The organism is Ekhidna sp. (assembly GCF_040220215.1).
In the GTDB taxonomy this organism is placed as follows: Bacteria; Bacteroidota; Bacteroidia; order Cytophagales; family Cyclobacteriaceae; genus Ekhidna.
On sequence record NZ_JAVJTR010000019.1, the window covers coordinates 57,672 to 173,014 of the forward strand.

General features: G+C 40.6%; 116 protein-coding genes, 1 tRNA gene and 1 riboswitch (2 of these 118 cut by a window edge). Of the genes, 57 read left to right on the top strand and 60 right to left on the bottom strand.

Annotated features, from left to right (window positions below; all coding sequences use genetic code 11):
• Positions 1-366 carry the 3' portion of an NUMOD4 domain-containing protein gene (locus RIC88_RS13050; protein ID WP_350217987.1) on the top strand. Its footprint begins 126 nt before the window's first position, so only the last 366 of its 492 coding nucleotides appear in the window; the start codon falls outside the window, past its left edge; its stop codon occupies positions 364-366.
• A 144-nt stretch (positions 367-510) separates the two neighbouring features.
• On the opposite strand, the gene rpmA is transcribed toward RIC88_RS13050, so the two are convergent.
• Complete coding sequence (gene rpmA, locus RIC88_RS13055) at positions 511-771, bottom strand: 50S ribosomal protein L27 (RefSeq protein WP_350217988.1); 261 nt, start codon at positions 769-771, stop codon at positions 511-513.
• A 6-nt stretch (positions 772-777) separates the two neighbouring features.
• The gene (rplU, locus tag RIC88_RS13060) at positions 778-1,089 is read right to left on the bottom strand and encodes a 50S ribosomal protein L21 (protein WP_350217989.1); all 312 of its coding nucleotides are present in this window, start codon (positions 1,087-1,089) and stop codon (positions 778-780) included.
• A gap of 420 nt (positions 1,090-1,509) precedes the next feature.
• Between rplU and RIC88_RS13065 the strand changes: the two genes are divergently transcribed.
• Positions 1,510-2,505, top strand: coding sequence for a ribonucleoside-diphosphate reductase small subunit (locus RIC88_RS13065; protein WP_350217990.1), 996 nt, complete (start codon positions 1,510-1,512; stop codon positions 2,503-2,505).
• 36 nt (positions 2,506-2,541) lie between these two features.
• Positions 2,542-4,941 (top strand): ribonucleoside-diphosphate reductase subunit alpha, encoded by a 2,400-nt coding sequence (locus tag RIC88_RS13070; protein WP_350217991.1) that lies wholly within the window; start codon positions 2,542-2,544, stop codon positions 4,939-4,941.
• A gap of 67 nt (positions 4,942-5,008) precedes the next feature.
• Here the strand turns inward: RIC88_RS13070 and RIC88_RS13075 are convergent, their stop codons facing one another.
• Positions 5,009-5,395: a type II toxin-antitoxin system death-on-curing family toxin gene (locus tag RIC88_RS13075; protein ID WP_350217992.1), complete on the bottom strand. Its 387-nt coding sequence runs from the start codon at positions 5,393-5,395 to the stop codon at positions 5,009-5,011.
• The gene (locus RIC88_RS13080; RefSeq protein WP_350217993.1) at positions 5,395-5,619 is read right to left on the bottom strand and encodes an AbrB/MazE/SpoVT family DNA-binding domain-containing protein; all 225 of its coding nucleotides are present in this window, start codon (positions 5,617-5,619) and stop codon (positions 5,395-5,397) included. Before RIC88_RS13080 ends, RIC88_RS13075 begins: the two co-directional genes overlap by 1 nt.
• Before the next feature lie 101 nt (positions 5,620-5,720).
• On the opposite strand from RIC88_RS13080, the gene RIC88_RS13085 reads away from it, so the two are divergent.
• Complete coding sequence (locus tag RIC88_RS13085) at positions 5,721-6,416, top strand: TapB family protein (RefSeq protein ID WP_350217994.1); 696 nt, start codon at positions 5,721-5,723, stop codon at positions 6,414-6,416.
• Here RIC88_RS13085 and acs read toward each other — a convergent pair.
• Positions 6,413-8,308, bottom strand: a complete 1,896-nt coding sequence (gene acs / locus RIC88_RS13090; protein ID WP_350217995.1) for an acetate--CoA ligase — start codon at positions 8,306-8,308, stop codon at positions 6,413-6,415. The genes RIC88_RS13085 and acs overlap by 4 nt on opposite strands.
• A 158-nt stretch (positions 8,309-8,466) precedes the next feature.
• Between acs and rpsT the strand changes: the two genes are divergently transcribed.
• The 8 genes from rpsT (at position 8,467) to RIC88_RS13130 (ending at position 15,415) form a co-directional block, all read left to right on the top strand.
• Entirely contained in the window at positions 8,467-8,718 is a 252-nt protein-coding gene (gene rpsT / locus RIC88_RS13095) for a 30S ribosomal protein S20 (protein WP_350217996.1), read from the top strand.
• Between the two features lie 106 nt (positions 8,719-8,824).
• Entirely contained in the window at positions 8,825-9,517 is a 693-nt protein-coding gene (gene radC, locus RIC88_RS13100) for a RadC family protein (protein ID WP_350217997.1), read from the top strand.
• A gap of 133 nt (positions 9,518-9,650) precedes the next feature.
• Positions 9,651-10,247 carry a DUF1684 domain-containing protein gene (locus RIC88_RS13105; protein WP_350217998.1) on the top strand — a complete coding sequence of 199 codons (597 nt, stop codon included), beginning with the start codon at positions 9,651-9,653 and terminating at the stop codon, positions 10,245-10,247.
• Between the two features lie 70 nt (positions 10,248-10,317).
• Entirely contained in the window at positions 10,318-12,729 is a 2,412-nt protein-coding gene (pheT, locus tag RIC88_RS13110; protein ID WP_350217999.1) for a phenylalanine--tRNA ligase subunit beta, read from the top strand.
• A gap of 1 nt (position 12,730) precedes the next feature.
• The gene (locus tag RIC88_RS13115) at positions 12,731-13,027 is read left to right on the top strand and encodes a hypothetical protein (RefSeq protein WP_350218000.1); all 297 of its coding nucleotides are present in this window, start codon (positions 12,731-12,733) and stop codon (positions 13,025-13,027) included.
• A gap of 15 nt (positions 13,028-13,042) precedes the next feature.
• The gene (locus RIC88_RS13120; RefSeq protein ID WP_350218001.1) at positions 13,043-13,327 is read left to right on the top strand and encodes a cell division protein ZapA; all 285 of its coding nucleotides are present in this window, start codon (positions 13,043-13,045) and stop codon (positions 13,325-13,327) included.
• Between the two features lie 62 nt (positions 13,328-13,389).
• On the top strand, positions 13,390-14,955 hold the full coding sequence (rny, locus tag RIC88_RS13125) for a ribonuclease Y (protein ID WP_350218002.1): 1,566 nt from the start codon (positions 13,390-13,392) through the stop codon (positions 14,953-14,955).
• 67 nt (positions 14,956-15,022) lie between these two features.
• Positions 15,023-15,415 carry an NINE protein gene (locus RIC88_RS13130; protein WP_350218003.1) on the top strand — a complete coding sequence of 131 codons (393 nt, stop codon included), beginning with the start codon at positions 15,023-15,025 and terminating at the stop codon, positions 15,413-15,415.
• 34 nt (positions 15,416-15,449) lie between these two features.
• Here the strand turns inward: RIC88_RS13130 and RIC88_RS13135 are convergent, their stop codons facing one another.
• The 4 genes from RIC88_RS13135 to RIC88_RS13150 form a co-directional block, all read right to left on the bottom strand.
• The gene (locus tag RIC88_RS13135; RefSeq protein ID WP_350218004.1) at positions 15,450-15,983 is read right to left on the bottom strand and encodes a hypothetical protein; all 534 of its coding nucleotides are present in this window, start codon (positions 15,981-15,983) and stop codon (positions 15,450-15,452) included.
• Positions 15,984-16,188: 205 nt separating this feature from the next.
• Complete coding sequence (locus tag RIC88_RS13140; protein ID WP_350218005.1) at positions 16,189-16,953, bottom strand: TM2 domain-containing protein; 765 nt, start codon at positions 16,951-16,953, stop codon at positions 16,189-16,191.
• Between the two features lie 79 nt (positions 16,954-17,032).
• Positions 17,033-17,386 (bottom strand): membrane protein insertion efficiency factor YidD, encoded by a 354-nt coding sequence (gene yidD, locus RIC88_RS13145; RefSeq protein WP_350218006.1) that lies wholly within the window; start codon positions 17,384-17,386, stop codon positions 17,033-17,035.
• A complete protein-coding gene (locus RIC88_RS13150; RefSeq protein WP_350218007.1) occupies positions 17,383-18,075 on the bottom strand; it encodes a LolA family protein in 693 nt (230 codons plus the stop codon). Before RIC88_RS13150 ends, yidD begins: the two co-directional genes overlap by 4 nt.
• Before the next feature lie 198 nt (positions 18,076-18,273).
• Here RIC88_RS13150 and lysA point away from each other — a divergent pair, with 198 nt between their 5' ends.
• From lysA to RIC88_RS13165, 3 genes are all read left to right on the top strand, one after another.
• Entirely contained in the window at positions 18,274-19,482 is a 1,209-nt protein-coding gene (gene lysA, locus RIC88_RS13155; protein WP_350218008.1) for a diaminopimelate decarboxylase, read from the top strand.
• Positions 19,483-19,605: 123 nt separating this feature from the next.
• Complete coding sequence (locus RIC88_RS13160) at positions 19,606-19,947, top strand: TfoX/Sxy family protein (RefSeq protein WP_350218009.1); 342 nt, start codon at positions 19,606-19,608, stop codon at positions 19,945-19,947.
• A gap of 77 nt (positions 19,948-20,024) precedes the next feature.
• Positions 20,025-20,378, top strand: coding sequence for an SRPBCC family protein (locus RIC88_RS13165; protein ID WP_350218010.1), 354 nt, complete (start codon positions 20,025-20,027; stop codon positions 20,376-20,378).
• An 84-nt stretch (positions 20,379-20,462) separates the two neighbouring features.
• Here RIC88_RS13165 and RIC88_RS13170 read toward each other — a convergent pair whose 3' ends face one another.
• A complete protein-coding gene (locus RIC88_RS13170; RefSeq protein ID WP_350218011.1) occupies positions 20,463-21,662 on the bottom strand; it encodes an alpha/beta hydrolase-fold protein in 1,200 nt (399 codons plus the stop codon).
• Entirely contained in the window at positions 21,643-23,349 is a 1,707-nt protein-coding gene (locus RIC88_RS13175; protein ID WP_350218012.1) for an alanine/glycine:cation symporter family protein, read from the bottom strand. Before RIC88_RS13175 ends, RIC88_RS13170 begins: the two co-directional genes overlap by 20 nt.
• Positions 23,350-23,525: 176 nt before the next feature.
• Here RIC88_RS13175 and RIC88_RS13180 point away from each other — a divergent pair, with 176 nt between their 5' ends.
• A complete protein-coding gene (locus tag RIC88_RS13180) occupies positions 23,526-24,356 on the top strand; it encodes a mechanosensitive ion channel family protein (RefSeq protein ID WP_350218013.1) in 831 nt (276 codons plus the stop codon).
• Between the two features lie 65 nt (positions 24,357-24,421).
• Entirely contained in the window at positions 24,422-24,802 is a 381-nt protein-coding gene (locus RIC88_RS13185; RefSeq protein WP_350218014.1) for a RidA family protein, read from the top strand.
• Here RIC88_RS13185 and RIC88_RS13190 read toward each other — a convergent pair.
• The gene (locus RIC88_RS13190; protein ID WP_350218015.1) at positions 24,795-25,715 is read right to left on the bottom strand and encodes an aldo/keto reductase; all 921 of its coding nucleotides are present in this window, start codon (positions 25,713-25,715) and stop codon (positions 24,795-24,797) included. The genes RIC88_RS13185 and RIC88_RS13190 overlap by 8 nt on opposite strands.
• On the bottom strand, positions 25,678-26,955 hold the full coding sequence (locus RIC88_RS13195) for an NTP/NDP exchange transporter (RefSeq protein WP_350218016.1): 1,278 nt from the start codon (positions 26,953-26,955) through the stop codon (positions 25,678-25,680). The genes RIC88_RS13190 and RIC88_RS13195 overlap by 38 nt, the downstream gene beginning before the upstream one ends.
• A 110-nt stretch (positions 26,956-27,065) precedes the next feature.
• On the opposite strand from RIC88_RS13195, the gene RIC88_RS13200 reads away from it, so the two are divergent.
• Together RIC88_RS13200 and RIC88_RS13205 are read left to right on the top strand one after the other, a co-directional pair.
• Positions 27,066-28,091, top strand: coding sequence for a helix-turn-helix domain-containing protein (locus RIC88_RS13200; protein WP_350218017.1), 1,026 nt, complete (start codon positions 27,066-27,068; stop codon positions 28,089-28,091).
• Between the two features lie 86 nt (positions 28,092-28,177).
• Positions 28,178-28,720 carry a hypothetical protein gene (locus RIC88_RS13205; RefSeq protein WP_350218018.1) on the top strand — a complete coding sequence of 181 codons (543 nt, stop codon included), beginning with the start codon at positions 28,178-28,180 and terminating at the stop codon, positions 28,718-28,720.
• A 9-nt stretch (positions 28,721-28,729) separates the two neighbouring features.
• Here RIC88_RS13205 and hutG read toward each other — a convergent pair whose 3' ends face one another.
• On the bottom strand, positions 28,730-29,656 hold the full coding sequence (gene hutG, locus RIC88_RS13210; RefSeq protein ID WP_350218019.1) for a formimidoylglutamase: 927 nt from the start codon (positions 29,654-29,656) through the stop codon (positions 28,730-28,732).
• Position 29,657: 1 nt separating this feature from the next.
• Entirely contained in the window at positions 29,658-30,875 is a 1,218-nt protein-coding gene (gene hutI, locus RIC88_RS13215) for an imidazolonepropionase (RefSeq protein WP_350218020.1), read from the bottom strand.
• Positions 30,876-30,941: 66 nt separating this feature from the next.
• Between hutI and RIC88_RS13220 the strand changes: the two genes are divergently transcribed.
• Both RIC88_RS13220 and RIC88_RS13225 read left to right on the top strand, forming a co-directional pair.
• Positions 30,942-31,712, top strand: coding sequence for a hypothetical protein (locus tag RIC88_RS13220; protein WP_350218021.1), 771 nt, complete (start codon positions 30,942-30,944; stop codon positions 31,710-31,712).
• 15 nt (positions 31,713-31,727) lie between these two features.
• Entirely contained in the window at positions 31,728-32,159 is a 432-nt protein-coding gene (locus tag RIC88_RS13225) for a DUF3995 domain-containing protein (protein ID WP_350218022.1), read from the top strand.
• On the opposite strand, the gene RIC88_RS13230 is transcribed toward RIC88_RS13225, so the two are convergent.
• Positions 32,156-33,424 (bottom strand): replication-associated recombination protein A, encoded by a 1,269-nt coding sequence (locus tag RIC88_RS13230; protein ID WP_350218023.1) that lies wholly within the window; start codon positions 33,422-33,424, stop codon positions 32,156-32,158. The genes RIC88_RS13225 and RIC88_RS13230 overlap by 4 nt on opposite strands.
• Positions 33,425-33,532: 108 nt before the next feature.
• Here RIC88_RS13230 and RIC88_RS13235 point away from each other — a divergent pair, with 108 nt between their 5' ends.
• Positions 33,533-34,426, top strand: a complete 894-nt coding sequence (locus RIC88_RS13235; RefSeq protein ID WP_350218024.1) for a DMT family transporter — start codon at positions 33,533-33,535, stop codon at positions 34,424-34,426.
• Here RIC88_RS13235 and RIC88_RS13240 read toward each other — a convergent pair.
• The 3 genes from RIC88_RS13240 to RIC88_RS13250 are packed head-to-tail and all read right to left on the bottom strand — an operon-like array spanning position 34,414 to position 37,185.
• Entirely contained in the window at positions 34,414-34,827 is a 414-nt protein-coding gene (locus RIC88_RS13240; RefSeq protein ID WP_350218025.1) for a hypothetical protein, read from the bottom strand. The genes RIC88_RS13235 and RIC88_RS13240 overlap by 13 nt on opposite strands.
• Before the next feature lie 26 nt (positions 34,828-34,853).
• Positions 34,854-35,873, bottom strand: a complete 1,020-nt coding sequence (locus RIC88_RS13245; protein ID WP_350218026.1) for a threonine aldolase family protein — start codon at positions 35,871-35,873, stop codon at positions 34,854-34,856.
• The gene (locus tag RIC88_RS13250; RefSeq protein WP_350218027.1) at positions 35,866-37,185 is read right to left on the bottom strand and encodes an HTTM domain-containing protein; all 1,320 of its coding nucleotides are present in this window, start codon (positions 37,183-37,185) and stop codon (positions 35,866-35,868) included. Before RIC88_RS13250 ends, RIC88_RS13245 begins: the two co-directional genes overlap by 8 nt.
• Before the next feature lie 403 nt (positions 37,186-37,588).
• Here RIC88_RS13250 and sucD point away from each other — a divergent pair, with 403 nt between their 5' ends.
• The 3 genes from sucD (at position 37,589) to RIC88_RS13265 (ending at position 40,413) form a co-directional block, all read left to right on the top strand.
• The gene (sucD, locus tag RIC88_RS13255) at positions 37,589-38,461 is read left to right on the top strand and encodes a succinate--CoA ligase subunit alpha (protein WP_350218028.1); all 873 of its coding nucleotides are present in this window, start codon (positions 37,589-37,591) and stop codon (positions 38,459-38,461) included.
• 150 nt (positions 38,462-38,611) lie between these two features.
• Positions 38,612-38,974: a BlaI/MecI/CopY family transcriptional regulator gene (locus tag RIC88_RS13260; protein WP_350218029.1), complete on the top strand. Its 363-nt coding sequence runs from the start codon at positions 38,612-38,614 to the stop codon at positions 38,972-38,974.
• Positions 38,971-40,413, top strand: coding sequence for a TonB family protein (locus RIC88_RS13265; protein WP_350218030.1), 1,443 nt, complete (start codon positions 38,971-38,973; stop codon positions 40,411-40,413). Before RIC88_RS13260 ends, RIC88_RS13265 begins: the two co-directional genes overlap by 4 nt.
• A gap of 55 nt (positions 40,414-40,468) precedes the next feature.
• Here the strand turns inward: RIC88_RS13265 and RIC88_RS13270 are convergent, their stop codons facing one another.
• Entirely contained in the window at positions 40,469-40,930 is a 462-nt protein-coding gene (locus tag RIC88_RS13270; protein WP_350218031.1) for a MaoC family dehydratase, read from the bottom strand.
• Positions 40,931-41,206: 276 nt separating this feature from the next.
• Positions 41,207-41,311: riboswitch (SAM riboswitch) on the top strand.
• Between the two features lie 187 nt (positions 41,312-41,498).
• Between RIC88_RS13270 and RIC88_RS13275 the strand changes: the two genes are divergently transcribed.
• On the top strand, positions 41,499-42,470 hold the full coding sequence (locus tag RIC88_RS13275; protein WP_350218032.1) for a homoserine O-acetyltransferase family protein: 972 nt from the start codon (positions 41,499-41,501) through the stop codon (positions 42,468-42,470).
• Complete coding sequence (locus tag RIC88_RS13280) at positions 42,467-43,444, top strand: homoserine dehydrogenase (protein ID WP_350218033.1); 978 nt, start codon at positions 42,467-42,469, stop codon at positions 43,442-43,444. Before RIC88_RS13275 ends, RIC88_RS13280 begins: the two co-directional genes overlap by 4 nt.
• Before the next feature lie 68 nt (positions 43,445-43,512).
• Here RIC88_RS13280 and RIC88_RS13285 read toward each other — a convergent pair whose 3' ends face one another.
• Both RIC88_RS13285 and lpdA read right to left on the bottom strand, forming a co-directional pair.
• Positions 43,513-48,810 carry a leucine-rich repeat domain-containing protein gene (locus RIC88_RS13285; protein ID WP_350218034.1) on the bottom strand — a complete coding sequence of 1,766 codons (5,298 nt, stop codon included), beginning with the start codon at positions 48,808-48,810 and terminating at the stop codon, positions 43,513-43,515.
• Positions 48,811-49,190: 380 nt separating this feature from the next.
• Positions 49,191-50,585 (bottom strand): dihydrolipoyl dehydrogenase, encoded by a 1,395-nt coding sequence (lpdA, locus tag RIC88_RS13290; RefSeq protein WP_350218035.1) that lies wholly within the window; start codon positions 50,583-50,585, stop codon positions 49,191-49,193.
• A gap of 138 nt (positions 50,586-50,723) precedes the next feature.
• Between lpdA and fabG the strand changes: the two genes are divergently transcribed.
• Positions 50,724-51,470, top strand: a complete 747-nt coding sequence (fabG, locus tag RIC88_RS13295; RefSeq protein ID WP_350218036.1) for a 3-oxoacyl-[acyl-carrier-protein] reductase — start codon at positions 50,724-50,726, stop codon at positions 51,468-51,470.
• A gap of 51 nt (positions 51,471-51,521) precedes the next feature.
• Here the strand turns inward: fabG and RIC88_RS13300 are convergent.
• From RIC88_RS13300 to RIC88_RS13320, 5 genes are all read right to left on the bottom strand, one after another.
• A tRNA-Val gene (locus RIC88_RS13300) sits at positions 51,522-51,596 on the bottom strand.
• A gap of 99 nt (positions 51,597-51,695) precedes the next feature.
• Positions 51,696-52,355, bottom strand: a complete 660-nt coding sequence (locus tag RIC88_RS13305) for a DUF2461 domain-containing protein (protein WP_350218037.1) — start codon at positions 52,353-52,355, stop codon at positions 51,696-51,698.
• On the bottom strand, positions 52,355-53,617 hold the full coding sequence (locus RIC88_RS13310) for a UDP-N-acetylmuramoyl-tripeptide--D-alanyl-D-alanine ligase (RefSeq protein WP_350218038.1): 1,263 nt from the start codon (positions 53,615-53,617) through the stop codon (positions 52,355-52,357). Before RIC88_RS13310 ends, RIC88_RS13305 begins: the two co-directional genes overlap by 1 nt.
• Before the next feature lie 418 nt (positions 53,618-54,035).
• Positions 54,036-54,644: a recombination mediator RecR gene (gene recR, locus RIC88_RS13315; RefSeq protein WP_350218039.1), complete on the bottom strand. Its 609-nt coding sequence runs from the start codon at positions 54,642-54,644 to the stop codon at positions 54,036-54,038.
• On the bottom strand, positions 54,644-54,931 hold the full coding sequence (locus RIC88_RS13320) for an ATP-dependent Clp protease adaptor ClpS (protein WP_350218040.1): 288 nt from the start codon (positions 54,929-54,931) through the stop codon (positions 54,644-54,646). Before RIC88_RS13320 ends, recR begins: the two co-directional genes overlap by 1 nt.
• A gap of 91 nt (positions 54,932-55,022) precedes the next feature.
• Between RIC88_RS13320 and RIC88_RS13325 the strand changes: the two genes are divergently transcribed.
• Positions 55,023-56,459: a sodium:solute symporter gene (locus tag RIC88_RS13325; protein WP_350218041.1), complete on the top strand. Its 1,437-nt coding sequence runs from the start codon at positions 55,023-55,025 to the stop codon at positions 56,457-56,459.
• Between the two features lie 7 nt (positions 56,460-56,466).
• The gene (locus RIC88_RS13330; RefSeq protein WP_350218042.1) at positions 56,467-56,853 is read left to right on the top strand and encodes a group III truncated hemoglobin; all 387 of its coding nucleotides are present in this window, start codon (positions 56,467-56,469) and stop codon (positions 56,851-56,853) included.
• Here RIC88_RS13330 and RIC88_RS13335 read toward each other — a convergent pair whose 3' ends face one another.
• From RIC88_RS13335 to RIC88_RS13350, 4 genes are read right to left on the bottom strand one after another with little or no spacing between them, the layout of a single operon-like run.
• The gene (locus tag RIC88_RS13335) at positions 56,854-57,186 is read right to left on the bottom strand and encodes an MGMT family protein (RefSeq protein ID WP_350218043.1); all 333 of its coding nucleotides are present in this window, start codon (positions 57,184-57,186) and stop codon (positions 56,854-56,856) included.
• On the bottom strand, positions 57,186-57,536 hold the full coding sequence (locus tag RIC88_RS13340; RefSeq protein WP_350218044.1) for a DUF5615 family PIN-like protein: 351 nt from the start codon (positions 57,534-57,536) through the stop codon (positions 57,186-57,188). The genes RIC88_RS13335 and RIC88_RS13340 overlap by 1 nt, the downstream gene beginning before the upstream one ends.
• Positions 57,533-57,775 (bottom strand): DUF433 domain-containing protein, encoded by a 243-nt coding sequence (locus tag RIC88_RS13345; RefSeq protein ID WP_350218045.1) that lies wholly within the window; start codon positions 57,773-57,775, stop codon positions 57,533-57,535. Before RIC88_RS13345 ends, RIC88_RS13340 begins: the two co-directional genes overlap by 4 nt.
• Positions 57,776-57,788: 13 nt before the next feature.
• On the bottom strand, positions 57,789-58,205 hold the full coding sequence (locus RIC88_RS13350; RefSeq protein ID WP_350218046.1) for a hypothetical protein: 417 nt from the start codon (positions 58,203-58,205) through the stop codon (positions 57,789-57,791).
• A 102-nt stretch (positions 58,206-58,307) separates the two neighbouring features.
• Here RIC88_RS13350 and RIC88_RS13355 point away from each other — a divergent pair, with 102 nt between their 5' ends.
• The 10 genes from RIC88_RS13355 (at position 58,308) to RIC88_RS13400 (ending at position 65,484) form a co-directional block, all read left to right on the top strand.
• The gene (locus RIC88_RS13355) at positions 58,308-59,021 is read left to right on the top strand and encodes an ABC transporter ATP-binding protein (protein WP_350218047.1); all 714 of its coding nucleotides are present in this window, start codon (positions 58,308-58,310) and stop codon (positions 59,019-59,021) included.
• On the top strand, positions 59,018-59,578 hold the full coding sequence (locus tag RIC88_RS13360) for a cob(I)yrinic acid a,c-diamide adenosyltransferase (protein WP_350218048.1): 561 nt from the start codon (positions 59,018-59,020) through the stop codon (positions 59,576-59,578). The genes RIC88_RS13355 and RIC88_RS13360 overlap by 4 nt, the downstream gene beginning before the upstream one ends.
• Positions 59,579-59,611: 33 nt before the next feature.
• Positions 59,612-60,679, top strand: a complete 1,068-nt coding sequence (locus tag RIC88_RS13365) for a branched-chain amino acid aminotransferase (protein WP_350218049.1) — start codon at positions 59,612-59,614, stop codon at positions 60,677-60,679.
• Between the two features lie 18 nt (positions 60,680-60,697).
• On the top strand, positions 60,698-60,928 hold the full coding sequence (locus RIC88_RS13370) for a type II toxin-antitoxin system HicB family antitoxin (RefSeq protein WP_350218050.1): 231 nt from the start codon (positions 60,698-60,700) through the stop codon (positions 60,926-60,928).
• Positions 60,921-61,109 carry a type II toxin-antitoxin system HicA family toxin gene (locus RIC88_RS13375; protein ID WP_350218051.1) on the top strand — a complete coding sequence of 63 codons (189 nt, stop codon included), beginning with the start codon at positions 60,921-60,923 and terminating at the stop codon, positions 61,107-61,109. Before RIC88_RS13370 ends, RIC88_RS13375 begins: the two co-directional genes overlap by 8 nt.
• 44 nt (positions 61,110-61,153) lie before the next feature.
• Positions 61,154-62,237, top strand: a protein-coding gene (prfB, locus tag RIC88_RS13380) for a peptide chain release factor 2 (protein ID WP_350218052.1) whose coding sequence is annotated in 2 segments (ribosomal slippage) — positions 61,154-61,213 and positions 61,215-62,237 — 1,083 coding nt in all. Because the reading frame shifts where the segments join, the coding sequence is not laid out codon by codon here.
• Between the two features lie 84 nt (positions 62,238-62,321).
• Complete coding sequence (locus RIC88_RS13385; RefSeq protein ID WP_350218053.1) at positions 62,322-63,464, top strand: MFS transporter; 1,143 nt, start codon at positions 62,322-62,324, stop codon at positions 63,462-63,464.
• Between the two features lie 30 nt (positions 63,465-63,494).
• Positions 63,495-63,908, top strand: coding sequence for a hypothetical protein (locus tag RIC88_RS13390; RefSeq protein WP_350218054.1), 414 nt, complete (start codon positions 63,495-63,497; stop codon positions 63,906-63,908).
• 134 nt (positions 63,909-64,042) lie between these two features.
• Entirely contained in the window at positions 64,043-64,663 is a 621-nt protein-coding gene (locus RIC88_RS13395) for a hypothetical protein (RefSeq protein ID WP_350218055.1), read from the top strand.
• Positions 64,664-64,830: 167 nt separating this feature from the next.
• Positions 64,831-65,484: a lysoplasmalogenase gene (locus RIC88_RS13400; protein WP_350218056.1), complete on the top strand. Its 654-nt coding sequence runs from the start codon at positions 64,831-64,833 to the stop codon at positions 65,482-65,484.
• A 418-nt stretch (positions 65,485-65,902) separates the two neighbouring features.
• Here RIC88_RS13400 and RIC88_RS13405 read toward each other — a convergent pair whose 3' ends face one another.
• From RIC88_RS13405 to RIC88_RS13430, 6 genes are all read right to left on the bottom strand, one after another.
• Positions 65,903-66,541, bottom strand: coding sequence for a response regulator (locus RIC88_RS13405; RefSeq protein ID WP_350218057.1), 639 nt, complete (start codon positions 66,539-66,541; stop codon positions 65,903-65,905).
• The gene (locus RIC88_RS13410) at positions 66,538-68,409 is read right to left on the bottom strand and encodes a sensor histidine kinase (RefSeq protein ID WP_350218058.1); all 1,872 of its coding nucleotides are present in this window, start codon (positions 68,407-68,409) and stop codon (positions 66,538-66,540) included. Before RIC88_RS13410 ends, RIC88_RS13405 begins: the two co-directional genes overlap by 4 nt.
• On the bottom strand, positions 68,402-70,696 hold the full coding sequence (locus tag RIC88_RS13415; protein WP_350218059.1) for a PAS domain S-box protein: 2,295 nt from the start codon (positions 70,694-70,696) through the stop codon (positions 68,402-68,404). Before RIC88_RS13415 ends, RIC88_RS13410 begins: the two co-directional genes overlap by 8 nt.
• Positions 70,697-70,848: 152 nt before the next feature.
• Positions 70,849-71,175: a hypothetical protein gene (locus RIC88_RS13420; RefSeq protein ID WP_350218060.1), complete on the bottom strand. Its 327-nt coding sequence runs from the start codon at positions 71,173-71,175 to the stop codon at positions 70,849-70,851.
• A 133-nt stretch (positions 71,176-71,308) separates the two neighbouring features.
• On the bottom strand, positions 71,309-71,962 hold the full coding sequence (locus RIC88_RS13425) for a response regulator (protein WP_350218061.1): 654 nt from the start codon (positions 71,960-71,962) through the stop codon (positions 71,309-71,311).
• A gap of 69 nt (positions 71,963-72,031) precedes the next feature.
• A complete protein-coding gene (locus tag RIC88_RS13430) occupies positions 72,032-73,396 on the bottom strand; it encodes a response regulator (RefSeq protein WP_350218062.1) in 1,365 nt (454 codons plus the stop codon).
• A gap of 78 nt (positions 73,397-73,474) precedes the next feature.
• On the opposite strand from RIC88_RS13430, the gene RIC88_RS13435 reads away from it, so the two are divergent.
• Positions 73,475-74,071: a response regulator transcription factor gene (locus tag RIC88_RS13435; protein ID WP_350218063.1), complete on the top strand. Its 597-nt coding sequence runs from the start codon at positions 73,475-73,477 to the stop codon at positions 74,069-74,071.
• On the opposite strand, the gene RIC88_RS13440 is transcribed toward RIC88_RS13435, so the two are convergent.
• Positions 74,055-77,324 (bottom strand): PAS domain S-box protein, encoded by a 3,270-nt coding sequence (locus RIC88_RS13440; protein ID WP_350218064.1) that lies wholly within the window; start codon positions 77,322-77,324, stop codon positions 74,055-74,057. The genes RIC88_RS13435 and RIC88_RS13440 overlap by 17 nt on opposite strands.
• Positions 77,325-77,665: 341 nt before the next feature.
• Here RIC88_RS13440 and RIC88_RS13445 point away from each other — a divergent pair, with 341 nt between their 5' ends.
• The 4 genes from RIC88_RS13445 to RIC88_RS13460 all read left to right on the top strand — a co-directional run bounded on the left by RIC88_RS13445 (position 77,666) and on the right by RIC88_RS13460 (position 81,810).
• Positions 77,666-78,694, top strand: coding sequence for an extracellular solute-binding protein (locus tag RIC88_RS13445; protein ID WP_350218065.1), 1,029 nt, complete (start codon positions 77,666-77,668; stop codon positions 78,692-78,694).
• On the top strand, positions 78,675-80,249 hold the full coding sequence (locus RIC88_RS13450; protein ID WP_350218066.1) for an ABC transporter permease: 1,575 nt from the start codon (positions 78,675-78,677) through the stop codon (positions 80,247-80,249). Before RIC88_RS13445 ends, RIC88_RS13450 begins: the two co-directional genes overlap by 20 nt.
• Positions 80,246-81,256 (top strand): ABC transporter ATP-binding protein, encoded by a 1,011-nt coding sequence (locus RIC88_RS13455; RefSeq protein ID WP_350218067.1) that lies wholly within the window; start codon positions 80,246-80,248, stop codon positions 81,254-81,256. The genes RIC88_RS13450 and RIC88_RS13455 overlap by 4 nt, the downstream gene beginning before the upstream one ends.
• Before the next feature lie 365 nt (positions 81,257-81,621).
• Positions 81,622-81,810 (top strand): PspC domain-containing protein, encoded by a 189-nt coding sequence (locus RIC88_RS13460; RefSeq protein ID WP_350218068.1) that lies wholly within the window; start codon positions 81,622-81,624, stop codon positions 81,808-81,810.
• On the opposite strand, the gene RIC88_RS13465 is transcribed toward RIC88_RS13460, so the two are convergent.
• The 4 genes from RIC88_RS13465 to accD form a co-directional block, all read right to left on the bottom strand.
• On the bottom strand, positions 81,807-82,946 hold the full coding sequence (locus RIC88_RS13465; protein WP_350218069.1) for a formimidoylglutamase: 1,140 nt from the start codon (positions 82,944-82,946) through the stop codon (positions 81,807-81,809). The genes RIC88_RS13460 and RIC88_RS13465 overlap by 4 nt on opposite strands.
• A 70-nt stretch (positions 82,947-83,016) precedes the next feature.
• A complete protein-coding gene (locus tag RIC88_RS13470) occupies positions 83,017-83,355 on the bottom strand; it encodes a hypothetical protein (protein ID WP_350218070.1) in 339 nt (112 codons plus the stop codon).
• Positions 83,356-83,525: 170 nt separating this feature from the next.
• Entirely contained in the window at positions 83,526-84,821 is a 1,296-nt protein-coding gene (nqrF, locus tag RIC88_RS13475; protein WP_350218071.1) for an NADH:ubiquinone reductase (Na(+)-transporting) subunit F, read from the bottom strand.
• A gap of 127 nt (positions 84,822-84,948) precedes the next feature.
• Positions 84,949-85,788, bottom strand: coding sequence for an acetyl-CoA carboxylase, carboxyltransferase subunit beta (gene accD / locus RIC88_RS13480; RefSeq protein ID WP_350218072.1), 840 nt, complete (start codon positions 85,786-85,788; stop codon positions 84,949-84,951).
• A gap of 137 nt (positions 85,789-85,925) precedes the next feature.
• Between accD and RIC88_RS13485 the strand changes: the two genes are divergently transcribed.
• On the top strand, positions 85,926-87,884 hold the full coding sequence (locus RIC88_RS13485) for a tetratricopeptide repeat-containing sensor histidine kinase (protein ID WP_350218073.1): 1,959 nt from the start codon (positions 85,926-85,928) through the stop codon (positions 87,882-87,884).
• Here RIC88_RS13485 and RIC88_RS13490 read toward each other — a convergent pair whose 3' ends face one another.
• Complete coding sequence (locus RIC88_RS13490; protein ID WP_350218074.1) at positions 87,885-88,133, bottom strand: DUF4834 family protein; 249 nt, start codon at positions 88,131-88,133, stop codon at positions 87,885-87,887.
• An 11-nt stretch (positions 88,134-88,144) separates the two neighbouring features.
• Positions 88,145-90,961, bottom strand: coding sequence for a carbamoyl-phosphate synthase large subunit (gene carB / locus RIC88_RS13495; protein WP_350218075.1), 2,817 nt, complete (start codon positions 90,959-90,961; stop codon positions 88,145-88,147).
• A 162-nt stretch (positions 90,962-91,123) separates the two neighbouring features.
• Here carB and pcaF point away from each other — a divergent pair, with 162 nt between their 5' ends.
• On the top strand, positions 91,124-92,329 hold the full coding sequence (gene pcaF, locus RIC88_RS13500) for a 3-oxoadipyl-CoA thiolase (protein ID WP_350218076.1): 1,206 nt from the start codon (positions 91,124-91,126) through the stop codon (positions 92,327-92,329).
• On the opposite strand, the gene RIC88_RS13505 is transcribed toward pcaF, so the two are convergent.
• Both RIC88_RS13505 and RIC88_RS13510 read right to left on the bottom strand, forming a co-directional pair.
• Entirely contained in the window at positions 92,330-92,836 is a 507-nt protein-coding gene (locus RIC88_RS13505; protein WP_350218077.1) for a hypothetical protein, read from the bottom strand.
• Positions 92,837-92,950: 114 nt separating this feature from the next.
• On the bottom strand, positions 92,951-93,484 hold the full coding sequence (locus tag RIC88_RS13510; protein WP_350218078.1) for a hypothetical protein: 534 nt from the start codon (positions 93,482-93,484) through the stop codon (positions 92,951-92,953).
• A gap of 90 nt (positions 93,485-93,574) precedes the next feature.
• On the opposite strand from RIC88_RS13510, the gene RIC88_RS13515 reads away from it, so the two are divergent.
• Both RIC88_RS13515 and RIC88_RS13520 read left to right on the top strand, forming a co-directional pair.
• On the top strand, positions 93,575-94,168 hold the full coding sequence (locus tag RIC88_RS13515) for an acyltransferase (protein WP_350218079.1): 594 nt from the start codon (positions 93,575-93,577) through the stop codon (positions 94,166-94,168).
• A 33-nt stretch (positions 94,169-94,201) separates the two neighbouring features.
• Positions 94,202-94,819: a deoxynucleoside kinase gene (locus RIC88_RS13520; protein WP_350218153.1), complete on the top strand. Its 618-nt coding sequence runs from the start codon at positions 94,202-94,204 to the stop codon at positions 94,817-94,819.
• A gap of 2 nt (positions 94,820-94,821) precedes the next feature.
• Here the strand turns inward: RIC88_RS13520 and RIC88_RS13525 are convergent, their stop codons facing one another.
• The 3 genes from RIC88_RS13525 to RIC88_RS13535 all read right to left on the bottom strand — a co-directional run bounded on the left by RIC88_RS13525 (position 94,822) and on the right by RIC88_RS13535 (position 98,769).
• A complete protein-coding gene (locus RIC88_RS13525; protein WP_350218080.1) occupies positions 94,822-96,834 on the bottom strand; it encodes a tetratricopeptide repeat protein in 2,013 nt (670 codons plus the stop codon).
• A 255-nt stretch (positions 96,835-97,089) separates the two neighbouring features.
• Positions 97,090-98,337: a tetratricopeptide repeat protein gene (locus RIC88_RS13530; RefSeq protein ID WP_350218081.1), complete on the bottom strand. Its 1,248-nt coding sequence runs from the start codon at positions 98,335-98,337 to the stop codon at positions 97,090-97,092.
• Between the two features lie 27 nt (positions 98,338-98,364).
• On the bottom strand, positions 98,365-98,769 hold the full coding sequence (locus tag RIC88_RS13535) for a hypothetical protein (RefSeq protein WP_350218082.1): 405 nt from the start codon (positions 98,767-98,769) through the stop codon (positions 98,365-98,367).
• On the opposite strand from RIC88_RS13535, the gene RIC88_RS13540 reads away from it, so the two are divergent.
• A complete protein-coding gene (locus tag RIC88_RS13540; protein WP_350218083.1) occupies positions 98,764-99,051 on the top strand; it encodes a hypothetical protein in 288 nt (95 codons plus the stop codon). The genes RIC88_RS13535 and RIC88_RS13540 overlap by 6 nt on opposite strands.
• A gap of 269 nt (positions 99,052-99,320) precedes the next feature.
• Positions 99,321-101,372 (top strand): phenylacetic acid degradation bifunctional protein PaaZ, encoded by a 2,052-nt coding sequence (gene paaZ, locus RIC88_RS13545; protein ID WP_350218084.1) that lies wholly within the window; start codon positions 99,321-99,323, stop codon positions 101,370-101,372.
• Positions 101,373-101,592: 220 nt separating this feature from the next.
• Here paaZ and RIC88_RS13550 read toward each other — a convergent pair whose 3' ends face one another.
• Genes RIC88_RS13550 through RIC88_RS13570 form a run of 5 tightly spaced genes read right to left on the bottom strand, consistent with a single transcriptional unit; the run spans position 101,593 to position 104,450 of the window.
• Positions 101,593-101,787 carry a hypothetical protein gene (locus tag RIC88_RS13550; protein ID WP_350218085.1) on the bottom strand — a complete coding sequence of 65 codons (195 nt, stop codon included), beginning with the start codon at positions 101,785-101,787 and terminating at the stop codon, positions 101,593-101,595.
• 57 nt (positions 101,788-101,844) lie between these two features.
• Positions 101,845-102,525, bottom strand: coding sequence for a response regulator transcription factor (locus RIC88_RS13555; RefSeq protein WP_350218086.1), 681 nt, complete (start codon positions 102,523-102,525; stop codon positions 101,845-101,847).
• 6 nt (positions 102,526-102,531) lie between these two features.
• Positions 102,532-103,308, bottom strand: coding sequence for a sensor histidine kinase (locus RIC88_RS13560; protein WP_350218087.1), 777 nt, complete (start codon positions 103,306-103,308; stop codon positions 102,532-102,534).
• The gene (locus tag RIC88_RS13565; protein WP_350218088.1) at positions 103,278-103,940 is read right to left on the bottom strand and encodes a hypothetical protein; all 663 of its coding nucleotides are present in this window, start codon (positions 103,938-103,940) and stop codon (positions 103,278-103,280) included. The genes RIC88_RS13560 and RIC88_RS13565 overlap by 31 nt, the downstream gene beginning before the upstream one ends.
• A 9-nt stretch (positions 103,941-103,949) precedes the next feature.
• Positions 103,950-104,450, bottom strand: a complete 501-nt coding sequence (locus tag RIC88_RS13570) for a hypothetical protein (protein WP_350218089.1) — start codon at positions 104,448-104,450, stop codon at positions 103,950-103,952.
• Between the two features lie 233 nt (positions 104,451-104,683).
• Here RIC88_RS13570 and RIC88_RS13575 point away from each other — a divergent pair, with 233 nt between their 5' ends.
• The 3 genes from RIC88_RS13575 (at position 104,684) to RIC88_RS13585 (ending at position 106,350) form a co-directional block, all read left to right on the top strand.
• Entirely contained in the window at positions 104,684-104,959 is a 276-nt protein-coding gene (locus RIC88_RS13575) for a hypothetical protein (protein WP_350218090.1), read from the top strand.
• Between the two features lie 307 nt (positions 104,960-105,266).
• Positions 105,267-105,500 (top strand): hypothetical protein, encoded by a 234-nt coding sequence (locus RIC88_RS13580; protein ID WP_350218091.1) that lies wholly within the window; start codon positions 105,267-105,269, stop codon positions 105,498-105,500.
• A 94-nt stretch (positions 105,501-105,594) separates the two neighbouring features.
• On the top strand, positions 105,595-106,350 hold the full coding sequence (locus RIC88_RS13585) for an enoyl-CoA hydratase/isomerase family protein (RefSeq protein ID WP_350218092.1): 756 nt from the start codon (positions 105,595-105,597) through the stop codon (positions 106,348-106,350).
• Positions 106,351-106,455: 105 nt separating this feature from the next.
• On the opposite strand, the gene RIC88_RS13590 is transcribed toward RIC88_RS13585, so the two are convergent.
• Both RIC88_RS13590 and RIC88_RS13595 read right to left on the bottom strand, forming a co-directional pair.
• On the bottom strand, positions 106,456-107,142 hold the full coding sequence (locus tag RIC88_RS13590) for an alpha/beta fold hydrolase (RefSeq protein ID WP_350218093.1): 687 nt from the start codon (positions 107,140-107,142) through the stop codon (positions 106,456-106,458).
• Positions 107,143-107,147: 5 nt separating this feature from the next.
• A complete protein-coding gene (locus RIC88_RS13595) occupies positions 107,148-107,624 on the bottom strand; it encodes a hypothetical protein (protein WP_350218094.1) in 477 nt (158 codons plus the stop codon).
• Positions 107,625-107,692: 68 nt separating this feature from the next.
• Here RIC88_RS13595 and RIC88_RS13600 point away from each other — a divergent pair, with 68 nt between their 5' ends.
• Entirely contained in the window at positions 107,693-108,493 is an 801-nt protein-coding gene (locus tag RIC88_RS13600; protein ID WP_350218095.1) for a hypothetical protein, read from the top strand.
• Here the strand turns inward: RIC88_RS13600 and RIC88_RS13605 are convergent.
• The gene (locus tag RIC88_RS13605; protein ID WP_350218096.1) at positions 108,459-109,592 is read right to left on the bottom strand and encodes a Fic family protein; all 1,134 of its coding nucleotides are present in this window, start codon (positions 109,590-109,592) and stop codon (positions 108,459-108,461) included. The genes RIC88_RS13600 and RIC88_RS13605 overlap by 35 nt on opposite strands.
• A gap of 305 nt (positions 109,593-109,897) precedes the next feature.
• Here RIC88_RS13605 and RIC88_RS13610 point away from each other — a divergent pair, with 305 nt between their 5' ends.
• Together RIC88_RS13610 and RIC88_RS13615 are read left to right on the top strand one after the other, a co-directional pair.
• Positions 109,898-111,967, top strand: a complete 2,070-nt coding sequence (locus tag RIC88_RS13610) for an alpha-ketoacid dehydrogenase subunit alpha/beta (protein WP_350218097.1) — start codon at positions 109,898-109,900, stop codon at positions 111,965-111,967.
• 4 nt (positions 111,968-111,971) lie between these two features.
• Complete coding sequence (locus RIC88_RS13615; protein WP_350218098.1) at positions 111,972-112,361, top strand: hypothetical protein; 390 nt, start codon at positions 111,972-111,974, stop codon at positions 112,359-112,361.
• 96 nt (positions 112,362-112,457) lie between these two features.
• Here the strand turns inward: RIC88_RS13615 and RIC88_RS13620 are convergent, their stop codons facing one another.
• The 3 genes from RIC88_RS13620 to RIC88_RS13630 form a co-directional block, all read right to left on the bottom strand.
• On the bottom strand, positions 112,458-113,825 hold the full coding sequence (locus tag RIC88_RS13620) for an amidohydrolase family protein (protein ID WP_350218099.1): 1,368 nt from the start codon (positions 113,823-113,825) through the stop codon (positions 112,458-112,460).
• 268 nt (positions 113,826-114,093) lie between these two features.
• A complete protein-coding gene (locus tag RIC88_RS13625; RefSeq protein WP_350218100.1) occupies positions 114,094-115,218 on the bottom strand; it encodes a pyridoxal phosphate-dependent aminotransferase in 1,125 nt (374 codons plus the stop codon).
• Positions 115,219-115,259: 41 nt separating this feature from the next.
• Positions 115,260-115,343, bottom strand: the final stretch of a protein-coding gene (locus tag RIC88_RS13630; RefSeq protein ID WP_350218101.1) for a winged helix-turn-helix transcriptional regulator. Its footprint extends 897 nt past the window's final position; the window shows 84 of its 981 coding nt (coding positions 898-981); the start codon falls outside the window, past its right edge; it ends in the stop codon at positions 115,260-115,262.

Consider the following 115,343-nt stretch of genomic DNA (forward strand, 5'->3'; position numbering starts at 1 on the left):
ATGAAGTTGCGTGGAAAGCTTATGCGTCAGCGGTGGAATAAAATATGTAAGTGTTACTTCCTGGACTTAATTGATGATAATGGTAAGCGAAGAACCGTATATCCTCACAAAGAGACAGCAAAAGTTTTTGTGAAGAATAAGGATGCAGAAAAAACCATGATCATTCACAAAGACAACAACCCACGAAACAATTATTTCGAAAATTTGGAATGGATGACTCCTTCCGAGCATATGAAATGGCAATTTGAAGTTGGCAACAAAAACAACTACAAAGTTTGGAAGACTAGAAAGAAAAGATACAAAAATGGCTTTAAGCCTGACACGGTTCTGCCAGGAAGACCAAAGAAAAATAAAGCAAAAGCCTAACCGGCATAAAAGAGTAAAGGGTCCCGAAAATTCGGAACCCTTTTTTAATACTCTAACTAACCTAACCTAAAATCGCTTAACGCAATATTTCCCTTCTTCACCACCTGCTGGTAGCGAATATATCTTAGCTAAAATGGAAGTGGATTATTCTGCAGATGGCTCTACGCTCACGTAGGATCTGTCTTTTCTTCCTTTGTGGAATTTCACAACACCATCAGATAAAGCGAACAATGTGTGATCTTTACCAAGACCAACATTATCACCCGGGTGATGCTTAGTACCTCTCTGGCGAACAATAATGTTTCCAGCTACAGCTTTCTGTCCACCGAAGATTTTTACTCCGAGTCTTTTACTTTCTGACTCTCTTCCGTTTTTCGAACTACCTACACCTTTCTTATGTGCCATGAGATTTTATCCTTTAATGTCTTCGATCAAAATTTTAGAAAACTGCTGACGGTGACCATTTCTCACCTTATAGCCTTTTCTTCTCTTCTTTTTGAACACGATCACCTTATCGTCTTTCACATGCTCAAGAATCTTGGCAGAAACTTTGGCACCTTTGACTGTAGGCGCACCTACTTTCACCTTACCATCATTATCTACTAGTAGTACTTTATCAAAGTCTACTTTTGCACCCTCCTTGCCCTCCATTAATGGAGCGTAAAGGAATTTGTCTTTCTCTGCTTTATACTGCTTCCCAGCAATGTCTACTATCGCGTACATTTTATCTTCTTTTGAAAAAAGGATTGCAAAGATACGATTTCAATACCAATATCCAAACATCGAGTGCGGATAAAATCCTGTGAAAATAATTTTAAATTTTTTTTCACTTTTTTTTACCCCCATTTCTGCGTGTTTTCATCAAAGTAGCAATTGCAAATTTGTGATCTAAATCACTAAAATACAATTCGTTATCATAAATATTTAATATCCAAATCACACCTTCCGCACCCGTAATAACTGCTTGGAATTTCCCGTCATTTTGAACACATTTGTAGACAAGCCGCGAGAAAAAATAAACCACTCTTAGGGCTGTATCCCAAGACTTAAAAAAAGTTTGAAATAAGCACACTTTATTCGTGAGCTTAGGGGTGTTTTATTGTTTAGGAAATAGATTAAAAACTATTCAGAAAACAGAGATTTATGAGCGATACAACAGCACACGTAGACGAACCTATCCTTAGAGAGAATAAAGACCGCTTTGTTCTCTTTCCTATACAACACAGTGACATCTGGGAATATTACAAGAAAGCTGAAGCTAGCTTCTGGACTGCTGAGGAAATCGACCTAAGCCAGGATTTGAAAGACTGGAACAATACCATGAGTGACGATGAAAAACATTTCATCAAACATGTATTGGCATTCTTTGCTGCAAGTGATGGTATTGTTAATGAAAATCTGGCTGAAAATTTTGTTGCTGAAGTACAATATACAGAAGCTAAGTTTTTCTATGGCTTCCAGATCGCTGTGGAAAACATTCACTCCGAAACCTACTCCTTATTAATAGATACCTACGTAAAAGATCCTAAGGAAAAAGACTACCTCTTCAATGCCATTGAAACAATGGACTGTGTGAAGAAAAAAGCTGACTGGGCACTGAGGTGGATCGATGATGGATCATTTGCTGAAAGACTTGTGGCATTTGCTGCTGTTGAAGGGATATTCTTCTCCGGTAGCTTTTGTAGTATTTTCTGGCTGAAGAAAAGAGGATTAATGCCGGGCCTGTCCTTTTCCAACGAACTGATCTCTCGAGATGAAGGACTTCACTGTGATTTTGCCTGCTTGCTTTATACAGATCATGTGAAGAATCAGCTTCCTAAAGAGACTGTTCAGAAAATCATTCAGGATGCAGTAATGATAGAAAAAGAATTTGTAACTGATGCACTCCCTGTAAAACTAATCGGTATGAACTCTGACCTGATGTGTCAGTACATCGAGTTTGTAGCCGATAGATTGCTGAATGAGCTGGGATGCGATAAAGTATATAACTCGACCAACCCATTTGATTTCATGGAAATGATTTCCCTTCAGGGAAAAACAAACTTCTTTGAGAAAAGAGTTGGAGAATACCAGAAAGCCGGAGTAATGGATGGAGATAATAGCGGAAAATCCAAGTTCTCCTTAGATGAAGATTTTTAAAGAATTTATGTGTAATCACCTTATCACGATAGCCCTATGTTAGTAGTAAAAAGAGACGGAAGACGAGAGTCCGTAAAATTTGACAAAATCACAGCTCGGATTGAGAAGCTGTGTTATGGTTTAAACGCAGACTATGTAAAGCCAGTAGAAATTGCCAAGAAGGTAATTGATGGGTTGTACGATGGTGTGTCTACCATCGAATTGGACAACCTTGCAGCTGAGACGGCAGCAACAATGACGACACGTCACCCTGATTTTGCGAAGCTGGCAGCTAGAATTTCTATTTCAAACCTGCACAAGGTTACGGAAACCTCATTCTCAAACACCATGAAGAGAATGTATGAGTTCATCAATCCGAAAACCGGGGGAAATGCAGCATTACTTTCTAAGGAGGTTTACGGAATCATTCGAAAAAATGCAAAGAGACTGGATGATGCGGTTGATTACGATAGAGATTACAATTACGACTATTTCGGCTACAAAACATTAGAGCGTTCATATTTAATGAAACTGGATGGCAAGATTGTGGAACGTCCACAACACATGCTTATGAGAGTTTCTGTAGGTATTCATGGTGAAGACATTGATTCGGCAATTCAGACATACAATTTAATGTCAGAGAAGTGGTTTACACATGCCACTCCTACCCTTTTCAATGCCGGAACACCAAAACCTCAGCTTTCATCTTGTTTCTTACTTACCATGCAGGATGATAGTATCGATGGCATCTACGACACATTAAAGCAATGTGCGAAGATTTCACAGTCGGCCGGTGGTATTGGTTTGAGCATTCATAATGTAAGAGCAACAGGTGCATATATCAAAGGAACCAATGGTACTTCCAATGGAATTGTGCCAATGCTTCGAAACTTTGACATGACTGCCAGATACGTTGATCAGGGTGGTGGAAAGAGAAAAGGAAGCTTTGCGATCTATCTGGAGCCATGGCATGCTGACATTTTCGATTTCCTTGATCTTAGAAAGAATCACGGTAAAGAAGAGATGCGAGCAAGAGACTTGTTCTATGCACTTTGGATTCCGGACCTTTTCATGAAGCGTGTGGAAGAAAACGGTGACTGGACGATCATGTCTCCAGATGAGTGCCCCGGGCTCTACGAAGCATATGGGGATGAGTTTGAAGCACTTTATGAAAAGTACGAGCGAGAAGGAAAAGGAAGAAAAACCATAAAGGCTCAAGACCTTTGGTTTGAAATCTTGGAAGCTCAAATTGAAACAGGCACTCCTTATATGTTATATAAAGATGCGGCTAACAAAAAATCGAACCAAAAGAACTTGGGAACCATCCGATCCAGTAACCTCTGTACTGAGATCATGGAGTACACTTCTAAAGACGAGGTGGCCGTTTGTAACCTGGCTTCTATTGCTCTTTCAAGATTTGTGATTGATGGGAAATTCGATCACCAAAAGCTTTATGAGATTACTAAAGTGGTCACACGAAACCTAAATAAGGTGATTGATGTGAACTACTACCCGGTACCAGAAGCACGAAATTCCAACATGAAGCACCGTCCTATCGGTATTGGTGTTCAGGGTCTTGCGGATACGTTCTTGCTTTTGAAAATGGCTTTCGAGTCTGAAGAAGCGAAGAAGCTAAACAAAGAAATCTTTGAAACCATCTACTTTGCTGCAATGGAAACTTCCATGGAGCTTGCTCAGGTGGAAGGTGCATACGAAACATTTAAAGGTTCACCGGTATCTAAAGGAGTATTCCAATTCGATATGTGGGGTGTAACTCCAGATTCAGGAAGATGGGACTGGACAGACCTGAAGCAGAAAGTGAAGAAAAATGGGGTGAGAAACTCATTACTTCTCGCACCAATGCCAACAGCCTCTACTTCTCAGATTCTTGGAAACAATGAGTGCTTTGAGCCATATACTTCAAACCTCTACCTAAGAAGAGTACTGTCTGGAGAGTTCATTGTAGCCAACAAGCACTTAATGAGTGAATTGATAGATCTAGGCCTTTGGGATGATCGAATGATGAATCGAATCAAAGCTGAGAATGGATCAATTCAGAACATCACCGAGATTCCTGATGAGATCAAAGAAAGATATAAGACCGTATGGGAAATCTCACAGAAGGCAATCATTGATATGTCCGCTGATCGTGGAGCATACATCTGTCAGAGCCAGAGCCTGAATATCCACTTACAGGATGCTAATTTCGGTAAGATGACCTCTATGCACTTCTATGCCTGGAAAAAAGGATTGAAGACGGGCATGTACTACTTGAGAACGAAAGCTGCTACTGACGCAATCAAGTTTACCGTATCAAAAGAAAAACAGGAACAGCCAAAGGAAGTTACAGCCGCTCAGACGGCAGCAGCGACTCAGACACAAGCACAGATTGATCAGCAAGCTGCCATGCAGTGTTCGCTCGACAATCCGGATGATTGTGAAATGTGTGGTTCTTAACCAATGAATAGGTAATTAGAAATTTTAATAAGTGTAATTCTTAAAAGCCCTGATTTTCCATTTGAAGTCAGGGCTTTGTTTTTGAGTGCTTCTGTAGCCAGTTAACAACCTCATTCTCTTGAATATTTCCTGCTGCTAATTCTGTAATAAAGATCACGACATCTTTCTCATCAATTTCAATACCTACCTGATTGATCAACAGAAAAGTTATAGCAGAGATGAAACCAGTCCGTTTATTTCCATCCTGAAAGGGGTGGTTTCTAATAATACCGAAGGCATATGCCGCTGCACACTCAATTATGGAAGCGCTTTCATATGCATGAAGGTTCATTGGTCTCGCTAATGCTGAATCCAAGAGTCCTTCATCCCTGATTCCTGCAAGTCCTCCATGTTCGGAAATTTGCTCATTATGAATACTGAAAATCAGCTTTTTAGTTAACCATTTAATTTCCATTACTTAGCCAACTCCCTCAAAGCGTTTCGATATTTCTTCATCACTTTTTTAGCAGCATTCATTTGCTCCTCAAATTCCACATCATAGGCTGTCAGCTCGATTCCATTGGGAGTATCCACAAAAAAAATTGTGTCTCCCTTCTCTACTTTTAATTTTTCTATAATCTCTTTTGGAAGCACCACTCCCACTGAAGATCCAATCGTTGTTACTTTAGCCTTTCTCATAATACAAAATTATAACAATTATTATAACGATAATTGACCTGTTAAAGTTATATTTCATCTACATATAATTATGTAAATTGCTTATCACTAAAAATCACATTATGAAAAAGCTATTGTCAATCGCACTTTCGGTTTTTACATTTTCATTGTTTGGCCAGTGTAATGATGCATTCTTTCCATTTGAGGAAGGCGTGAATTTTGAACAGACGTCATATGACAAAAAAGGAAAGACCCAGGGAAGAACCATTAGTACTGTACTCAATGTAGATGGGTCATCTGCCACAGTCAAAAATGTATTCTTCGATAAGAAAGATGAAGAAGTGGCCGATGGTGAATACACTATCATTTGTGAAGGAGATGTCATCAAAATGGACTTCAATAATTTCATCCCGGAGGAGATGTTGAGCCAGTACGGAGATGCAGAGGTAAAAGTAGAAGGAGATTTTATCACTATCCCGGATGACTTACAGGAAGGTCAAACGCTGCAAGATGGATCCGGAACTGTAACCATCACCATGGCAAGTCAGGCTGCTATGAATATAAAAATGGACATGGAGATCATCGATAGGAAAGTGGAAAAAGCTGAAACATTAGATACTCCTGCTGGCTCTTTTGATACCTATAAAATCACGCAAAAAACCATCGTAACTATGAACATGATGGGAATGAAAAAAACGACAGAAACTTCATCAGCTTCCTGGTTTTCAAAGGGTGTTGGGATGGTAAAAAACGAAAGCTATGACCAAAAAGGCAACCTTGCAGGCTACTCTTTACTCACAGCTTTCAATAAAAATTAACGGGCTCCTTTAATTATTTCTTCGACCACCTCAGGGTTTAACAACGTCGAAGTATCTCCCATGTTTTCAGTATCCTTACTGGCAATCTTTCGGAGAATCCTTCGCATGATTTTTCCTGAGCGTGTTTTCGGTAAACCGGATACTAACTGAATATGATCGGGCTTAGCAATAGGTCCGATCATTTTATTAACGGTTTGCCGTATCTCCTCCTCTATTCCCTCTTTCTCGGCAATCACAAACGCATAAATGCCTTGTCCCTTTATTTCATGAGGAAATCCAACAACAGCAGACTCCACAACCTTAGGATGCTCGTCAATAGCGTTCTCTACCTCTGCAGTTCCCATTCTATGTCCTGAGACATTTATTACATCATCCACCCTGCCAAGTATTCTTAAATAGCCATCGTGATCCCTCTTAGCGCCATCACCAGTGAAATACATGTTCTTGTAGGTAGAAAAATAGGTCTGTCTGCATCTTTCATGATCACCATAGGTGGTTCGTAAAATGGATGGCCATGGGTGTTTTATGCATAGGTTGCCTTCCACATTATTTCCCTCGAGCTCATTACCATCAGCATCCACAATGACAGGTTGAATGCCCGGCAATGGAAGAGATGCATGCGCAGGTTTATTTGGTGTAATTCCAGCTAGCGCTGAGATCATAATTCCGCCGGTTTCAGTTTGCCACCAGGTGTCTACCAATGGGCACCTGCCCTTCCCAATATGTTCATGATACCAGTGCCAGGCCTCCTCATTGATAGGCTCACCTACTGAACCAATCACGGTGATCGTATCTAGTTTATGTTTTTGAACTGGTTCCAACCCATGCGCTTGCAACGCTCGAATTGCGGTTGGGGCGGTGTAGAACTGATTTACTTTATGTTTATCACAGACTTCCCAAAATCGTCCTGCGTCCGGATAAGTAGGAACTCCCTCAAACATGATAGTAGTAGCTCCTGCTAGCAATGGACCATATACAATATATGAGTGACCGGTAATCCATCCCACATCTGCAGTGCACCAGTAGATATCACCAGGCTTATACTGAAACACATTAAGAAACGAATAATAGGTAAAGGTCATATACCCTCCACACGTATGCACCACTCCTTTAGGCTTACCCGTAGACCCTGAAGTGTAAAGAATGAAAAGTAAGTCTTCAGCATCCATCTCCTCGGCCTCATGCTGTTCTGACACCCCCTTAATAGCGTCATGCCACCAGATGTCTCTTCCTGATTCCATATGGACATCAGATTTAGTTCGTTGAAAAACGATGACCTTTTCTACCACAGAGGATTTCTCCAGTGCCTCATCCACTACTCCCTTTACATCGATTGTTTTGGAGCCCCTGAAGTTTCCATCTGCCGTAAGCACCATCTTCGCCTCACAGTCATTGATTCGATCAGCCAGTGCACTTGAAGAAAAACCAGCAAACACGACTGAATGAACTGCTCCAATACGGGCGCACGCTAGCATAGCAACAGCGGCTTCCGGAATCATCGGCATATAAATGATTACCCGGTCACCTTTACCGACCCCATTCTCAATCATGGCATTTGAAAACTGACAGACCTTAGCATGAAGCTCTTTGTACGTAATTGATTGACCCTTTTCATTCGGATCATTTGGCTCCCATAAAATGGCGACCTGATCTCCACGGTTTTCCAGGTGCCGATCCAATAAATTTTCTGTGATATTTAACTTCCCATCAACGAACCATTTGACATCCGGATCTTTAAAATTCCACTCAAGTGTCTTGCTCCACTTTTTCCTCCAAGTAAACGAATCGGCGATTTCAGACCAGAATTTTTCCGGATCCTTAATGCTTTGATCATAAGTTTGCGTGTATTCAAGTAAAGATGATATTCTATGTGCTTTAGTAAAATCGTTCATATTTTTAAAGCTAATAAATGTGCACCTTTGCTCCATGAGATAGGAGTACCATTCTGAATGAATGGACAATGTAAATTTCTCTTTGTTAAAAGCTTTTACATTTCAAAAGAAAAATCCTATCTTTGCAGTCCTAAAATTTTGGAATACAGAAAAGCGTTATGGCAAACCATAAATCAGCACTTAAGAGAATTAGAAGCAACGAAGCGAAGAGACTGAGAAACAAATATCAGCACAAAACGACTCGTACGTTCATTAAAAGACTAAAAGAAACAACTGATAAGAAAGCTGGTGAAGAGCTTTTGACTCAAGTTATTTCTATGGTGGATAAACTTGCTAAGAAGAATATCATCCACAATAACAAAGCTGGTCACTTGAAGTCTCAATTGACCAAGCACGTAGCTGGACTTTAAGTTTTAGCTAAAAGACATTTTTTTACCCTGCTCAAGTAATTGTGCAGGGTTTTTTTGTTTCAAAACCAAAGTGGTTTATCCCGAAGGTTTTATTTTGCATCTTCCTATGGAAGATAACCGTTTGACTATAAAACGATGGGCAGAAGAGGATAGACCTAGAGAAAAACTACTCCTCAAAGGGAAGTCAGCACTTTCTGAAGCCGAGCTCATTGCGATACTTATTGGCTCTGGTAATACAGAACAAACTGCGGTAGAGTTATCACAACATATCCTAAAGCAATGTGGTAATAGCCTTGCATCCCTTGCACGGCTCTCTGTAAAAGATCTTCAAAAATTTAAAGGCATAGGTGAAGCAAAAGCCATTTCAATTGTGGCTGCATTGGAAATCGGAAGGCGAAGGAAAGAGGCTGAACCTTTGAAACGAATCAAGATCACTTCATCAAATGATGGATTTGAACTTCTACGAGGTGACTTCATGGATCTCAATCATGAAGAGTTTTGGCTGATATTACTAAAGCGAAACAATGAAGTGATTAAAAAAGAGATGCTGAGTCGGGGTGGTGTTTCCGGGACAGTAGTCGATGCAAAAATCATTTTCAAACGCGCGCTTGAAGAAACAGCCAGTGGAATCATTTTAGCTCATAATCATCCAAGTGGGAACCTGAAGCCAAGTCATGAAGATATCAATTTGACAAAGCGCCTAAAAGAGGCCGGGAAGTCACTTGACATTTCAGTACTTGACCACCTTATCATTACTGACAGTGCTTACTTCAGCTTTGCTGACGAAGATCTTTTGTAATCTACCTAACGCTTTAATGCGACAAATAAAATAACCTATTATCCCTCTTTGGAGACGGTCCGACGTATCGGGGGGTAGGGAGAGGAAATAATAAAATGGTTTTATTTGTTGTTGGAATTGATAACTAGTTAAAATGAAAAAAGCATGGCTCATTCTTATCCCGGTTGTGTTGGTGATTTTCTTCATGGTTCGATCAGGAGGAAACGATGGAAAATACATTCAGGAGATCCATCAATTTTGGGAATCCCGTCATGATTTCTTTAGGTCATCTCAAGCCAGTCCCTTCGTTCAAAAAGGAGTTGAATATCAGAAAGTTGAATACTACCAGCCTAACTTAGATTTCAAAGTCAATGGGAAATTAGATCGTTTCACTAAACGAGAAACATTGACACTGGGTAATAGTGACGGTACCACAGCCATTTACTTAAAATTCGCAAATGCTACTTTTAAAGTAAAAGGTAAAGAATGCTCATTGCTGATTCTAAAAGCACTCGGCTTTGGCAATCAATACTTATTGGCTTTTGGAGATGCTACCAGTGGAGATACTACATATGGAGGTGGTCGGTATCTGGATGTAGTGATTGGTAAGTCAGATCAAATTTCGCTTGACTTTAATAAAGCCTACAATCCATATTGCGCCTACTTTGCAGACTTTACCTGCCCCCTTCCCCCATCGGAAAATCTCCTGGAAGTAGCTATTGAGGCCGGCGAGAAGAATTATCCTTATTAGGATCGAAAACTAATACCTCAGCTTAGGAGATTCCTTATTTTTGCCACTTAATTCAGAGACTCAAGCAAGAATGAAGATATCATACAATTGGCTGAAGGAATACATTGATTTCTCGGAAACACCTGAAAAGTTAGGAGACATCCTAACACAGACCGGACTTGAGGTGGAAGGAATTGAAAAAGTAGAGAAGATTCCAGGAGGGCTGAAAGGAATTGTTGTTGGAGAGGTGATGTCTTGTGAATCACATCCGAATGCAGATAAGCTCAAAGTCACTAAAGTAGATATCGGAGCAAGTGAATTGTCTGATATTGTCTGTGGTGCACCTAATGTTGCGACTGGTCAGAAAGTACTTGTGGCCACTGTCAACGCTACTATTCACCCTACTAACGGAGAGCCTTTTAAAATCAAGAAGGCTAAGATCAGAGGAGAAGTGTCCGAAGGAATGATTTGTGCAGAGGATGAATTGGGATTGGGTACTAGCCATGATGGGATCATAATCCTTGATACAGATAAACCAAACGGAACCCCTGCAATAGAGCTGTTTGAAACCGGAGAAGATCACATTTTCGAAATTGGATTAACTCCAAACAGAGGAGATGCTACCTCCCACATGGGATCGGCAAGAGATTTAAAGGCGTATTTCCGAAAGGAACTAAAGATTCCAAAACCAAAAAGTTTTGACATAAAGGAAGATCAGCCGATTTCTGTACAAGTAGAAAATCACGACAGATGTCCTAGATTCTCCGGCATCACCATCAGAGGATTGAAGGTGCAAAGCTCACCAGACTGGTTGCAATGGAAACTTCGATCCATCGGGTTAGAACCTATTAATAATGTAGTAGATGTAACAAACTATGTACTGCACTCCCTTGGACAGCCGATGCATGCATACGATGCTTCGCATGTAAAGGGGGATAAGATAATTGTCAAAACACTCAAGGAGAAAACTCCTTTCACCACTTTGGAAGGAAAGGAAAGAAAGCTAAGCAAAGAAGACCTGATGGTCTGCAATGGTGAGGAAGAAGGGATGTGCATAGCAGGTGTTCTCGGAGGGCTGAAATCAGGTGTGACTGAAGAAACAACGGCGATCTTCCTTGAGAGTGCTTATTGGAACGCAGATGGTATTAGATCTACAGCTCAGAGACATACGATTTCAACGGATGCTTCATTTCGATATGAAAGAGGCGCAGACCCTGAAATGACCGTTGCTGCAGTAAAGCTGGGGACTTCTTTAATTCTTGAGCTTGCTGGGGGCTATGCTGCTTCTGAGATTGTGGACATTTACCCTGAGCCAATCAAAGAAAAAGAAATTGAGATAACGTTTCAACATTTTCATTGGTTGATAGGTAAAACCTTAGATCACAAACTGATTATTGAAATCCTCAATTGGCTGGATATCAAAACAGAGAATGTAACCGAGACCGGATTCAAAGCTATTGTTCCGGCTTATAGAAGTGATGTGACCCGGCCGGCTGATTTAGTGGAAGAAGTTCTTCGGATTTATGGCTTCAATGAGGTAGAGCTTGACGAAGATTTTTCGGCAGATTATTTGGCGGAGTTTAATGTCCATGAGCCTTACAGAGTTCAGGAAGATTTATCAAAATTTCTTGCTGGTTGGGGATATTCAGAAATATTGACCAACTCGCTGACCAATCCTAAATATCATGAGAAATTTCCTCTGGGAGGAGAACCTGTGGAAATGCTCAATCCTTCAAGTGAAGAATTGACAATTATGAAAACTTCACCAGTCTATACTGCTTTGGAGTCAGTTGTATACAATATCAATAGAAGGAACCCGAACCTCAAATTCTTTGAGTTTGGTCGTTCCTACAAAAAAGAAAACAAAGAATATAAAGAGACGGAATGGCTTTCTTTTTACTTAACAGGAAATACAAAAGAAGCCAACTGGTTGGATGAACCTCGCAAAAACTCATTCCATGATTTGAGCACGACTGTGATGGGAATGCTGAAATATGCAGGCATAAGAAAAACTGAGATTATACCTTCAGAAAAAGGCTCACTCTACGAATACGGAGTGGTCATCAAGAAAGAGGGAAAGATGCTCGGGATACTTGGCAAGCTCAAAAAAGAACTTCTTTCCATCTATGGAATCAAGCAGGAAGTCTTTCATTCTCAACTGGACTGGGAAACTATCGTCAGCTTGTATAAATCTGATATCACCTATGAGCCAATACCGAAATTCCCGGAGGTGAAGAGAGACCTTTCACTGGTATTGGACAAGCGTGTATCTTACGCTGACATCCAGCAACTTGCCTTCAGGCAGGAAAAGAAATTATTGAACAGAATGAACCTTTTCAGTATCTACGAGGGGGATAAAATAGAAAAAGGAAAAAAAGCTTACGCAATTAGTTTTTTTCTTCAAGATAAATTCAAAACTTTAACAGATAAACAAATAGATAAAAGTATGAATGCGCTCATGAGTTTATATGAAAAAGAGCTTGGGGCAGTCATACGAAAATAAGATGCCTAGCGAAAAATTATATCGTGAATTTCAAAATCTGGAGCGGCAGATTCAGTTGGTGCTTAGTGAAAACAAGCGCCTGAAAGATGAATTAAGCAGCACCAGGGATGAGAACGGCATGCTGAAAGAGAAAATGAAAAGTCAGGAGGCTAATCTGAGTACCTTTCACAACCAAATGAAAATAAATAAACTAGTAAATAGCAAGGTAGTCAGTGAGGGGGATTCAGCTCAGCTGAAAGAGACGATTGATGGCTACATCAAGGAGATAGATAAATGTATTGCCCATTTGGCAGAATAAATAAATGAAAACCGAATGGCCGAACTATCCATAAAAATCAGAATTGGGAACAGGGAGTATCCCATGAGAGTGAAAGCGGAGGATGAAGAAAGGATTAGAAGAGCAGGAAAACTTTTAAACGAGAAAATAAAAAATTACCAAAACCAGTTTGGTATTGATGATACGCAAGATCTGGTGGCCATGGTAGCTTTTGATTGTCTGGTCGAAAAACTAAAACGAGAGGAAGTCTCGGAAGCTTCTGATGATTTTGCGCTCGGAGAAATTTCAAAATTAAACCAGCTCATAAGTAACTCAATCTGATATAGTGCCCTTGATTTAGACACCTGACTGTCCTGTTATTTGAACCATTCAAATACATACACATGGACACCACAATTATAATTGTAATAGCTGCCGTTGTTGGGGTAGTTATTGGTCTGCTCATAGGCAGATTCATGCAAGGAAAAAATGCAAGCAAGAAAGTAAAAGAAGCTGAAGAGCAAAGCAAGCTGATCCTTAAAGAAGCAGAAGTTACTGCTGAAGGAATCAAAAAAGATAAAATTCATGAAGCGAAAGAGAATCTCTTTAAGATGCGCAGTGAGTTTGAAGAAGAGACTGCCCGCAAGAAAAACATCATCCTTACCAACGAGCAAAAGCTCAAGCAAAAAGAATCGAATCTTAACAAACAGTTTGAGCAAGTCAAGCGTAAGGAAGATGAGCTGGACCAACTAAAAGAAACCCTTGCCAATCAAATGGAGATTGCACGCCAGCGAAAGGATGAGTTTGAGAAAATGCAAAAACAGCAAGTGGCCATCCTGGAAAAGGCTGCCAATCTTCCTGCTGAAGAAGCTAAAGCTCAACTGATGGAAGCACTGAAAGATGAGGCCAGAACCAGTGCCTCAGCCCACATCAAGGAGATTGTAGAGGAAGCTAAAATGACCGCAACTAAAGACGCGAAGAAAATAGTCGTTGAAGCTATCCAACGTACCGCCACCGAGCATGCCATTGAAAATACAGTCTCTGTTTTTAATATTGAAAGTGATGACATCAAAGGAAAGATTATTGGACGAGAAGGAAGAAACATTCGCGCCATTGAAGCTGCAACCGGAGTGGAAATCATTGTGGACGATACTCCCGAAGCAATTATCATTTCAGGGTTTGATCCTGTGAGAAGAGAAATCGCCAGGCTTTCATTGCACAGACTTGTACAGGATGGTCGAATCCACCCGGCACGTATCGAAGAGATCGTAAACAAGACTGCAAAAAATATCGATGAGGAAATTGTTGAAATAGGTGAACGAACAGTAATCGACTTGGGAATCCACGGCGTTCACCCTGAACTGATCAAGATGGTGGGGCGTATGAGATTCCGTTCTTCATACGGTCAAAACTTGTTGCAACACTCCAGAGAGGTAGCCAACCTATGTGCAACCCTAGCTTCTGAGCTTGGGCTAAATCCAAAACTGGCAAAACGCGCAGGACTACTCCATGATATTGGTAAAGTATGGCCGGACGAGCCGGAAAAACCTCATGCAATTATCGGGATGGAGCTAGCACAGAAATACAAGGAAAATGCAGAAGTGTGTAACGCCATTGGCGCACACCATGATGAAATAGAAATGACATCTATGATCTCCCCTATCGTGCAGGCATGTGATGCCATCTCCGGATCCAGACCTGGCGCAAGACGTGAAATCATGGAGCAGTATCTGAAACGATTGAAAGACCTGGAAGGAATAGCTTTGAATTTTGAGGGAGTGAATAAGTGCTATGCGATTCAAGCAGGCAGGGAGCTGAGAGTACTTGTGGATGCGGAAAACGTAGATGACAAGGCAGCTAGCGATCTTTCATTCAATATTTCTCAGAAAATAGAAAAAGACATGCAGTATCCCGGACAAATCAAAGTGACGGTAATCAGGGAAACCAGGGCTGTTGCTTTTGCTAAATAGTAGTTTTAATTGAGTAATTATTTCTCAGTTTAGCGGGTTTTGATTACTTTAATAAAAAAAACAACCTATGAAAAAATTACTATTTACTATCTGCCTTACAATAGGCTTTGTTTCTTATTCATTTGCGAATTCCTACCAAGTAAACGATAACGCAGTAGAGGATTTACTGGAAAATTCTGAACAAATAAACCCTTTTGAAAATGGAGCTGAAATGGCACAGCTAATGTCCGTTCAAGCTGCTGATCCCAATGTTTGGGTTGCTTGTGTAATCGATTTCTTCTTAGGAGGTATTGCAATTCACAGATTGTATCTTGGAGGTACTTGGATTCTTATACTTGGATATTTCTTCACTTTTGGAGGCATATTTGGAATAATTCCTTTCGGTGATCTAATCGCATTGATTATCAATAGCGATGATATCAGCAAGTACGTGGGAAGCAATGCTTTTATTATGTGGTAAGAAAAATCAAATAAATGTTAGAAGAGGTCTCATTTTAGAATGAGACCTCTTTTTTTGCTTTACGTAATATGGCTAGGCTCAATTCCTCAACTTCCCTTTGGTTTCTTTGAAGCACTAATTCTTTTGCATATTCTGCTCCTCCAAAATAGAACCCTTGAAATAGTGCTATAGATGGAATTGACTCGGTGAATATGTACCCTCTCTGTATTCCGTTCAATCCAAAATAAAAAAGTGGTGCCTGAATACTTAAACTGAGCACGCCCTTTAAGGGATGTCCTGCATAAATCTGTCCAGAACCCGGAATGATGAAGGATAAAACAAAGGCCTTTTCAGTGCTTTTAAATTTGATTTTCCTAAATGTTTCATTAACAGGTTCAGCATCAGCAATCAAAGCGAAGAAACTCCTCTCAGCAGCATCTAATTCTTGAAGTGCAACATAGTTGAGTGTTTCAAAAAGAATTATCTCCTTTGTCTTTTGATACCCATCCAAAAATGTTGTTTCAAGGATCAAATTTTTCGCTTGAACATGATTCTTTATAAAGTAGTTATTCTTGATTTTTTCATTCAAAACCTGAGCTGAAAGATTCGAGCCTGATAGGTTACTAATCCTATTTAAAGTTTTTAATGCTTCTTCAAAGCGCTCAGCTTCCTTATAAATTTTTGCCTTGATAAAAAGTAAACTATCTACAATCTCAATATGAGTCTCAGAAAATATTTTCTGTTCAATCTCTACTAAAGCGGATAAAGCTTGATCGTCTGGGAAGTCCTGGGCTTTAGTCAAAAATGGTTCGCAGAGGAACGTGCATATTAAGAAGAATAGCTTCGTCATAAGTGTCATTGATTTCGCTTTTATAAATTTTCACAGAGACCACTGATCCCCAAATATTGGCAACATAAAGAGCCGTAAATATTCCACTATATATTTTAAACCTTGTACTATTACTGCCATCCTTTAGGTATGCCTCTCGCACCTGCAAACCAACTATAGTAGATAAAAGAAGTGTCAGATAACCCTCTCCTGTTTTTCCAATATAAAATTTACCAAGCCCTGGCAAAATACCAGATAGTAATCCAGCTACAGCAGGTGACTTTCTTTTCAATTTTAAAAGTCCTTCGTAATTGCGCCTAAGTCCTTCTTCAGCATTTGCTAATTGATAATATTTTCCTGTGAATCCTTGTGAGTAATTTTCGAATCCTGTAAAATTCCTTTCCAAAAGCGCTACAGATGCCAACTCAAGATATTTTAACTCTCGCAAAAACGAACTGGTATCTATATTTAACGTGACTAAATTATTTGCCATTTTATAATCTCGTGAATAAGCATGTTGAAATGCCGTCAAAAATCGAGCTCTGATAAATATGGTTTGTGATGATGCTCGTACTCTTTCGAATGCATCGATGGATTGATCAATTCGTTTCAAGGAATAGTTAAAGTATCCTTTAAAATAATGTAGTGAATCGAGCGTGGAGCCTGTTGAGTTAGGGATGTTTTGATCAATAAAATATATTCCTTCATCATAAGCTTCGATTTCCTGCAAATGTTGGATAAAGTTGAAAGTTTGATGAAAGTTATCCTGACCATATATTAAGCCAGAGCTGTACATCATAAAAATGATGCTAATTATCCTTATTAGCGTAATCTTCAGCATGATCAGTGATAAAGCCTTCTTTAGTGAGTCTGACAGGTAATACTTGACTTCTTGTGAGTGATGAACATCTTAATCTTCTATCCACACTTAGAAAAAAACCCTTAACAAATCCGAATTGATTAAAGGATTTTTTCATAAAAACACCACATTTTTCATCATAGATGCATGTATCAAAAAATTGATTTACAGTAATATGGGTAGCTCTTAAATCACTAGGATGTGCAACCGAAATGGTTCGCTCAATAAGCTCAAAATCTGAAAATTGTTGGGCGCTTAAACTAATGAACCCACAAAAAAAAGTGACGATAAAAAAATACCTCATTTTACAAGTTTGGCATCTTTTGGAATTTCAAAATTTAACATTTCAAAATCTGACTCATCATCAAACCTGAATGAATTAAAAGTAGTCTTAGAGACAATTGAATCACCTTCTACATAATCAATTTCCGTAATCGTAGTGGGGAAATCAATACCATAACCAATGTGCTCGTAATCATAATAGAATACCTTTTTTAGATAGTTGCCTTTTCGATCTCGATACCCCATAAATATTGGCTTTCTAGCTTTTCGAACCAATTCAATATCGTTAAATCCATCAACTTTCTTGGGTGGGGTCCAATAATTAATAAGTAGATCATTCTCCACCTTAATATCGCTTAATTCAAATCCAACTCTTTTCAGCCCCATATCAGCATATTGATTCTTGAGAAAATAGTAAAACGTTGTGCTTTGTGAACCTGATTGGTAATTTGTTGATTCAAAAACTTGATTAGCAACCGGGTTGTAGATTTTTAATTCACCTTCTTCATTGTTGATAATGTATACTTCGGCCGGAGTTAAAAAATGAGACACCATATTCCCATTAGAGGAAAAGTAGATATCTGCTGTCATTTTTATGGTTTTTCCATCTTTATTTGTCCGCTTTTCCATTTCAAACTTGGCAAGCTTGAATGGGCCCTGACTAATAGGGATGAAACTTAACAGTAGAATCGAAATAATCACTTTTATCATGGGGCAATTTTAATCAGTAATTGATAATGATTTACTTTTGTCATTATGTTTATAATAGCGGATAAAAAAAGAAAATCTACTAAGAAGTCTAAACGACTCCTTTAGTCCGGCTATTGATTGAATTTTAAATACATTAGAATATTATCAAAACCGGAGTTAGCGCTTCGGTTTTTTTGTTTAACAGATTTATAAAATAAAATGGAAAATGCAAGCTTGATTCAAGCAGCCAGCACTTACGGCTCCCCTCTTTACATCTATGATGCCAATCAAATGAAGGAAAACTATAAACAGTTCATAGAAGCATTTAAGGTTAGTAAACTGAAAGTACACTATGCCTGCAAGGCATTGAATAATCAAGCGGTACTAAAATTATTTAAATCATTGGGAGCAGGATTGGACTGTGTCTCTATTGAAGAAGTTCATCTGGGACTACATGCCGGATATCCTGCTGATGATATTTTATTCACTCCTAATAATATCTCAACAGAAGAATATGAAGCGGCTATAGATCTTGGTGTGAAAATCAATGTAGACAACCTTTATACGTTGGAGTATTTCGGGATGAACCATCCCAACGTGCCGATCTATATTCGTATCAATCCACACCTGATGGCGGGGGGAAATCAGAATATTTCAGTTGGCCACATTGATTCAAAATTCGGAATCTCCATCCACCAGATACCTAATGTTGAGCGAATTGTAAATAAACTAGGGATCAATGTTATGGGGATTCATGTCCATACCGGATCGGATATCCTGGATGCCGATATTTTTATAAAAGCTGCTGAATTGGTATTTAGCGTAGTTGAAAAATTTGACTCGGTCACGCATATAGATTTTGGAAGTGGATTTAAGGTGGCTTATAAGCCCGACGATCTTCATACAGATATTTCCTCTTTTGGTAAAAAATTCAGCAAATCCTTTAACGAGTTTTGCGAAAAGCAAGGGAAGGAATATACCCTGGAGTTTGAGCCGGGTAAGTACTTGGTGAGTAATGCCGGGTATTTTGTTGCAAAAGCAAACCTGATCAAACAAACGACATCCTGCACATTTGTGGGGCTGGATACCGGGTTCAATCACCTGATTAGACCCATGTTCTATCATGCATATCACCACATCGAAAACCTATCAAATCCTGACGGTGAAAAGAAAGTTTACAATGTCGTTGGTTATGTGTGCGAGACTGACTCATTTGCTTCGGATAGAATAATACCGGAGGTACGGAAAAATGATTTGCTGGTGTTTAAAAATGCCGGCGCGTATTGTTCCACCATGGCCTCTAATTATAATTCCAGACCAAGGCCTGCTGAAGTCATGTTTTATGACGGGAAAGATCATTTGATAAAAAGAAGGGAGACTATCGAGGATATGCTGGTCACTCAAGTAGATACAGAAATTAAATTTTGATCATCTGATTCCTTGAACTAAAAAAGCTGCAGCTTTTGTCCATAACGTATGGTTCATTTCGTCAGAAGATGGAATACTCCTATTGGGATACGCAATTTCAAATGAATTGAAATACTACAAACTATGGCTTACAATGAATACCTGGCTGATAAACTAAGACAATCACTAAAAGAGCGCAGGGTCTCATTTGTTGAAAAGAACATGATGGGTGGCCTTTGCATCATGGTAGATGACAAAATGTGTATCGGAGTAATCAAGGATGATTTGATGGCACGAATTGGGCCGCATGTATATGAAGAGTTTCTTGAGAAACCTGGAGCTCGTATCATGGATTTCACCAAAAAACCCATGAAAGGGTACGTTTATGTAGATGCTGAAGCATGGGAAGACAATACAATGCTAAATGAATGGGTGGATCAATGCCTGAAATTCAATAAAGAAGCAAAATCGTCAAAGAAGAAGTGACCATGCTTTCGGGTGATTTTTCAGAAATACTTTTTAACTTTTATTGACCAAACTATCATTGATCAAAACACACAACCATGAAATACACTTGCGAAATTGTTATTGACAAGCCACGAGATGAGGTCATCAAGCTCTTTGACATAAAGTATGATTTCGGAAAACGAAAAATGGAATTGATTGAGACGATCACTTTTAGAAATCTCCCGGATGAATTTCATGGAAACTATCAGACGAAGGGAGTAGTCAATATCCAAAAGAATTACTTTAAAGATGAAGGTCAAAAAACCAAATGGATTTCTGAGACCGAATTCAAGTTCTCCGGTTTCATGAAACTAATGGCTTTTTTCATGGGCAAGTCTCCATTCAAGAAACAGACAATGTCCTTTATGGAGGACTTTAAAGCATTTGCCGAAGGAAATCCTAAGTATTGAAAAGGGTAATTACTAAATACTACTAAAATATATGTAATTAGTAGGTTTTTTGTGATTATCTACTAATCGGAATATGTTTAGTAATTAGTTGGCCAATGGAAAGAAAAACTCCAGCATGTCATCTGTTGTGGCTCTCCACAGCCCCCAGCTGTGTCCTTCGGGGAGCTCCTTCCATTCGACATCATAGCCTGTCTCAATAAGGTAATCCTTCACCTTTCGCATATTTGGAGGAAGTGAGCTTCCTTCATAAGAACCCCAAATGGTGGCTACTTTGATCGCTTTCTGCTCCCCATCCATGACAATGCCATTGGTGTGAAAGTCATTCGGCTGAAAAGCTCCGGAGTGGATGCCACAATTGCCGAAGATGTCAGGGTTTTGAAAAGCAATGATTGCCGAGATGTTTCCGCCATAGGAATCTCCGATTACTGCTCTTGATGCTGATCTTGCCAAGGTGCTGTAGTTGCTGTCAATGTATGGTACCAGCTCATTCGTGAAAAAATCCGTGTACTTGAATCTATCATCGAATGCATATTCAATATTTCTATCATTAGGAACGACGAAAACACCAATTGTCGGAACAATCCTCTTATCTGCAATTAGGTTGTCCAGTACATTCTTTGAGCTTGCCAAATTGAGGTAATCCGAGCCATCCTGAAAGTAGGCCACTGGATAATCATTGGCTTCATCGTAAGATGCTGGTAGGTAAACATGTACATCATAAGTTTTCCCAGTAGCTGTACTGGAAATTCGAATCTTCGAAACAGACCCTTTATCAATATTTTCCCTTGATTCTATTTCCTCCGGTTGCACATAGCCCGGCATGGCCAACTCGGAATTTAGTCCAAACCCTCCACCAATTTTATTTGGGTTATTCGGGTCTAGAATCCAATTCGATCCATTTAGAACGAGTTTATAGTCCAGACGTGCATTTGCCTCAAAAATCTCTTTACGATACCAAAGGTTCGTATCTCGTAATCGAGTGAAGTTTTTTCCTGTTGGATTCCATCCCGTAAAATCTCCCGCTACCTGAACAATTGATGCATTCCCCATGTAGAAGAAATAAACATTGGTATCTTCTTCGATGTAAGGTGCATCCAGTGAGTCTAAAAAATCTTCTGCCAATGCATATTGATCTGTAGAGTCGGAAAGATTAACTGATTCAATCAGCCCAGCAAAACTCGTTACATTGGTTTCGTCTTTTTGTGAAATAGGACGATCATGTTTGCATTGAAATGCAAGCAGGATCGTCAAATAAATCAAAATTTTACTCAGGTGTCTTCTCATTCGGCCATTCCAGTTTGAAATCTTTCCAGTAATCTCCAACTGTTTGCTTCATCTCACGATGCATGATTAGAATGCCTATCAAGTTAGGAATAGTCATTAATGCAATGGTAATGTTCGCCAACGTCCAAATGATCGTTGTATCGGCAAACGAAGCAACAAAGAACCCTGCCACATAGATGATTTTGTAAACTATGATATACTTGGTTCCAAACAAGTAAGTAGTGGCCCTTCCACCATAGTAAGACCAGCTTATTGCTGTACTGAAAGCAAAAAGTATTAACCCTATGGATACAATATACTTGCCGAAATCTCCAAAGTAGCCTTCGTTAAAAGCAACTGTTGTAAGCGGGGCACTATGCAAAAGTGACTTGCCAATGATTGTCACATCTGCATCTCCGGCAATACTACCATTCAGCACATTGATAGTGCCGGAATATGGTTTATCCCCTCTATTGATTTTTACATCCTCCGCAAAAGATTCGGCCGCAATTATTGTTACCCCATTTTGTACGATCCCTTCCTCGACATTCAGATTGCCTGAAAATAAAGGAACGGACTCCTCTTGAATCATATGATTTCTAACCGTTCGCTTGTCGTCCTCATCAGCTTCATCATAGACATCCGCAAGAACAATTATATCCGAGTACTGAATTTCATTTTCATATTTTTTAGCCCAGGCTCCAGACGATAGAAGTACCAAGCCTGTGATCGTACAAATGATGATAGTATCAATGAACGGTTCCAGAATAGCAACCATTCCCTCTGATACAGGCTCGTGTGCCCTGGCTGCTGAGTGAGCTATCGGTGCTGACCCCTGACCAGCTTCATTGGAGAATAGACCTCTATTTACACCTCTATTGAATGCGAATGCAAGGTTAGCTCCAAGAAAACCACCCATTGCTGCACTACCTGTGAATACGTCACCAAATATTGCGAGGATTGAAGGGAAAATATTTCCGGCATTATAAAAAATAACAGATAGTGCTCCAACGATATAAATTACCGCCATAAACGGAACAATTTTTTCAGTCACCTTCACGATTCGCTTAATTCCACCAAGAATTACAGCTGCTAACAGTACAGCTAATACTGCTCCTGTGATCCACTGCTCCACACCGAAAGTTGTAAACACTGAATTTGCAATATTATTGATTTGAGGTAGGTTACCCGTTCCAAACGAAGACATGATCGTAGCAATGGCGAACAAGCCTCCCATGAAATAACCCGTCTTTATCACCTTACCTGACTTGGTAGTGATATTCAATCGTTTTTTCATGTAATACATAGGACCCCCTGAGATTCCATCTCCAACTTTTTCCCTGTATTTATGTGAAAGTGTTACCTCAACGAATTTTGTGGTCATACCTAACATGGCAGTAACCAACATCCAGAAAAGTGCTGCTGGACCTCCTAAGTGAACCGCCAGAGCAACCCCACCAATATTACCTGTCCCCACGGTCCCGGATAGCGCTGTGGCCAAGGCTTGGAAGTGAGAAGCATCACCTTCATCATCGGCCTTATCAAACTTGCCTTTAACCACTCGAAGAGCAAATCTGAAATACCTTATCTGAGGGAACTTCAGATAAATGGTAAAAAACAGACCAGTTCCGAGTAGCAGATATACAAACCAGGAAGACCCTCCAATGGCCCCATCTATTTGATTTAAAATTTCATTTAATTCTCGCATGAATTAGGTTTTTCGATTTTCGCAATTCGACAAAAATAGCTTTTTTAATGAATCGCCAGCCATTCGGAACAATTCATTCACTCATGTGTTACATGGATGGTATCTCTAAGTCTGGATATATTCATTTTTCGTATCTTTCTTAGAACGAATTGGAAATTTAAAACTTAGCAAAATTCATGGAAGAAGTATCATCAGAAGCATCCAAATACACTCAAATGGCAATCGATCTGGCCATGTCGTGGGGACCAAAAGTTGTTGCGGCCATTGTGACCTTAATAGTTGGTCTCTGGATCATTGGGATGGTCACCCGAGGTGTTGGTAAAACCATGCAAAAACGTGATGTAGATCCTTCATTAAGGCCATTTCTGAAATCATTGATTTCAGCAGTGTTAAAGGTCATGCTTTTCATCTCTGTTATTGGGATGGTGGGCATTGAAGCCACAAGCTTTGTAGCTGTACTTGGTGCCGCAGGTTTAGCCATAGGTCTGGCTTTGCAAGGTACACTTCAGAACTTTGCAGGAGGAGTAATTATACTGCTAATCAAACCTTTCAAAGTAGGTGACTGGATAGATACCCCTAGTCATTCGGGTACCGTTCATGCTATCCAGATTTTTCATACCATACTGAAAACACCGGATATGAAAACAATCATAATTCCGAATGGTCCGTTAGCCAATTCATCCCTCACGAACTATTCAACTGAATCTCGCAGAAGACTTGATTTGACGGTAGGAGTCGGTTACGGTGATAGCACTCTGAAAACCAGAGAAACTTTAATGGAGCTTATCAATGCGGATGATCGTATCCTAAAAGACCCGGAACCATTTATTGCCGTTGCTGAACTTGCGGATAGCTCAGTAAACTTCACAGTCAGGCTATGGGTAGAAGCCAACAATTACTGGCCTTTGAAATTCGACATGAATGAAAGGATTTACAACAAGTTCAATGAAGTAGGATTGAATATTCCATTCCCTCAGATGGATGTGCATGTGCACAAAGACAACTAATCAATCAGGGATAATAAAAGATCAAAAGTCCGGTTTTCGAACCGGACTTTCTTATTTTTATAGTAATGAGACAAAATATATCATCTGGAGCCCCCTGGGAAAATCAAGTCGGATATTGCAGAGCTGTAAGAATAGGAAATACGATCGAAGTGTCAGGAACTGCGCCTGTGAGGGATGGTAAAACTGTAGGCGACAATGCCTATGAACAAACCAAAGTCTGTCTGGAGATCATCCAAGAAGCGATAGAAAAAGCAGGAGGAAAAATTGAGGATGTAATTAGAACTAGGATGTTTGTGACAGATATCTCACAATGGGTTGCAATAGGGAAAGCTCATGGTGAAGTCTTTGGCGATATCAAACCCGCCACCAGTATGGTGGAGGTTAGGTCTTTGATTGAGCCGGATATGATGATTGAAATTGAAGCTACTGCAGTGATTTCTAGCTGATCAATTCAATCATTCTTTTCAAATGACCTTTATCCGGTAGTCTTCCCAAACCTGCACCCATATTGTCAATCATATGCTTTTCCTTAGAGGTTCCTGGAATAACACAAGTAACTGCCTCGTTTGACAGTAAGTACTTCAGGAAAAATTGTCCCCAGCTTTTACAGTCAAACTCACTTGCCCATTCGGGTAAGTCTTGACCTCTTAATTTTCTAAATAAGGAACCACCGGAATAAGGGCGATTGGTCAATACCGCAACCCCTTTGTCTTTTGCTCTTGGTAATAAAGACTTCTCTGCGTTTCGATCATTGATGGAATAGTTGACTTGCACAAAATCAATATTTTCAGATTCAATGATTCGTTCTAAATCATGATGAGCGCTATCAACATAATGGGTAATTCCAATGTATCGAATGAGTCCTCGCTCTTTCCAATCATATAGTGTTTTGATATGTGTTTTCCAGTCCTGAAGGTTGTGGATTTGCATCAAATCCATTGGATTGGCCTTCATTTTTCGCATCGAAGCATTCATTTGATCAATGCCGGACTGCTTGCCTGATGTCCACACTTTTGTAGCATAGAAAAGTTCCTTTTTTAGTCCCAGTTCTGTGGACAGATCACCAACAACTTTTTCAGAGGATCCGTACATTGGAGATGAGTCAATTACATTTCCACCTCCGTCTACCAATGCTTTCAGTACAGCTTTCAGCGGCTCTCGCTCCGATGAGGAATTACCAACATCGAATGTTTGCCAGGTACCAAGACCTACCACACCAATTTTTTCTCCCGTTGAAGGAATCGCTCTTTTCATGATTTGATCGTTTTGTGAGAACAACACCTTAGGCATTCCTATGGCTATACATCCTGCAGCTAGTTGCTTAAGCGCTCTTCTTCGTGATAACATCTTGTAATTCATTTTTATCTAAGTTAAATGTCATTGAATTAAAAAGCCTGCCACTTCTTAATCCTGTAAGCGCCCAGACTAATGCCAGAGGTATGGCCAGAAATGATATTGCCTGCAATGATGCCAGTGCTGAAAGTCCGGCAAAAAGCCAGCCGCTGAGTGCATCCCCTCCTCTGTATAAAGCAGTATCTATAAAATTCTTGGCGTTGAATTTTTCCTGAACAGTCACTTTGGTGAACAACACTTCACGTGATGGTCGCTGAATGGAAAAGTTTAGCGAACAGTATAAAACCTGCACAATCAATAACACAGCCACTGACTGACTAACCCCTAAGGAGAGAAATCCAAATGAGGCCACAACAGGCACCAAAATCAAACTGAAGATGATCCCAGCTTTTCTTAAAATACGCTCAGTGATGAAAAATTGAAGGAATAGCGTACTTGAATTGACCAGCAAATCCCTGAATCCAAAATAAGATGTGCGATCCTCCGAAACCGTGAATGCCTCAGATATGATGTGAGCCTGTTCAAAATAAAGAAAAGTAGAAATGCAGGTATATAACAGCACAAATAGTCCGATTTGCATTAGATATGGAGATCGAATCATCAGTTTAAGACCCTCCCAAATACTTCCTTTATTAGGTGCCACGAACTTTATTTCTCTCCTGGTACTTGCATGCTTTATCAATCGCTTTAGGAAATAAGTGGCTAACCCTAAGAGCAGGGCTGAAATTAAAAGCAAATTGGTCACACCAATTTGTCCCGCCAGAGATGAAGTAACAACAGGGCCGAAAACAGCACCCGAGCTACCTCCGGCTGCAATAGGACCATATAGTCGCTTGGCCTGATCGGAACTAAAGACGTCAGCATTGAAACTCCAGAAAATGGAAATGACAAAGAGGTTAAACACACTCAGCCATATGAAAAAGATAATAGAGACAAAGGGTGCAGCGAAAAAAGAGAACAACACATAAAAAACCAGAATATTGACACAAAAGAAAATGTAGATACCGGGGATGAGCTTTTGTCTTTGGTATCGCTTCATGAGGTAGCCAAAAACGGGGACGATTAATAGCATGGTGATGAATGTGCCGGTAAACAGCCATTGCATGTTTTCTACTCCGGCTTGTATCCCCATCTCGTCTCTAACAGGCCTGAGGATAAAATAGCTGCTCATCAAAAAGAAGAAGTAAAAAAATGAAGCTATGACAGGCTTTAGTTCTCCACTGGAAATATTAAATATTTTTTTCACCAAGTCCATTTGTTTCTGATTCACGGACTTAGTTACGCTATCCATTCTATGATGCCTTCCGTATTAATTAATCTGTTAGGTTTATTAATTAATTAGCGCTTTCATCGTAAATGGATTACAATTCACTATTGCTGATATTTTGTAGTGCAGGAGTTATGCAAAGCCTGTTCCTGTCCATTTACATCTTTTCTTCTAAGAATATTCAATCCGGTGAAAGAGTCTTACTTGGTTCGCTCCTTTTAGCAATTACCCTGCGGTTAGTAAAGTCAATTGGGTGGTACTTCTTTGATATCAATGACCATGTATTCCTGAATATCGGTTTTGCTGCGCATGGATTTATTGGTGCACTTTTGGTGATTTATTTCGCTTACAAGTCAGCTCGTTTGAGAAATATATTTAGTCGATTGCTGATATTGTTACTGGGATTGCTACTCCTGATTGCCACTCCATTTCTGACTCTTTCAAATTTTTGGTATGCTGGCGGCTATCAGACTTTGCTCTATTACACCGTTGTTACATTACTCTTTAGCGCTTACTTTCTATGGGTTATTTACAGCGAGCGAAAAATCTATTTTCCCTGGTACCGCAACCTATTTCTAGGCGTTTCGGTATTCTGCATTTCATACTTTACCAATTACATTTTTGGTTTAAATCCATACATCACAGGGCCGGTTGTTTATTCGATAGTTATATACATTATAAGCTATATCCTTTTTTCGAATCAGGAAATATTCACCCCGCTGGGGGATAAGAAAAAGTATAAAAACATTAACCTGACCCCAGATCAAATTGCTCATCATAGAAAACGTATAGAAAGTGTGATGATAGATCAGAAACCATACCTGGATAGTGATTTTAGCTTAACTACTCTCTCACAGCTTACCTCCATTCCAAAGCATTTGCTTTCAAGATTCTTTAGTGAAAACATGAATCAAAGTTTCACTGAGTACACCAACAGTTACCGTATTGAAAAAGCAAAAAAACTCTTAACAGACCCAAAATATGACAACCATAAAATAGCATATATCGCCTATGAGTGTGGATTCAATTCACTTTCATCCTTTAATACCGCCTTCAGGAAAAATGCGGATTCATCCCCCTCAGAATACAAAAAAATGATTTTGTCAAAGGCTTAAAGCTGTATCAACTCGATTCTTTCTGTTCGATTAATTAATCAGATAGGCAGGTTATTGATTTTAACAGATTATAGTGAAAAAAAAGGATGAAGAAAGTACTTATTTGGATCTGTCTTATCGCATTGACCGGGATGGTTACTGCTCAAGAAAACACAAACTCACCTTCAATTCGAGACTTGGACTTTCTAATTGGTACATGGGAAGTGAGAGAGGATAATGAAGAAAAAGAATGGTGGGAAGAAAGTATACGAAAGGGAAGCTACATATTAGATAGTACATACATTGAGTTGAGTGCTATTGCCATCTCATCGAGTGGAAAAGAGCGAACCTATCTTTGGTTGATCCATTACAATGCAAAGGACCAACAATTTGAAATGCTGTCAATGTTCAGTAATTGGTACAAAATGCAATTCGATGTGCTGAATTGGGACAAGGCTAAACGAACATTGACCATTGAAAGTGGAGGAGACCCAGGTTCCAATGAATACCATGAAAGGTTTGGCGAGATGGTTTTTAACGAGAATTACAATGGATATATCTGGAAGGGGAAAAATAAGTACGGGGATGAGGACAATCCTGGTATTTGGGAATATGTCGAAAAAGGTTCTAAAACAGAAAATCCAAAATAATCAAGTTTATCAGACCGTGTTTACCACATCATAAATAAAACTCGCTGCTAATTTGGCAGTTCGTCCATCGTCATATTTTGGGCACATCTCTGCTACATCGAAGCTTACAATTTTGTCTGATTGAAAGATTTTGTTCATAAGAGGTTTAATGTGATGAGGCAAAGCACCGTATGGGTTTGCTGCACTTACTCCCGGTGCTACTCCCGCTGAGAAAACATCCAAATCAAGCGTTATACATACTTTATCCATTTGATCAACGAAATAATTTATGCGAGCCAATAAATCAACTTCCGATTCTCCTAGTAATTCTTCCATTGAAATGAAAGATTGATTTTTTTCTCTCATGAGCTTGAACATTGGAGCAATGTTTACGGCTTCATTGATACCAATTGGTAGATAATGGAAGTTTTCATACTCATCAAAAAGCTGATGTGCCCAACTACCGGAATGTGCACCCTGAGGATATGCTCTCAGATCAAAGTGTGGATCAAAATTGATCATGCCCACCTTTTCATCTGGAAATGCATCCATCACCCCTTTACCATGTGCATAACTGATCTCATGACCTCCTCCCATAAGAATTGGGAAAGTGCCATTACCAATCATTGCAGTCGTGTATCTAGCCAGCTCCTTTTGTGCATTCTCTAATTGATTTCCGCTTACTACCACATCTCCAACATCCGTCAACTTTGTATTTTCGTCAAAGTGAATGGCCAGATTCACCAGAGCTTTTCTGATCGCGTCAGGACCATCCACAGCTCCGATTCTACCATGATTTCGTTTGACTCCAACATCAGAACAAAACCCCAGAAAACAAAAACCATCCGGAATCTGAGCATTCAAATCAGCGGTCTGAACCACCTGATGCCAAACATCTCTGACCGATCCCGGGTCTTGCCTTCCCTTCCAAATAGATTGATTTCCTGGTCTGTACATACTAAATCTGTTTACCGTTTTTCCAGATCATATCCGGCTTGATCTTTCCCTGATTGTATAGAATCTCCCTGTAATCATCAACAGGAAAGGCAATCATGTCTGCTTTCATTCCTGCTGCTATTCTACCGCGATCGTTCAACCCAAGTGCCTTTGCTGCTCTGAATGTGATTCCTGAGAATATTTCAGCAGAACTCAGCTTTTCATAAATCCCCAGAATGGCTGCCTGAACCAACAGGTCGCCCATTGGGCCTGAACCAGGATTCCAGTCTGTCGATATAGCCAGTGATGCTCCAGCATCCAACAGCTTTCGTGCCGGGGTAAATTGCATTCCCAATCCTATACTTGCTCCAGGTAGAGCTACTGCCACCGTATCAGATTCGGCTAAAAGCTCAACTTCCTTATCTGTACTCGCTTCCAAATGGTCGGCACTTCGGGCTCCCAGTTCTACAGCAATCTGACTGCCGCCGGTATGGAATTGATCCGCATGGATGGTTAAATCAAATCCAAGGTTCTTAGCAGCAGTCATGTAGTCTTTAGCTATTTCCACGGGGAATGCAGAAGGCTCTACAAAAATGTCAATACGATTAGTAAGTCCTTTTACCATCAGTTTAGGAAGCAATTCCTTTTCCAGATAAGTAAGAAATTCCTTTTTGTCACTATACTCCTTCGGGCAAACATGAGCAGCCAGACAGGTTGGTATTAAATCAGCTTCAACTTTGGATTTTCCTTCCTTTACGACCTCCAAAATTTTCAATTCATTTTCCACATCCAAACCATACCCACTTTTTACCTCGATCGTGGTGACACCATCATGAAGGTGTCGGTTTGCCCTTCGTACAAGACCACTTAAAAGTTCATCTTTTTCCGCAGCTCTGGTTTTGGCCACCGAATCAAAAATACCTCCACCCTGCTCCAGGATTTTTTCATACGATTCCCCTGACATTCGTAGCGTATAGTCCCTGGCGCGAGTCCCTCCCCATACCAAATGGGTATGACAATCAACCAATCCGGGCATTAGTACATGAACACCTTCAACCTCATCAATTTGCTCTATCTCTTTGGATAGACTTTCAAATGACCCTGTTTTTAAAATTTTTTCGCCATCAACTAAAACACCTCCATTTTTCACGATTTCCAGCTTAGCATCATCCAGAGGTCCTTTTTCTGAAGTGTTAGCTAATGTGATTATCTCTTTAAATGGACCGATCAGTTTCGACATGGTACGATAATTGAATTATTTACAAAAGTTACGATTTTTGCTAAAGTATCACGAACCACACCCATCATGAAAAAACTCATCACATCATTAACAATTATTTTAATTTCGATTAGCTCCTTCGCTCAAATGGGCAGCCTTTCCCTGGCCTTTGGGTTACCCCAAAATGAATTCAGGGAAAACACAGATGCCACTGGTTTTGGTGGTGATCTTTCCTTTGCCTTTCCGTTTCAAAAAGGAGTGCCTATCTATTTGGGTGGTGATATCAATTATATGGTGTATGGATTGAATTCCCAGGACCATGATTTAAGGGCTGAAATTGTGGCAAACGGGCAAGTAATTGATGAGTTAATCATTCCTCTTAGAGTAACTAATACCAATAGTATTTTCGGTACGCATCTTTTTATGAGGGCCGTTGCACCTTTCGAGCTTATTCAACCATATGCAGAAGGCTTAATAGGTTTTAGATACATCTCCACAAATACCAAAATCATTGATCGATCGGATGATCGACGCTGGGCGGAAGATGATGACAGTGATGTGATTTCCAGAAAGACTGTTTTGGATGATTGGATTTTTAGCTATGGATTCGGGGGAGGATTTCTAATAAAAGTAGGCCCAAGTGTATTTATTGATCTGAGAGCCGACTTCTTTAAAGGTCAGCGAGCACAATACTATGATGGAGATGATACTTCTTCGTGGACGGTTGAGTTTAATGGTGATCCGAACAATTACGACAGAGATACAGTATCAGGTGATGATTTATCCTATGAAAACCAACCCAGAGAGTCAACCACTGATTTATTGGTTTTGAAATTTGGTGTAGCATTTAAGATGTAATCGGGTTTCTGAATAATGAAAGACCGATTTAGCCTTTTACTATCCTTTACTTTTTTCAGTCTTTCCATCATCCATTTTAATTGGGCAATGGGGAACAAATGGGGTCTGAGTAATGCTTTGCCGACAGATGCTAATGGCAATGCAGTTTTACAGCCCACAATTATTGACACACTGATTGTTGGAACTGGCCTGTTATTCTTTGCCCTGTTTTATTTCAGCCAAACTAAGTACTCATTTATCCATCCGCCACGATGGATAAACCTTACATTGAGGTGGTTTATCCCAATCATTTTCTTGCTCCGATCAATAGGTGATTTCAAGTATGTAGGGTTTTTTAAAGAGATAACCGAAACTGAATTTGCCTCGATGGACTCTCTGTTCTATTCACCGCTTTGCCTTGTTATTGCGATAGCTGGTTTTCTAATTATAAAAAAGCAAAAAGGCTAGTAACCATACTTCTCCTTCCATCTTGTTCGCAGAAACTTTCTCAACTCCTCTTCGCGTGCATTCTGTCCTGGGTCGTAAAGTTTCATTCCCCGAATTTCTTCCGGTAAGAATTCCATCTCCGCAAAGCTCATTGGATGATCATGTGCGTATTTGTAGCCCTTCCCATACCCCTGATCTTTCATGAGTTTGGTAGGTGAATTTCGAATGGCCATTGGTACAGGTAAATCTCCGGTTTTTTGCACGAGGGACTGGGCTTGGTTAATCGCCAGATAGCTGGCATTGCTTTTTGGCGAAGAAGCCAGGTAGGTCACACATTGAGACAAAATGATTCTTGACTCAGGATAACCTATCATATTCACCGCCTGAAATGCATTTGTAGCCATGACCAGAGCTGTTGGGTTTGCATTTCCAATATCCTCAGATGCTAGTATGACCAACCTCCTCGCAATAAACTTTACATCTTCACCTCCCTCAATCATTCGGGCTAAGTAGTAAACAGCCGCATTAGGATCACTCCCTCTGATGGACTTTATAAAAGCTGAGATCACATCGTAATGCATCTCGCCTTTCTTATCATACAGTACTGTTTTTCGTTGTGCAGCCTCAATCACCTTTTCATCGGTAATGATCTTTTGCTTTCCCTCATCACTTTTTATGACCAGTTCCAGCAAATTCAAAAGCTTCCTTCCGTCACCCCCGGAAAGATTAAAAAGTGCTTCTGTTTCCTTTAGCACCACCTCATCCTTCTTCAATTCTTCATCCTGCTGCAGTGCTTTTTCTGCAAGCAATGTCAAATGCTCTTTTGTTAGTGCATTGAGCGTATAGACCTGAGATCGTGAGATCAAAGCAGAGTTTACCTCAAAGCTCGGGTTCTCTGTAGTGGCACCTATCAGGGTGATCACTCCTTTTTCCACAGCACCCAGCAAAGCATCTTGTTGTGCTTTATTGAATCTATGAATCTCATCAATAAAAAGTATGGCTTTATTTCCTCTACCAGCCAGTTGAATTACTTCCCGAACTTCCTTTACTCCGGCACTGATGGCACTCAAAGTGTGAAATGGTCGCTTGACTTCATTGGCAATGATATTGGCAATGGTTGTCTTACCAGTTCCCGGAGGCCCCCACAAAATCATCGATGGCACCTGACCTGAGCTTATTGCTCGTCTTAAAACCCCATTTTCACCAACTAAATGTTCTTGTCCGACTAAATCAGAAAGTTTGGAGGGACGCATGCGCTCTGCCAGTGGTGAGGTGTCTTGAAACATGGGTTAAAATTACCAAGTATCTGAAGATGATTTTTCCTAATCCATTGGATTACTTTATTTCTTTCAAATTTCAGATTATAGCGTCTACCCACAGCATACATTTGCGCCGTGAATTGGTCTGCCTTCAAAATTTATTTAGCACTTACACTGGTAAGCCTTTTTTATGGGATCAACTACAGTATCCTGAAGATTGTGGTTCCGGAATACATTGGACCGTATGGCTTCATTGTCTTTCGTGTTATTATCGCATCTGCCATCTTCTGGTTCATTCATTCATTCAACAGGGAAAAAATAAACTGGAAAGAAGACGGATGGACCCTTGCGTTATGTGCCCTCACAGGTGTGGCCGTCAATCAACTGCTTTTCTATAAAGGAATCAGCCTTACTTCTGCCGTGAATGGCTCTATTATTATGACCCTGACACCTGTTTTGGTTTTGATATGGGCTTCTTTACTTATTGGTGAAAAAATCACCCGAACTAAAGTTTTTGGGGTGATACTGGGTTTGATTGGGGCTGTTATTATCCTCTATCAACCGGACGCACTATTGACCACCGGAGACTGGAGAGGCGACATTCTTGTACTAATCAATGGAGCTAGCTATGCGTGCTATCTCGTGCTGGTAAAGCCTCTCATGAAGAAGTACAAACCGATGACGGTTGTGACATGGGTGTTTACTATCGCAATTGTTTTTGTGATCCCAGTTGGATTCTCTCAAGCTGCAGCTGTTGATTTTAGTGCTTTACCACCGAAAGTTTGGTGGAGCATGGGGTATGCAATTCTAATCGTTACGGTAGTCGTTTATTTTCTTAATGCCTGGACACTTGTGAAGGTCAACTCATCAGTGGTTGGGGCTTTTATTTACTTACAGCCCATTTTCGCAACCATGACCGCCATCCTGTTTTTTGGCGAAGTATTTCTTTTCAAACATCTGTTGGCTGCAGCCTTTGTTTTTATCGGCGTTTACCTCGTCACTAAAAAGCAGTCAACTCAGAAATCATAATGGAGCTGAGAATCCCAGCCTTCTAAATTCAGATACAATTGATCCTCAGCTCTAAGTGAAGTGATGTTAAAAGTGAAATTCTTGGTCACAATTGCATCACATAATTCCTCATTTTTCAATGATATTTTTGCAAATCGCTGAACCGGATAAGATTCGGCAATGGCTCCTGAGTCTACCAGCTTTACCACCCATTCACTCCCATCACAACCTGAAGATTGGATTGTTACCCTCAAAGTATCCCCTTCAATTGATGCCTGGAGAATTTGATAATAATCAGTGTTTGTCTCATTATATAAATCAGCACTAATAATCACATTCTCATCAATTATAGCATCCTTAGGATTATCAGATGAACACGAGGCAACCAACAAGGTCATGCAAAAGAAAAGTAAAGTCTTCATGTGCATACTTTTAGAATTAACGAAGACTAAGCAATAATTGTGCGAATCGAATTTGAAAATTGATCAAGACCATCATCATTGAAATCAAGGTGAGTGACAAAACGTACCAAGCCCTTCCCAAACCCTACTGCTAAAATTCCGTTCTTTTCAAGCTCTTCCAACAGCCACTTCTCAGATTTCCCTTCCACTAGTTTTCCTATCACAATATTGGTATCGACTGGCATCACTTCTTCAATAAATGATAAGTCAGTAAGAATTTCCCCAATCTTTTGTGCCCTGGTATGATCTTCTGCTAGCCTGTCCACGTTATGATCAAGTGCATGGATACAAGCAGCTGCCAGGTATCCTGCCTGACGCATCCCACCTCCAAACACTTTTCTTACACGTTTAGCTTCTTTGATTTGATCCTTTGTTCCCAACAATACTGAACCCACCGGAGCACCTAATCCTTTAGAAAAGCAAATAGAAATGGTGTCGAATAATTGTCCGTAAGCTTTCGGGTCTTCTCCGGTTTTGACTAAAGCATTAAAAAACCGTGCTCCATCGAGATGAAGCTTCAAATCATGATCATCACAAACCTGCCTGATTTTCCTGATCTCCTCTATATCATAAATGGATCCACCTCCTTTATTCATCGTGTTTTCCAATACCACGAGCTTCGAATTGGGAAAGTGAATATCATTCGGATTAATGCTTTCAGCCACCTGATTAGCAGTAATCCTCCCTCGATCTCCCTCTAATAATTTTGGTGATAGCATCGAATTATACATCATCCCCCCGCCTTCATACATGTAGACGTGTGAATGTTTGTGACAGATCACCTCATCCTGCGGGCGGGTATGGATACGCATGGCAATCTGATTGGTCATCGTACCGGATGGACAATACAATGCATCGTCCATTCCAAACATGCGAGCTATTTTCTCCTGAAGTTTGTTTACTGTTGGGTCATCACCAAACACATCATCTCCTACTTCTGCAGACATCATTGCCTCCAGCATTTCCTTTGTTGGTTTTGTTATCGTATCACTTCTTAGATCAATCATTTTCTTCATTTATCAATATCCATTCTGAATGTTTAAATGGCTCCCAAGGCACACTTGCAAGATCTACATTTTTGTCAATCAATGGCCTACTCGGATGTCCGTTTAATGAAACTTTTGCGTCCGCATAAATAGCTACCTGCTTTCCATTTTCAGCATATTCTTTTTTTAACCGTTGGGCAAATTGCCAAATCATATCAGGTTGTACCATCAATGATGACTGCTGATCCCGGGTCAGATAATTGCTGATTTTTACACGCTCCCTTTCCCCCGTGGAGAGATCCTTCACATCCATTTTAATAAATCCCGATTTTGCTCGTAACATCATTCGCCAGGAAAGGCGGTGACCCTCTTCAGTAAAGGCCACATCCCCCTTAATGAGGTGGTGTCTGAGTGGAAGCAAAAGTTGCAAAATGAAATATGCGCCAAGCACATAGGTCCAACTCAATGAAAGCTGCTTTCTCACAAGGTAAACTTGCGGCTTCTTTTTAAAGAAGATACTTGTGATAGTTTCCGGAGGAAAAAAGAAAACGGTCAGGCCAATCATGAGGTATGGAAAGATGCCGATCTGAAAAACAAAAGAATTGAATAGGTTGAAAATGATGGAAAGAATAAATCCGACTTTTCGTGTTTTTGGATGCAGGAGCAAAAAGATGATCGTGCCATCATAAATAACCCCGCCCCAAGCAATCACCAATTGAAACCATTTTTCCTGAAGGAGCGGTCCTATTAACCAGTAATTTGATTTGTATTGAAACCAAATAGCTAATGGCCGTGCCTCCAGCCAGTCCCAATGCATCTTATGAATACTGGCATACACATAAACAATAATGATCTGAAGAATGAAAAACCAGTGGCAGATTCTTTGACATGAGTTATTCGGAATAGTCAACCCACTCTTAGCATCTAATGATCTACTCTTATGTGCCGGGAGAATAATCATTGCTGCACTCAGTAAGACCAACAGATAGTAATGATTGTTATAGTGTGTTTTTTGCATGAGGTATACCATCGTCCACATACTGAAAAAGACAAATGTGGAAGCACGGTAAAACAGCCCCAGCATGATGAAAATAGCTGCGGTTCCCATGATTAGAAAGTAATAGATCATGCCATTGCCTTCCAGTGGCTGTAGCCACTCAAAGCCAATCATGGTAAAGGTGAACTTTGGGTCGATAAATGCTTTTTGTACCCAACCCGTCAGAATTGCTCCATAGCTTTCGGCAGCTGCTAAAAAACCAAAAACCATTCGAAACAAGATAAGCGGACTGTTATCTACCTGCGTTCCTAAAAATGACCGGGTGGATGAGAGCATTGAATCAATTTTCTACTGGTGAAAATAATTCCTTCACGAAAGATTATTCAATGCATCATGGTTAAAAAATAGAAAAGGAGCCCGAAAGCTCCTTTATTCTAAACCTAAGTAAATATGAAGAGGATTAATTACTTACACTGTCAAACGATCCCATCTGGTTGAGGTTTAGCTATTTAACGATCTTTAACTATCCGAAAGTCGGATTCATCGAAAGTTTCAATACCTCAATGATGAAATCACTTTTACATTGTCGCGAAAAGTGTGCCAAAGGCTTTCTAATTCAGAAGAAAGTTTTATCTCATACGGTAAGAAAGACCAAATAGCAGCATTTTATGAGCGGCAATTTGCTTAAGTAATTGGTAGACAGTTTTAATCGTATATTTTTGCGGAAAATCTAAAAGAAATGAGTGTTCTTGTAAATAAAGATTCTAAAATCATTGTACAGGGCTTCACAGGCTCTGAAGGTACTTTTCACGCCGGTCAGATGATCGAATACGGCTCTAATGTCGTGGGTGGTGTTACACCTGGTAAGGGTGGACAAACCCATTTAGACAAACCGGTATTCAATACCGTAAAGGAGGCTGTTGATAAAACCGGTGCTGATGTTACCATCATTTTTGTACCACCAGCATTTGCGGCTGATGCCATCATGGAAGCGGCTGATGCCGGCATCAAAGTGATTGTGACCATCACCGAGGGTATTCCTGTGAAAGACATGATGAATGCCAAACCATACGCAAAATCAAGAGGAGCGGTGCTTGTCGGACCAAACTGCCCTGGAGTTATCACTCCCGAAGAAGCTAAAGTGGGTATCATGCCGGGCTTTGTATTCAAAAAAGGAAAAGTAGGAATCGTTTCAAAATCAGGAACATTGACTTATGAGGCAGCTGACCAGGTGGTGAAAGCAGGAATGGGTATTTCTACTGCAATTGGTATTGGTGGCGACCCGATTATTGGTACTTCTACAAAAGAAGCCGTTCAGATGTTGATGGAAGATCCGGAAACAGAGGGAATCGTGATGATTGGTGAGATTGGTGGATCATACGAAGCTGACGCTGCAAAGTGGATCAAAGAAAATGGCAACAAAAAACCGGTGGTTGGATTTATCGCCGGACAAACAGCGCCTCCTGGAAGAAGAATGGGTCACGCTGGAGCCATTATCGGAGGAAAAGATGATACCGCTGAAGCGAAAATGAGAATTATGAGTGAGTGTGGGCTACACGTAGTAGACTCTCCTGCTGATATTGGAGCTGTGATGAAGAAAGCACTCAGCTAGTTAAGAATTTTGAAAATAATAATTAAAGCCTCTACCGAGGCTTTTTTTTTGCCCAAACAATATCAACTAAAAATTTAGTTTGAAATAATTTGCAGATTAAAACTAAAGGATTAGTTTTGAAACTAAGTTATTAGTTAAAAGACGAAATCAATGAAGCCACTTACTCAAGCAGAAGAAGAGATTATGCAAATTCTCTGGCATTTGGAAAAAGCGTTTGTCAAAGAAATCGTAGAAGAATACGATGATCCCAAGCCTGCATACAATACCATTTCTACTTTGATTAGAATAATGGAAAAGAAGGGTTTTGTGGGATATGAAGCATTTGGAAAATCTCACCGTTACTACCCATTGATCGACAAAGAGACCTACAGCAAAAAACATCTCAACCGCTTTGTAGACAAGTATTTTAGCGGATCCTACAAAGAGCTGGTTTCCTTCTTTACCAAGGAGAAGGAAATGAGCGTCCGTGACCTGGAGAAACTATTGGATGAACTTAAAAAAGACCAGTCATGATTACCTATTTAATCGAGTTTGCCCTCTTGCATTTACTATTCTATACAGTCTATAAACTGATGCTTTCACAAGAAACGCAGCTGAAGTTTCTGAGATTCTTTCTTTTAGGATCAACCTGTTTAGCATTGATTGTTCCTTTCCTTGAGATACCCACGTCATCTCAGGCTGTTTTTGTGAACCTCGCATCAAGCGTTTATCCGGCGTTCGAAGTGAGTCCGGTCGACTCTGGTTCTTCTTCCAGGTCCTGGATCGAATTAACCGTATTGGCTCTTTCCCTATTCTTCACATTGAAGTTCATTTCAGGGATTATTCAAATAGTAGCTTATTACAACAAAAGCATTGAAAAGAATATTAATGGTATCACTGTGAGGGAAATTCCCAAACTGGAGACCAGCTTCACCTTCTTCCGATGGATATTTATCGATAGCAGTCATTTCGAGAATCCGGAAGATATTATTCAACATGAATTGGGGCATGCCAAAAAACTTCATACACTGGATATGGTCTTTTACCACCTTCTAACTATCCCTTTTTGGTGGCTTCCATCCATCTGGTTGATGATCAAAGAATTGAAAAAAGTGCATGAGTTTGAGGCGGATGAATTCGCCCTGAAAGTAAATGACAAAACCTATGCAAAGACCTTGGTGCTGTGCACCTTGAGAGCTCATGGGATGAACCTGGCCAGTTCATTCGATGACGCTCCTATTTTTAACCGATTAAATTTTATGAAAAAGATGAAAAAGAAAATCAGTATTTGGAAGGTAGCAAGTGTTACCGCATTAGTGGCCATTTCCGGAGCTATGTTTGCCTGCGAAGATGAGCTGGAATCAGAAATTAAGAGAATCGCTGAGGAAAGTAATCAACAGATAGATTACTCCACAGATGTAAAAGCTGCACTAGCTGAGCTCAAGAAAAATAACCCGGGAGTTGAGTATGCGGTTGTGGAAACCAGCCTTGAAAATGAAACTAGTATAGAAAAACTGAACTCCTACGATCCGGGACAAATTGCTAAGATTTTTGTAACCAAAGAAGACGATCATAAGCGTGTGGTTATGATCATTAGTCAGGATTCAGATCTTTTCAATAAAACCGTAGAAGTTCAGCAGCATGATTCTTACGATGATGTATTTGCTATCGTTGAGCAAGCTGCTGCTTTCCCGGGTGGAATCGATGCATTCAAACAATACCTCGCAGAAAATCTAAATTACCCGCAAGTTGCTCAGGAAAACAAAGAAGAAGGACGAGTTTTTGTTGAGTTCATTGTAGAAAAGGATGGGAGTATATCGGATGCGCACGTAGTAAAAGGAATAGGTGGAGCATGTGACAAAGAAGCGGTGCGGGTGCTTATGAACTCACCAAAATGGAATCCAGGTGAACAAAGCGGACGAAAAGTACGTCAAAGGCTGGTTCAGAGTATCGATTTCAAACTTTCAAGCTAATTGCTAGCTCTCATAATAACGACCCTGACCTAAAAGGCCAGGGTTTACTTGTGTCCTATTCAAAATGATATAGAAATACCATTGTTGCAGTAAATGCAGGCTTTTTCTCTCCTTTTATCTCTAGAAGTGCATCTACTTCTGCTTTTGAGATGCCTCGAAGATTTACCAGAGATTTTAAAGTTGCTGTCAGCTTCACCTCGTCATTCACTTTTACGGCCTGACCAAATTTTAGCTTATCAATTCCATAGTTCACTAACATTTTCACATTGTTGAACTCAGCTATCTGCTCCCACAAATAAGGCATCAGCGAGAGCGTCAAATAACCATGAGCAATGGTAGTACCAAAAGGGCCCTCTTTTGCTCTTTCCGGATCGGTATGTATCCACTGATGATCAAGCGTTGCGTCTGCAAACTTGTTGATTTGTTCCTGAGTAATTTGATGATAGTCAGAAACCCCCATCACCTTACCTAGTTGTTGTTCAAATTCCTGGTGATTATTGATAATTAGCTTACCCATAGTTTTTAATTAGGTCAATTTTTTTCCGATTCAAATGTAGAACAGGATTTTAAGAAAAGTTTATTTTAAAGTGTTCTTCAACGACTAGCTATGAATCTTTATTTATTTATCACACCTTCAACTTGCTGATAATAAGTTATTTACAATTCAACTCATTCTATTTTTAGACCTGCATTAAATGACAATAATTATTGATCAATAAAATTTATTCATATTAAAATTTGGATTTACTAAAATTCCTGATCTAGGTTTGCAATATCAAATCGATAAGGTATCGATTTATAAAGAAGCGCCGAGAGACAGGCTCTGTGACGCGCTAGCAACCCCCCGAAAATCGGAAACGGTGCTAATTCCTGAACGATAAATTGATTGCTATGAAAACATCAAACATCATTGGTTCTCGCTACCCTGAAAAAAATGCACCGGGGAAAACCGATTCTTCAATATCGATTTCTCATTTTTATATGTGTTGTTGTTTTAGGAATAGCTAATACTTCACTTAGCAAACCTTCCTAGTTCATAAAAACATTTTCGTAACCTTCAAACGGTTACTCATAAACACACATATATGAAAAAAATATTCAAGTCTAATTCTCTTGGTTTTAAGGTTGTGGAACCTTTGGTCCTGGAGTGCGGTGATGCACTTCGGGATCTTAGGATCCATTATACAACCATTGGGGAGTTGGATGAATCCAGGTCCAATGTAGCTTGGGTTTTTCATGCGCTTACCGCTAATAGCGATCCACTGGAATGGTGGAAAGGGCTTTTTGAGCATGAAAGTCCAATTAATCCTGAAAAAGACTTTATCATCTGTGCCAATATCCTTGGCTCGTGCTATGGAACCACGGAACCTGAAGATTTCAACTTTCCACCAATCACCGTTCGGGATATAGTAGAGGCACATAAGCTACTTCGGGATCATTTAGGTATTCAGAAGATAAAAGTTGGGATAGGAGGATCACTCGGCGGTCAACAGGTTTTGGAGTGGGCTGTTCACGAACCTGAATTGTTTCAAACTATTATTCCAATAGCAACCAATGCAAAGCACTCTGCCTGGGGTATCGCATTTAACGAAGCACAACGAATGGCACTGCGTCAGGATGATCTTAAAAAAGGACTGGAAGCAGCAAGAGCAATCGCCATGCTCTCCTATAGGAATTATAAAACCTATCAGGAAACACAAACAGATACCGATGGAAGAACAGATGAATTTTTAGCCTCCTCCTATCAGCAGTATCAAGGACAGAAGCTCAGCAAAAGATTTTCACCATACAGCTACTATTATTTGTCAAAAGCAATGGATAGCCATGATGTAGGCAGACATTATGATGGGGTCAAAAATGCCTTACAGCGAATCCAATCAAAAGCAATTGTCATAGGCGTGGATTCTGATATCCTCTTCCCGGTTGAAGAACAAAAGCAGATTGCAGATGAAATAGCTAATGGGTCATTTCATGTCATAACTAGTCTTTATGGACATGACGGTTTTTTACTTGAGACCGAGCAAATAAACAATATTTTAAAAAGAGAATTGAAGTGAAAACAGCTAAGAAAATAGGTCTTTTCGGTTTTGGAACCGTAGGAAAAGGGTTTTATGAGAATCTGAAAAAGCATCCTCACTTACCGGCTAAAATTGAAAAAGTATGCGTGAAGCGATTAGACCTTCCTCGCATTGGTCATGAGCTATACTTTACCAATAATCCCGATGAATTACTGGAGGACCCGAATTTGGACATCATTGTAGAACTCATTGACGATGCAGAAGCAGCTAAAGTTTTTGTTGAAAAAGCACTCAATAATGGAAAGGCTGTTATCAGTGCCAATAAAAAAATGATTGGAGAAAGTCTGGCTGAAATTGATTTGTGGCATCAGGCATTTCAACCCAATTTTTTATATGAGGCTGCAGTCGGTGGTGGCATCCCGATAGTCCATGCAATCGATGGTTTTTTCAGAGATCAGGATATTACGCAAATCAGGGGAATATTAAATGGATCTTCCAATTACATTCTAACGCAGATGCAACAACAAAACTGGTCTTATGAACAGGCCTTGAAGGACGCTCAAAAGAAGGGTTTTGCAGAACGCAACCCATCATTGGATGTGAGCGGAATGGATGCTGCCTATAAGCTCTCCATTCTAGCGTATCACGCATTTGGACAGGTGCCTTCTATGAAAAGTTTTGAAATAGAAAGTATAGAGGATGTGACAAGCGACGATATCAAAAAAGCAAAATCCAAAAGAAGAAAGATCAAACCAATAGCCACTTTGGTGAAAGGTTCAGATGGCATCAGTTGCGCAATAAAACCCGAAGCGGTTGGACCGAATGATGAATTCTACTCTGTTGATTTTGAAAATAATGCAGTGAGTGTGGAAACACTGGTGAGTGGAAGACATGTTGCGGTTGGGAAAGGGGCTGGCTCCTTACCAACAGGTTCGTCCGTACTTGAAGATTTAAAACGCCTCCTCCAAGGCTACAGTTATCAGGTTAGTAAAAGGGTTAAAACTGTAGCATAAAAAAGCCCCGATCTTCCAAATGGCGGACGGGGCTTTAAAAAAAGTGTAATTCTTCAAAAGGATGCCGTTTAAAGCTTGGTGATTTTTTTCACAATAACCTTGCTGTCGGTTTCAATGCGCAGTATAAAAATCCCAGCTGATTCTGTTAATAATTGCATATCAAGCCGATTTAAGGATATTCTTTCAAAATTAAATGGTATGACCTTACCGGATAAATCAGTTACATGTATTGATGTAATTTTTTCACTTACCAAGTTTTCTACCATGAATTTACTGTGAGTCGGATTTGGATAGATTCTTAAGTCATTAGCACCAAGTCCTAGTACATTATTTAATACAATATTCACAGTAGCAGCCGCTGTAAACTCACCATCGGTCGCTTCAACTGTCAATTCAAAAGGGTCATTACTGGTGAATCCATCCGGGTTTGTTACGGTAATGACACCTTCATCATTTATAGCAAAAAGTTCATCAATGTTTCCTTCAGTAATTGTGAGGGTTAGATCGTCATTGTCAGGGTCGGAAAACTCCAATACCCCTACTTCAGCATTTGCTTCCGGCTTTCCATTAATTTCAAATGTTGCATCAGCAATTATTGGTGCTTCATTCACATTTAGTAAAACAATACTAACAATGCTTGATACAGTAAACTCATCATCGCTAACCTCAATAGTCAACTCAAATGAAGGATTGTCATCAATATCTATTGCATTTGCATTATTTACAGTTAAAACTCCTTGCGCGTCAATGGAGAAAGCATCGTCTGTATTCCCATCGGTGATAACAAGCACTAAGTCATCTTCTTCAGGATCAGAAAACTCAACGGAACCAACTTCCGTACCTGCCTCCAGCAGTTCATTGATCTCGAATGTTGCATCTGAAATAGCAGGCGTTTCATTTACATTTAATATTTCAATCACAATTTGTCCGACACCTTGTAGACCACCTCTGTCAGTAACTTCTAAAGTCAACTCAAACACAGGATTCGTTTCAAAATCTATCTGTGCACTATCAGCGATTTGAATCTCATTATCAACCAAGGCAAAAGCCTCATTTGTATTCCCTGCCACAATTGCTAGTGTCCCTAAGTCCACATTCGAGTTAACATCTGTAACCACCACAGATCCAACGACCAGACCGTTTTCTGAGTTCTCATCTATCGTAATACTTTCTCCTTCAATTACTGGAGCCACATTGACATAAGCAGAATATACATGAGCTGTGGTATCACTTTCTGTAACTAAAATATCAGGAATTCCATCACTATTAAAATCACCTATTGCAGGTTTTCTGTAAGTATTTACAAAGTTGTTTGACCTTCCCAATGGACGTTCGAATACGGAATTGTAGCGTATTGAAGGAATCATCGACTCTTCCGAATTTTCCATTTCTACCATTACCCCATTTGAGCCGAAAGGTGTAAAGAACACAAAATCATCTAACCCTTCTTCGCTTGGATCTTTAATCACTTCAAACTCAAGAGATCCACTTACCAACTCGAGCTCGAATTCACCATTCATTGGCTGGCTGGTCACATTAAATGATGCATCTGCTACAAGGTCGAACGAGGTACCTCCGTAATAGATGTTTATCAGTTTATCTACTTCTAGATTTGGAACATTGAAAAAAGAAATAGCCACATCAGGAAACTCATCACCATTGAAATCGCCCGTTCGGAGATGATTGGCATCAAAATTCATTGAAAAATCAGCCGACGCAAAGTTTCCTGATGCATTACCCCTAAAAATAGAAACAACATCATCCTGAAATGTTGATACCGCAAAATCATCAATTCCATCTCCGGAAATATCTCCCAATCCTTGAACTCTACATCCAAAACTATAATCCAACGACGTGGTTTCTCTATATGAAATTGAGAAATCACTTGCGATATCTACAATATACCCTTTGGCATTACTTAAAATAGTTCCAAAGAAAAATTCGTCTGAACCATCCCCATCCACATCTCCAATATTGTTGCCTGGAATCGGGAATCCTTCATTATAAATTCCTTCAGTGCCAAGGAGCAAAATACTTGCCGGATCATTACCAAATGGTTGTGAGCCATCAAACACAAAGAAAGCATACTGTCTAAGGCCATTTAATGAATCTATTAGGTTTATTATCACATCTTGCATACCATCCCCATTGTAATCTCCCATATGCAAATCCTGATAAAACCTATTATTTATTTCGAAATCACTAAAACCTTCAAACTCTAATCCATTGGGTGACCCGGAGTAGTATGAGATTTCATTCGAGTTTTTTAGCACAATTAAGTCATCAAACCCGTCCCCATTAAAATCGTGGGCAAGTGAATTGCGGTATCGATGCTGGATCGAATCTTTTGCATCAAACGAAAAATACGGATCAATACTTTTGTACTCCGTGTTGAAATAATTAACCCTTCCTCTTACAATGCCTGAACTCAGGATCAGGTCAGGAAAGTTTGGGTGAGAAGCTTCCGCTCTAAGGTTTACCCGATTGTCTGTCGCCAGATCAAATGTTACGGTGTTGCTGGTGCTTGAAAGCTCTGTGTCATCATTGAACCATCTATATGATGCTCCATTAAAAGCAGGCACACTGGTTGTTATTGTAGACGGGCTTTCGAGTACAATCAGCTCATCCTCAGTAATCAAACCTTGTGAATTATAAATTAAAGTTTTGTTTGTGTCTGTAACAAAATCAGCAAATGGAGACAGATCGTCGAATGTTAAACGATTAAGAGAAACATCCAGATAGTACAAGTCTTCAAGACTTTGAATTCCTTGATTAATGCTTTGTGCTCCTGTTCCCGAGATATTTAGCACCTGAAGTGCATCCAAGTCAGCAATTTCATCGGGCAACTCTCCAAAAGCACCTAAAACATCCAAGTCAAGTGATGTAACCCGATTACTGCTCGTACCAACCCCTTCCCAGGTAGCAGCAATATCATTAAACCAGGTGGACTGATTCCAGAATTCACCACCCATTGCATCATATATGCTCACCAATGCCAATGAATCAGATGCCAAGATTGGTAAGAACTGTCCATCATTTCTGGTAATAACCGATGCATTTAGCTCAATATCCGCATCCGGTATTCTGTTGTATGAAACATCGAATACGTTAAGTGCTGTTAAACCATTTAAATCTGGTAGTCCATTAAACTGATTATCCCTGATATACAACAGTTCCAAGCTTGTCAGATTTCCAAATTCAGACGGCAATGCTCCATCTAAATTATTGTTGTTAACATCAAAAAGCCTAACGTTACTCAGGGAGCCTAATTCCGGCGGGATTTCACCAGTGAGCTCATTAGTGCCTAAATCCAAATTTACTATGCTCGATAGATTTCCAAATTCAGGTGGTATGTCGCCTGTTAAATTATTTTCCCATAGATAAAGCGTTCTCATATTATTTAGATTACCTAGTTCCCGTGGAATTTCACCAGAAAGTTGATTTTGAGAGAATTCCATATAAATAATATTGGTCAAACTCCCTAGCTCGGCAGGCAGTGTGCCAGTCAGGTTATTACCCCACAGATATAAAGTATGTAGGTTAGTCAAGTTCCCAATTTCAGGAGGTATTGAACCGCTAAATTGGTTTTGCCCCGCACTTAGCCTTTGGAGACTGGTTAGGTTGGTTAAGCCCAGAGGTATTTCACCAGAGAGTTGATTATTGTAAAGCTCCAGACTGGTGAGCTGAGAAAGATTTCCAATTTCATCTGGAATTGAGCCGGTAAGTTGATTACTTCTAACATCAAAGTATGTCATATCAGTCCAGTTGCCAATTTCTGAAGGAATCGATCCGATTAGTTGGTTATCGCTTACATCGAACCTGGTTAAATCCAGGTTGCCTATTGAAGCAGGTAGACTTCCGGATAGGTTATTGAACTCTAACTGTAGTTCAGTTACTTGGTTATTTTCTACCGTAACACCTCTCCAGGTCACCACCGGGCCTACTAACCAATTTGTGCTGGAAATCCATCCACTATCACTTGTTGCCTCATAAAGTTCAACTAAAGCAAGGGAATCTGATACTGAAACACTTGTGTTTTGGTCAGGAAAAACATCAAAGAAATTTACAATAGTGCCTCCACCCAATGCTATCTTAGATCCAGCTTCATCAAAAGAAACCGCATTGCTTTGAAATGAGATGTTATCCTGAACATACCAAAACCCGTTCAAGTTGGCATAAATTTCAGTTGCGGTATCAAAATTGTCTGCCACAGCCACTTTTGAACCGGAATTCTCCACGCTCACATCCCATCCAAATTGAACAGAGCCTGGAGGGCTCATAAAATAATTTATCAATTGAAATACGTCATTATCATCTATTTCATATAAATAAACTCCATCAAAAACACTTCCGACTGCAGCAAATTGACCGTTTGGACTTAAGTCAACAGAAAATCCATAGAATCCGCCTTGAAAATCATTGGATGTATTGAACCATTCGAATCCATCATATACAAACAGTTCGGCAGAACCGAATGCAGAACCTGCTATCAATGTATTTCCATCTGCACTGATACTTACATTATGTGAGCCTTCGATCAATACCTCCGGGTCTTTGACCCATGTGTCCATTTCCAACCTGTATACATTCACACTATCTGAACTAAATGCGAGTATGGTCCCATCCTGATTGAGTGCAATATTTTCGCGATAGAACAAGCCATCACCGGCACTAGCTCCTTGAATAGCCTGACCAATTTGCTCCCATGCACCTGAATTATATTGGAAAACCCGAACATATCCGGTGGTATCCTGTAGATTGTTAGCCAAAGATGCAACCGCTACTGTACTGCCATCTCCGCTAATACTTACAGCATATCCAGCATTATCACCTTCAGCTTCACCGAGAATAGAGCTTCCAATTTGAATCCAATCTCCGGATAAATTTTCATAAACACTTGCGCTACCTGCATTTAAGCCGTTTTCATCATTACCATCTGTTCCAACTACCAGCCTGGTTCCATCTGCGCTTAAATCTAAGACATCAATAAATTCCTCAGAAATGATTTGATCAAGAAATGATACGGCAAGTTGCCTGTTTTGCTGAAGGCTATTTCCGTATTCAATTTTATAATTAGTGAATCGAGTAGGAAAGCGACTTTCAGGGGTCACATGCTGTTGTGATTCAAAATAATCTGAAGCTCCAGCATTCATGCTTGCTCTGGACAATAATTGATACATATCCTTTGCTCGATCGCTACTATTTACTGCATTGATCTTAGCTTGAGACTTATCTTTTACTTCAGTTCGATGCTTTAAGGTTCGAACATTTCCCTTTGCATCAATCATTTTTGCCTCCTGAGCAAGCACCCCGAACGGGATGATTCCTAACAGGAGGAAATAGGTTTTTAAGTAAGATTTTTTCATGGTGGATCGGGTTTTTTAAAAATTAAACTAAGAATAACCCGCATGAAATGAAATACCCATTAAGGGGTATTTCTTGTTTTAGCACAAAAAAATGATGCCTTTTACTGAAATAAATGATATTGTATATACAAAAAATACAATTTTTATTATCTGAATTCTAAAATTTAAACATGAAAAAGTCCCAATTTACCAGCGATTTTCTGACAATCGAACAAGAAAGTCGACTACATCTTTAAATAAAAGGCTGCCTTACGAATTAATTATTGCTGGGTTTTGAAAATAATGCGGTGAGTGTGGAAACACTTGTGATAGAGTAGTGATATGAATCACTACTCTTTATCATTATTGAAATCTTCTATTCAAAAAGAAATCCTACCCCATTACAGATGTATCACCTCATCATATGCAGCTGCCGCAGCTTCCATTACTGCCTCACTCATGGTAGGATGTGGGTGAACTGTTTTGATGATTTCGTGCCCTGTTGTTTCTAGTTTTCTTGCTGCAACAGCTTCTGCAATCATCTCGGTAACATTGGCTCCTATCATGTGTGCGCCCAGCCACTCACCATACTTCGCGTCAAAGATTACTTTCACGAAACCATCTGATGCTCCTGCAGCTTTTGCTTTACCTGATGCAGAGAATGGAAACTTACCAACCTTGATTTCATATCCGGCATCTTTTGCCGCCTTTTCTGTATAGCCTACAGAAGCAATCTCAGGAGAGCAGTACGTACAGCCGGGGATGTTATTATAATCCAAAGGCTCAACATTCATACCTTTGATTTTCTCCACACAGATGATACCTTCTGCTGATGCTACGTGCGCAAGAGCCTGACCTTTCACGATATCTCCGATGGCATACACCCCGTCCACATTGGTTTTGTAGTAATCATCCACTACTACTTTGCCTTTCTCGGTCTTCACTCCTGTGTCTTCGAGTCCAAGGTTTTCAATGTTGGTAGCGACACCCACAGCTGAAAGTACAATATCACAATCAACCTGCTCTTCACCTTTTTTAGTCTTGATCGTCACTTTGCAACCTGATCCTTTGGTATCTACTTTGGTCACTTCAGAACTAGTCATTACTTTCATTCCTGACTTCTTGAACGTCCTTTCCAACTGCTTGCTTACTTCCTCATCTTCAACCGGAACCACACGATCCATAAATTCTACGATTGTCACCTCAGTACCAAGTGTACTGTAGAAATAGGCGAACTCCACACCTATGGCGCCAGACCCAACCACAACCATTTTCTTAGGCTGCTTATCCAATACCATTGCTTCTCTGTAACCAATAATTTTCTTTCCATCAATTGGAAGATTAGGAAGCTCTCGTGAACGACCACCTGTTGCCAGAATGATATGATTTGCATCATAGGTTGTAACCTTGCCACTTTCATCTTTTACTTCAACCTTCTTCCCTTTTTTCAGGGTACCATGACCTGCTAAATGATCGATCTTATTTTTCTTGAAAAGGAACTGAATCCCTTTGCTCATTCCACCGGCAACTTCACGACTCCTCTTCACCATGCCCGTAAAATCTGCCTTCGCATCCTTCACTTTGATCCCGTAATCCTCTGCGTGATTGATATATTCAAATACCTGAGCGCTTTTCAAAAGTGCTTTAGTAGGGATACAACCCCAGTTCAAACACACTCCACCAAGCTCTGCCTTTTCTACTACACCAACTTTCATTCCCAGCTGAGAAGCACGAATAGCTGCTACGTATCCGCCAGGTCCACTTCCGATTACAATAAGATCATATTTAGATGCCATATTCTTCGATTTAAATTGAGGCGCAAATTTAAGTCTAAAAGTTGTGGAAATTAAGTCTGCGGCTGTCTTCTCTCATGTGATTATCTTTGACCACCATTTTTTGGATCACACAATATATCACTGAAAGAAATATAGTCAATGAAACTACTAGAAGGAAAAACAGCACTCATCACCGGAGCATCAAAAGGCATAGGAAAAGCAATTGCTGAACAATATGCAGAGCAGGGCGCTAACGTCGCATTCACTTATTTATCCAGCGTAGAAAAAGGTGAGGCGCTTGTAAGGGAATTAGAAGCAAAAGGAGTAAAAGCCAAAGGGTATCGATCAGATGCCTCTGATTATGCTGCAGCTCAGGAGCTGATCACAAGTGTGGTTGAAGATTTTGGCTCACTTGATATCCTGATTAACAATGCGGGAATCACAAAGGACAACCTTTTAATGAGAATGAGTGAGGAAGATTGGGATGCCATTCAAAACATCAATTTGAAATCTTGTTTCAACACCGTGAAAGCTGCATGCAGAACGATGATGAAGCAGCGAAGTGGCTCGATTATTAATATGTCTTCAGTGGTTGGTGTGAAAGGAAATGCCGGTCAGGCAAACTATGCGGCTTCCAAAGCAGGAATTATTGGATTTACTAAATCTGTTGCACTTGAGTTGGGTTCACGAGGCATCCGATGTAATGCCATTGCTCCCGGATTTATTGAAACTGAGATGACTGATGCCTTAGATGAAAAAACAGTACAAAGCTGGAGAGATGCTATTCCATTGAAGCGAGGTGGCTCTCCTGTGGATGTGGCAAATGCGTGTATTTTCCTGGGGTCTGATATGTCCTCATACATTTCAGGACAAACTCTTCAGGTAGATGGTGGAATGCTGACTTAAGTTACACCAAACAAAAACCCTGACACATTTATGGATCAGGGTTTGTAAATGTGGGCGCTGAGGGATTCGAACCCCCGACCCCCTCGGTGTAAACGAGGTGCTCTGAACCAACTGAGCTAAGCGCCCTTTCATTAAAAAATCACCTTTGCAAAAGCTTTGGTGATCAAAAGGAGTGCAAATTTAGTACGCTTTGCTTTCCATGCAAGACCTAACAGGAAAATAATTTTAATCCATCGCGCGAGCCAGAAAGTTATTAAAGGGCTGTAGTGTTTGATAAGTCTCAACCACTTTGTCGGAAAACCCTTTTGAAATGACCTCTTTATCGGAAAACTTCTTCATGTAGATATAGTGCTTCAATTGAAGTAGTTCGATATGCTCATGATCCTTAGGGTATCCCTTTGGGGCAGTTTTTAGCTTATCCTCCATGAATGGCTCCCCAAACGTCTTTCTAAACTTATCGTTCTTAATAATGGCTTTGATATCCTTGCCATTGTAGTCGATTTCCTGTCTGATTTTTTGAAGGATATCTGAAGGTGGTTGATATACACCCCCTCCCGCAAAATTATTCTCGGGCATTATGTGAAGGTAAAAACCGGGGTTACCCGATTTCTTTCCTCCTTCTGATATCGAAGCACCGAAGTTGGTTTTATACAGGTCTTTGTTTTTACTAAACCGCACATCTCTATTGATCCTGAACAATGTCTTTTTAGGATCCAGACCGGAGATAGCCGGGAAAAAAGGAACAGTCTTTTGAATAATTTCTGATATCAGCTCAAGTACCTCTTCTTTGGCTTGCTGATATCTTTTTCTATTCTCATCCATCCATTCTTTGTTGTTGTGCCTGGACAGATCCGACAGAAAATCAAGGGTGAATTGTAAGTCCATTAGGCTATGCTTTTTAAAACGCTTTCTAATTTGATCGAACGAGATGCTTTTAAAAGGACAGTAGTGCTAGCAAAATCTATTTTTTTAAGCTCCGCCTCTAAATCCTCCTTAGAATTAAAATGGAAATCCGGATCTGCAACCCGCCCGAACTTTTGTCCCACAGTTAAAACTTGCTTCACCCCAACTTTTTTCGCATAGGCCAGTACTTCCATGTGATGTGAGTTCGAATCCTCCAACTCATTCATATCACCAAGGACCGCCAACGTATTCCCTTTTTGTTCAGCCAGATTGTCCAGTGCCACTTTCATAGAGTCAGGGTTCGCATTATACGCATCCAGAATAATGGTTGTTTTCCCTTTTTTTATGATCTGAGACCTGGCATTGTCTGGCTCATAAGCTGTGATTGCATTTAGAATTGCATCGTCAGCTACTTCAAAAAATCTCCCAACAGCAACGGCTGCTGCCATATTTGTAAAATTGTACCGTCCAATTACCTGAGTTTCCTTTTCGCTTCCATTGAGGGAAACGTGCACAAACGGCATTGAAGCCATAAGTTTAAAATCTTTCTGTGGATATCGTACCGGCGATTCGAATCGCTTAGCCATGTTGGAGAGCACAGAGTCGCCCATGTTTATAAATGGCATTCCCTGATTCTTTCTCAAAAAGTCGAATAATTCGCTTTTCCCTCGAATTACTCCCTCAATCCCTCCAAAAGTTTCAGTATGGGCCCTACCGATGTTGGTAATCAATCCATGTGTTGGTTTTGCTAAATCACATAATTGCGCGATCTCGCCTACATGGTTTGCGCCCATTTCGATGATCGCAATTTCCACCTGCGGATGAATGTGTAATAGCGTGAGTGGCACTCCAATGTGGTTGTTATAATTTCCTTTGGTGGCATGTACCACATATTTTTCAGAAAGCACACGGGATATCAGTTCTTTGGTGGTCGTTTTACCATTGGAGCCTGTTATTCCAATGACCGGTCGTTTAAATCTATCTCGATGAAACACTGCAAGGTTTTGAAGTGCTTTCAGGCTATCCTGAGCCAATATGATACGCTCATCAGTCGCAAACTTCTTATCATCTACCACAGCATAAGCAGCTCCTTTTTCCAGCGCTTCTTTTGCAAATTCGTTGGCATTGAAATTAGGCCCGCTGATCGCAAAGAAAAGGTTGTCCTTTTTAATGGTTCTGGTATCGATGGAAACACCATCGCTCAGCAAAAACCTGGAGTATAAGAATTCAATAAAATCACCCATTGGGACAAAAATATCTTTTACTATCCAATTATGTGGTTCCTATATTTACCACATGAATCCCAGACTCATCAGACCCCTCGCTTTTGCGGGAATTGTTCTCGCCATGTTTCTCAGCGTTTGGTATTTGCTAAAGACGTATGAAGAGGGGAATCCTCGATGGATTTTTCTGATTATGGCCCTTGGTATAGCGGTATTACTATCACAAAATTTAAGGAGTGGGGGTAGGAGAAAGGATTGAGTATTGATCCTAATTATCTACAGCATTTAATATTAAAACTTGTCTTTTCGACGATAGGAAAAATCTTTGCTCTGTAATTACAATTTAGATGATCGTTTTGCCTCTTCTTAAAAAAGAGATATTTCATTGCATTCAATATGACAAGTTTTATATCAAAAGCATCAAGACTATTTGGTATAACTACTCCTGACTAAACAGGGTTCTTGTGGCGATGCTTCTGCCTAATGTAACCTCGTCGGCAAATTCCAATTCACTGCCCACAGGGATGCCTCGTGCAATTGTGGTCACTTTGATTCCAAATTCCTTTAGCAGCTTGGTAATGTAAAAGGAGGTGGTGTCACCTTCCATAGTAGCGCTAAGGGCCAGTATTACTTCTTTCACCTGATCATCTCCTCTTACTCGATTTATTAACGATTCAATCTTTACATTTTCCGGACCTATTCCATCCATTGGAGAAATACGGCCACCCAATACATGAAAAAGACCATTGTACTGCCCAGTATTTCTTATGGCGAGCACATCAGGAGTATCTTCCACCACGCAAATAACAGATGTGTCCCTGTACGCATTTTGGCAAGTGCATGCCTCGGTATCAGCAATGATATGGCATGTGTTGCAGTACTTAATTTTTTCTCGTAATTCTTTTAAAGCAGATGAAAGCTCAATGGTAGCGTCTTCCGGTTGTTTTAAGAGATGCAATGCGAGACGAAGAGCGGTTTTCTTTCCTATTCCCGGTAATCGGGAAATCTCTTCAACTGCCCGCTCTACCAACTGCGAAGGATATTCCATTAGACAATGTTGGCCTTTATGCCCGCTGAGGTTATTCCTTCTCTCATCGGCTTTAGCTCTTCATAAGCACCCTTTTTCACCGCACATTTTCCTTTGTAGTGGATTAGAAAAGTACATTGCTCCGCCTGATGAACATCATGTTTACACACTTTTACAAGTGTATTGATGACGTGATCAAAGGTGTTAAAGTCGTCATTGTAAACCATGAGATCCCGCATGCTCTCATTTCCGATATCCTCACCAGTCTTTATTTCTTCCTCTATCTCGATTTCAAAATCAGTACTCATACTTCTTGCCTCTTGATTTACTGCAAAATTAATAATTGCGCTACAATCAACATGATTCGTAATTTGCAGACGCATTTAATTACTTAACACTATGAATCCACTTTTCGTTGGCGCAATCGTTCTTGGATATTTCATTTTGCTCATTGGCATCTCCTGGTTGACCTCTCGAAATGCCAAAGCCACGGACTTTTATACCGCCAGCAGAGAGTCAAAATGGTATCTGGTGGCCTTTGGAATGATTGGTGCGTCATTGTCAGGAGTTACCTTTATTTCAGTTCCCGGAGAAGTGGCCAACTCCAACTTCTATTATTTTCAGGTTGTTCTTGGGTATTTGGTGGGCTATTTCGTCATCGCCAAAGTTTTACTTCCCTTATACTATCGACTCAACCTTGTTTCGATCTATACCTATTTAGAACAGCGTTTCGGGTTTTGGTCTTACAAATCCGGTGCTTTCTTTTTCCTGATCAGCCGGATAATTGGTGCAAGTTTCCGATTGTTTTTAGTGGCTGGTGTTTTGCAGATCGCCTTCTTTGATGCTTATGATCTTCCTTTTTGGATATCCGTCTTAACCACGATTATTCTCATTTGGCTCTACACTTTTAAAGGCGGCATTAAAACCATCGTTTGGACTGATACTCTCCAAACCGCATTCATGTTAGTAGCTGTTGTAGTTAGCATACTCTTTATCAAAAACGAACTTTCGTGGACCTGGACGGAATTGACCTCAAGCCTGTTTCAGGATTCCAGATCAACTATTTTTAATTGGGAATGGCAGAGCGGAACCAACTTTTTTAAGCAATTTTTAAGTGGTGCATTTATCGCGATTGTAATGACCGGACTAGATCAGGATATGATGCAAAAAAACCTGACGTGTAAGAATATTGGGGAGGCTCAAAAGAATGTGTTTTGGTTTTGTGTCATTCTTGTGATTGTGAATTTCCTATTCTTAAGCCTCGGGGTTTTGCTTTATCAATATGCCGAAATAGGTGGCATAGCCATGCCGGATAGATCAGACAATCTCTTTCCGATGCTGGCCGTAAATAACTTCTCAACAATTGGCACGATTACTTTTTTACTAGGCATAACCGCTGCAGCTTATTCCAGTGCAGATTCGGCCCTTACCGCTCTCACTACCTCATTTTGTGTTGATTTCCTTGGGTTCAAAAAGGAGAACTATGAGGAACGAAAGAAGTTAAGAGTTGGAGTTCATTTTGGTTTTTCCATCATTCTCTTTTTTGTTATACTCATTTTCCAGGCGATTAATGATCAAAGCGTAATCAATTCCATATTTATAGCCGCAGGGTACACGTATGGACCTCTGCTTGGACTATTTGCTTTTGGAATCTTCACAAAATGGGACGTCAAAGATGGATTTGTACCGCTCGTTTCTGTTTTATCTCCGCTTTTAAGTTATATCATTAACCTAAACTCAGAAGCACTTCTCGGTGGTTATAAATTCGGGTTTGAGATTTTAATCCTGAATGGATTGATTATGTTCCTTGGGTTGTTAATCATCAGACGAAATTAATACCACAATGAAAGATATTGAGACACCTGAAGATCTATACCGATTGGTGGACTCTTTTTACAATCTGGCTAAAAAAGACGAAATGCTGGGTCCGATATTTTACCAATTCGTTGATGACTGGGAGCCACATATTCAAAAAGTAGCCAGTTTTTGGGAAGCTACCTTGTTTTCATCAGGTCCATACAAAGGCAATCCAATGGCACTTCATCAAAAGGTAGATAAAACGCTGAATCACACATTGGGACAAGAACATTTTAACAGATGGGTAGAAATATGGCATCAAACCACCGATTCGATGTTTTCGGGTGAGAAAGCTGAGATGGCAAAACAGCGTGCCAGCAACATTGCCAATATCATGTTCATAAAGATTTATCAGGCTCGTAGTTTGAGCTAATTACAAATCCAACTCTTTCATCGGATCCCAGAAGTGCTTTTCGAAGTTGACGATTTGATCATTTTTCACCTTAATGCCTTCTGCTTCTAAAAGCTCTTGCATCCTGGTAGGTGATTGAAAATGATGTTTTCCGGTTAACACACCTATTCGGTTTACTACCCGATGTGCCGGAACATCGTATTCAGCCACAGCTCCATTCATCGCCCAGCCCACTACACGTGCCGACCTGGCGACACCTAAATATTTGGCAATAGCTCCATAGCTTGTCACTCTTCCTTTTGGGATGAGTTTCGCAACATCATAAACGTCCTGAAAGAAGCTTTCCTTGTCCATTAAAACCTCCGTTCTCTGATGGAGTTTCCGTCAATAACCACCAATCTACCCGTGAAAGAACTGTAAGATTTTAATATTTCTATCAAAATATCTCCTGGATCCGAAGGCTTAAAAGCACTCAGTCGAAAATAAATCACACCGGATTTTGGTCGGTGCCCAACTCTGTAAATTAACTCGCCATAGTCACTATCATGGGTTAAAATGACTCGATCCTCATCATTAGAAAGATTAATCACATCTTCATCGGGAATTCCGGGAGCAGTTTCAGCAATCCATTTTACATCTATTTGTTTCTCTCTTAAAATAGAAACACTTGGCCCAGGAAAGTTTTCATCTGCTAAAAATTTCATTTAGAAACTAATGGCCTTAATTCCGCTATAAGTCCATCCTTGACAAACTCATTTAAATAGGCAAAAACTGCTTGAAGATCTTCTTTCTTAAGTTGTGGGTAACTATCTAAAAGCATCGCCTCTGACCATCCATCAGCTAAACGTTCCAGTATAAACTCTACAGATAAGCGAGTTCCTTTAATCACGGGCTTGCCTGATAAGGTGTCTTTTTTTGACTCTATTCTTTCTTGCCAATTCATACAATAAAAATAATCAATCCAGTTTTCTAACCTCACAATTTTCAAGGATATAAAATAGATGGAGCGGATTGTCATCATTCAGCCGAAGCTTGCCGGTTACCCTCACACGCTCGTCCGTAAACCTGAATTCCCGATCGGAGTAAACCTCCACAACTGTCTCAGGACCAGCGGCACCACAGAAAAAGCAAGAGGCATAAGGGAACCTGGAAAGTACAAAATAGTCCTGATCGCTCTCCTGCTGAAGTGGGATTATAAACCCCTCAAGGGTCAACTCTTTCCCTTCCCGTAATTTTAGTTGCTCAGAAAATTTAGGTTGCTCAACTTCGGCCCCCATAAAGTCATCATGCCCCATTACGATTTCCACAGAGGATAATAATTCCCAACCGGAAAGTTGAGGGACAAACAAAAGACTTAGGAAAATAGTCAGCATAGTGTGTAACATTATGAGAACCAAAACTATCTAAAAAACGTCTTAGTGTCTTGCTAAGGCCTGACCATAATTTTTTACTTTAGCCGAATATAAAAACAGCAAATGAGCAGCATTATAAACACCACTGAAGTTTCGAAAAAGTACGTGATGGGAAGTGAAATCATCATGGCTCTCAAATCCATTTCAATAAACATTGATAGAGGCGAGTATGTTGCTTTCATGGGACCATCAGGGTCTGGAAAGTCCACGTTGATGAATATCATCGGTTGCCTGGATACACCCACAGATGGCACTTATGTTTTGAATGGTCATGATGTAAGCGACTTAACAGAAAATGAGCTTGCTGAAATCAGAAATAAAGAAATAGGATTCGTATTCCAAACATTCAACCTACTGCCAAGAGCTTCTGCGCTTGAAAACGTAGCATTGCCGTTGGTTTACGCGGGATACAATTCAGCAGACAGAGAAGAACGAGCTTTAGAGGCGCTTGCTGGAGTAGGGTTAGGAGACAGAGCTTATCACAAACCCAATGAACTTTCGGGAGGTCAACGACAAAGAGTTGCCATCGCAAGAGCATTGGTAAATGATCCATCCATCATCTTAGCCGATGAGCCGACAGGAAACCTGGATTCAAAAACTTCTTATGATATTATGGATTTGTTTCAGGAGCTGCATGATAAAGGGAACACAATTATCATGGTAACACACGAAGAAGACATTGCAGAGTATTCTCACAGGATTGTTAGAATGCGGGACGGGCTCATTGAAACAGATGAAGTAAATAAAAATGTGAGATCGTCTAAAGTGCCTGCATGAGTGCCAAACTCTATACCAAGACCGGAGATAAAGGAAAAACTTCCCTCTTAGGAGGAAAAAAAGTTTCGAAGGCAGATTTGCGCATTGAAGCTTATGGAAATGTAGATGAGCTTAATTCGTTCATTGGTCATCTAAAAGACCATGAAGACGTAGAAAACAGGCTTAAACAGCAACTTTACTGGATTCAGGAACATCTCTTTTCCATCGGTAGTATATTGGCTACTGAAGCTGATTTTAAGGGATTTGAATTGCCAAAAGTGACCCAAACAGAAGTACAACAACTCGAAGTTTGGATTGATAAATTTGATGGAGAAGTACCTCCATTAAAAAACTTTATTCTACCCGGTGGGCATCCTGCAGTTTCGCTTGCTCATATCTGCCGTACAGTGTGTCGCAGAACCGAACGAAGCATCATTTCGTTAAATGCTCACGAGCCGGTAGATGAGTCAATATTACAGTTCATGAATAGATTGTCTGATTATTTGTTCATCTTTGCGCGCGCAATCGGGCACATTTTAGGTGTACAGGAAGTGCCTTGGTCACCTAAGTCTGATTGAAATAACCCCATTTCAACCCAAAGACTGTAGAAAATGACTGAGACGTTGGATATCCAAATCACCGAAACTCAAAACTCAAAATTGCCAGGAATCAACTTTGATAACCTCGCATTTGGTAAGACCTTCTCTGACCACATGTTTGTGGCCGATTATAAAAATGGAGAGTGGACTGACCTTAGAATTACTCCTTATCAAAACCTTTCACTAAGTCCGGCAAACGCGACACTTCACTATGCACAAAGTATTTTTGAGGGTTTGAAAGCTCATAAAAATGAGCAAGGTGAAATCTTAATCTTTCGTCCTGAAGCAAACGCTCAGCGCCTGATTAAAAGCGCTGAACGCATGTGTATGCCGCCTGTCCCACAGGAGCTATTCTTAGAGTCCATTGAAGCGTTGGTTTCTTTAGATAAAGATTGGGTGCCGAATAAGCCTGGCACTTCATTATATATACGACCTTTCCAGTTTGCGGATGATCCGTTTATTGGGGTTAGACCTTCTGAGACTTACAAATTTATTGTGCTAACAGGGCCCGTTGGAGGATACTACTCTGAGCCTGTGAAAGTGAAAATCGAAAAACATTTTACCCGTGCATCTAAGGGAGGAGTAGGAGCCGCTAAGACAGCAGGCAATTATGCCGCTTCCCTTTATCCGGCGAGACAAGCTCAAGCTCAAGGATACCATCAGCTCGTTTGGACGGATGGTCAAACACATGAATTTATTGAGGAGTCAGGCACCATGAACATTATGTTCGTGATCAATGACACGTTGATTACTCCGCCAACAAGCGATTCGATTCTTCCGGGAATTACTCGTGAGAGTGCTCTTATCCTTGCAAGAGATTGGGGATTAAATGTTGAAGAAAGACCAATCAAAGTAGATGAAGTCATTGAAGCAATTGAAAATGGTTCGTTAACTGAAGCATTTGGTATTGGCACTGCTGCAACTGTATCCCATATTGCTGTGATCGGTTATGAAGGAACAGACTATACACTTCCAGCAATCGAAACCCGTAAGATTTCTAATCAACTGTTAGATGCCCTTACCAGGATCAAGATGGGACAGATTGAAGATAAGTACGGGTGGATCAAGAAGATTGGGTGATATTACTAACTTTATAGCATGGAAGTCTTCAATTATCGGATTTTATTAAAGGAAGAGCCGGAAGGAGGTTTCACAGTATCGGTACCTAGCCTTCAGGGATGTATCACTTATGGATCAACTCTTGAAGAAGCAAAGACGAACGCCAAAGAAGCTATAGAACTTTATATTGAATCATTAAAAGCAGACAACCTGCCAATACCTAGCGATGAAAATCTCCTAGAGTACAATCTTCAAATAAATTATGCCTGACTACAGCTCTAAAAAGCTGATAAAACTTTTAGAAAAGGAAGGTTTCGTACTTCACCGAACAAAAGGGAGTCATCATATCTTCAAACACCCAAATGGAACTCGAGCAGTAGTACCGCACCCGAAAAAGGATTTGCCGAAAGGAACATTCCATGCCATTTTAAAGCAAGCGGGACTTGAATAGTCCTTGGTCTCTACTATCTTCGCCACTGCAATTTTTAGCATGTTATGACAACAGACGAATTGAAAGATTTAAAGGCTCGTGTTAATGCCTTGAGGGGGTACCTTTGACTATGATGGTCGTAAGAAAGATCTCGAAGAATTAGAACTTGTAACCGCCCAACCAGACTTCTGGAATAATCCCGACGAGGCGGAAAAAACCATGAAAAAAATCCAGGGGTTGAAGACCTGGACCGAAAGCTTTGAAGAAGTGGAAACTTCTCTTGGAGACGTGGAAACACTTTTTGAATTTAATCAGGAAGGTGAAGCCACTGACGAAGAGCTGGAAGATGCGCACGACACAGCATTAAAACAGTTGGAAGAGCTCGAACTGAAAAAGATGCTGGGAGAAGAGGAAGATCAGCTCTCTGCCATGCTTCAAATTACACCTGGTGCAGGAGGCACGGAAAGTAATGATTGGGCCGGGATTCTCATGCGGATGTACATCATGTGGGGCGAAGCGAACGGTTATAAAGTTCGTGAGGTAGACTATCAAGCCGGGGATGTAGCAGGTGTGAAATCCGTGACGTTGGAATTTGATGGGCCGCTAGCTTATGGTTATTTAAAATCTGAGAACGGTGTTCATCGGTTGGTGAGAATTTCTCCCTTTGATAGTGGTGGTAGAAGACATACGTCATTTGCATCCGTATATGTTTATCCTGTTGCAGACGACTCCATTGAAATAGAAATTAATCCGGCAGATGTAGAACTGCACACTTCCAGATCCGGTGGTGCCGGAGGTCAGAATGTAAACAAGGTGGAGACCAAAGTGCAACTAACTCACAAGCCGACAGGAATTGTGGTTGTTTGCCAGGTGGAACGCTCTCAGTTAGCAAACAGGGAACGAGCGATGCAAATGCTAAAGTCACAGCTTTATCAGATGGAGATTGAGAAGCGCAATAAAGAGCGAGCAAATATCGAAGCTGGAAAAAAAGCGATTGATTTTGGATCGCAAATTCGAAATTATGTGTTGCATCCTTACAAACTCATCAAAGACGCCCGAACAGGTTATGAGCGAACGGATGTGCAAAACGTACTGGATGGGGATTTAAATGATTATATCAAGGCTTATCTTCTTCATGATGAGGAGTAAGCTAATTACTAAAGCAGAATGCTCCTTTCATTATTGATGTTGTAAATAATCCTCCCCTACCCCCTCCAAAGGGGGAAATGAAGTATGAAAAAATATTCACTCAATTTTTGGTTGCTCTCCTTAAGTTCCTTCCTGTTTTTTGGCTCATTCAATATGGTACTTCCCGAGCTTCCTGATTTTATGCGGACGTTCGACGGGGAAGATTACATTGGACTGCACATCACCTTTTTCACGCTGACCGCACTCATATCCCGTCCATTTAGCGGGAAGCTAACGGACACCTGGGGACGAATACCTGTCATGGTGTTTGGATGTACGGTGACTGCAGTGGTTTCACTCTTCTATCCATTCTTTCTGAATATTTATGCATTCTTATTTATCCGATTCCTTCATGGTTTCTCTACCGGATTCAAACCAACAGGAACCGCGGCTTATGTAGCGGATATCGTTCCAATAAACAGGCGTGGCGAAGGAATGGGCATTCTGAGCTTCTTTGGAATGACCGGAATGGGAATGGGAAACTACATAGGTGGTGAAATAGCGCTTCATAGCTCTATTGAAACACTTTTTTATAGTAGTGCCGGAGTAGCCATCCTATCAGTCGTTGTATTGGCAGGGATGAAAGAAACGGTTGAGAACAAACAGAAGTTTTCTCGCCAACTTTTAAAAATCAATGCTTCTGATATTTATGAGCCAACAGTGCTGGTTCCTTCGGTAGTGATGATGCTGGTGACATTTTCGTTTGGAGCAGCGTTGACGTTAGCGCCCGATCTTAGCGTCTCTTTAGGAATTGCTAATAAGGGGTTGTTCTTTTCTTATTTCACTATAACATCACTCGTTTCTCGCGTGGTGGGCGGAAGGCTATCTGATGAATTTGGAAGAAGAAAAGTCTTGATTGCTGCTATGCTGATTGTCGGTACCGGATCCATCTACATTGGTCATTCTACTTCTGCATTTCACTTATTTACGGGGGCACTAATATTTGGTGCAGGGTATGGTTTATCGTCACCGGCTCTATTTGCATGGGCGGCTGACCTGGCACCAGATAAATTCAGGGGTCGGGGATTTTCAACCCTTTTCATGGCACTGGAGATTGGTATAGGTATGGGTGCCTTGCTGGCCGGCCAGATTTACAATGGCAGCCCCGATAACTTTGCGATTGTATTTACAGGATGTGGAAGTTTAGCTTTTCTGGCATTTGTGTATTTGTTGTTTAAGGGGAGGTGATTTACGTCTAACTGTAAATAAATATTAGATTTGAAGAAAGCTATCACCGATATGCATTTTCAATATCGTAAAAAGCTCTTAAAAACTTATTTGATAATTGCTTCCATTTGGATCATGATAATTCTTTTACAATTAATTTCATCTGGTCCAGGTAAATGGTCTTTCTACATGTGGCTAGTGGTGGGTGGAATGAATGCCGGCTTACACGGATATCGTTTTTTAAAACCTTACATCACCATTAAAGATGGCTATTTGTTTGTCAATGACTTCCTCAACACCTCATCTATTCTGCTTTCAGAAGCCACCCAGATTAAACGATTTGCAGGTGAGTATATCATTCGGGCAGCTGATAAAAAGCTTAAATTTGATACACAGCTAATTGATAAAACCTCCCTACAAACATTGGATTTAGAACTCAATAGATACAATGTCAAGTGGGTTTAGATCCCTGTAAGGTTCTTTTGCGCTAGATAGTGTTTTAGGAAGCCTTGGTTAGAAATGAGGACTAGTGAGAGTTTGTTTACCTGCTTTTTAAGGGCAACTAAATGTATATTTGGTAGGCTCTCACCCACCAACACATGAAAACCTATTATTATCCGATCGTTAGCACCCTGCTTTTTGTGCTCTCTGTCATTGCCTTTTCTGACAACTTATTCACGGATGTTGGTCAGAAAAGTAACAGTGATCCCAAGTTCATTGTACACGGGCTGTTCATGTTTGCTTGGTTTGGGACTTTTGTCGCACAGTCCTACTTCATCGCTCGAAAAAAGTACGCCGTACACATGAAGTGGGGAAAGGTCGGTTTTGTGTTGGCAATTGGAGTGTTTCTCAGCACACTCTATGTCTTTATAGCCATTTTCAAAGGGTGGGACGCTATGGAGCCGTTTGTGAAAGCGAACCGGCTACTTATGGTCAGCTTTGCTACGTTCATTCTCCTTGCGTATCTCTACCGAAAAGACCGGATCAAACACAAGCGATTTATCTTCTGGGCCATTGTCTTACCCATTGAGCCTATCATGGGTCGTGTCTCCGAGGTATTTCAGGTAGACAACTGGCAGCTATTTTACATCCTGGTCTGGCATGCCTTTTTCCTGTCCTTCTTTGTGTACGACTGGCAGAGCCTGAAGCGCATTCATCCGATTAGCTGGTTGGCTGTGGGTTGGTTCTATATCACCTGGGCGATTGCGATTTATTCATAGAAAGAGTCTCACGCTTCCCTCGAACCAGTAGCTAGTGTAAAATTGATATATTTAATAAAGCAGATACATTCACTAAAACCGTGAAATAAATCAGGAAGGCTTATAGACAGACAACAATTGCCAATCTCATTCTACCTTTTTAGATTGCCATCTTTAAACATCTAACCATGCTTAACCTCATATTCTGGTTTTACATAGCCGTTTCAGCAGCCAACATAGTCGCCAAGGTTATTCCTTCTGAAGTACTTGATCAGTTCACCAAGCCACTGCTGATGCCGCTACTCATGGTCTACGTGTACAAATCCAGCATTGGTAAGACCACCAAAAGAATATTGCTTATTTGCCTCGCCTTGCTGTTTTCCTGGCTGGGAGACGTGGTGCTGATGTATCAGGCTGAGGAGACTTTTTTCATGGCCGGGATCGGTTTATTCCTGATAGCTCAAATCACCTACGTGGTGGTATTAAGAAAATCGAGTTATCAGCGTCCATCACTGAATCTGATGAAAGTGCTGCCATTCCTTGGCTATGGGATTATCCTGTTCTATGTATTGCTACCAGCCGGAGATTTTACGCTACCAATTATAGTTTATGGATTGGTGATTATGACCATGGCCATCATGGCGCGATTGAGGGAGGGGAATACGTCACAAGAGAGCTATCAGCTGGCGCTTTATGGGAGTTTGTTATTTGTCTTATCCGACTCTATCCTGGCGTTTAATTCGTTTCACACGGCCATTCCATATGCAGGTGTTTGGATTATGATTACGTATTGTGCCGCGCAGTTGCTGCTGGTGATAGGGTTATTGAAGCATGCGGAGTGAAATCTTTAACCGCAAAGAAAGGGAGGGTTTACCGCAGAGGGAGCTAAGAAAATCAAACCACGGAGAAAAAGAGTTTAACCGCTGTGAGAACTGAGAAGTATCACGGAGAAAGCGGAGTTTTAACCAACCGCAGGGAAAGGGTAAAAAATTTAACCGCAGAGGGAAGGAGAACTACACAGAGGGAGCAGAGAGATTTAATCGTTGAGAGAATAGAGTTAACCTGAGTTCGACGTAAGCATTTTTAAAACCAACAAAAAACCGTCATTCAGAGGCTCACTGGGCTGATAGTGGGTTGGAAGCCGTGGAATCTCTTCGAATAAGAAAGACTCCACGCCTTTTTTCCCTCGCACTTCCAACTAAAAAAGGCTCTGAGTGACCTTAGGGTAGGTTTTTTATTGGTTTTATATCGAACTGAGGTTTATATCAATTTGTTGTCCATCGCATACCTTGTTAAGTCAGCATTGGATTTCGCATTCATCTTCTTGAAAACACGGGATCGATACGTATTGACGGTACTGACACTGAGATTCAGTTCATCGGCTACTTTAGTTACAGATTTACCAACAGCTATTTTTAGAAAAGTCTGCAACTCCCGATCCGATAATGACTCATGAGGCTGGCCTTCATGTCCCTGTACCAGCTCAATGGATAAGAGCTGGGCTACATCCGGACTGATATATTTTCTTCCATTCAAGATGGTTTGAACTGCTTCAACTATTTGTTTATCGTCTGCATTTTTTGAAAGATACCCAAAGGCTCCCGCTTTTATGCACCTAACAGAAAACTGGTCTTCGGTATACATGCTTAATATAAGCACGCGTGCGCTATAATCATTTTCTTTAATTTCAGTGAGAACCTCCAATCCGTCTTTTCCCGGCATATTTATATCCAGAATAACTAAATCCCAGTCGCCCCCGGATATTTTTCTTAGCGTTTCAGAACCAGTAATCGCTTCACCAAAAGAAACAGGAGAAAACGCACTTGTCAATATATGCTTGAGACCTGTGCGTATTGTCGCATGATCATCCGCGATTAATATCCTGGTTTCTTTCTTCATAAGTTTTTCACCAGCTGGTGATATTTGATTTTGGTATACTTATCTTCTTCACTGTCAATCTCGAGCGACCCACCTGTAAGTTGGGCCCGTTCCCTCATCCCCAGTATACCCATAGAGAATGGATCATTAAGTTTAGAACGTGACATTCCAATTCCGTTATCAGTTATTTCCAAAATTATTTCTTTTTCATTGATTTGGAAAACAACCTCAACCAAAGATGCCTTTGCATGTTTGTGAATGTTATTCAGGGTCTCCTGACAAACTCTGAAGATGGCGATGGAAACATCTCCATCTATGGAAATACCATTTTCATTTATTCGTTTATTGGTCTTAATTCCTGATTTCCTCTCAAACTCATCCACCAGCCACTCCACGGCCCCCGAGATACCCAGGCTATCGAGAATGCCCGGTCTCAGTTGAGTTGAAAATGATTTCAATGCTCGTGTTGCGTCCTCCAGGCTTTTCACCACATCTGAGATTATCAATTGACTTGCTTCAGGCTCAAAGTTGATACGGCTCAAAGTGGCAAGGGACATTTTAATCCCGGACAGCTGCTGGCCAAATTCATCATGTATCTCACGCGCCCAGTGAGCGCGTTCTTCCTCCAGTATCCTGTTTAGTTCCCTCGCAAATCGACTGGTTTTCTCTGAAGCTTCAACGAGTAGCTGCTGATCCTTTCTTAAATCTGTGATATCCCTGGTAATTACCAGAATATGCGTGACCTCTTCTTTGTCAAAGATTGGAATAATGCTTTCTTCGGTGATGATACTTCCATTTGCGCCTTCAACTTCATAATTAAATGACATGATCTTTTTCGAAGATTTTACAGCATCATACCTGTCAATCCATTTACTTTCAGAGATTTTTAAGTGCAAATACTTCCTAAAAAAAGACTGAGCCGACATTCCAATCAATTCATTTTTTGATACATCTACTCCAAAAAATGCTATCGCATTTGAATTGATCTCTTCAAAGTAGTACCCGTTAGATTCTACCTTCCACAGCAGGGTACTATAGTTGGAATTTTCGAAAATTGAAGATAATCGGCTTTCACTCTCCTCAATTTTCTTTCTGGCAACTACTTGCTCTGTGACATCCACTCCGGTATAAAATATACCCTCTATCGCTCCTTCCTCGTTTCTATAGGGTTGATACACAAAATTGAGGTACCTTTCTTCCAGTTCATCACTCCCCTCCGGATAGAAATAAAAGAGTATTTCATTGCCGGAAAAGGTCTCTCCCGTAATATACACCTTATTCAGCCATTCCAGGTATCCATGACCTTCAAGCTCCGGAAAGACCTCTCTCACGTTTTTACCTATAATATCCGGAGTTCTATTGGTTAGCCGATAGTATGCCTCGTTGGCTGCCTGAAAAACATGGTCTTTACCCTTAACAATTGCCATGCTTACAGGAGCTTCATTAAATATCTGTAAAAGTCTTTGCTGCTCTGCTTTTAGCTTTTTATTTAGCTGCTCTTTTTCCGCTACGGATTTGAACTTATCAGATTCATTCTCATGAATCACGAGCACATATAATTTGTCTTTAAGCTTCAGAGGCCTGGCGGTAGCTTTAAACCACCTTTTTTCAGTGGGAGAATGACACGGATAGTGAACTTCTGAATGCCTTATTTTGCCAGCCAGTATTTTCTTGATTTCTGAGATAAAGGTTTTAGCTTCTTTATCAGCCTGGTTTGCTACCCGCAGATAATTAGCCCCTTTAAAAGCATTCGATGAAGCTCCATTCTCTGCTGCAAATACTTTCCAGGCTTTATTGATAAACAGAATTTCTCCATCCTTATCCAGAATGCAGATGTGCTGCTGAAATTGATCCAGAACCTCTTCGGTATATGCCCCCCACTCACTCATTTTCAGCTGTTAATAGCTGGTGATATTTGACCTTTGTGTACTTGCCTTCATCACTTTCAATCTCCAACGACCCTCCTGCAAGATGGGCTCTCTCCTTCATGCCGAGCAGGCCCATAGAAAATGGATCATTGAGACTGGAATCTCTCATGCCCACTCCATTATCAATTATTGATAAAGTAACCTCTTCATCATCAATATAAAAACCTACCTCAATCAATGTTGCATTCGCATGCTTTGCGATATTGTTCAATGTCTCCTGGCAGATTCTGAAAATGGCATTTGATGTACTGTTATCTAATGTAACTCCATTGCTCTCAATTTGCTTTTTCACCTTAGTTCCGGATTTTTTTGCGAATTCGTCTACCAACCAGCTAATTGCTTCTGAAATACCCAAACTATCCAGTATGCCGGGTCTCAGCTGCATTGAGAATGCCTTTAATGATTTGGTGGCCTCTTCCAGGCTTTTCACTACATCCGTGACAATCAGTTGGCTGGCTTCAGGCTCAAAATTGATACGATTCAAAGTGGCAAGGGACATTTTAATCCCGGATAGCTGTTGCCCAAACTCATCATGAATCTCTCGCGCCCAATGAGCCCGCTCTTCTTCCAACACACGGTTCAACTCACTTGCAAACCGTCTGGCATTTTGTTCTGCTTCCCTCAGCAATTGCTGATCTTTTCTTTTTCCGGTTATATCCGTTTCGATCTGAAAGTAGTGAATGCTTCCGTTGATAGGATCTTTCAGTGGTTTGCCTTCAATGGAAACCCAATAAGGTGTTTTGTCTTTTTTGTATTTTAATAATTCACAGGAAAAGGGTTCGTGATTAATCACAGCATTATGTAATTGGTCTCTTACTTCATGGTCCGTTTCCGGGCCATGTAAAAAATCTGCCGGTTTTTTCCCTTCTATCTCTTCCAGATTATATCCGGTATCTAGTACAAAAGCATCATTCGCCCACTCAATGCGTCCTTGCTCATCGCATATGAACACAAAATTGATCGTTTCTTTTGCAATTAAAGATAGTCGATGAACCAACGACCTGGATTTTTCCAATTCCAAAGCCCTGGAAATATTACTTACTACTGTTTCTACAAGTGATTCTTCCTCTCTAAGAAAACCATGTTGTTTATTTCCTGTCAAATAAACCGTGAGCCTTCCAACAGTTTCCCCGCCAACCACGATTGGAGCACTAAGCCTGGTATTGGAATTTTTAAAATAGGTGGTCTCATGACGTTTGCCTCCAACTTCTATGGCTGCACAGGTGATTTCCGGGAATTGAAACGATGAAGGAATAAATTCAATAATTAAGGAAAGTTTATCATCAAAGGATTTTTCTGGTTCACTAAGTATTTTGAGAATGGAATAAAGCCCGTTCAGCTCCTTGACCCGTTCTTTTAGGTTAAAAGATTTCTCTTCCAACTCATGCTGAGCGACTTTAAGTTCTGTAATATCCTTTCCATATGCGTAAACGAGTTTACGATCCATATCCGTAATAGTGGACCAGCTGATCCAGATATAATCACCGGATTTTGATCTGTACCTGTTTTCAAAAACGATAGTTGGTTGACCCTTAAATACTTTTTCTGTGTTTTTTACACTTGGTTTGATATCATCCGGATGGATAAACTTTGTGTAGGATTGACCAATGACTTCCTCTTCCTTATAACCCAGTGATTGTAGAAAAGCATGGTTTACTTGCAGAAAATTGCCGTTCATATCCCCTATTACAAAAAAGTTGTTTGATAACCGGAAAAAGGCCTCACTTATTTGCTTATTGATTAGTCCATCAACCCATAAAGCAATGGAGCGGATCATCGATCTTGGCAATACTTCGGATTGACTGAAATTCTCTTGCTGTCGGAAAAAGCAGAACACTCCTGAGACCTTCCCATTAATAACCAATGGAATGCCCATAGCAGAGGTCAGGTCATTCTTTTTGGCGAAATCCTTTCTTAAGAACCCTTCATTCAACTGTAGATCATTTAAAACAATTGGTTTCCTGAGGTTATATAATTCTCCTATAAATCCTGATCCTGAGGCACGATGATCGCTTTGCATTCCGTTGCTTTTACTATCCCCGTAGGTAGTGAAAAAAGTCAAATCCTTATGAATGCAGGGGGAGTTGAGCCAGCATTCTCCGATAAGGGCATCATAAAATTTAGTGAGAATCTGGAGTATGTCCTGAATACCTTTCTCTAGTGAAGTGTTTTGAGCCAGCGCCTCAAACAATTCACCTTTGAGCACTAATTCCCCCTCTTCTGCTTCAAGTTTTTGTAGCTTTTTCATCACGATTTACATCAGTTCAGCAAACAACACGAAAAAAAATGAAGAACAAAGAACTCCCTATCTAAAGATAGTTCAACGCAAAATCAATTCAAAAATCATCAAGGGAATCCTATACTCGAATATAAGACCAGTTATCACTGATCATTTATATTTTAATTTCTCAGATAATCAATGGCCAAATTCCACTGCTTTTCTGAGCATCTCTTTTTCGGCACGCAAACACCGATAAAAGTATTTTGTGCTATTCTGGAAAGTTTAACATTGGATGTCTCATCCTCGTGGAGATAGAAGTCAACACTTTTGGTGAGTTTATCAATGCCATGATCCATGTCCAATGAGATGACGCGCTGCTCGCAATCTGAGCTTTCTTTCGATTTGTACACAAATGACCGGTCTGTAGTGTCTATAATGAATACAAACCCCTCAGGCACTAGTTCTCTAAGTGCATTGATTTTTTGGTGAGCCTCTGATATAATCATAGCTTATTGTTACTGTTATAAAACGGTGGTTTTATATGTCAGTATGCGCTTAATTAAACCAAACTTAATGAATGAGAAGGTTGGATTTATCTATGGAAACTACTATAGTTCAGTTAGTCATTATCACTAAAAATCACGGGGTGATTAAACCTAAATTCATTGCTTTCTTGATGAGTTCTGCCATGTTTTTAGCATGTAATTTTTTCATGATATTGCCTCTGTGAGCTTCTACCGTTCGCTCGCTTATAAATAGTTTTTCGGCTATTTCCTGACTTTTTAAGCCATCTGATATGTCGTTTAGGACTTCTATTTCGCGTTTTGTCAGCTGAACACTTTCTGCTTTCTTTTTTTCTTTTTTTATCTCTTTATAAGAATTGAGTGCAGTGTCTATCACCTCCCTGCTGAAAAATTTTCCACCATCGTTGACTTTTTCAATCGCAACCAAAATCTCATCAGCCACACTGTCTTTTACTACATACCCGGCGATATTAAAGTTTAGCCCCTCCATTACATATTCCTCATCTTTGTACATACTCAAAATGATGATTTTTACATCCGGGTATTTATCCCCGATGAGCTTAGAAGCCTCCAATCCGGTCATCTCAGGCATGGAAATATCCATCAATATGATATCCGGCATATCCCCACCATTCATAGCTTCAATAGCCTTTGATGCTCGATCATATTCCCCCATGATATCAATAGAGGGGTCTAAATCTATAATACTCCGAACGCCCTTTCGAACCAGTTCGTGATCTTCAACGAGAAATAGTTTAGTTTTTTTCATGTGAATTGTGGTTCATCTTTGCCACTAGAAATTCATTTTAAAAATCAACCCATACAAGGTAATAAGATGTCAATTTTTAACGCTCATTTCATGCGGAATTTTTAAACTAATAAAAGTACCTGATCCTTTTTTGGAATCAATATTACACTCTGCATTTAAAACTTCAGCCCTAAACAGGATATTCTGTATACCATGGTGAGAGGTTTCCTTATCATAATCTCCTATTTCAAAGCCATCACCGTCATCCTCTATGGTCATTTGAAGGTGCTTCTCGAAACCATAGAGCTGAATTGAGGCTGTCTTGGCCTTTGAGTGCTTGATGATATTTGAAATATTTTCCTGGGTGATCCTGTAAATATTCACCTTATGTTTCATGTCCAGGTCCGGGAGGTCTTCTGCCTGGAATTCAAACCGTACATTGGAGCTCTTGTTTGCCTGGTCCACAATTTTCTTAATGCACACATCAATTGGGAAATCACTCAAAAGTGTAGGTAGCAATCCGTCAGTAACCTTCCTCATTTCATCCAGAAACTGATCTACCATATCCGCCAAAGTGTCCCCTGTATCGCCCTTTTTTACAGCTAACTTAATCATGTTAGCTATCTGACCAACACCATCGTGAAGATCACGTGCAATCCGTTCGCGCTCTTTTTCCTGCCCTTCTATAAAAGACAGTAAGCGGCGATTCTTCATATCTTCATTGGCTTCCCTGATCCGTACACGCTCTGTGATGTCCTTGAAAAAAAACAAGGTATAGCTTTCGTCCAGAGAAACTTTATGTGAATAGAAGTCACCAAATACTTTCTCGGAATTGCCCAGTATTAGTTCCATCTCTGTGGCATCCTCCATACCAATTATATTGGCATGCCTCCCTCCATCTTCATCTTTAAACTCCAGTATTTCATTAATATTCCGATCCATCAACTGATCAAAAGACCTTGAAGTGACCCCCTCAGCAACAGAATTTGTGTACTTAATATTTCCAGTCTCATCAAGAAGGAAGATGGCTTTATCAATCGAATTAATAATGGCCTGAAAAAGCTCACTATTTTCTTTGATTTTCTTTTCCGCCTGAGCCTTGTAGAGTGCAACATCAATGTTGGATAAGAGCTCTGCTTCATTGAATGGCTTTACAACATACCCGTATGGAAGGCTGAACTTTGCCTTTTCGATCGTGGGCTCATCAGTAAGAGCTGTCAAAAAAATGATTGGAATATCGAGTTTCTGTTTTACCTCATAGGCAGCATCAATACCATCTGAGTTGGTCTCCATCATGATATCCATTAGGATAAGGTCAGGAAATTCTTGTGACGCTACTGAAACGGCTTCTTTTCCTGAGTATACTGACAGCACTTCATGACCTCCGGATTCTAATGCATGCTTGATATGTTGATTGACAATGAGCGAGTCTTCCGCAACTAAAATTTTTCCCATAGGTTCTGCGTGATTACTATCAATTTATAAGATTTTGTGAGATATTACAATTGTAAGTACTAAGAAACGAGCTGTAATATGAAAGAGATTTTCATCGTATCAAAAAATACTTCACTAGCTAATTATCTATTCCTTATTCTTGATGAAATATGTCCGAAAACCCTTTCAATGGCTCCTGATTTCAAGGAAGGCCTGGACATTATTGTTGTTGACACAGAAACAATATCACCTAACGAAATGACACCTTATAGGTCTGGTGTGCCAATCGTTTTATTTGCCTATGAAATACGTCCGCTACTGATCCAGTATACGTCTGAATATGACATAAATGGAATCTTTTCATTAAACATGGAAGCATCTGAAATATTGAAGACGATCCAGATGGCAATGAATAATGATATTTACTATGATGAAACAATGATAGGAATGCTTTTTTCCAACAAGGCCAATGAAATGGCTGAAAAAGTGAAATCCTTGACCGATCGGGAAAATGAAATTTTGATTCTGATCATGCAAGACTTAACTAATGAGGAGATTGCACAAAAATTGGATTTGAGCGTAAGAACGGTCAATGCCCACAAAGGCAATATCATGAGGAAAATTGATTCCAAAACAACCAGTGGCCTTATTCATACCCTGATAGAGTATTCAGCTACTTTTAAAAAGTCGCTTTAAGTCCGTTATCTTTTTCATCTACTTCTACCGTGCCACCAAGTTGTTTCACGAATGTTTTCACCAGGGATACACCTAGTCCGGTACTGCTCTCTAGAATATTTGGTTCCATCTTTTTACCGTCATTGAGAACTCTAAGAGTGAATTTTTTACCTCTTCCTTGCTTGACAAAATGAATGGTAATGGTTCCATTCTGATCTTTTTTAAAGCCATGTTTTACTGCGTTGGCCACCATTTCGCTCGCCATCAAGCCTATTAAAAGTGCTTTTTCCACGTCCAGAATAATACGCCTTGTAATTACTTCAATCCTAATGTTTGAAGTTCCTTGTAAAACTTGAAGCTCCTTAGCAATATGATTTAAATATTCCCCCACATTGATTTCTGAAACATTGTAAAACGTATACAACTTATCATGAATAACCGCCATAGCTTTGATGCGGTCATTTACCTCATTGAAGATGGCCCTGGATTTATCATTGTCAAGCTCATAAGATTTTAATGCCAGTATAGAAGAAATTAGCTGCATGTTGTTTTTAACCCGGTGGTGAACTTCCTTGATCAACACATTCTTTTCATCAAGGGATTTTTCCAGTTGCTTTTGCAATCTTTTATCAACGGTGATGTCATAGATGACACCCACCATCCCTTTTATCCTAGATTTTTCGTCTCTTAGAATCCTGGTAAATGCCCTTAAATACTTCTCTTCCTCATCAACCTTTATTCTAAAATCAGATTCTAAGAAATTGATCCCATCCCTAATCATTTTAAGGCTTTCTTTTAGCACTTTTTTATCATCCCCGATAAAATAATCCTGCAGTTCCTTGTGGGAAAGTGGGGTATTTGTATTGGAGAAAATAGCGTACATCTGATCTTCCCAGAAAATCTCTCCGGTATCCCGATCATACTCCCACACCCCTAGATTGGCGATTTCTGTAGCCAGCAAAATACGATCTGTCAATCGCCTTATCTTCTCTTCCGCTTGCTTTTGCTCCGTGATGTCCTGAACTGTTCCAATCATTCTAACGACTTTTCCTCTTTCATCTTTTATCATTTTGCCACGTCCTGAAATCCACTTGATCTTTTTTGTGATTAAATGATAAATACGATAAATATGAAAGAAATCTTTCCCTTCTCGAATGCACCTTTCGAGCTTATTCGTAAATCCTGAAACATCTTCCGGGTGAATGAGCTTTTGAATAACAGAAATATCACGATCTGAGGGAGCAAAGCCCATCATGGAAATCATCTCCTCTGAAGGGGTGAATTGCCCTGTGTCTACTACATACTCATAATTTGCAATCTTGGAGATACGCTGTGACTCCAGCAATTTATATTGGCTTTCCTGTAGATTTCTCTCTGCCGCTTTCAGTTCGGTCACATCCAACATGCCAGTAATGGATCTTTCAAAATTTCCTTCTTCATCATATTCTGCTACAGCTGATAAGATTACATCCATCACCTCTCCTGACTTCTTCACATATTTATAGGCAATGTTTTTGACCTCACCCGACTCAAAGAGCTTTTTCAGGTTTGGGGATATTTTTCCCAAAGACTCTGGGGCCATAAAATCAATTGGAGTCTTACCAATTACCTCATTTCGCTCATACCCCATCTTCTCCAGCCAAAAGTCACTCACGCTGATAATTTGTAATTTGTCATTGATCGAATGCATCATTACGGGAGCTTTGTTGTAAATGCTTCGGTATTTTTTGAGCGACTTTTCTAATGCAATTTCAATTTCCTTTCTTGTATTAATATTCTGCCATGCTATTACTGCTCCAAACGGCCCATTCAAAGGTGTAGCTCGTAAATTATACCACTTCCCATCCGCCAATTTCATTTCATGGTCCAGCACTCTTACTTTTTGATTCAAAATGGACATAACACCATTTTTTAAGTAATCACTTTCATCAAAAAATTCAATAAACTCAAAAACAGATTTTCCAATTTCCAATTCTGAATATGGTTGCCCTTTTACGTAGGTACGTAAATTTTTATTTACGCTAATGATCAAACCCTTGTCATCAATAACAAGAATTGCTTCATCCAGTGCATCCAGGATTCCCTGCTTTAGTGATTCTTCCCTTTTAGTCTTTTCCTCTGCCTCCACATAGTCTGTTATATCTTCGGTGAAATAAATCACATTATCCAGTTCTCCGTTGGCATCAAACAATGGATAATACTTCAGTCGATAGGTCTTTCGGGATTGATTGGCGTGAGTGAGTGGAATCTCAGCTGTTATCTCACCGACTTCTCCCTTAAATGCCTTCTCAATTGTCGCCTTCTGAGATTCAGAGGTAAACAAATCATTGTTGAAAATATTAAACTGGCCGATGTAATCTTTGAGATCAACCAACCAGTACTCTGCGCATTTTGCGTTCGCGGCAATTAAGGTTCCATTTCGATCATAAATAGTAATGGCATAAGGAGCCTCTGCTACCATTTGCTTGTACCTCTGTTCACTCTCACGTAAAAGCATGCGGGAATGCTTGCTTTCAGTGATGTCTAGCGTAATCCCTCGAAGTTTTTTTGGCTGGTCATGCTCTTTCACAACTTCCACCAAATCCCGAACCCATATCACACGCTCATCCTTACGAATAAGTCGATATTCCAATTGATAACTATTTACCTCCTTTATTTTATCTGTCTCATAAGAGATAACTCTCTCTTTGTCGTCCTTGTGAATCCTGGATTGCCAAAAACCCTGTTTAAGCCACTCATCTTTGGGAAATCCCAACAGTTCTTCTGCTTTTGGACTGACGTACGAAAAGGTCTGAGTACCAGGGACGGTCTCCCAAACCACGCCGTTGATATTTTCAACCAAAATCTGATACCTGGCAGATTCCTCTTGCTGTTTTTTGTCCTTTTCAATTTTATCTGTGATATCTGCAAAATTGGATATCGCACCTACTAACTCATTCTCATCGTCATAAATCGGTGCTGCATTTACTGAATACCACCTTCTTTCACCATCAATCAGGCATCCCTGAACACTAGAGGTTACAACACGCTTTTTTGTCAAAGCTTCATAAAGCGCATGAGCCTCCGGCAATAATGTTACTTCGTTTTCATCAAACTGAGTCCACGCAAACGATTCATAATGGATACCAATCAACTCCTGTTCTGATGCTACACCGAGAAGCTTAAACCCGGATTTATTGGCATAAATGATTTTTCCGCTGAGGTCAACCTGAACCACACCGAATGGCATGCCTTCCAAAACATTTTGGTGGGATATGTTTAAGTGATTTTCCAAACTAGCTGGTTTGTAATAGACATAAATTTATGTGAATAACCTGAAAGCGTTGAACCCTGAACCATTCGATTTACGTGTCTAAGCATTTTAACTAAATCAATTTCCTCATTACTACCAAGGATTTAGATTGGTCACTCTTTGTCTATTTGTATCAGATAATGATTAATGTGTTATCTGAAAAAACTAGGTTCAGGTTTTGAATAAATTCCTGTTTAAAGATACAATGCGTTCAGCAGTGTGATTAGGTGATTAGGTGCCTCGGAGGAGGTACCTTTTTTTGTGCCCAAAAACTTTATTTAGATTGATTCTAAATAATTAGATTTGCCCAAAATCAAATGACTATGAAATATATAAAGCTATTATTACTCACACTAACTATAGCCTGTACCGGAGGTAAAGAGAAGACAGGAGAATCTTCAACTGAAGAGCAAGTTCTGAATGTTTATTCCCACAGACATTATGATGCGGATAAGGAGGCTTTTGAAAGATTTACTAGGGAAACCGGTATAAAAATTAATTTGGTAAAAGCAGGTGCAGATGAGCTAATCAGCCGATTGGAAATGGAGGGCGAAAACTCACCGGCGGATGTGTTAATCACCGTAGATGCCGCGAAACTTAACCGTGCAAAAGAGCTGGGATTGTTGCAAGCCGCGGAAGCCAATACCAACAATCGGGATGGTTTTGTTGATCCTGATAAAAACTGGTACGCTATCACCTATAGAGCTAGGGTAATAGCTTATGACAAGGAAGATGTAGATGTTTCTGAACTATCTACTTACGAGGATTTGGCAAGTGAAAAATGGAATGATCGTATCTTGATCCGTTCTTCAAGCAGCTCATACAATCAATCGCTTCTTTCTTCTATCATTCATGAAAATGGCAATGAAGCAGCACAAGAATGGGCCAATGGAATCGTAGAAAACATGGCACGTGAGCCAAAAGGTGGTGACCGTGATCAGATCAAAGCGATCGCATCCGGCATTGGAGACATTGCAGTTGTGAACACCTACTACGTTGGTCTTTTATTAAATTCAGAAAACCCTGAAGAAGTAATGGCTGGTGAGCGTGTTGGTATTTACTTTCCAAACCAGGATGGCCGTGGCGGACATATCAATATCAGCGGTGTTGGAGTAACTAAAAACGCACCAAACAAAGCCAATGCTATCAAATTCATTGAATTCCTTACAAGCGAAGAAATTCAGAAATTCTATGCGTTGACTTCTTTTGAGTACCCGGTTCATAAAAATGTAGCTCCTGATTCTACAGTAGCCGCATGGGGTGACTTTAAAATTGATGATCTGGAGTATGCTACAAATCCGGCATTGCTCGAAGAAGCAATAAAAATATTTGATGAAGCTGGCTGGAATTAAGCAACCAAAACATCTTTTCTGGCGACTCGCTACAAACCTTGTATTAGCAGCAATCCTGCTTCCTCTGGTTCTTGTAGCGAGTCGTTCATTTATGCTGGACACCTCCAATCTAAGGCATATTGCCAGCAACCTATTGCCTTTGTATCTCTGGAATACTTCTATTTTAGTGATTGGCACCTCTCTTTTAGCGCTTGTTTTAGGAGTTAGTACTGCCTGGTTTGTTACCATTTATGAATTCCCATTTCGCAGAAAATTCGAATGGGTTCTTATTCTTCCACTATCCATCCCCACATTTATCAATGCCACCGCTTATGTCGGGCTAACTGACTATGCAGGCCCAATAAGAATCTTTTTGAGGTGGGCTGGCACTGATTTGTACATGGATATCATGAATCATACAGGAGCAATCCTGGTCATGAGCCTGGTTCTGTATCCATACGTTTATGTCACTTCAAGATCTGCCTTTTTGCTGCAGTCTGCTTCCTTAATAGAGGTCTCCAGATCTTTGGGGCAATCAATGAATAAGACTTTTAGAAAGGTGGTATTGCCACTGGCATGGCCTGCCATCTTCGCCGGACTCATTTTGGTAATTATGGAAGTCCTAAATGACTATGGGGTTGTTACCTACTTCGGCATTCCCACCTTTACCGTTGGAATTTTCAGATCCTGGTTGGCACTTGGGGATTTATCTACCGCTATCTTCCTATCAATGGTAGTGCTCACTTTTGTCGTCATTCTCTTAATCATCGAGTTTAGTGCCAATCGAAAAAAGAAGGTGACTCATGACAAAGCAGAGCGCACACTTTCCAGAATTAAGCCAAAGCATAAATGGCTCATATTTTCCATTTGCCTTATTCCAGTTATTGCAGGATTCATCATACCTGTCGCTCAGCTTCTTTGGTGGTTTATCCTCGCTTATGCTCCGAATATCTGGGTTGAACTTGCCATGCTGGCAGGCAATACTGCATTACTCGGCTTTCTGTCAAGTATTATTATTACTGCATTGTCCATTCTGCTTGTTTACACATTCCGGCTTGTTAATAAACAAGGAATTAAGAAAACCATTACCAAGCTGCCCATGTTAGGGTATGCAATGCCCGGTGCTGTGATTGCTATTGGTATAGTGGCCTGTATACTTATGATAAATCCGAATCTTATCTACTCAGGATTGATTGCTTTAATCTTCGGCTATACGGTCAGGTTTTTTGCTGTCGGCTATGGTTCAATAGAATCCGGATTTGAAAAAATACCGCGGGAAATTGATGATGCTGCTGTATCTCTTGGCAGTAATACTTTGAGGAACCTGTTGAAGGTGCATCTACCGGTTTTAAAACCTGTACTTGTTGGCGCGCTCATCATGGTTTTTGTGGATGTTGCAAAAGAGTTGCCGATTACGCTTATGTTACGACCATTTAATTACGAAACACTAGCTACAAACGCTTTTCAATATGCGAAGGATGAAATGGCTCCAAGGTCTGCTTCTGCCAGCCTTCTGATTATTTTTGCGAGCACAATTCCCGTTTACTACCTGAATAGAATTTTGCACCGCAAATGAACTTAAGCGTCGAACATATCGATAAAACCTTTGGGCAAAGCAAAGTATTGAAAGATGTTTCTCTTGAAGTGAAAAAAGGAGAGATTCTATCCCTTACAGGAGAAAGTGGGTGTGGGAAAAGTACGCTCCTACGTATTATTTCGGGTTTAGAGGAACCGGATAGTGGTTCTATCATTTTGAATAACAAAGACATCACTAACTGGAAGCCTGAAAAAAGACAATTTGGGTTTGTTTTCCAGAACCTTTCGCTCTTCCCTCACCTAAGGGTCAAAGACAATATTTTTTATGCGATTAAAAGGAAAGATCAGACCAACACAAGACTGACCGAGTTGCTGCAGATGACTGGACTAAAAGGGCTCGAACAAAGATATCCTCATGAACTTTCAGGCGGTCAGCAGCAAAGAGTTGCGCTGGCCAGAGCACTGGCAATCAATCCTAAATTGTTGATCCTCGATGAGCCATTCAGTAGTCTCGATGAACTTTTAAAAGCAAAAATCAGAGAAGAAATCTTTGATCTTCTACGCTCGCTGCAAATCACAACTATTTTAGTAAGTCATCAGGCTTCAGATGCCTTTTTGATTGCGGACAAGCTGGTGGTGATGCGACATGGTGAAATTCAGCAGGTGGGCACACCATCAGAAGTTTATAAGCAACCAATATCGCCCTATGTTTCTGATTTCTTTGGGGCAAGCGTGATTATTAACGCTAAAAATATTTCAGACAATCTTGTCAAAACATCTTTTGGATCGCTTAAGGTTATAAACGACAGAACTGGCGACTTCCAAATATTTATGCGTCCTGAAAACATCCTGATTAGCACTGCGAATGATTATAATCTTTCAGGCAGAGTTATAAAAAAGGAATTCAAGGGTCCACACGATGTATTGAAAATTGGGAATGAAAGCACACATGAATTTATCAGCCTCGAAACTGAAAGGTGCCCTGTTGAGATCGGAGAAACTATTTTTTTAAAAGTTCCGGAAGACCAGATTCAAATTTTCAATTAGTGTACGATCTTCTTTTTTACAGTGTTCGCATCTGCACATTGACAAATCCGTAGTTAATTACAACTGATTGATAATCAATTAGTTAAGATGTTTGGCATGGCCTTTGGGTATAAGAATATCAAATGTCGACCAACCGAACAAATATTAAATTCAATCGTACATTGCTCATTCTTTTGGGTATTCTACTGGCATGCCTGCTTACGCTCAATGCTAAGTCATTGTACTCAGCTGACTTATTGAGTAATCCGACCAAAACTAATACGGTAGAAACCATCGAGCCCCAAACCCTCTTAGACCAAATCAGTAAGATCAGTTTTAAAGAAATTCATAAAAAAATTACATCTTTAAACTAAACAAGAATGGAAATGACAAAACGACTATTCAGATCTAATGATCGAATGCTTGGAGGCGTATGTGCCGGAATTGCAGATTACTTTGGTTGGGATCCTACATTGGTTAGAGTAGCATATTTGGTGCTGTCAATTGTAAGTGCAGCATTCCCCGGACTTTTGGTATACATCATCCTCTGGATTATTATCCCACAGAGGTATTAAACCTTATTATAAAAATTCATCCAGCGATCCGGAAGCTCGCCTTTAAGTGCCAAATCATAATCGCTGTAGTTACAGGCAATCATCCGATTACGATTAAAAAGACCTTCTGCTTCAGGGTTTGGCACTTCCATCCACCACCTTTCTGAAAGTTTACTTTTATAGAATCGAATGGTCTCAGGATCGCCACCCAGATGGACCTCATACATAAGATAATCGTTCGATTTAAAGTTTTTATCCCCCTTCCGATGATAGTATCCCTCTATAAAATACCAGACCATTGTTGCCATGACAAAGGCAGTCCTCCGATCATCTGAATCCAGTGCTGCATCATAGTTATATAACCCGACTGAACTCATCTTTTCATTCTGACCGGCATACCAGCATAGCTGACAAGCCTCTTCTCCAGTGAGGCCATAAACTTTTGAATTGCTTGCACCCGGTGCGTAAGCACTTTGCAAAGCAGACAAATCAAAAGACATCATGTCTGCATCACGTACAATTGGTTCAATGTCTTTGATATTCTCCTTTACCATTCCAAGCCTTACCGACTCAAACGACAACTGTTCCAAAAGCTCAATAGATTTCTGATTGGTGAGATAGCTTTGATAGGCTAAGTGATAATAACTAAAAAGGTAATTTGGACTGTGCTTGAATATTTTATTGATGTGATTCTGAGATGGAATTTTATCATCCTCCAGATCCAGTTGATTATCAATATTTAGCACCGAAATTAATTTTTCGCTCGACTCATAGGCATAATATTGACCGAGATCAAGGTCATGAGTGCCACCAAATAAAACAGGAATGATACTCTTCTCCATCAAATAAGCACAAACTTCCTTCAGTCTCAAATACGTATCTTCTAATGTTGGTCCATTCCTGAAATTGCCGAGATCTATAATTCCATAGTCACCAAATCCTTTCTTCAAATTGTATAATTGCTTTCTTACTTCGTTTGAAGAATTAGAATCCGCTTTTTCATTTTCACCTCTGTACTCACAAAGTCCTATAAGCGCAATGTCCATACCTTCATGATCAGGCATTTTATGTCTGTTTATATAGATAGAAGATTGAAAAGAGGCTGGTGCCTTGTCCTCATCTATATCGATGGGATCGAAGAAAAGCTTTAAGTCCATGAAGCTAATTTAGGCCAAAACAAAAAAGCCTCACATCACTGCTAGGCTTTTATGGCTCTTGGTTAAAATTTTATCTTATCGTGAACCCAAACGCTTCCTCAAAGTTTTCACCTTTTACCAAGACAGTATAGGTGCCCTCTGAAAATTCGATCAGGGAAGTGAGATCTACCTGAGAATTATTTATTTGCGTTTCAACTTCATTGTTGATGTAAATCTTCACGTCTTCAGCAGTTCCAACCTTCAAAGTGGCTGTAGTATTTTTAGAAAATACGGGCTGACCGCTTTCAAAATCCAATGCTGCATCTGAAAATTCAATACTTGGCAGGGCTTCAATGGTAGTTGCTGATTTAGGGCTATCAATTGCGTTTTCAGAAAAAACCAGCGCGAGAATTAGGATGAACTTTGGCATTTTATTGTGTTTTTATTGATTGAATTCTACACAAAATTGCAAATTCAAACGCCGAAATAAAGGAGTGAAATACTGAATTACATATAGGTGAAACGCGTATTTTGGGTATGCGGAAAATAAAAATAGCCTTGCATTGCTACAAGGCTATCATTTTTAAATTCTTTAGTTATTTATCCTCCGAAATCATCGAATCTGATGTTTTCGTCAGGAATTCCAAAATCTTCTCCCATTTTTTGAACGGCCTGGTTCATCAATGGAGGTCCACAGAAGTATAATTCAATTTCTTCCGGCTGATCATGTTTGCTTAGGTAATGATCAATAACAGCCTGGTGTACGAAACCTGTAAATCCATCTCCTTCATCTTCCATGCTGCTCTTAGCCTTCCAGTTATCTTCTTCAAGTGGCTCGGATAACACTACATGGAATTGGAAATTTGGAAAATTTTTCTCCAACTGGTAAAAATGATCAAGATAGAAAAGTTCACGCTTCGATCTACCCCCGTACCAGTAAGTAACTTTTCGACCGGTTTTTAATGTCTTAAATAGATGATAAAGGTGCGATCTCATTGGCGCCATACCGGCACCACCTCCTACATATAGCATTTCTGCATCCGAAGGATTGATGAAGAATTCTCCATAAGGACCTGAAATGGTTACTTTATCGCCTTTTTTCAGCCCAAAGATGTAAGATGAAGCAATACCGGGATTAACATTCATCCAACCATTCTTCGCCCTATCCCAAGGTGGGGTTGCGATACGAACGTTCAGCATAATCTCTCGGCCTTCCGCAGGGTAAGAAGCCATCGAGTAAGCCCGCTCGATTGTTTCATCATTCTTCATTTTCAAATCCCAAAGTCCGAATTTATCCCATTCCAATTGGAATTTATTTGGATCGTCATGCTCCTCCGGGTGAGCTGTGATATCCATGTCTTTGAATTCAACTTCACATTTTGGCACTTCAATCTGAATATATCCACCAGCCTCATAATCCATCTCCTCCGGCAACTCCACAACAAATTCTTTAATGAAAGATGCCACATTCCAGTTTCTAACTACAGTAGCTTCCCATTTCTTAATTCCGAAGATTTCTTCCGGAATTTCAATCTCCATATCATTCTTCACCTTTACCTGACATGCCAAACGAACATTCTCCTTCTGCTCAGAGCGGCTAAGGTGGCCCACCTCTGTTGGCAACACATCTCCTCCACCCTCAATTACCTTACACTTACACATAGCACACGTACCACCTCCACCACATGCTGATGGAAGGAATACGCTCTTCTGTGATAGGGTAGACAACAAGGTGGATCCAGCTTGTGTGACCATCGGGTTTGCAGAATCACCATTCACCGTGATTTTAACAGGACCTGACTGAACCAATTTTGACTGTGCCAATAACAGTATCAATACCAATAAAAGGATTAAAACCGTGAAGGCGATGATTGAAGTAATGACAATTGAAGACATATGTCTAAAACCTTTTTTATTTAAAAATCAGGGCAAATATAGTTTATCTGACAAACCATATTCACCGATAAACAGAACCTTTTTTTGTCCTTGTTTCTCTAACACTTTGTTTTCGTAAAATGTTGTCTTAATCTAACATTTTTAATAGCATGGTTAGTCGTGACTTTAATTGTCTCCTATCGACAATAAAATCAAGGAACCCATGATCCAAAACAAACTCAGCACTTTGAAATCCCTTAGGTAAATCTTTTCCAATCGTCTCTCTGATCACTCTGGGTCCAGCAAACCCTATGAGCGCCTCAGGCTCTGCAATATTGAAATCACCCAGCATCGCATATGAAGCAGTAACCCCACCAGTAGTTGGGTCAGTCAGCAGTGAGATGTAAGGAATTTTAGCTTCGGAGAGCAACGCAAGCTTAGCTGACGTTTTAGCCATTTGCATTAATGAAAAACCTGCTTCCATCATCCTTGCTCCTCCAGACTTGGAAATCATCAGGAATGGAATTTTATTCTTCAGGGAATAATCAATTGCCCTTGCAATCTTTTCTCCAACCACTGAGCCCATGGAGCCGCCAATAAAGGCAAAATCCATACATGCAACCACGATAGAGATACCGTTCATTTTGCCTGTTGCACTACGAACAGCATCTTTTAGCCCGGTCTTCTTCTGGGTTGCTTTTATCCTATCGGGGTATTTCTTGGAGTCTTCAAACTTCAGCGGATCGCCTGATGAAAGGTCTGCATCCAGCTCAGTGAATTTGTTATTATCAAACAGTATTTCGAAATACTCTTTTGAACCAATTCTGACATGATAATCATCATCCGGACAAACGTACGAGTTGTTTTTCAACTCTCGCATGTGGATAATGCTGCCGCTTGGGGTCTTATACCAGAGTCCGTCCGGGACTTCTTTCTTATCTTCTGTCTTGGTGAGTATTCCTTTGTCTTGTCGCTTAAACCACGCCATTCGAATTCTTTCTCAGTGAATTAGCAAAGCTAAATGATAATTGGTAAAAGGTGTCAATAAAACAATCTGTCATTTTTGCTAAATTGAATTACTGAAAATCAGAAAGAAGATAACTCTAAAAGAGGAAGCCAACCGCCATGAAGTTTATTGCCAGCCTTAGCTTTTGTGCTTTTCTAAAGATTGCAGTTTTTGCACAAAATAAAGTAGATAGCCTAAATCAAGTCATAGTGTCATCGGATGACCCTAATACAAAAATTGAGGCGCTGACTGCCCTTACAGATGAATTTCAAAACCCAAATGATAAGATTGTATATGCCAGACAAGCGTATCGTTTATCTGAAACTGCAACAAGCCAGAGTAAAATAATGGCCTCAAATAAGATGGGTGTCTGTCATGGGATGCTGGGGCAAATAGATTCATCTAAATACTACTTTAATAAATCATTAGAAGCAAGTTTGTCCAGCGGAGATAGCGCTTATATATCCAGTGCATATAACGGACTTGGAAATCTTTCAAGGATTACAGCAAACCTGGAGCAATCATTAGAGAATTTTCTAAGTGCATTGGATTATGCTGATGCGGTTCCCAATAGAAAATGGTATGCAGATATTCTAACAAATATTTCCGGAGTTTACTTTGAACTTAAGAATTATGAAGCTGCACTTGTAAAAGTTTTGGAAGCCAGAGCCATCTATGAAGAACTAGGCGATAACCAAAACATCTCATATTCTGCCAATCTTCTGGCTATAGTCTATCGGGCACTAGGTGAGTTTGATAAAGCCTATCAGTATAATCAGGAAGCATTAGAAATGCTGCTAATAAGCAATGACACCTCTCAGATCATCTACAATTATGTCAATACTACTGAAATTTTAATCGAAAATGGTGAACTCAATAAAGCGGCAGAAAACGCTTTAAAGGCTATAGAATTGGCGGAGAAATTTGGGGACAGAGATCCGCAAATATCCAGTCTGATTACTTTATCAAGCATCTATTTTAGGCAAGGAAAAATCAACTTGGCAAAAAAATATGTAGATCGGGGGATTGAAGTTTCCATGAAATATAACTTCAAATCACAGTTGCCGAATGCATACATGATGCAATCCCTAATCGAGTCAGCGAAAGGAAATCACGGTAAGTCTTATGACTGGATAGAACTTCGGGAGGCTGTAAATGATTCCATTAGAAGTAAAGAAGTAAGCGATCGAATTTCGGAACTGAGTGTACAATATGAGACTGAAAAAAAAGAAAATGAGATTGAACGATTGAGTGCAGACCAGGAAATTAGAGAACTCGAACTTCAACAAGCTCAGACTCGAAATCTGCTTCTTGGAATCATCGCAGTTTTGTTCATTCTGATTGGCTCCATCACATACTACTTATATCGTCAGCGAATTAGGATAAATAATCAGCTCAGGGCTGTCAATAAGACTAAAGACAAACTCTTTTCCATGATCGCGCATGATATTAAAAATCCATTGAGCGCATTTAAAGCTATTGCTCATGCCCTCGAAGAAAATTATAAATCAATGCCGGAAGATGAGGTTGATCTTTTTATTTCTCAACTGGATACCACTTCTAATAAACTACTGGACCTACTCCAAAATCTACTTGAATGGTCCATTACTGAATCAGGAAATCTTCGATTTAACCCCGAGAAAATTAAGCTAAAGTCCATTGTTGATGAAACAACCGAGCTATTTCAGGGGGCAATCGACGCTAAAATGTTGAATGTTAAAAATGAGGTTCCAACTGATGTCGAAGTGTACGCTGATTATAAAATGCTGTTCTCTATTATCAGAAACCTCATTTCTAATGCAATCAAGTTTACTAAGCCTAAAGGGGATATTTCAATTAAGACAAAACTCGTTGATCAACTTTTGGAAGTCTCCGTGATTGACAATGGAAAGGGGATGACAGGCAGCCAATTGGAAAATATATTTAACAAAGACTCGATTACCGATAAAGATGGTACTGGACTTGGTTTGATTATATGCAAAGAATTCGTAGAGAAAAACGGAGGTAGAATGTCAGTTGAGAGTAAAGATGGGAGTGGGACAACTTTTAAGTTTACCTTAAAACCCATACTCGATTAATCACTTCACCTCCTCGTAATCCACATATTCACCCCCAGAAAACCCTTTATCTTTATTCGATTTGCCGGTGGGCACCTTGTCGATATTGAGGTTGCCATCTCGCGCTCGCCTGGAACTACGTTGATATTGCTCTTGTCGGCCAAACTGCTGATGCTGCGTGAAACCACGGAAAATTCCTGAAAAAATAAAATTGGTCACTCTGTAACAGACGTAACCAATCAGAATTAATATGATTATTACTTTCAACATGCCTATTAAACCTATCGACTTAAATACAAGTTTCGTTCTGCGTAGATTTCCATGAAATAATCATCCATCAGGTCATCAATGAAGTAGATCGCCTCGCCTGTGGATTTCATTTCAGGGCCCAATTCCTTGTTCACATTCGGGAATTTATGGAAAGAAAAAACAGGCTCTTTGATTGCATACCCTTTCTTGTAAGGCTTAAAATCAAAGTCAGTCACTTTCTTTTCTCGTAGCATAACTTTCGTTGCATAGTTTACATACGGTTCACGGTATGCTTTGCAAATGAACGGTACCGTACGAGACGCCCTTGGGTTCGCTTCAATGATGTACACCTTGTCATCTTTTATCGCAAACTGGATGTTAATCAAGCCAACCGTTTCCAACGCTATAGCAATTTTTTTGGTGTAATCTTCAATCTGGCGAATGACCAAATCCCCAAGGTTATATGGTGGCAATACCGCATATGAATCACCAGAATGGATGCCGGCAGGTTCAATGTGCTGCATGATCCCAATGATATACACATTTTCTCCGTCGCAAATGGCATCTGCCTCTGCTTCAATGGCTCCTTCAAGGAAGTGATCCAAAAGAATCTCCCCATCTGGTTTGTCCTTGAGAATTTCTACCACATGCTGCTCGAGCTCCGTTTCGTTGATTACAATTTTCATGCTCTGCCCCCCCAGTACATAACTTGGTCTGACCAGCAACGGAAAACCTAATTTTTTGGAAAGTTCAACAGCTTCCTCCGCATTCTCGATGGTGCCATAAAGTGGGTAAGGAATATTTTGTTCTTTCAAAAGATCTGAAAATCTGCCTCTAGCCTCGGCAAGATCGAGTGCTTCGAAACTTGTACCTAGAATTTTGATTCCGTATCGCTCAAGTTTCTCAGCTAGCTTTAGGGCGGTCTGACCCCCTAGTTGAACAATAACTCCCTCAGGTTTTTCATGGAGGATAATATCATAGATATGTTCCCAGAATACCGGCTCAAAGTAAAGCTTATCAGCTACATCAAAATCGGTAGAAACGGTCTCAGGATTGCAGTTGATCATGATGGTTTCATAGCCACACTCTTTTGCCGCCAATACACCATGGACACATGAGTAATCAAACTCAATTCCCTGACCAATTCGATTGGGTCCAGATCCAAGGACTATAATCTTTTTCTTATCGGAAACAATCGACTCATTCTCTTCTTCAAAAGTTGAGTAATAATAAGGAGTCTGTGCCTCAAACTCAGCCGCACATGTATCAACCAGTTTGTAAACCCGCTTGATTCCTAGGTCATTTCTTTTCTTGTATATCTCGCTTTCCAGACAGCCGAGCAAATGCGCCACTTGACGGTCGGCATAACCTTTCTGTTTGGCCTCCATGAGGAGATCCTTAGGAATCGAGTTCACATCATACTTTCCTATCTCTTTTTCCAGCGTTATCAGCTCTTCAATCTGATTTAAAAACCACGGATCAATTTTGGTCAGTTTATGAATGGTTTTGAATGGAATTCCTAGTTTAAATGCATCATAGATATGGAAGAGCCTATTCCAGCTTGGATTTTCAAGACTATATAAAATGGCCTCCTGATCTTTCAGTTCTCTTCCATCTGCACCCAAACCATTTCGCTTAATCTCCAATGACTGACAGGCCTTTTGAAGTGCTTCCTGGAAATTTCTACCGATTCCCATCGCCTCTCCTACGGACTTCATTTGAAGACCAAGTTTTCGATCTGACCCCTTGAACTTATCAAAGTTCCATCGAGGAACTTTTACAATCGTGTAGTCAATTGCAGGCTCGAAAAATGCTGATGTTGTCTTCGTGATTTGATTTTTCAGCTCATCCAGATTGTAACCGATTGCCAGCTTTGCAGCAATCTTCGCTATTGGGTAACCTGTTGCTTTTGATGCTAATGCCGATGATCGTGATACCCGTGGATTAATCTCGATTCCGATTATGTCTTCAGTATCCGGGTGAACTGAAAATTGAACGTTACACCCTCCGGCAAAATGTCCAATTCCATTCATCATCTTTTTCGCAAGGTCTCTCATTTTTTGATAGACCGTATCAGAAAGTGTCATGGCAGGTGCTACCGTAATGGAGTCCCCGGTATGCACGCCCATCGGATCAAAGTTCTCAATCGAACAGATGATAATGATATTCCCTTTGTTATCTCTTAAAAGCTCAAGCTCATATTCTTTCCATCCCAAAATACTTTGCTCCACAAGTACCTCATGTATCGGAGAAGCCTGGAGACCCGCATTCAGCGCATAATCAAATTCTTCAGCAGTGTTTACAAAACCTCCACCATAACCACCCAAAGTATAGGAAGGTCTGATAACTAACGGAAAGCCAATCTCTTGCGCAATTTCTTTCCCCTTTAAGAACGAAGTTGCTGTTTCCCCCACACACACACCAACTCCCAACTCGATCATTTTATGACGGAATTTTTCGCGATCCTCGGTTGTCTCAATCGCATCAATATTGACGCCAATCATCTCCACATTGTATTTTTCCCAAATTCCTGCCTTGTCACAATCGATAGCCAGATTTAAAGCTGTTTGGCCTCCCATGGTTGGAAGAACAGCGTCTATTTGAGGGTGCTCCTCTAATATCTCTCTAATTGATTGCTTGGTCAATGGCTTCAAATACACATTGTCGGCTGTAACCGGGTCTGTCATGATAGTTGCCGGATTTGAATTGATCAACGTCACTTCGATTCCCTCTTCTCTCAGAGATTTAGAAGCTTGTGATCCGGAGTAATCAAATTCGCAGGCCTGACCGATGATGATGGGTCCACTTCCGATAATTAAGACTGACTTGATGTTTGGGTTTTTAGGCATTGGATAAGAATGTTTCCTGTGAGTTAATCAGGTTAAAACAAATTCCGGCAAAATTAAAGTATCAAAGATGGGTGGCAAAGGAATTTCTTAATTAGTAATCAGGTTAATTGGTAGGTAAGCCAGAAGGCTGAATATTTGCGAAACGAACATAACCCACAAGCAATGAAGGAAGCATACATTATAGACGGCATACGTACGCCGATTGGAAATTTTGGAGGAACACTCGCTGCAGTGCGCACGGATGATTTAGGAGCTCTGGTTTTAAAAGAGTTAATGAGCAGAAACTCGAATCTGGATCCTACAGCTATTGATGAGGTGATCATGGGGTGTGCCAATCAGGTCGGTGAAGACAATCGTAATGTTGCCCGTATGTCACTTTTACTTGCAGGGTTACCGTATTCTATTCCAGGTGAAACAGTAAATAGGTTATGTGCTTCCGGCATGTCAGCTATCATCCATGCCAATAGAGCGATCAAAACCGGAGACGGTGATTTGTTTATTTCGGGAGGCGTTGAAAATATGACAAGGGGTCCATGGGTAATCTCCAAGTCAGCTAAGCCATTTGGAACAGATGCCAGGATGTATGACTCTAGTTTTGGGTGGAGATTCATTAACCCAAAAATGGAAGAACTATATGGCACTGACGGAATGGGTAATACTGCTGAGAACCTTGTTGAGATTCACAAAATCAGTCGGGAAGATCAGGATGCGTTCGCCTATCGTTCGCAAATGAAAGCCACAGAGGCACAGAAAAACGGCAGGCTTGGTGAAGAAATTGTGGCTGTGGAAATACCTCAGCGAAAAGCTGATCCAATCATCTTTGATAAGGACGAGTTTGTAAAACCAACAACCTCAATGGAAATCTTAGGGAAACTAAGAGCTGCTTTCAAAAAAGATGGCTCGGTGACCGCCGGAAATTCTTCCGGATTGAATGATGGAGCTGCCGCCGTTTTGGTGGCTTCTGAAGATGGTGTCAAAAATCACAATCTCAAGCCGCTGGCGAGAATTGTTTCATCAGCCGTTGTTGGTGTAGAGCCAAGAATCATGGGGATAGGCCCTGTTGAAGCTTCCAAAAAAGCTTTAGCAAAAGCGGGACTTACCTTAGATCAAATAGATATCATTGAGTTGAATGAGGCTTTTGCAGCTCAATCGCTGGCATGTACCAGGACTTTGGGAATGGCTGATGACGATGACCGAATCAATCCAAATGGCGGTGCGATTGCTATTGGTCATCCGCTGGGGATGACCGGGGCACGAATTACTCATTCTGCCGCTTTACAACTTCAAAAGACCAGCAAGAAATATGCACTTTGCACGATGTGTGTAGGTGTAGGCCAGGGCTATGCAGTCATTTTGGAAAAAGCATAATTAAAACTGGAGCTTAAGATATAAAAACATAGCGCCTCCGTAGGGTCTATATACCGAAACTTCCATTCCTAAATTAACAACCCAGGCATAAATGCCGCAATTAAATGCGGCACCTATGGTTCCAAATGAAGGTGGATCTGTGTCATCTATATCGTAGATTCGGTAGTATCCGAACCTTCCACCGATATAAGAAGCAAATGGACGTTCTTTACTTCTTACTTGAAACGAGGGTGAAAATGAATTCACCTTATGGGGTTCATTTGAGTCTCCTAACTGGAAGTTTTTATGATTGAATTCAAAGCCAATGGAAATGTTGTTTGCAAATGTATACTGAGGTTCGATAGAGAATGCACCTCCAAAACGTCCTTCAGAAATAACACCTCCTACACCACCTTCCAAGTGAAATACCTGTCGTGGGTGTGGCTGAAACCCACCTACATTTAATTGACCATATAATGAACAACATAAAAAGAGTGAGAATAATAGCGTGAATGTGATGTTTTTCATAGTGGTGACTTTTGAGGTAAGTCTTTTTGAAACTTATTCACCCTCAATAATCTCCACTAAAAAAGCCTTTATAGAGATCTACAAAGGCTTTACTATTAAATAATTCATTCGCTCTTAATCAATAATCTTGACCCCCAAGATGAATTGAAGAAATGTAATGTCACCAGCTGAATGATAAGTTACACCCAAGTTGGTTCTTCCTATGTTAACCCCCAAACTAGGAGCAATTCCAAATTCAGAAATATTTTCCTCACTTTGCTCACTTCCTCCCAAGGCAGATTCAGAAAATGTAGCAACTTTCGCAAAATACATTCCGGTACCAAACCCCAGGTATGGACTTACCTTACTATCCAGAAATGCATATTTACCTTTCACTAAAACAGGTACTACAACGGTAGCATCCACTTTACCAGAGGTTGATCCAATTTCGCTCCCTGCAAAACCATTACCACCAAACTGTATACCTACATTTACATTTTCATTAATTGCGTAGGCAGGTTCCAAATATGCTCCTGCGCCTATTTCATAAACATCTGAAAAATCTGATGTCGGTGAGTTGAAGCTAAAACCGAGCTCCAGATTAAACTGCGCAGATAATTGAGACACTATAAAAGTGATTGTGCAAAAACTTAGTAGTATTCTTTTCATAATCGACGTTGGTTATTGACTTTTGTTGATTCTTACCTTTAAGTAGAACAAGGAACATTAACATTTGTTCCATAAAGTCCAGATGATACTATGATCTACGCTTTCAACAACCTCCGCCCTGTCATCCACCCATCCGCATTTGTTCACCCATTAGCGGCAGTGACAGGTGATGTGATCATTGGAAAGGATGTCTATGTAGGACCTGGGGCAGCAATACGGGGAGACTGGGGTAGAATTGTGATCGAAGATGGCTGCAATGTGCAGGAAAATTGCACCATCCACATGTTTCCTGGAATCACTATCACTTTAAAAGAAAGTGCCCATATTGGCCATGGAGCGATTGTGCATGGTGCGAACATTGGTAAAAATGTTTTAGTTGGTATGAATGCGGTAATTATGGACAATTCAGAAATTGGTGATGAAAGTATTGTTGGAGCTTTAACCTTTATTAAAGCAGATTCAATTTTTGAGAGAAGGAGCCTGATTGTAGGCAACCCGGCTAAGAAAATAAAAGAGGTCAGTGACGAAATGATTGCCTGGAAAACGGAAGGCACCAAACTTTATCAACAATTACCCCAAGAGTGTTTTGAAACACTAAAAGAATGCGAACCTTTGCGGTCTGTCGAACCTAATAGGCCAACCGCATCTGCAGCCTATAAAACCTGGAACGAATCCAAAAAATAATCGACCAATTCTGCTCGAATGAATGACAAAAACATGCACATCGCCGTTTCCGGAAATATCGGCGCTGGGAAAACCACGCTCACAGAAATGTTGGCCAAGCACTATGGCTGGCAGGCTGAATTTGAATCGGTAGATGATAATCCGTATCTCGAAGATTTTTATGGAGACATGCATAAATGGGCATTTCATTTACAGATACACTTTCTAAACAGTCGGTTCGAACAAATCAACAAATTACGAGGGGGTAGCAAAACAATCATTCAGGATCGCACCATTTATGAGGATGCCTACATTTTTGCCGAGAGCTTGTATAAGCAGGGGTATTTCAAAGAAAGAGATTATCGAAACTATCGGGCACTCTTCGATTCTATGATTGAATTTGTGAACCCACCTGATTTGCTTATCTACCTGAAATCGGACATTAGCAAGCTGGTGAAAAATATTGAGACGCGGGGTAGGGATTATGAAAACCTGATACGAATCGAGTACCTGAAAGGACTTAATGAGCACTATGAAAACTGGATCGCTAATTACGATGCTGGAAAGTTGCTGATCATCAATGTTACTGACCTTGATTTTGTGAAAAACCCGGAAGATTTTTCGGATATCGTTTTCAAAATAGATACCGAGCTGCACGGACTGTTTAGCTAAGCTTACAATTTTACATAATCGTCTTGCGCACTCACGCTCATGCGCAAACGATCTCTTTTCTTCGTTATAGGCTCCATTATTTGATTATAGCGTGGGTCTTTTCTTACTTCTTCTAAGATCACATCACTTCGCATCAATTCATAGGTCCATATACTTCCGGTATTCACCATTTTCTTTACCCATCGTAACGCTTCGTCTTTATCATCCCTTAATGCGGCTATTTGTGCATACGGTATCAGCACATCACCGTCTTCGTGATCCAGTCCCCATTTAGTTGAATATGCCTCATAAAATTGATTTAAAACTCGATTCAAAGAATCTAACTGATTCTCTTTTTTAAGGACATACGCCAGTGCCATTGTACCACGATAATTGTCCAGGTAACTATATTTCGGATAATCAACCAATTTATTAAGGACCATCTTGACTTTACCCATTGGGAATTTGGCATTTAAAGAAAACTCACATGCCATATCCAATGCTTTGAGACTTCCTTCTTTTAACAATTGATTGATATACTTTTCCGTTTGATCGTACTGACCTGTAACTAATGAAATATGCGCAAGCCGGTCAATGTTTATGAGGTCATTTGGTGATAATTCCATTGTAGAATTAAAATAGGTATTCGCCATGTCATACATGCCTAAGAGTTCATAACAGGTCCCAAGGTTATAATTGTAAACTTGCAATCGCAACGGATTTAGCTCTTTCACTTTTTTAAACAAAGGAATGGCCTGATCAATTTTTCCCTGGTTTCTGAGCAACAGCCCTAAAGTATTAATGGATTTGGAATCATTTGGATTTAGTCGAATGGCTTTTTCGCTTAGATCAATAGCCTTATTGAAGTCCCCTTTAATCAGGTAGTTATACGATAAATTACTTAATGCTTCCGAGGACTCAGGATCAGCTTTTACCAGCTGCTTTGACGCCTCCAGCATGGAATCATAAAGCGTATAGGATCTCAAGCCGTATTGAGTAATCGATTTTGAATATGCACTTAACAGATGTACACGAGCAATTGTAAAACTAGGATCAATTTCCAAAGCTGCTTTGAATAGTTTAATAGCTAATTCATTTTGCTCTGGTTTTTCTTGTTGATATCGGCTAAGCCCTCTCAAATAAAGATTGTAAGCCTCGAGACTTTCTGTTGGCTTCCTATTCAATTGCTTTTCTTCCTCTTTGGTGAGCTGTGCTCTCAGGTATTTGGCGACCTCAGTAGCTACTTCGTTTTGAATGGCGAAAACATCCTCCATGCGCTTATCAAAGTTCTCCGCCCAGGTCTGCTCCTCAGGATTTACCTGAACGAGCTGGCAGGAAATACGCAGATCCTCTCCAGCTTTCCGGATACTGCCAGTTAGTAAATACCCCACGCCCAGCTCCTTTCCAATCTCTTCTACAGATTTTCCTTTTGTGTCATACTCCTTTAGCGTAAATCTCGAAAGCACCCGCAAATCGCCAATTTTGGAAATATGAGTCAGGATATCTTCCGTGACACCTGATGCAAAGTAGGCATCTTCATCCCCACTCATATTTTCAAATGGCAGAACAGCTATAGACTTGTCCGGGTTTGGAATGTCTGAGATTCCGGTAAAATTGAAAATACGATCTGAGATGAGTAGCAAAACCACTACCACCAACCCCCCGATGATCATTCCATTTAATCGCTTCCCCGTCTGTTTATGAACCGAAACTTCAGGTGCCACCTCTTTGGTTTTCTTAAAACCCGTTGGTGTCCACTCATAGAGGTAAGCGAAAATGACCCATACAGGGAATCCAATGGCCAGGGCAATGAAAAAATAGCGCATTACACCTGTACCTATATTAAACATGGGGAACACAATCGAAATCACCTGTAAGATTAGCCATGCTACTACCAGATAGGTGATGGCCGCCTTAATGACATTCCGGCGATTGAGTTCTTTGAAAAGTTTCATAACAGGTGAAGTGGTGGTTGGTATTGGAAATATACTGAGAAAATATAAAAGATTCAGGTATTCACTGCTCTGTAGAGTCATACAGAGCCATTCAGTTTTGGACAAGCGAAAGACGAAATAAGATTCCGGTATTCACCCACCACACAGGCCAGACATGAAAACGGAATGACGATTTTTCTCTGTTCGTCATTCCGGTTTTGCACAAGCGCAGCGAAGGACAAATACCGGAATCTTTGTGAATAGAAGCAGTACACTAGAGATTCCCATATGCTCGTTCCTCGCAAACCTACCACAGCAGGCAAGCCGGAATGACGTGAAGGGGTGGAATAACGAATGCTACATCTTCTCTATCTCCTGCTCACCCGCCAGCACATTCATGCGCATGCGGGTGAGTTTCTGATCCAGCTCATCCATCATGGCTTTAAACTCCGGCTCTTGTTGGATGTTTTTCAAGGGTCGAACCGTCATGAGATTTGTTCGATCCATATACCCTAAGTCAATGGCCTTGCGCAACCAGTGTAGCGCTTCTGTCTTCTCCCCGATGCTGGCATAACAGAGGGAAATATTAAATGCTAAACCTGTGTCATCGCTCTCTTTCATCTGGCTTAGGAATGACTTAAGTACGGGTCTAACCCAGGTCCTTGCCGAGTCCTGTTCGCCTGCTTCCCAAAGCAAGTGCCCCATGCCAAGGGATACAGCATAATTCACGATCGGATCAAAGTCGTCACTGGCCATGGCTTGCTTAGCATAGTAGTAGAAAAGTTTGGTATCTACGCCAAGGGCAATGTCAGTTGCCATTTCATTGAGTAACGGATCGGAAGAGTCCACCGCCACCAGGCTTTCCAAATGCTGTTTCGCTTTATCGGATTGTCCCTGGATACCGTACAGCCAGGCAATGTTGTAGTGGGTAAAATAAGCGCTTGGATTGAGGATAAGCGCTTGCTGATAAGCCTCCTCGGCTTCTTCGAACATTTCTAAGATTAAATATTTTTGACCCAGATTAGAATAACTTCTGAAACTCAGCGGATTGATCTGGATCGTTTTTTTGTGCAATGGTATCGCTTCGTCTGGCCTGCCAGTATAAGAAAGTATATTGGCTAGATTATCTAAAGCTGGAGTATAGTTGGGATTGAGGCTGATAGCTTGTTGATATTTTTCTATCGCCTGATCAAAGTCGCCTTTAAAATCAAACCCCAATCCCCAAGCCTTGTATGCTTCTGCACTATTAGGGTTAAGATTTAGCGCTTTTTCAGCCAGCACAATGGCTGAATCTACATAGGCTAAAGGTAAAAAACGCATCATTATTGGACTTCCCTGGTTGTACGCATCTGCCAGCCCAGCATAGGCCAGTGCAAAATCGGGATCGAGCGCAATGGCTTCTTTGAAGTAGGTAATGGCGCGTTTCATAGCCTCTGGTTCGTACGTATAGTATTCTTCCCTTCCTTTTAGGTAGATGTTGTAAGCGGCTATGTTATCCGTAGGGGTCTGAGCGAGTTTTTCTTTTTCTTGTGGGGAAAGACGGGCCTGCAGCTTGGCGGCCTCCTCCTCTGCCACCTGCGTCTGTATCGCAAAGATGTCGTCCATGCGCTTGTCGAAGTTCTCTGCCCACTCTTACTCTTCGGGGTTCACCTGCACCAGTTGGCAGCTAGTCCGTAGCTGTTCTCCTGCCTTGCGGATACTCCCAGTCAGCAGGTAGCCTACGCCCAGCTCATTGCCAATCTGTTCGATGGTCTTGCCCTTCGTGTCATAGTCGCGTAGGGTGAAGTTGCTCAGAACGCGTAGATCGCCTATATGTGAGATGTGTGTAAGGATGTCCTCGGTCACCCCTTTGGCAAAGTAGGCGTCTTCTTCCGAGCTCATGTTTTCAAATGGAAGCACGGCAATGGATTTTTCTGGGTCAGGCGCATCTGAGATACCAGTGAAGTTGAAGACCCTGTCTGTAATCAGCAGTAAAATGACTACTGCCATTCCTCCAATGATAAAAACATTCAGTCGCTTACTTGTCTGCCTGTGCACCGAAATTTCAGGTGCTACATCGTCTGTCTTCTTAAAGCCGGTGGGCGTCCACTCGTAGATGTACGCAAACACAACCCAAATGGGAAAACCAATAAGCAAGGCGATAAAGACGTACCGCATGATACCGTTCCCGATGTTGAAAATGGGGAAGACGATAGCAAATACCTGCAGGATCAGCCATGCTACCACCAGATAGGTGATGGCCGCCTTAATGACATTCCGGCGATTGAGTTCTTTGAAAAGTTTCAGGTGAAGTGGTGGTTAGTATTGGAAATATACTGAGAAAATATAAAGATTCAGGTATTCGCTGCTCTGAAGAGTTATACAGAACCATTCCGGCTTTTGACTAGCAAAAGAGGAAATAAGATTCCGGTATTGCTCCTACCTCACAAATCTACCTCGGCAGCCAGGCCGAAATGACGGGAAGTGGACGGATAGTCAATAAGTAAGTAACCGGAAGTCGGTCAGTAGGAAAAGGAAGTCACAAGATGGAGCGAAAATACCGCTTAGTTAAATAGATTTGCCTAAGGCGTAAAAGAGAAAAACAGATCATGGCAATACCTAAAATAAAACACTATATCGCAGGGCAATGGATGGAAGGAAGTGGTGATGGTGAAGTACTTCATCATGCGATCACCGGTGATCCCGTGGCAACACATACCATCGAGGGCATTGATTTCAAGGATGCCTACGATCATGCGAGAAATGTAGGGAATCCCACGTTGCGAAAAATGACCTTTCAGGAGCGTGGATTGATGCTCAAGGCATTGGCCTTCCACCTGATGGATGAGAAAGAAAAGTTTTATGAGGTTAGTAAAGCAACAGGTGCAACCCGCCTGGACAGCTGGATTGATATTGAAGGTGGGATTGGAAACGTATTTTCCAATGCGAGCTTGAGAAGACAATTCCCAGATCTTCCCTATCATGTAGATGGACAAACTGTACCACTTTCAAAAGAAGGAACCTTTGTAGGCCATCACATCATGGTACCAAAAGAAGGTGTTGCCGTCCATATCAATGCATTCAACTTCCCGATTTGGGGAATGCTTGAAAAGGCTGCCGTCAACTGGCTAGCCGGGATGCCATGCATCATCAAGCCTGCTGAACAAACCTGCTACCTCACTGAGGTGATGGTAAAAAACATTATTGACTCAGGTATTCTACCTGAAGGTGCGCTTCAACTGGTTGCCGGATATGGAAATGGCATTCTGGATCATGTGGATATGAACGATGTGGTGACTTTCACCGGATCATTTGAGACAGGTAAAAAACTTAAAACACTTCCTCAAATTGTAGAGAACTCAGTTCCTTTCAATCTGGAGGCTGACTCACTGAACTGTGCAGTACTTGGAGAAGATGCGGTTCCTGGAACCCCGGAATTTGATTTGTTCATCAAAGAGGTTCGAAAAGAAATCACAGTTAAATGTGGACAGAAGTGTACAGCAGTAAGAAGGATCATTGTACCTGAAAAGCTGGTCGAAGATGTGCAGATTGCTTTGGGTAAAGCATTCGAAAAAACAACCATCGGTGACCCAAGTGTGGAAGGAGTTCGAATGGGAGCATTAGCAGGAAGAGAGCAATTGGATGAGGTGACTAAGCGGGTAGCCGAGCTTGCCAAGACTTCTGATCTGGTTTATGGCTCACTGGACAATAAAGGAGAAGCAATGGGTGCGGACTGGCATAAAGGTGCCTTCATCTCACCGATGCTTTTCGTGAATCAAAATCCTTTGAAGACTGAAGAAGTACACAACATTGAAGCTTTCGGACCGATCAGCACTATTCTTCCATATAAAAACTTGGATGAGGCGATTGCCATTTCAAAGAAAGGAAAAGGTTCGCTTTGTTCGTCCATAACAACTGCGGATGATAAAATCGCCAGGGAGTATGTAGTTAGAGCAGCGACACATCATGGTCGTATTTTGGTTCTGAATGAAGCGTGTGCCAAAGAATCTACCGGCCATGGCTCACCCATGCCACAACTAGTACACGGAGGGCCAGGACGTGCAGGAGGTGGCGAAGAAATGGGTGGTAAACGAGGTGTGATGCACTACCTGCAACGCACAGCGATTCAGGGATCACCAACTACATTAACTGAAATCACTCAGCAGTATCAGTATGGTGGTGAATACAAGGACACAGAAAAACATCCATTCTCGAAGCACTTTGAAGATCTTGAGATTGGTGACACTGTTATCACCGCTAAACGCACAATCACAGAGGGTGACATAGTCACGTTTGCGAATGTAAGCTGGGATCACTTCTATGCACATACAGACGTCACTTCTCTTGAAGGCACAACTTTCGAAGGACGTGTAGCGCATGGCTATTTTATCTTATCCGCTGCAGCAGGACTATTCGTTCAAGCTAAGAAAGGGCCTGTTCTTTTGAATTATGGATTGGAAGAATGTCGATTCACCAAACCTGTCTATCCGGGCATGACCATTGGCGTGCGCTGTACCGTGAAAGAAAAAGTAGATCAGGAAAAGAAAGACGATATCGCAAAAGGCATTGTGAAGTTTCTGGTGGATGTCTATGATGAAACCGGAGAGACAGTTGCCATTGCTACGATTTTGACAATGATTAAAAAGAGGGATCAGAGTTGATTTGAAGATTTTTTCGCTTTGAAGATTCACTCTGCTAGAACGTCATGCCGGACTTGATCCGGCATCTTCGTTTTTTAGGGCTGCTAAATACTTGAATTCCGGAGAATTAATAACCTTAAATAGATTTCCGTTTTCCTAGTAATATTCATTCAAAATTTTCTGTCGATCCAAGCAATCATAAAACCCCACCAATTTTCCTTAGAATTTCTTTTTCAAAACTTTATGACAATTCCTTTACCTTCCTCTCCAAAATTGTTAATCGTTCCTCAAGATCATAGTAGTTTTCTTCTATGAACTCATAGAATTCATAATTTCTTTTTTGAAGATCTTCAAATCCTTGCTGTAAGAATTTGATGCTGGCATCAATTTGGTTTTTGTGTCTAGATAGTTCCTTTTTAAACTCTGATCGCTCCATAGATATAAATATACGTCAAATACAAAATTTGAGGTGAACATTTTTCACAATCCGAATCTAAGAAACCTCAATCAATCCCTTCTTAATCGCATAAAGCACCAAGCCTGCTACATTTCTCGAATGGGTTTTTTGTAGCAGGTTGTTTCTGTGTCCATCCACAGTCTTTGAGCTGATGAACAATTCTTCGGCAATTTCACCGGTGGTTTTTTGCTGACAAACCAGACGAAGCACATCTACTTCTCGCTTTGTCAAATCTTCACCCGGACTTTTTTTGGAGCTGGTCTTGTGCTTCTGATTCATCTTTTTTTGAATCGCCAGAAGTGTCTTTTGATTGATGTATGAGCCCTTTGAATAAACTGATTTTATAGCCTCAGTTACTTCATTCGGATCAGAATCTTTAATCAAATACCCATGTGCCCCCCGCTCAATCAACTCTGCAATAAAAGCATCATCGTCATGAACGGATAATATCAAAATTTTAGTTTCCGGATGTTTTTCAACCACGGCATCTGTCACAGCAATCCCATCAAATTCAATATCATCTTTTTTTGGAAGCGAAAGATCCACCAGCAAGACATCCGGCATTACCGGACTATTAGCCAGCTTATCCAGCACAGAATATCCATCTTCAGATTCAAAGACAACCTCAAATTCATCATAAGAAGAAAGTATTGACTTCATACCCTCTCTAAAAAGAAACTGGTCTTCAACCAGACCGATATTAATCTTATTCTCCATGCGATTCTAAATTGGAGCTCTTAACCGAGCATTAAAACCATCTCCTTGTATAAATTCCAGACTCCCTCCTATTGATTTAATTCTTGCTTCCATACTTTTTAACCCTAACCCATGAATCGTCTCCTTCGGAAGTCCAATCCCATTATCCTTAAATTCGATAAAGACATGTTCCCAGTCTTCACTGTAATTGATATCAATTTTTGTTGCCTTTGAATGCTTAAGGGTGTTTTGAATAAGCTCCATAAATATCCGATACAGACTCAGCTCTTTTTCCCATGAAAACTTAGTTGGATTTGAAGGAACAGACAGGTCTATCTCAATCTGCTTTGATTCATTAATTTGATCCACCATGCTTTGAAGTGCACGTATCAATCCAAAAGCTTCCAGCTGAGTTGGCATTAAATGATGGCTTATCTGACGCACCGACGAGATAGAAGACTCTATAATGCTACGGACATTGCCCAATGACAGCCCCTTGGATTCGAGGGAAGGATGCATCTGCTCCAATCGCACAAGGTGCATTCTCGCTATTGACAAAGTTGCCCCAAGCTCGTCATGCAGGTCTTTGGCAATTCTCTTCCGTTCAGACTCCTGTGCTTCAATGTTTGACTGAAGGAGCTCTTTTTGATACTTATTTTGCAATTCTTCCTGTTCAAGCTTCTGTCTATATAGATTTTTTTGAAAATGCTGATTGAGCAGAAAAACGCTTATCGCAATAATGAAAATTACCACAACCAGCGGCAATAAGATATTTAAGAAATCAATTTCCTGGGTCGCTTCCATAGGCCAATAAAAAAGCAGATATACATGACTGTTGAAAACATTGTATGAAATGCCCAAGTATATTGATTAATAGTTGGAGAAAAATTCTTTGTGAGATAATCCCCGAAATAAAAAATCAAGAGACTTGATGTATAGTAGATAAAAAGTCCCGAATTGATCCAATTCAAGCTTGAAATCAGTTCCAACCTTTGCTCTTTCACAATATCATTCAACAATAATATATTGGTGGATAAAGATAGGATGATCACCAGAATAGCTTGCACTACCAGTGCGTTTGAATTAAAGGTATAGATCGTTTGAAACGCTACAGAGTTTATTATGGTATAAACAGTAAATGAAACCCCTAGTGCAAGAAAAACCTTGCGACTTATAAAGCCACGTAGAATTGAATCATAAAAAAAAATAAGGATTACAAATCCCGCTAATACATACAGATGCAATAGCGGGAAATTATTAATCTTTATGTACCATAATAGTGTTGAGCTCAATTCAATAGCTCCGGACAAAAGGATAAACCAGGCAATTAGTCTTAGTTCTTTTCTTAATTGCTTATAAATGAACCCCGCATAGATAGCGCAACCAAGCACCGGGATTGAAGCAAACTCAAGAATAAGATTAATCACTTTTTCCATCCTGTACTACTATTGCTCTGGACAGGTTGTCGGACAGGGCTTTGTGAAATCCATCATATAGGGGCCGTCGCTATCTGAAACTTCACTATTACCATTTGGAATCCCTTCATATGGTCCATCAAGGATTACATCCTTCCCTGCTATGCCTGCACTCAACTTTGCTCCCTCCACCGGTGTTAGATACAGTTTGAATTGATCAGCACTGTCCAGGCCGAGGTAGATTCTTACATGCTTGTATTTGGCAATTGAGTCTACCTCTGGTGATAATCCAATTGCTTCAATTAAATCAACAGATCGAATGGTAAAGGCTCTGATTGGGTCATTTTTGAGGACCTTTTTGGCTATAGTGTCATAATAATCAATGTTTTTTTGGGCTTCTGCTAATGAAACCGCATACATAGATGGCTCAGAATCCACAACCTTGTAGCTACTTTCAGCAGGTTGTTCCGAGTTTGGTTGTTGGCATGAAAGAACTAGCAATGCCAGCATTGTAATCGTTAAATTTTTCATAATGTTAGGTTTTTAAACAAGTCTAATGCGATCCGTTCATATATCAAAAACACTTACTTGTGAAATAGATATTTCTATCCATAAAAAAATCAAAAACAGGTATAAATATCTGTTTGAATAAAGGGTCAATTTCCCTCTGGTTATCATCCTTTCAATCAATAAATTTTACAATACCGATTTTAAAAAGATATCTGAGTCTTGAGGAAACAGGAACCACCAAAATTTTTAAAACTATGTCTGAAATAAAAGTAGATTTCTCAGTATATGGAGCCTTAAAAGACGGAAATGAAACTAACGGTCGCGCCATGGATGTAAAGACCATCCTTCAAAACCTGATCAATCAAAACAAAGGTGTTGTAACCATTACCAGTTCATACCTGGGCGGTGACCCATGCATGGGCTACACTAAGCAGTTTGGTGCTCAGGTACAGCGTCCGGGTGGAACCTATCATTTCGCATGTATGGAAGGCCAAACCATTGATTTTACTAATGGCGGAACAATAACATGATAAGAAATTGAAAATCTCATAGTAGTGTACTCAATGCTCTCCGGCTGATATCCGGGGAGGTAGCTGGTTGGGAAAAGCTCTCCTTTTTGGAGGGCTTTCTTTTTTTATATCATTTGATTCAGATAGAATTATCCGAACCGGATAAAAATACCCATATTCTAAAATCAATAATTTCCCTCTTATATACGAATAACGGTTTATCGAATTTTACATCACTGATATCAGAAAGTGGATCCTGCTCACCACCAAATGCAGGGGCGGATTTCGAAAAGCCTTATGAGTAGAAAACATTTTAAAAATAAGAATTATGGCTATTCAAATAATGAATGCAGTATATGCAAGTCCAAATAAAGGTGTAGATGTCACCATCCAATGCCAAGGGCTTGTAGATAATGGGAAAACAAGTTTTAATATTGACCCGTCAACTTTTGGGATTCCTGATCCTGATTTTAATGTCGTAAAAGGGTTTACGATAACCTACGGTTCTGGAGGAAAGATTCTTTACAAAGGAGGTAAAGACGGTGATACCATTAAATTGTAATTCATCATTCTTCGAATAACTTAAAAAGTCCTTCAGTCGAAGGGCTTTTTTTTGTTATGGCATTTAACAAACAGAGGATTCCTATTTTTGCGCTATGAGCAACTACGTAAAACTTGATATAAACAACGGGATCGGTACCGTTGAATTCTTTACCGAACAAAGCAACTCCCTCCCTGGAGACATCCTCAAAAAACTGGCAGACACAATCACTGAGGCAGGAAATAATCCAGAAGTGAAAGTGGTCATCCTTAAAAGCGGTGGCAATCGTACGTTCTGTGCAGGTGCCAGCTTTGATGAGTTGATGGCTGTTGATAGTCCCGAAAATGGAAAGAAATTTTTTATGGGCTTTGCCAATGTAATTAACGCCATGCGAAAATGCCCAAGATTCATCATCGGTCGTCTGCAGGGAAAAGCAGTTGGAGGAGGAATCGGACTTGCGGCATCAGTGGATTACTGCTTTGCATCCAAACATTCAGCGATCAAGTTGAGCGAGCTTGCACTCGGAATCGGGCCATTCGTTGTAGGGCCTGCGATTGAACGTAAAGTAGGATTATCTGCCATGTCCCAAATGGCCATGAATCCTGATGAGTTTTATGATCCGAAATGGGCGCATCAAAAAGGGCTTTTCGGTAAACTGTATGATGACGCTACTTCTCTAGATAAAGCAGTGAATCAGCTGGCAGAAAAACTGGCTGCATACAATCCTGAAGCTATGGCGGAACTAAAGAAGGTCTTCTGGGAAGGAACTGAGCACTGGGACGAGCTTTTAGCCCAACGAGCTGAAATGAGTGGAAAGCTGGTGCTTTCAGAGTTCACCCGAAATTTCATTCAGAAGTTTAAGGACAAGTAATGCCACAATTCGCCTTTTAACCCTGAAATCCCTAAAGGGAAAGGCGAAAATCAATTTACACCCTTTAGGGCTGGGGTTGAATAAATTGATTTTTCAATTTAAACATCAACTTATTGACGGCATAAACGACCTGACTGTCTCAGCAAGAGTGGTCAGGTTTGTTTGTTCTATGGGGTGCTTGCTGTCTGGAATAAAATGAAATCGGCTATTCGGTATCCATGCATTTACCTCTTCAGTCTCCTCCTTCGAAACCATTTGATCCTTATCAGCCAAACACAATTGAACAGGAATATTAATCTGTTTCATTCGACTTTCCGTGATAGGAGGTTCATCACCCAGGGCTTTCATAAAAGCAGCCGTACGATAGAGAACTTGCTCCCAATGAACTCCATGCTTCTTCTTCAACGCTTGCGCGAAAGCAGGCACTTTCTCTTTGATTTTTTCAGGGTTTAGGTGCTTAACCTCTTGCTCAGCAATCTCCGAACTCCATTTCATTTTAGTCCCTAAAGTGGTGATGGATTGAATGTTTGGATTTCCTGATGCAGCTGAAAGCAGCGCAATAAATCCACCCATGCTGTACCCGAAAATGTGTGTGCCTCCGATTGAGTCTATGAAGTCATCTAGTTGATTTACAAAACCATCGATAGCGAATGCTTTCTCATTTGACGAACTGGCACCATGACCCTCTAACTCCAGTAGATGAACATTAAAATCCTTCTTAAGCATTTCTTTCAAAGGCGACATCTGGTCTGCAGTTCCAAGTGCACCATGGATTAATATCAGATTATTCATAGGAATTAATAGTCACTCACCCGATTCATCGATTTACACTTTTTTATGGCAAAGTAAATCGCCTGCCCCAAAGCTATGAGTTGTTCCCTATCATCAGAAAGCATGATAATGAAATTACGCCTTCCGGAATCAGTCTCAGAAACATACTTAATCTTCCATTCTTCTGATATTGTATTCAGGATCAAACCCCACTCACCATTGGGCTGCTCGAGAACCTTCATTTTAGTTTCGTCAATATCTACAAACCAGAAAGCAAACAAATCCCATTTCGTGCTATCCCCCTTCGGGGTTTGTTTAATTTCAAGGTTACAATTATCATAGTTCAGACGGTAGGCTTTATAATCATAAGAACTGTTGGTTAGGATTTGAATTTCCTGGGTCACAAAATCAATGGTGTCCATCAATTGTTTCTCCGGATTTTGTCCAATAGCTCCATAAAAAGCCAATGACAAAATGAATGACATGATCACTTTCGTATTCATTAAAATTAGCATCAATTGGATCTTAATTAACAATTTCATCAGTAAAATGAGAATAAGTAGTTTTAGGTATGTTTTCATCCAAATCAAAGCGTGGAAGATGGTCTTGGGCCCTTGTCGATCTATTTGTGGTAATCATTGGTGTTTACATTGCTTTTGTCCTTCAGAATAAAGCTTCGGAACGAAGAGATGCAAAAGAGCAAGAAAAAGTCTTTACTGCCCTTAAGTATGAATTAGAACATTTTCGGCTACAAATGCCAGGTATGGCTGGATACATGGAAGGCAAGGTTAAAGAACTTATCGTGATACGCAATGAAGATCGATATGGCAGTTTCTATGATTGGCGATTTATTGAACCACAATATCGTTACCAGATTATTGAGTATGCGATCAATCTTCAGAATACTGAAATAGTTGATTTTGAACTATATAGTGCACTACAAAAATTGTATGTAGAAATAAAAAAATTAGAACATGCAGAAAGGTTGATAACATCTACCTCGCTTAAATATCAAACACTTCCAGAAGGACTCCCTAAAAGTGATCCGATTTATCAAATCAATTGGGCCAAAAATTATGACAACTTTGGACGATTCATCACTTTTCTGAATGATCGAGGAAGAGTTTTGCAGGCTATTGCCGATGCTTCTGAGGTCGCACTTCCATTAATTAATGAAAAGCTTGATCCACTTCTCAAGGTGGCGATTGAAAAAGATTTAATCTCTGAGGGAATTAATCGAGCGCCTTCCGAAGATGCTGCTGTCAAAATGATACAAGGTTATTTTCCTGACATTCCGGAAAACGAAGTGAGGCAGCTATATCAACAGGCAGCAGACTCTACTCAGACAAAATCCGATACAGCTCAAGATTAAGGTAATAATGGTGTCCTGAAATAGTTCGCTTTTCCAAAACCCCCAGATCTACCAATTCATTCAGGTAATTCCTTGCTGTATTCTCAGCGTAAATTTTAGCGTCGGTCAAATGACTCACCTTTGTCAATGGCTGTGTGAAAATCATCTGAACAAGAAGCTCTGGTTTCCTGATTTTAGTATCTGATTCGATGGACTCCATAATTCCTTCTTTCGCCGCAAGGATGTCATTGATCTTATCAAACGTCAGGTTAGCAGTAACCTCTACTGCCTTTAACATGAATAAGATCCATCGCTCCCACATTGCTCGCTGAGTTACACTGGCTAGGTTTGAATAATAGTCATTCTTGTGATCGATGATGTATCGACTCAGGAATAGAATGGGCAGATCCAATAGTCCTTTTTGAGTCAGAATGTTAATATTGAAAATCCTGCCAGCCCTTCCATTTCCATCACGGAAAGGGTGGATTACTTCAAATTGATAATGCGCAATCGCCATTTTGATTAGCGGGTCAACGGGATATTTTTCATCATCATTTACAAACTCGGCGAGGTTCTGAAGTTTCTGCTCCAGAATCTGCTTTCCTCTTGGAGGGGTGTAAATCGCAGTACCAGCATTTGGTCCTGTCCCTCCCTGCTTAATGTAAATATGTGCGCTTGGTGGTCTTAGACCGTCATTCGTTTGTTTGACAATTCGGTAAACCTTAATGAAATAATCCTGATCAAATACTTCATGCTGTTTCAGGTGCTGATGTCCAGCCCAAAGTGCCTCACGGTACCGAAGCACTTCTTTGGGTGCACCTTTGATGTTCGTATCCTCACCTTCTTCACTATACGCCTGATACAATTCATCATCGGTTGTGAATATATTTTCAATTTCACTCGATGCTTTTGCTTCCTGCAAACTGATCGAATTAATTAAAATGCCTTGATTTGGAATAGCAACGGATCGGCCATGTAATCGACCCAGCGCAGACTTGGTATTCCCCAATTGCTCCATGATGTCGACGGTCCGATACAAATCGGGATGGATCGGTAAGTCCGGAAGGTCATTCCAGGGTTTGTTCCGGTCCGGGTTTATGTTGAAAAGGGGTTGTTTCATTTCTATTTTGCATCATTACAGGGGAGACACGACCGAAGTAATCTCTCTTAGAATGAGATCAATTCGCTATGCTCGTGATGACGTTACTTTTTTAAGGTTTACTTCTTATCAAACATCAATTAATTAAATTTTTAATGTTTACTCGAATGTAAGGCATTAAACTAAGGTCTGCAACTTCATAAACATTAATTTACGATTATTTTAATGTTTAGTAGGGATTGGGCATTAAAATGATCCATTTGATCTGATAAACGGTTTCACCACAAACCTTTGCCTTTGTAACTTAGCGCCCCCAACGATAAACTATGTCAAAAACAGCAACAGCACCCAAGAAGAAGAAAGAAACGGCGATAGACTGGAAAGAGATCGCGTTGAAAATGCTCATCTCCCGAGCGATGGACGATCTGGAGGAAAACAAGCTCGTTCCTGAGAAAAAAGTATTGTATCAGTTCTCTGCAAGAGGGCACGAATTGGGACAGCTAATCCTTGCTCACCTTCTCGACAAACCAAAAGATTCAGCGAGTGCCTATTATCGCTCACGACCGCTTATGATCGGACTTGGGCTGTCGGTGGAAGATGCACTTTCGGCTCCTTTAACGAGATCCGGTGGCTACAGTGATGGACGCGATATTGGAGTGGTGTGCAACATGCCAAAATCTGACAGAGGATGTGTGGTGCTACCAATGGCTGGTGATGTGGGAGCTCAATACACACCGGCGGTAGGTTGGGCCCAGAGTATCGAGTACCATGCGAAGACACTTAAAAACAAAGAATACAAAGATTCCATTGCAGCCATTCTAGGAGGGGATGCTTCCGTGGCTACCAATGGATTTTGGTCTGCACTGACCATTGCTACCACGCAAAAGCTACCGGTGCTCTTCTACATCGAAGATAATGGATACGGCATTTCGGTAACCAGTGAATACCAAACCCCGGGTAAAAACATTGCGGAGAACCTGGCTTCATTCAAAAATCTGGACATCTGGGACGGTAGCGGTACCGATCCTGAGGAAGCATACAAATTGCTAAAGGCAGGAACGGATCATGTGCGATCCAGAAAAGGACCTGCATTGGTGCGCCTGACCGTACCTAGATTAAACGGTCACTCCTATCAGGATAATCAGGCTTACAAGGATGAGAAGCTGGTCAAAAAAGAACAGGCCAATGATCCATTGAAAGCAGTAAAAAAGATGTTTCCCGACAAAGAGTGGAAAGCACTGGAAAAAGAAGCGCAAAAGATTGTAGATAAATCAGCAGAAGCTGCGCTGAACCGGCCACAACCTGATGCTTCTAAAGTTAAGAAATTTGTATTCTCCGAGCCGGATGAGGTACAGGAAATTGGTGGCATCCGTCCGTCCAATCCTGAGTTTCCAGCCAGCAGCGAACAGCCAAATCCCGACAAACGAAGGATCAATATTGGTGAAGCAATCAATCTTGCATTGGATTATGAGCTAAAAACCAATCCGAAAGTATTGGTCTTTGGGGAAGATGTGGGAATGAAAGGTGGTGTGCACGCCGTGACAATGGGCTTACAAACCAAATACGGACAAGACCGTGTGTTTGACACCTCGCTTTCGGAAGAAGGAATCATTGGTCGTGCGGTGGGCATGGCCTACGCCGGGCTGATGCCAGTGGCGGAGATCCAGTTTAGAAAGTATGCGGATCCGGCCATGGAGCAGCTCAACAACTGTGGAACCACACGCTGGAGAACTGCCAACCGATTTGCAGCTCCGATCGTAGTGCGGATGCCCGGAGGATTTGCCAAAGTGGGTGACCCGTGGCACTCAGTGACCAACGAAGTGATGTTTGCCCATGCCATTGGCTGGCAGGTGGCCTTCCCGAGCAATGCACAGGATGCCGTGGGATTGATCCGCTCAGCGATGAGATCGGACAACCCGACCATGTTCTTCGAGCACCGAAACCTGAACGACAACCGGTACGCCCGAAGACCATACCCTGGAGATGAATTTGTGGTGCCATTTGGCAAGGCGAACCTCCTCAGAGAAGGAACAGACATCACGCTCGTGACCTGGGGAGCGATGTGTGAAGCATGCGAAGGCGCAGTAGATGAAACTGGCATATCAGCTGATGTGATTGACTTACGTACCATCATGCCGTGGGACAAAGAAGCCGTGCTCAACTCTATCAAGAAAACCAACAAATGCCTGATCGTGCACGAAGATGCGATGACGGCAGGGTTTGGAGCTGAGATCGCTGCAGTGCTAGCTTCCGAAGGGTTTAGTTACCTGGATGCCCCAGTAGAGCGAATAGCCATGCCGGATATTCCTCTTCCGCATAATGTGCCTTTGATGGAGTCAGTGGTGCCTAATGCGGAACGGATAAGTGAGAAGATGAAGGAGATTTTGGCGTTTTGAGTTTATGAGATTTTTAGTATTCATATTATCATGTTCTTTTGTAATTGCATCATTTTCTCAACTCGTAAAGAATTCAAAAAATGGGCTCTATGAGCACGTCATTGATAATTATGATTCTTTACATCTCCTAAAAAGATTTCAAGAGCTTAGGTTGGACATCAATAATAACTTACAATTTGAAGGAAGCTTCTCACATATGGTCAAGCAATTCGCTCCCGTGGAAATTAGATACATCGGTAAAGTAGAAAGCGAAAATTACATACTTACTAGGTTTCAATTAAAAGGTGGCATTTCTAATGCTTGGCTTAAGCTTGAAGAAGCTCCTAATAAGCAAAGAAGAAAATGGATTGAAATCATTGAAAATGAAATTCAAAAAATGGGCTTAAAAAATTAAGATCCCGGATCAAGTCCGGGATGACGCTCGGAAATAAGGAACTGCGAAATAACAATAGAAAGTGGCCCTGAACTTGTTTCAGGGTCTGTGATTACCCTAAATATCCTTCGCACGTTCTGCAATCTCTTCTAGTCGCTGATCAATAGTGGCTCTGTCCAGCCACTGCCCCCTGACCATCACCCCTACAGGGTTTCTAAGGTTTTTCAAGTCTTCCAACGGATTTTGATCAAGCAGAATCAAGTCCGCACTGGCTCCTTCGATCACCTCTCCGAATTCACCTTCCATATTAAAGTACTTAGCAGGATTGATGGTACCAGTCTGAATCGCTTCCAGTAGATTCAATCCAATATCTTCAATAGCATCCAGCTCATGATGAATGGAAAAACCCGGCACATTAAACACCTGAGGTGCGTCCGAGCCCAACAGCAATCCATGACCATTTTCATGAAGAGATTTAATAAGTTGGTATCGAATGTCTGTAAACAGCATATACTTCTCTATGGTAAAGTCCGGGTTTTCAATCAGGCTCTTTTTGCTGTTTACCCATTGATCCACCGTGGATTTTGGCATGTATTTGAAGTCGGGATCAGCCCTGAACCTTTCAGGATCGACCGGGGAAAACCATCGAACAAACAGACTTTGTGTGGGCACCACCCACACCTCCTTCTTTTTGGTCATCTGCACCAATTCATCAATCAAGTCAGTGTCAGCCAGGTGTGAAAAGTTATATCCAAAGAACCCGTTTTCGTTCGGGTTTACATCCACGCTCTCCGGAACCAGTCCCTCAAGGAATCCATCCACATGATCAATGGTGCCATATCCATTTTGTATTGCGTGTCGGATACCAACATCCACCGGCACATGACCGGAAAACCCAATCCCTACTTCATTAGCTGTCTTTACCACCTGATCAAATACTTCGCGCTTTAAACCCGGATGGATCTTTAGAAAATCGTACCCATCTTTTTTGTATTTCGTTACTTTCTCAATTGCCTCTTCCATGGTCTTCACCGTGTTTCCATTTACCGAAGGACTAGAGGTAAAAATGCGTGGACTCAAAATCTCATTATTCGCAGCTTTCTCCCTGAGCTCCAGATGAATCGGATGTCCGAGCATTCCCCGAATGGTGGTCACCCCGTTTGACAAATAAAGGAACAGGGTTTCGTCGGTGTTGTCTCGTCCCCACTGAGGAGAGGGAATGTGTGCATGCATCTCTGTCAAACCTGGCATAACATATCTCCCGGTTCCATCAATAACCTCAGTATTCGATTCCACCTCCCCGGTTTTGGTTATGGATTTTATCCTCTGACCCTTAATGTGCACGTCCATTCCTGACTTAACCGAGCCATCCCGAACATCAATGACATTGACATTCTTGATGATATACCCTTCCTCTGTTTGCGGATTCTGCGTCGTAGCAGTGCAGGAAATAAATAAGAATACTACTGCAAATAGATGGTTCATAATGCATTCATTTTGATTGAATGTAATTGGATTACTCAAACAATCAAAGCGTTATTCCACGAGTGGATTAGGTTCACAGACACGAACCTTAGCGTAAGGATACTTCTATCATTTCGGAAGGTCCCGGATCAAGCCTGCCTTCCGACTAGGTGGGTCCGGGATTACCCACGGAAAAAAGTAGTGCTATAAAAAGAAGGTCACCTTGAAAAATAAAGCTGGATAAATTTCGAAGGTATCATCCTAATCCGCCAGTTGGCGAAGAAGAATCTCAAACCAAAAACTCCTCCACTACCTCCACAAACTTTCGCATGTGTTCCGGCTTGCTGATGCTCACCCGAATGTGATCGGTCATATCCGGCCATTTGGTAATGAGGATGCCTTTGTTTCGCATCTTAGCCACCAGATCATTTTCAAATCGCTCCAGACGCGCATAGATAAAGTTTGTTGAAGATGGATTATACTTCACTCCCCATTTATCATATGCATCATACACGATCTGCTTTCCTTCTGCATTTTTTGCTACACACTTGTTGATAAATTCAGGATCATCCAGTGACGCATTGGCTGCAACCAATGGCGGCCAGCCTGTTGAGATTTCAGCACCTAAATGTCGATCCCTCAATGCCTGAATATTGCGAACATTCGAAACAGCATACCCCATGCGCAACCCGGCCAGACCATAAGCCTTAGAAAATGTTCGGCAGATCACAAGGTTAGGAAGTTCATTTACAAGGCTGATCATGCTCCCTTTCAAACCAGCATTTGAATACTCTACATAAGCTTCATCCACACAGATCAAGACATTTTCCGGCACTTTTCTACAAAAGGCTTTGAGATCATCAGTTGGCAGTTCGGTACCCGTTGGATTGTTAGGATTACAGATAAAAACAAGTTTCGTTTTGTCAGTAATTGCCTCAAGCGTTTGATCCAGATCAATGCGATCATTGGCATCCAGCTTCACCTTCTTGATTGACGCCCCTGCTCGTTCACCAAATCGCAAAGCGGTGGGAAACGTTGGGTAAGGGGTGAGTATCTCTCCTTTTTGTAATCCGACATGTTGCCCAAGTAAACTAAGCACTTCCGTAGACCCTGCTGTCAAGAGAAAATTAGCCGGTTTAAGACCATTCTTTGCAGCCAGCTTTTCTTTCAATTCATTGATTTGTTCATCAGGGTATCTGTTTGCATATTTCATAGCATCATTAACTGCCTGAATTGCAGTATCTGATGGGCCATACGGGTTTTCATTCCAGTTCAGTAAAATGAAATCGTCCTTTCCCTGCAATTTCGATGGTCGTTCACTGGCACAGCCCTGTGCAATGTGCGGACCAGCCACCAGCATCGTTGCAGATGCCAGTAAACTTTGTCTGATCCAGTCTCTTCGGTTGATGCTCATAATGGTTGTGATTGATTACCAGCAATTTAATTACTTATTCACTAAACATCTGTGATTACATCAAAGCCCTTAAAACTACCTACAATCGCCAGACCCGTTACCTTATTCGCAACTTGCTTGTTATT

Coding starts and splice junctions, on each gene's coding strand:
- RIC88_RS13065 (WP_350217990.1), top strand. CDS start 1,510: ATGAGCGATACAACAGCACACGTAGACGAACCTATCCTTAGAGAGAAT.
- RIC88_RS13385 (WP_350218053.1), top strand. CDS start 62,322: ATGAAAAAATATTCACTCAATTTTTGGTTGCTCTCCTTAAGTTCCTTC.
- RIC88_RS13180 (WP_350218013.1), top strand. CDS start 23,526: ATGGAAGAAGTATCATCAGAAGCATCCAAATACACTCAAATGGCAATC.
- RIC88_RS13550 (WP_350218085.1), bottom strand. CDS start 101,787: ATGGAGCGATCAGAGTTTAAAAAGGAACTATCTAGACACAAAAACCAA.
- RIC88_RS13465 (WP_350218069.1), bottom strand. CDS start 82,946: ATGGACTTAAAGCTTTTCTTCGATCCCATCGATATAGATGAGGACAAG.
- RIC88_RS13225 (WP_350218022.1), top strand. CDS start 31,728: ATGAAAGACCGATTTAGCCTTTTACTATCCTTTACTTTTTTCAGTCTT.
- RIC88_RS13085 (WP_350217994.1), top strand. CDS start 5,721: ATGAAAAAGCTATTGTCAATCGCACTTTCGGTTTTTACATTTTCATTG.
- RIC88_RS13405 (WP_350218057.1), bottom strand. CDS start 66,541: ATGAAGAAAGAAACCAGGATATTAATCGCGGATGATCATGCGACAATA.
- RIC88_RS13620 (WP_350218099.1), bottom strand. CDS start 113,825: ATGAACCATCTATTTGCAGTAGTATTCTTATTTATTTCCTGCACTGCT.
- RIC88_RS13245 (WP_350218026.1), bottom strand. CDS start 35,873: ATGATTGATCTAAGAAGTGATACGATAACAAAACCAACAAAGGAAATG.
- RIC88_RS13615 (WP_350218098.1), top strand. CDS start 111,972: ATGAGATTTTTAGTATTCATATTATCATGTTCTTTTGTAATTGCATCA.
- pheT (WP_350217999.1), top strand. CDS start 10,318: ATGAAGATATCATACAATTGGCTGAAGGAATACATTGATTTCTCGGAA.
- nqrF (WP_350218071.1), bottom strand. CDS start 84,821: ATGTCTTCAATTGTCATTACTTCAATCATCGCCTTCACGGTTTTAATC.
- RIC88_RS13330 (WP_350218042.1), top strand. CDS start 56,467: ATGAAAGATATTGAGACACCTGAAGATCTATACCGATTGGTGGACTCT.
- RIC88_RS13120 (WP_350218001.1), top strand. CDS start 13,043: ATGGCCGAACTATCCATAAAAATCAGAATTGGGAACAGGGAGTATCCC.
- RIC88_RS13260 (WP_350218029.1), top strand. CDS start 38,612: ATGAAGCCACTTACTCAAGCAGAAGAAGAGATTATGCAAATTCTCTGG.
- RIC88_RS13470 (WP_350218070.1), bottom strand. CDS start 83,355: ATGCCAAAGTTCATCCTAATTCTCGCGCTGGTTTTTTCTGAAAACGCA.
- RIC88_RS13460 (WP_350218068.1), top strand. CDS start 81,622: ATGACAAAACGACTATTCAGATCTAATGATCGAATGCTTGGAGGCGTA.
- RIC88_RS13425 (WP_350218061.1), bottom strand. CDS start 71,962: ATGAAAAAAACTAAACTATTTCTCGTTGAAGATCACGAACTGGTTCGA.
- RIC88_RS13305 (WP_350218037.1), bottom strand. CDS start 52,355: ATGGACTTACAATTCACCCTTGATTTTCTGTCGGATCTGTCCAGGCAC.
- sucD (WP_350218028.1), top strand. CDS start 37,589: ATGAGTGTTCTTGTAAATAAAGATTCTAAAATCATTGTACAGGGCTTC.
- RIC88_RS13075 (WP_350217992.1), bottom strand. CDS start 5,395: ATGGAAATTAAATGGTTAACTAAAAAGCTGATTTTCAGTATTCATAAT.
- RIC88_RS13400 (WP_350218056.1), top strand. CDS start 64,831: ATGCTTAACCTCATATTCTGGTTTTACATAGCCGTTTCAGCAGCCAAC.
- RIC88_RS13365 (WP_350218049.1), top strand. CDS start 59,612: ATGACTGAGACGTTGGATATCCAAATCACCGAAACTCAAAACTCAAAA.
- RIC88_RS13585 (WP_350218092.1), top strand. CDS start 105,595: ATGAGCAACTACGTAAAACTTGATATAAACAACGGGATCGGTACCGTT.
- rpsT (WP_350217996.1), top strand. CDS start 8,467: ATGGCAAACCATAAATCAGCACTTAAGAGAATTAGAAGCAACGAAGCG.
- RIC88_RS13505 (WP_350218077.1), bottom strand. CDS start 92,836: ATGAAAAACATCACATTCACGCTATTATTCTCACTCTTTTTATGTTGT.
- RIC88_RS13310 (WP_350218038.1), bottom strand. CDS start 53,617: ATGGGTGATTTTATTGAATTCTTATACTCCAGGTTTTTGCTGAGCGAT.
- RIC88_RS13205 (WP_350218018.1), top strand. CDS start 28,178: ATGAAGAAAGTACTTATTTGGATCTGTCTTATCGCATTGACCGGGATG.
- RIC88_RS13490 (WP_350218074.1), bottom strand. CDS start 88,133: ATGTTGAAAGTAATAATCATATTAATTCTGATTGGTTACGTCTGTTAC.
- RIC88_RS13345 (WP_350218045.1), bottom strand. CDS start 57,775: ATGAATTGGCAAGAAAGAATAGAGTCAAAAAAAGACACCTTATCAGGC.
- lysA (WP_350218008.1), top strand. CDS start 18,274: ATGGAAAATGCAAGCTTGATTCAAGCAGCCAGCACTTACGGCTCCCCT.
- RIC88_RS13610 (WP_350218097.1), top strand. CDS start 109,898: ATGTCAAAAACAGCAACAGCACCCAAGAAGAAGAAAGAAACGGCGATA.
- RIC88_RS13160 (WP_350218009.1), top strand. CDS start 19,606: ATGGCTTACAATGAATACCTGGCTGATAAACTAAGACAATCACTAAAA.
- RIC88_RS13275 (WP_350218032.1), top strand. CDS start 41,499: ATGAAAAAAATATTCAAGTCTAATTCTCTTGGTTTTAAGGTTGTGGAA.
- RIC88_RS13270 (WP_350218031.1), bottom strand. CDS start 40,930: ATGGGTAAGCTAATTATCAATAATCACCAGGAATTTGAACAACAACTA.
- RIC88_RS13625 (WP_350218100.1), bottom strand. CDS start 115,218: ATGAGCATCAACCGAAGAGACTGGATCAGACAAAGTTTACTGGCATCT.
- RIC88_RS13410 (WP_350218058.1), bottom strand. CDS start 68,409: ATGAGTGAGTGGGGGGCATATACCGAAGAGGTTCTGGATCAATTTCAG.
- RIC88_RS13430 (WP_350218062.1), bottom strand. CDS start 73,396: ATGGGAAAAATTTTAGTTGCGGAAGACTCGCTCATTGTCAATCAACAT.
- RIC88_RS13355 (WP_350218047.1), top strand. CDS start 58,308: ATGAGCAGCATTATAAACACCACTGAAGTTTCGAAAAAGTACGTGATG.
- RIC88_RS13515 (WP_350218079.1), top strand. CDS start 93,575: ATGATCTACGCTTTCAACAACCTCCGCCCTGTCATCCACCCATCCGCA.
- RIC88_RS13510 (WP_350218078.1), bottom strand. CDS start 93,484: ATGAAAAGAATACTACTAAGTTTTTGCACAATCACTTTTATAGTGTCT.
- RIC88_RS13485 (WP_350218073.1), top strand. CDS start 85,926: ATGAAGTTTATTGCCAGCCTTAGCTTTTGTGCTTTTCTAAAGATTGCA.
- RIC88_RS13115 (WP_350218000.1), top strand. CDS start 12,731: ATGCCTAGCGAAAAATTATATCGTGAATTTCAAAATCTGGAGCGGCAG.
- RIC88_RS13370 (WP_350218050.1), top strand. CDS start 60,698: ATGGAAGTCTTCAATTATCGGATTTTATTAAAGGAAGAGCCGGAAGGA.
- RIC88_RS13560 (WP_350218087.1), bottom strand. CDS start 103,308: ATGGAAGCGACCCAGGAAATTGATTTCTTAAATATCTTATTGCCGCTG.
- RIC88_RS13590 (WP_350218093.1), bottom strand. CDS start 107,142: ATGAATAATCTGATATTAATCCATGGTGCACTTGGAACTGCAGACCAG.
- RIC88_RS13525 (WP_350218080.1), bottom strand. CDS start 96,834: ATGACTCTACAGAGCAGTGAATACCTGAATCTTTTATATTTTCTCAGT.
- RIC88_RS13605 (WP_350218096.1), bottom strand. CDS start 109,592: ATGAAACAACCCCTTTTCAACATAAACCCGGACCGGAACAAACCCTGG.
- RIC88_RS13190 (WP_350218015.1), bottom strand. CDS start 25,715: ATGAATTACAAGATGTTATCACGAAGAAGAGCGCTTAAGCAACTAGCT.
- RIC88_RS13450 (WP_350218066.1), top strand. CDS start 78,675: ATGAAGCTGGCTGGAATTAAGCAACCAAAACATCTTTTCTGGCGACTC.
- yidD (WP_350218006.1), bottom strand. CDS start 17,386: ATGAGGTATTTTTTTATCGTCACTTTTTTTTGTGGGTTCATTAGTTTA.
- RIC88_RS13150 (WP_350218007.1), bottom strand. CDS start 18,075: ATGATAAAAGTGATTATTTCGATTCTACTGTTAAGTTTCATCCCTATT.
- RIC88_RS13130 (WP_350218003.1), top strand. CDS start 15,023: ATGAAAAAATTACTATTTACTATCTGCCTTACAATAGGCTTTGTTTCT.
- RIC88_RS13600 (WP_350218095.1), top strand. CDS start 107,693: ATGTTTTCATCCAAATCAAAGCGTGGAAGATGGTCTTGGGCCCTTGTC.
- carB (WP_350218075.1), bottom strand. CDS start 90,961: ATGCCTAAAAACCCAAACATCAAGTCAGTCTTAATTATCGGAAGTGGA.
- RIC88_RS13420 (WP_350218060.1), bottom strand. CDS start 71,175: ATGATTATATCAGAGGCTCACCAAAAAATCAATGCACTTAGAGAACTA.
- RIC88_RS13240 (WP_350218025.1), bottom strand. CDS start 34,827: ATGAAGACTTTACTTTTCTTTTGCATGACCTTGTTGGTTGCCTCGTGT.
- hutG (WP_350218019.1), bottom strand. CDS start 29,656: ATGTACAGACCAGGAAATCAATCTATTTGGAAGGGAAGGCAAGACCCG.
- RIC88_RS13435 (WP_350218063.1), top strand. CDS start 73,475: ATGAAAGAGATTTTCATCGTATCAAAAAATACTTCACTAGCTAATTAT.
- RIC88_RS13220 (WP_350218021.1), top strand. CDS start 30,942: ATGAAAAAACTCATCACATCATTAACAATTATTTTAATTTCGATTAGC.
- RIC88_RS13580 (WP_350218091.1), top strand. CDS start 105,267: ATGGCTATTCAAATAATGAATGCAGTATATGCAAGTCCAAATAAAGGT.
- RIC88_RS13350 (WP_350218046.1), bottom strand. CDS start 58,205: ATGCTGACTATTTTCCTAAGTCTTTTGTTTGTCCCTCAACTTTCCGGT.
- RIC88_RS13570 (WP_350218089.1), bottom strand. CDS start 104,450: ATGAAAAATTTAACGATTACAATGCTGGCATTGCTAGTTCTTTCATGC.
- RIC88_RS13200 (WP_350218017.1), top strand. CDS start 27,066: ATGGATTACAATTCACTATTGCTGATATTTTGTAGTGCAGGAGTTATG.
- RIC88_RS13080 (WP_350217993.1), bottom strand. CDS start 5,619: ATGAGAAAGGCTAAAGTAACAACGATTGGATCTTCAGTGGGAGTGGTG.
- RIC88_RS13230 (WP_350218023.1), bottom strand. CDS start 33,424: ATGTTTCAAGACACCTCACCACTGGCAGAGCGCATGCGTCCCTCCAAA.
- accD (WP_350218072.1), bottom strand. CDS start 85,788: ATGGCGTGGTTTAAGCGACAAGACAAAGGAATACTCACCAAGACAGAA.
- lpdA (WP_350218035.1), bottom strand. CDS start 50,585: ATGGCATCTAAATATGATCTTATTGTAATCGGAAGTGGACCTGGCGGA.
- RIC88_RS13595 (WP_350218094.1), bottom strand. CDS start 107,624: ATGAATACGAAAGTGATCATGTCATTCATTTTGTCATTGGCTTTTTAT.
- RIC88_RS13185 (WP_350218014.1), top strand. CDS start 24,422: ATGAGACAAAATATATCATCTGGAGCCCCCTGGGAAAATCAAGTCGGA.
- rny (WP_350218002.1), top strand. CDS start 13,390: ATGGACACCACAATTATAATTGTAATAGCTGCCGTTGTTGGGGTAGTT.
- RIC88_RS13175 (WP_350218012.1), bottom strand. CDS start 23,349: ATGCGAGAATTAAATGAAATTTTAAATCAAATAGATGGGGCCATTGGA.
- RIC88_RS13335 (WP_350218043.1), bottom strand. CDS start 57,186: ATGGACAAGGAAAGCTTCTTTCAGGACGTTTATGATGTTGCGAAACTC.
- recR (WP_350218039.1), bottom strand. CDS start 54,644: ATGGAATATCCTTCGCAGTTGGTAGAGCGGGCAGTTGAAGAGATTTCC.
- RIC88_RS13375 (WP_350218051.1), top strand. CDS start 60,921: ATGCCTGACTACAGCTCTAAAAAGCTGATAAAACTTTTAGAAAAGGAA.
- RIC88_RS13325 (WP_350218041.1), top strand. CDS start 55,023: ATGAATCCACTTTTCGTTGGCGCAATCGTTCTTGGATATTTCATTTTG.
- RIC88_RS13555 (WP_350218086.1), bottom strand. CDS start 102,525: ATGGAGAATAAGATTAATATCGGTCTGGTTGAAGACCAGTTTCTTTTT.
- RIC88_RS13530 (WP_350218081.1), bottom strand. CDS start 98,337: ATGGACGACATCTTTGCGATACAGACGCAGGTGGCAGAGGAGGAGGCC.
- radC (WP_350217997.1), top strand. CDS start 8,825: ATGGAAGATAACCGTTTGACTATAAAACGATGGGCAGAAGAGGATAGA.
- RIC88_RS13170 (WP_350218011.1), bottom strand. CDS start 21,662: ATGAGAAGACACCTGAGTAAAATTTTGATTTATTTGACGATCCTGCTT.
- RIC88_RS13070 (WP_350217991.1), top strand. CDS start 2,542: ATGTTAGTAGTAAAAAGAGACGGAAGACGAGAGTCCGTAAAATTTGAC.
- RIC88_RS13340 (WP_350218044.1), bottom strand. CDS start 57,536: ATGAAATTTTTAGCAGATGAAAACTTTCCTGGGCCAAGTGTTTCTATT.
- rplU (WP_350217989.1), bottom strand. CDS start 1,089: ATGTACGCGATAGTAGACATTGCTGGGAAGCAGTATAAAGCAGAGAAA.
- RIC88_RS13415 (WP_350218059.1), bottom strand. CDS start 70,696: ATGAAAAAGCTACAAAAACTTGAAGCAGAAGAGGGGGAATTAGTGCTC.
- RIC88_RS13320 (WP_350218040.1), bottom strand. CDS start 54,931: ATGAGTACTGATTTTGAAATCGAGATAGAGGAAGAAATAAAGACTGGT.
- pcaF (WP_350218076.1), top strand. CDS start 91,124: ATGAAGGAAGCATACATTATAGACGGCATACGTACGCCGATTGGAAAT.
- RIC88_RS13165 (WP_350218010.1), top strand. CDS start 20,025: ATGAAATACACTTGCGAAATTGTTATTGACAAGCCACGAGATGAGGTC.
- RIC88_RS13520 (WP_350218153.1), top strand. CDS start 94,202: ATGCACATCGCCGTTTCCGGAAATATCGGCGCTGGGAAAACCACGCTC.
- RIC88_RS13395 (WP_350218055.1), top strand. CDS start 64,043: ATGAAAACCTATTATTATCCGATCGTTAGCACCCTGCTTTTTGTGCTC.
- RIC88_RS13285 (WP_350218034.1), bottom strand. CDS start 48,810: ATGAAAAAATCTTACTTAAAAACCTATTTCCTCCTGTTAGGAATCATC.
- RIC88_RS13445 (WP_350218065.1), top strand. CDS start 77,666: ATGAAATATATAAAGCTATTATTACTCACACTAACTATAGCCTGTACC.
- hutI (WP_350218020.1), bottom strand. CDS start 30,875: ATGTCGAAACTGATCGGTCCATTTAAAGAGATAATCACATTAGCTAAC.
- RIC88_RS13455 (WP_350218067.1), top strand. CDS start 80,246: ATGAACTTAAGCGTCGAACATATCGATAAAACCTTTGGGCAAAGCAAA.
- RIC88_RS13265 (WP_350218030.1), top strand. CDS start 38,971: ATGATTACCTATTTAATCGAGTTTGCCCTCTTGCATTTACTATTCTAT.
- rpmA (WP_350217988.1), bottom strand. CDS start 771: ATGGCACATAAGAAAGGTGTAGGTAGTTCGAAAAACGGAAGAGAGTCA.
- paaZ (WP_350218084.1), top strand. CDS start 99,321: ATGGCAATACCTAAAATAAAACACTATATCGCAGGGCAATGGATGGAA.
- acs (WP_350217995.1), bottom strand. CDS start 8,308: ATGAACGATTTTACTAAAGCACATAGAATATCATCTTTACTTGAATAC.
- RIC88_RS13105 (WP_350217998.1), top strand. CDS start 9,651: ATGAAAAAAGCATGGCTCATTCTTATCCCGGTTGTGTTGGTGATTTTC.
- RIC88_RS13250 (WP_350218027.1), bottom strand. CDS start 37,185: ATGCTCTCATCCACCCGGTCATTTTTAGGAACGCAGGTAGATAACAGT.
- fabG (WP_350218036.1), top strand. CDS start 50,724: ATGAAACTACTAGAAGGAAAAACAGCACTCATCACCGGAGCATCAAAA.
- RIC88_RS13565 (WP_350218088.1), bottom strand. CDS start 103,940: ATGGAAAAAGTGATTAATCTTATTCTTGAGTTTGCTTCAATCCCGGTG.
- RIC88_RS13575 (WP_350218090.1), top strand. CDS start 104,684: ATGTCTGAAATAAAAGTAGATTTCTCAGTATATGGAGCCTTAAAAGAC.
- RIC88_RS13360 (WP_350218048.1), top strand. CDS start 59,018: ATGAGTGCCAAACTCTATACCAAGACCGGAGATAAAGGAAAAACTTCC.